This is a genomic window from Paracoccus xiamenensis, from assembly GCF_011308835.1.
GTDB classification, from domain to species: Bacteria; Pseudomonadota; Alphaproteobacteria; order Rhodobacterales; family Rhodobacteraceae; genus Paracoccus; species Paracoccus xiamenensis.
Map to the genome: position 1 here is coordinate 226,827 of NZ_JAAOHY010000002.1, position 112,972 is coordinate 339,798.

Here is a 112,972-nt window from a genome sequence, read left to right on the forward strand (position 1 = left end):
GCTGGCCAATCTGGCGATGCCGGTGGCGATTTCGCTGGTTGTTTTCGCCGTGGGCGTGGCCAATCCGTTTTCCTTCGGCGGCAAGGTGGCGGGGTTTGATCCTGACCGGCCCGGCATTATCGGGCTGACCCGGCACCCGCTGATGTGGGCCTTCGCGATCTGGGCCGGGGCGCATCTGCTGGCCAATGGCGATCTGGCCCATGTGGTCCTGTTTGGGCCGCTGCTGATCTTCGCGCTGTCGGGCATCTGGGGGGCCGAGGCCCGCGCTCGCCGCACCCTGCCCGATTTCGACCGGCTGGCGGCGCATAGCTCGCTTTGGCCGGGTGGGGCGCTGATTTCGGGGCGGTGGCGGCCGCGCGGCTGGCCCAGCCTGCTGCGGCTATTGGTCGCGGGGCTGGTCTGGGCGGGGCTGCTGCACCTTCACGTGCCGCTGATCGGGTTGTCGCCGCTGCCCTGAAGGCGGAAGCCCTCGGGGATGCGGTCGCGGCGGTCCAGCACCAGATCGGCGATGATCCCGGCTAGCACCGGGGCCATGCCAAAGCCGATCTTGAAGCCGCCATTCAGCACGAAATGCCCCGGCCGCCCCGGCCATTCCCCCAGCAACGGCGCGCGCGAGCGGGCGCGGGGTCGGATGCCGGCCCAACGATCCAAGACCTCGGCCCCATCCAGCGCCGGGCACAGCGCGCGGGCGCGGGCGATGACGTCCTCCAGCTGTTCGTCCACGTCTTCATGTTCAAAGCTGTTTTCCGAGGTCGAGCCGATCCCCACCGTCCCATCAGCATGGGGCACGATGTGCAGCCCGTCGGCATAGACCTGAGGCGCATCCGGCGCGGCGAATCGCAGCGCGGCGCTTTGGCCCTTGACGCCCTGGCCGATCTTGCGGCCCAGATCCTCGCCCAGCATCGCCAGCCCGGGCGCGCCGGTGGCCCAGATCGCCGGGCCGGGCATCGCATCCGGCCGGGCGGGCTGGCCCAGCACGATTTCGCCCCCCTTGGCGGTGATCGCCGCTGCCAGCGCTGCCCCGGCCATGCGCGGGGACAGCCGCGCTGTCAGGTCGTCCATCAGCCACCAGCCCTCGGGGCTTTCAGGCACTAACGGGCCCTCGGGCCGGGTCTGGGTCAACCACATCCGGGCCGCACCCTGCCAGTGGCGATCCGCGCCTTCGATCCGGGCGCGCAGCCTTGGCAGATCCGCCGCCGTCACCGCCTGCACCCGTCCAGTGCGGGCATAGCCGGGGTCGCGGCCGCCGACCTGCGCGACCTGATCCCAGAACGTGCGGGCATTCAGAAGGCTTTCGAGCTGCGCCTGTTTCTTGATATTCCAGCTGTCGGGCGCATGCGGCGCCAGCGCGCCCACGGTGCCACCTGATGAGCCCGCGCCGATGCGATCCGCCTCGATCACGCGGACGTGATGGCCGCGCCGGGCGATTTCCCAGCCGGCGGAAAGCCCCGCTATTCCCGCGCCGATCACCGTGACGCTTGCCATTTCCGCCCCTATTCGTCAGGTCTGCCCGCGTAAGGAGTTAACCTTGATGAGCGTTCAGCACCAGACACCCGAACTGGATTGGCGCGAGGGCGGTGTCCCCGTCTCGCAGCGGTTCGATGACCCCTATTTCAGCCTGAATGGCGGGCTGGCAGAGACACGGCACGTCTTTCTGTCCGGCAACGACCTGCCGGGGCGACTGTGTCCGGGGTTTCATGTGGCCGAACTGGGCTTTGGCACCGGGCTGAACCTGCTGGCGCTGGCTGAAATTGCCACCCAGCCCGTCCGCTTCACCAGTTTCGAGGCGTTTCCGATGGATCTGGACCAGCTGGAACAGGCCCATGCGGCCTTTCCCGAACTGGCCAACCTGACAACGGCGTTGCGCGCCGGCTATCCGGCGCAGCGCTTCACCCTCGGTCAGGTCGATGCGGAAATCATCATCGGCGACGCCCGCGACACGTTGCCGCGTTGGGATGGCGCGGCGGATGCGTGGTTTCTGGACGGGTTTTCGCCCGCCAAGAACCCCGAGCTATGGGGCGCGTCACTGATGGGCGAGGTCTGCGCCCATACAGCGCCGGGTGGCACATTCGCCACCTACACGGCCGCCGGCCATGTCCGCCGCGCGCTTGGTGCGGCGGGCTTTTCGGTCAGCCGCGCCGAAGGCTATGCGGGCAAGCGGCATATGAGCCGGGGTGTCCGGCTTTAACCTCCGGTTGAAATCCCGGCTGCATTCGCCGCCGGTCGCGGGGTCGGCCGCTGGGCCGGGACGGTGGCTGCCGGGGCGGGCGCGGCTTCGGTTTCGGCGAAGGCGGCGGCTTTGGGTGACAGCGGATCGCCTTCCTGTGGCGGGCGGCCGGATCGGGTCAGGACCTCGGCCAATGTCTGGCGCGGCTTGGGCGGCGGTGGCACGAAACCGTCGCCGGTCAGATCTTTCGAGGGCGTGGCCGCGACCGGCATCCCGGCGATGCGCGCGCGATAGACGGGCAGCGCCTCGGTTACGCGCATGACATAGTTGCGGGTTTCGTCGAAGGGGATCATCTCGACCCAGTCCACGGGATCGGTTTCGGTGCGGATGTCGCCGAAAGCCTCGGTCCATTGGCGGGACCGTCCGGGGCCTGCGTTATACCCGGCCGCCACCAGCGCCGAGGAAGGCCCGAAGCGGTCGCGCAGCGTCTGCAGATAGGCCGTTCCAAGCCTCGCGTTATAGGTCGGGTCCTCGGTCAGCCGCGACCGCACGTAATCGACACCGGTCTTCTTCGCCATCTCTTGCGCGGTGCCGGGCATCAGCTGCATCAGGCCAAGCGCGCCGACATGGGAAGAGACGGTATGGTTGAATTCCGATTCCTGGCGCGAGATCGACATGACCAGCTCGGCCGGCAGATCCAGCTTTTCATGTTCCAGCCCGGTCAGCGGGAAATAGGCCGCCGGATAGACCGCGCCCTGCGCTGCCGCCCGCTTGGCCAGCCGCAGCGCATGCCAGGGATAGCGCATTTCCAGCGTCAGCCGCGCCATCCGGGCGATGTCGTCGGGCGTGGCGGTTTCCGACAGATGCAGGAAAAAGCGCTGCCCCAGATCGGGCTGACCGGCGGCAAAGGCGAAAACGCCAGCCTGAAAGACCTCGTTTTCGCGCAGATCGTCGCGGCGCCATTGGGGCAGGGCGGCTTCGGCCCGGCCGGGGATGGACAGCGCCGGGTCGGGGGCGGCGCCGATGCGTTCGGCGGCAAGCTGGCCGTAATAGGTCGATTGCAGCTTTGCCCCGGCGGCGAAGGCCGCCTTTGCGGCATCGGCATTGCCCGCGGCTTCCTGCGCACGGCCGCGCCAGTAATGCGCGCGGGCCTGACTGACCACGCCGGCGGTGCCGTCGGTCAGGTGCTGGAAATGGGTCAGGGCGCGGTCGGGCGCACCGCCACGCAGGGCGGCATAGCCGGCGAGGAATTCAAGATCGGCATAAGCCTCGGATCCCGGTTCCAGATGGTGGGGCGTGGCGAGGTCCTCGGCGGCTTTCCAGTCGCCGCCGCGCAGGGCGGCGCGGGCGTAATCGGCGCGCGTCTCGGCCCAGATATCGGGACGGCGCAGCGCCTCGGCCGAGGTTGACCGTTCCAGCATCAACTCGCGGGCGAGATCGGGCATTTTGGCCTGCACCCGCCAGCGAAAGCGGTCCATGGCAAGGCCGGCGTCGTCGCGCTGCGCCTCGGGTAGGGCGAGGATCAGCGCGTCGGCCCCGCTGCGGCGGGACTGGGTGGCGATCCGGGCTTCGGCCAGCGGGCGGGCGGTCGCGCTCATCCGGGTCAGGCCTTGCTGGGCCGCCTGCCATTCGGACTGATCCAGCAGCGCGAAGACCCGATCATCGGCCAGATCGCCGACCAGATCGCCATGGGCGGCCAGAAAGGTGGTCTCCTCGGTGGCGGTCATCGGCAGGCTGGTCCAGATCGCCCGCGCCTTCGCCTTGGCGGCCTCGGCATCGGTGGCTTTCAGCGCCGTGATCAGCGCCGCAGCGCCTGCGCCGGTTTGCGGATCGTGGCGGGAGAACCACTCGATAACATCTGCCGCCGGGGTCGTCGCGCTCAGCACGGACTCGCCGCGTTTGTACAGCAGTTCCATTCCCGGCCAGTCGGGATGCGCGCGCGCAAAGGTCAGATAGGCGGCGAAATCGCCCCGGCCCGCCCGCAGCGCCTGCCAGTCGACAAGCGCCTGCGCCAAAGGCCCGGATTTTGCCGCCGCTTCCTCGGCCACGGGCCAGTTCTTCGACCCGGCTGCCGTCAGCGCCGTCGCCATATCAGGCAGCGATTCCGCCCGCAGGGGCCACGCCGCGACCGAGGCCAGAAGCCCGGCCAGAAGGATTTCACGCAAAGAATACATCATTCGCCCAATTTGCGGCGACGCCCCGCCACCTGCAATTCACATCCTTGGCAAATCCACCGCCCGCGTCTAGTGTCCGCCGAGTTTCACAACCCCATCACGACAGGAGCGTGTCATGTTCAAAGGGTCGATGCCCGCACTGATCACGCCGTTCACACCGGACGGCGAACTGGATCTGGACACGCTGAAGAAGTTTGTCGAATGGCAGATCGACCAGGGCAGCCACGGGCTGGTTCCCTGCGGCACCACCGGCGAATCCCCGACGCTGAGCCATGAAGAAGACCGCACCGTCGTGCGCGAGGTCGTGCGCATTGCCGACGGTCGCGTGCCGGTGATCGCGGGGGCGGGGTCGAACTCCACCCGCGAGGCGATCGGGCTGGCACAGCATGCCGAAGGCGCGGGCGCGAACGGGCTGCTGATCGTGACGCCTTACTACAACAAGCCCACGCAGGCGGGCATGATCGCGCATTTCACCGCGATCCATGATGCCACCAATGTGCCGATCGTGATCTATAACATCCCCGGCCGCTCGGTCGTGGACATGATGCCCGACACCATGGGCGAACTGGCAAAGCTGCCGCGCATCGTCGGCGTCAAGGACGCCACCGGCAAGATCGAACGCGTCAGCCAGCAGCGCCTGACCTGCGGGCCGGATTTCGTCCAGCTTTCGGGCGAGGACGCGACCGCGCTTGGTTTCAACGCTCATGGCGGCATCGGCTGCATCAGCGTGACCGCCAATGTGGCCCCGAAGCTGTGCGCCGAGTTCCAGAACGCGACCCTTGCCGGGGAATGGGGCAAGGCGCTGGAGATTCAGGACAAGCTGATGCCCTTGCACATCGCCTTGTTCATCGAGCCGGGTCTGGTTGCGGCGAAATACGCGCTGTCGAAGCTGGGCATGGTCAACGAACGCGTCCGCCTGCCTCTGGTTGGGCTGACCCAATCGGCGCGCAATGCTGTTGATGATGCGATGCGCCATGCCGGCCTGATCTGACGGCCTCGGCAATGACGAAAAGGGCGCCTCGCAGGGCGCCCTTTTTCGTTTCACCACTGCAGGCGGGTTCAGTCGCCGTCGTTGATCAGCCGGGAATCGGCGCCGTCGTCCATCAGGCTCGGCCGGTCCGACTGGGTGGACCAGTTGGTGCCAGCGCCGGTCGGCGGCAGTTCTTCCTTGGTCCATTGCAGATGGATGTTGGCCTTGGCGATCATCAGCCCGGTGACCGGTGCGGTCAGGAAGATGAACATGGTGATCATCAGCTCATGAAAGCTGACGTGTTCCCCGAACCAACCAAAATAGATCATCGAGGCCAGCAGCACCCCGCCAACCCCCAGCGTCGCGGCCTTGGTGGGGGCGTGCAGCCGGGTCATCGGCTCGGGCAGCTTGACCAGCCCGTAGGATCCGACAAAGCCGAAGAATCCGCCGATCACCAGCAGGGCGGAAACCAGAATTTCAATGAACAGATCCATGGTGCCCCCTATTCGATGATGTCGCCGCGCAGGATGAATTTTGCGTAAGCCACGGTAGAGACAAAGCCGACCATGGCAAACAGCAGCGAGGCTTCGAAATACATCTCGGTGCCCTCGCGAAATCCGAACAGTGTCAGCAGGGCGATCATGTTGATGGTCATGGTATCCAGCGCCAGAATCCGGTCGGGCACGCCCGGCGCGATCACCACCCGGTACAGGCTGAACAGCAGGGCGATGCCAAAGCAGGCAAATGCGAAGGTCAGGGCATAGGCGATCATGCGAAGATCTCCTTCAGGCGCGATTCATAGCGCGTCTTGATGTCAACCACGACGGACTGAGGATCGGGCGCGTGCAGGCAGTGGACCAGCAGCGCATGGCCACATTCCGACAGGTCGCAGCTGACCGTACCCGGCGTAAGCGTGATGGTGCCGGCCAGCACGGTGATGGCCTCGGGGGTGCGGATTTCCAGCGGGATGACGATCCAGGCGGGTTGCAGCTGTGAATTCGGCTTGAACAGCACGATCTTGGCGACCTGCACGTTGGCGACGATGATGTCCCACACCACAAGGGCAAGGTAGCTGCCATATTTCGGCAGCGATTTCAGGCTGGATCGCTGCCGCCAGTAGGGCCGGATCAACAGGGGGATCACCAGCCCGATGATCATCCCGAAGACCAGCGAGCCCCAGCGGAAATCATTGACCAGCAGCAGCCAGGTCACCACCAGCAGCACGGACAGGATCGGATGGGGGAAAAGCCGGGTCATGGCCGCGCACCTTCCTGGTTGGTCAGTACCGATTCGACATAGGGATGCGGACTGAAAAGCTGCTCGGCGATGGTGTCGGTCATCCGCAGCGCAGGCCCCGCGAAGACGGTCAGCAGGACCAGACCCGCCAGCAGCGCGCCGGTGGCGGCGAAGGCCAATGCGGGCGAAACGGCGTCGCCGATGTCCTGAATATGTTCATCGGGTTCCAGCTTGGGCGGGATCGGGGCCCTCGGTGCAGGCTTGCCCTCGGCCTCGGCCTGCTGTTCGATCCGTTGCAGCTGGAAGGGCAGCCAGAACAGGGTGGAACCCGCCCGGCCAAAGCCCACGATGGCGAAAAGCGAGGTGATGAGGATCGTGGCCCAGATGCCGATCCACCACGGGTCCAGACGGGTCGCATCCAGCACCAGCAGCTTGCCGATAAAGCCCGACATCGGCGGCAGGCCCGCCGCGGCGATGGCGGCGGCAAAGAACAGTGCCGCGATCAGCCCGCTGTTCTGGATCTTCGGGCGCAGCGTCAGCCACAGATCGCCGCCGCGACGTGCCGCGATCATGTCGGCGATCAGGAACAGCGCCGCCCCGGTCAGGGTCGAGTGGATGGTGTAATACAGCGCCGCCGAGATGGACGCCGGCGTGAACATCGACACCGCGATGACCAGCGTCCCGATCGAGGCGATGGCCGACATCGCCGCCACCCGGCCCATATGACGCCCGCCCAGCACGCCCACTTGACCGACGACCAGCGTGATCAGCGCGGCCGGCAGCAGCATGTCGGAAATCAGGCTCTCGACCGCGCCGTCGCCCGGGAAGACCAGCGTATAGAAGCGGATGATCGCGTAGACCCCGACTTTCGACATGATCGCGAACAGCGCCGCGACCGGGCCCGGCGCGTTGGCATAGGTCGAGGGCAGCCAGAAATGCAGCGGAACCAGCGCCGCCTTGATGGCGAAGACCAGCATCAGCAGCACAGCGCCCGCGCGCAAGATCGCCGTGTCGCTGGCCGGCATCTGCGCCACCTTGACCGCCATATCGGCCATGTTCAGCGTACCGGTGACGGCGTAAAGCGTACCAAGCGCGGCCAGAAACAGGGTCGAGCCGATCAGGTTGATGACCACATATTGCACGCCCGCGCGCAGCCGCAGCGCGCCGCCGCCATGAATCATCAGCCCGTAGGACGCGATCAGCAGCACCTCGAAGAAGACGAACAGGTTGAAGGCGTCGCCGGTCAGGAAGGCACCCATGACGCCCATCATCTGGAACTGCCACAGCGCATGGAAATGCCAGCCCTTGCGATCCCAGCCCGAGCCGATGCCGTAAAGCTGGACGACCAGCCCCAGAAACGCCGTCAGCACCAGCATCAGCCCGGCCAGCCGGTCCAGCATCAGCACGATGCCGAAGGGCGCAGGCCAGTTGCCCAGCCGATAGACGAAGACCTCGCCGGTATTGGCATGAAACGCCAGATACAGTGCCACGCCCAGCAGCAGGGCCGAGCCGACGGTCGAGAAGACACGTTGCAACAGCAGGTCGTGGCGCATCCACAGGATGATGAGACCGCCGATGATCGCGGGCAGGACGACAGGGGCAATGATAAAGTGGTTCATTCGGTATCCCCGCCCTCGCGTCGGTCGGATTCGGGCATGTCGATATAGTCGTCGCCGCCCTCGATGAAGGCGCCCAGCGACAGCAGCACCACCACCGCCGTCATCCCGAACGAGATGACGATTGCGGTCAGCGTCAGCGCCTGCGGCAGCGGGTCGGTATAGGCCGAGAAATCGGCCGGCCCGTGGCCTTGCAGGATCGGCGGTTTGTTGACTGCCAGCCGGCCGGTGGTGACCAGGAACAGGTTGATCGCATAGGACATCATGGTCATGCCGATCACGACCGGGAAGGTCCGCAGGCGCAGCACCAGATAGATCCCCGAGGCGCTCATGGCGCCGATGGCGATTGCAACAAGCGCTTCCATCAATGCGCCTCCTTCGGGTCAGCGGTTGGTGCTTCTGCGGTGGCCGGACGGGTCGACGCCTCGCCCGTGCGCCGGGCGATCCGCGACAGCGAATTCAGCGCCAGCATCACGGCGCCGACAACGCACAGGAAGACGCCAAGGTCAAAGGCCATGGCGGTGGCCAGCTCGAACTCTTCCAGGAAGGGCAGTTTGAAATAGCCGTAGGCCGAGGTCAGGAAGGGCAGGCCGAAGAACCAGGCGCCGATCCCGGTGGCGGCGGCGACGACGACGCCCGTGCCGATCATGGCGTGGAACGGCACGCGCTGGCGTTCCTGCGCCCAGGCAAAGCCCGAGGCCATGTATTGCATCAGCAACGAGATGGCGACGATCAGACCGGCGACAAAGCCGCCGCCCGGCTGGTTATGGCCACGCATGAAGATGAACAGCCCCACCGTCAACGAGATCGGCAGGATCAGCCGCGTCGCCACCACCAGCATCAGCGGGTGGCGGTCGCCTGCGCGGCGCTGATCGTGGCGCCAGTTGGTCAGCTTGCGGGCGGATTTGCCGATCAGCAGCGTTTCCGTCATCGCATAGATCACCAGCGCCGCGATCCCCAGCACGGTGATTTCGCCGAAAGTATCATAGCCGCGGAAGTCGACCAGCGTGACGTTGACGATATTGTCGCCTCCGCCCTGCTTGTAGCTGTTGGCGATATGGTATTGCGAGATCGTCTCAAACGCGAAGTCGCGGCGCATGATCGCATAGGCCAGACCGCCAAAAGCCAGCCCCACCACGGTGGCGATCAGCGCGTCGGCGCCGCGGCGCAGGCCTCCGGTTTCGACCCAGGTGCGTTTGGGCAGGAAGTTCAGCGCCAGCAGCATCAGCATGACGGTGACCACCTCGACCGAGATCTGCGTCAGCGCCAGATCCGGCGCGGACAGATAGACGAAGCCGCAGCTGACGATCAGCCCGACAATGCCGATCAGAACCAGCGCCAGCAGGCGATTGCGGTGGAAGGCGACCATGCAGCCCGTGGCCACGATCAGCAGCACGAAGCCTACGCCGGCGACGGGGGTGATGGGCAGCATCTCGCGGGTTTGGGGCCCGGTGCTGCCGGTGACCCAGGCGAATGTGCCCGCCAGAACGACGGTCCCGGACATCATGCCCGCGCCGCGCGCCAGCCGCCCGTCATGCAGCCCGTCATTGACTGCCTGCGCCCAGCGGACGGCGCGGCGGATGATCCTGTCGAAAATCACCTTTGCTTCGGGGCGCGGCATGGCGTCCCATATCGCTTGCAGCGGACGGTGGAAGGCAACCATCAGCGCACCGATCACCAGCGCGGCGCCCGAGATCATCAGCGGTATGTTCACCCCATGCCACAGCGCGAGATGAGGATGCGTTTCCATGCCCGTGACCGCATCGGCGGATGCCGTCACCAGCCAGCCGGCCATGGTCATCGGCATCAGCCCGATCAGGATGACCAGCACGACCAGCAGGCTCGGGCTGAATAGCAGGCCCATGCCGGGATCATGCGGGTGGTGGGGGTAGTCGTCACGCTCTGACCCCAAGAATGTGCCGGCGATGAAGCGCAGCGAATAGGCAACCGAGAATGTCGCTGCGATCGCTGCGACGATCCCGAACAGCTGGGCATAGCCTGCCCAGGTGGTATGAATGGCTTCTTCCAGCATCATTTCCTTGGAAATGAAGCCGTTCAGCGGCAGCACTCCGGCCATGGACAGCGCGGCGATGGTGCCGATGGTGAAGGTGACCGGCATCAGCTTGCGCAGGCCACCCAGCAGTTTCATCGAGCGGGTGCCGGCCTCGTGGTCGACGATGCCGGCGGTCATGAACAGCGCCGCCTTGAAGGTGGCGTGATTGATGATGTGGAAGACGGCAGCGATGGCGCCTGCCTCGGTCCCCAGACCCAGCAGCATGGTCACCATGCCCAGCTGGCTGACGGTCGAAAAGGCGAGGATCGCCTTCAGGTCATCCTTGAACAGCGCGATCACCGCGCCGATCAGCATGGTGAACAGGCCCGTGGTGGCGACGATATAGAACCACTCGGGCGTGCCGGCCAGCACCGGCCACAGCCGCGCCATCAGGAAAAGCCCCGCCTTCACCATGGTGGCGCTGTGCAGATAGGCCGAAACCGGCGTCGGCGCGGCCATGGCGTGCGGCAGCCAGAAATGGAACGGGAACTGCGCCGATTTGGTAAAGGCGCCCAGCAGGATCAGCAGTAGGGCGGGCAGGTACAGGGGCGAGGCCTGAATGGCCTCCTTCGCTTCCAGAATGTCGCTGATGCGATAGCTGCCGGCGATATTGCCAAGCATCATCATCCCCGCGATCATCGCCAGCCCGCCCATGCCGGTAACTGTCAGCGCCATCCGCGCGCCCTGCCGCCCTTCCGGCAGGTGCTTCCAATAGCCGATCAGCAGGAAGGACGACAACGATGTGAGTTCCCAGAACACCAGCAGGAACAGGATATTGTCCGAAAGCACGATGCCCACCATCGCGCCCTGAAACAGCATCAAATAGGTATAGAACTGCCCGACCGGATCCCCTTTGGACAGGTAGTAACGGGCATAGAGGATAATCAGCAGCCCGATCCCCAGGATCAGGATGGCGAAAAGCAGGCTCAGCCCATCGATGCGAAAGCTGGCATCCAGTCCGATCCGGGGCAGCCAGGTGAAATGGCTGGTGATGACCTGCCCGTCCATGATGGCCGGGATGTGCAGGCAAAGCCCGATCAGGGCCAGCAATGTCATGGTTCCGCATGATATTGCCGCGACATTGCGCCCCGAGCGGATCAGAAGTCCGGGCAAAAGCGCGCCCAAAAAGGGCAGCGCAGCGATCAGGGCTGGCGACATCTGTCCTCCGACATGTTTAACGTTTGTCTCAAGGAACGGGGGGGCGGTGTCAAGCAAACCCGAGGCGTCAAAAGGACCTCTTTCCCGATGTTCGCGTTTCGTGCTAGCCTGTCAAAAAAGAACGAATGAGGGCAGGGCATGAGGGTTCTGGGCATCGATCCCGGTTTGCAGAACATGGGCTGGGGCGTGATTGAGCTGGACGGCCCGCGTCTGCGCCACATTGCCAACGGGGTCGTGCATTCCGACAAAGGCGAACTGGGCGAGCGACTGCTGCGGCTTTATCGCGGGTTGTCGGCGGTCATCATCGCCCATGCGCCGACGGCTGCGGCGGTCGAACAGACCTTTGTGAACAAGGATGCGGTGGGCACGCTGAAGCTGGGGCAGGCGCGCGGCATCGCCCTGCTGGCCCCGGCCGAGGCCGGGCTGGAAATCGGCGAATATGCCCCGAACGCAGTAAAAAAGGCCGTGGTCGGTGTTGGCCATGCCGGGAAGGAACAGGTTCAACACATGGTCCGCCACCAGCTTCCGGGCGTCGACTTCGCCGGGCCAGACGCGGCGGACGCGCTGGCAATCGCCATCTGTCACGCCCATCACCTGCAATCGCGGGCCGTCCGCATCAAGGCGCGCGCATGATCGGCCGGATCGCAGGCGTCATCCTGCACCGCGCCCCCGACCACGTTCTGATCGACGTGCGCGGCGTGGGCTATATCGTCCATATCAGCGAACGCACCGCCGCTAATCTGCCGCCCGTGGGGCAGGCGACGGCGCTGTATACCGACCTGTTGGTGCGCGAGGATCTGCTGCAATTGTTCGGCTTCCCCAGCCTGCTGGAAAAGGAATGGCACAAGCTGCTGACCTCGGTGCAGGGGATCGGGGCCAAGGCCTCGCTGGCGATTCTGGGGACGCTTGGGGCCGAAGGTCTGGGCCGGTCCATCGCGCTCGGCGATTGGTCGGCGGTCAGAAAGGCGCCCGGCGTCGGCCCGAAGCTGGCGCAGCGTGTGGTGCTGGAACTGAAGGACAAGGCCCCGTCTGTCATGGCCATGGGCGGCGCGCTGACGGTGGATGCGGGCACCCCGGTCATCGAGACCGAGGCCCCCGCGCCTGCGGCCCCGTCCCCCGCCGCCGCTGCCCCACCGCCATCCGCCGCCGCGCAATCCGAGGCGCTGTCGGCGCTGACCAATCTGGGCTATAACCCGTCCGAGGCCGCGCAGGCGGTGGCGCAGGCGGCAGGCGCTGACCCCGCTGCGGCGACGCCCGCGCTGATCCGGGCGGCGCTGCGTTCGCTGGCACCGAAGGAATAGGGGCGTTTCCCCACAGATCGAGGCTGAATGGAATTCTCTGACCCCACCCTGCGCCCCGAACCCCTGCCCGAGGACGAGCCGGGCCGCGCCCTGCGCCCGCAGGCACTGACCGATTTCGTCGGTCAGGCCGAGGCGCGGGCTAATCTGCGTGTCTTCATCGAAAGCGCGCGCCGCCGGGGCGAGGCGATGGATCACACGCTGTTCCACGGCCCGCCCGGCCTTGGGAAAACCACGCTGGCGCAGATCATGGCGCGCGAGCTGGGGGTGAATTTCAAGATGACCTCTGGCCCGGTACTGGCGCGGGCGGGGGATCTGGCGGCGATCCTGACCAATCTCGAATCCCGCGACGTGCTGTTCATCGACGAAATCCACCGCATGAACCCGGCGGTTGAAGAAGTGCTGTATCCGGCGATGGAGGATTTCGAGCTGGACCTGATGATCGGCGAAGGGCCGGCCGCGCGCACCGTCAGGATCGAATTGCAGCCGTTTACTCTGGTCGGTGCGACGACGCGTCTTGGCCTGCTGACAACGCCGCTGCGCGACCGCTTCGGCATCCCGACGCGGCTGCAATTCTATACCATCGACGAACTCGACCTGATCGTGCAGCGCGGCGCCCGGCTGATGGGGATGGGCGCGGACCCCGACGGCACCCGCGAAATCGCTCGCCGTGCGCGTGGCACGCCACGTATTGCCGGGCGGTTGCTGCGCCGGGTGGCGGACTTTGCGCTGGTGGAAGGCGACGGCCGGCTGACCCGCGAAATCGCCGACAGCGCGCTGACCCGGCTGGGCGTCGACGATCTGGGGCTGGACGGGGCCGACCGCCGCTATCTGGGGCTGATCGCCGAAAACTATGGCGGCGGGCCGGTCGGCGTTGAAACCATTTCCGCCGCGCTGTCCGAAAGCCGCGATGCGATCGAGGAGGTGATCGAGCCTTACCTGCTGCAACAGGGGCTGATCGCGCGGACGCCTCGGGGGCGGATGCTGGCGGCAAAGGGCTGGCGGCATCTGGGGCTGGACGCGCCGAAAGCGCCCCAACAAAGCGGGTTGTTTGGGGATTAGGCCGCTCAACCAGCTGTGAAGCGATAATCCTGCGGAATTTCCCCCTGACGCGCTAAGCTGGGCCTGAACCGGAGGGAATGCCATGTATCTGATACGCCGCTTCGCCGCCATTCTTGCAATGCTTCTGTCTTTTGCGCTGCCCGCGTCCGCCCATCACGGCTGGGGCTGGGCCGAGGGCGAGCTGGTCCAGCTGACCGGCACCATTCGCAGCATCACCATCGCGCCCCCGCACCCGATCCTTGAGGTCGAGGCCGAAGACGGCACCCTCTGGCGGGTCGAGCTGGGCAATCCCGGCCGTACCCAACGCGCTGGCTTTGTCGAGGGAGTGACCGCGCCGGGCGCGACTGTCACCGTGCTGGGCAACCGGTCCGAGGATCACAGCAAGGCGCTGATGAAAGCCGTTCGCATCACCATCGACGGGCAGCAATACGACTTCTACCCCGAACGGATCCCGGACAGCTGATTTGCAGGCACTGGCCGATCTTCTGGCGGCCTTGCCATTTGGGGGCCCGATGCGCGGATCGGCGACGTTCTATGCCTTGGTCAATGCCGCGCATATTCTGGGGATCGCCCTGATCCTCGGCGCGATCATCCCGCTGGATCTGCGGCTGATCGGCGTGCTGAATGGCCCGTCGCTGAACGTGATTGGCCCGTTTCTAAGCCATGTCGCGGCGGTGGGCGTGGCGCTGGCGGTGCTGACGGGCCTCGCGCTGATCTCGGTCCGGCCTGCCGAATACCTGGCCAATCCTGCGCTGCGGTGGAAGGCGTTGCTGCTGGCCCTGGCGCTGGTGAATGTCGCTGCGGTGCATCTGGGGCCGGGATGGCGCCGGGCGGTGCGGCGCGATCAGGTCTCGGGCGGGCTGCGTCTGGCTGCTGTGGTGTCGATCTGCGCCTGGCTGGGCACCCTTGTCGCGGGGCGGATGATCGGCTTTCTTTGATCCATCAGTTTCGGGGGGACAGATGGATAACGACAGCCGCATCCGCGACAGTTTCGGCAAGCAGACGATGATGCAGACGCTTGGTGCCACGTTGGACAGTGTGGCCGAGGGGCGGGTTGTGATCACAGCGCCGATCCTGCCGACCAGCTTGCAACAGCAGGGCGCAGGCCATGCCGGGCTGGCGTTTTCGATCGGCGATTCGGCGGCCGGTTATTCAGCGCTGACAGTTATGCCAGAAGGGGCCGAGGTGATGACGGTCGAGATGAAGATCAACCTGATGGCCCCCGCGCTTGGCGACCGGCTGGTCGCCGAGGGCCGGGTGATCCGCGCCGGCCGCCGTATCGTGGTGGTCGCCGCGGATGTGTGGGCCGAGAAAGAGGGTGCCCGCAAGCATGTCGCCATGCTGCAGGGCACCATGATCCCGGTTTAGGCGCGATCCAGCAGCGCCTCGCCGCCGGAAATCTCGCACTGGCCCGGCGATTCTTCGATGTTCAGGGCGGTGATGGTGCCGTCTTCGACCAGCATCGCATAACGCTTGGAGCGGCCGAACAGGCCCGCTGGGGGGGCGTCAAAGCCCATACCCATGGCCTTGGTGAAGCTGCCATCGGCATCGCCCAGGAAGGTCAGCCCGGCCTTGTCGGCGCCGGTCGATTCCGCCCATGCGCCCATCACGAAGGGGTCGTTGACGCTGACGCAGACGATCCGGTCGACGCCTTTGGCGCGGAACTGGTCGGCGGTGCGGATGAAGCTGGGGACATGCGCGGTCGTGCAGGTGCCGGTATAGGCACCCGGCAGCGCGAAAATCGCCACGCGGCCGGTGGTGTATTGTGCCAGATCGACCTGTGCGGGGCCGTTTTCGGTCATTTGCAGCAGCGTGCCCGAGGGCAGTTTATCGCCTTCACCAAGAGCCATGATCAGCTTCCTTCTGTTAAGATGGCGGCAGCCTAGCTGATGCCGCCTGCCGGGCAAAGGGTCAGCTGGTCGCGATTTCGTCCAGGAAGGCGTCGGCAAAGCGATCCAGCCGCGCATCGTCCAAAATCCGCGACAACGCGCCTCGGTCGGCGGGCCTTTGTTCCGCGATGCGTTTCAGCTGCCCGGTCGAGCAGCTGAGCGGCTTTTCGGTCCCATCCTCGCCCCGGGCCAGCCGCATCTGTGTTTCGGCCAGGCGGTCAAACAGCGCGCCCGCGTCGCGGCCCGCCAGCGCGCGGCGGGCGGGGTGCATCGGTGCCGTGTCGCCCGCGATCACCGACAGGAAGGCGTCGCCGTAACTGTCCAGCTTCTTCGCGCCGACGCCGTTGATACGGGCCATCTCGTCCAGGGTTTGCGGGCGGCGTTCGGCCATTTCCTGCAAGGTGCGATCGGGGAAGATGACGTAAGCCGGCACGCGCGCGGCCTCTGCCAGCGCCCGGCGCTTGGCCTTGAGGGCGGAAAACAACGGGGCGTCTTCCTCTGCCACCTGCATCTTCGGGACGAAAGCGGGTTTCGCGCGTTTGATGCTGTCTTCGCGCAGGGTCACGGGGGTCTCGCCCCGCAGGATCGGGTGGGCCGCGTCGGTGATATGCAGCGCGCCGTGGCGCGCCGGATCGGGGCGGCACAGGTCGCGGCCCATCATCTGGCGGATGATCGCCTGCCATTGCGGCTTGGACCATTCACGCCCGACGCCGAAGGTCGGCAGCTGGTCATGGCTACGCTCGCGGACCTTTTCGGTCGTGTTGCCGGTCAGCACGTCGATGATATGGCCTGCGCCAAACCACTCGCCGGTTCGCAGCATCGCCGACAGCGCCATGCGCACCGGCAGGGTGGCGTCGAAGGTGGCGGGCGGGGTGTCGCACAGGTCGCAATTGCCGCAGGGCTCTGACGCTTCTCCGAAATAGGACAGCAGCAGCTGGCGGCGGCAGGAGGTCGCCTCGGCCAGCCCGAGCAGCGCGTTCAGCCGGGCATGGTCGGCATCCTTGCGGGCGTTGTCGGCCAGACCTTCGTCGACCTGGGCGCGGCGCATGCGGATGTCGTCGGGGCCGAACAGGGTCAGGGTTTCGGCCGGGGCGCCGTCGCGTCCGGCGCGGCCGATTTCCTGATAATAGGCCTCGATGGATTTGGGCAGGTCGGCATGGGCGACCCAGCGGATATCCGGCTTGTCGATGCCCATGCCGAAGGCCACGGTCGCGGCGACGATCAGCCCGTCCTCGCGCTGGAAACGGGCCTCGGCCTCTCGCCGTGCATCGGGGTCCATGCCGCCGTGGTAATGCAGCGCCGGATGGCCTGCGGCGTTCAGGGCCGCTGACAGGGTTTCGGTCTTGGCGCGGCTGCCGCAATAGACGATGCCCGACTGACCGGGCCGGGCAGCTACAAAGTCCATCACCTGCCTGCGCGGGCTGTCCTTGGGTTGGAAGGCCAGATAGATGTTCGGACGGTCGAAGCCGCGCAGGAAGGTCAGGGGCGGCTGGCCCGCGAACAGGCGGTTGACGATTTCCGCCTGCGTTTCCGCGTCCGCCGTTGCGGTGAAGGCCGACAGGGGCACGTTCAGCGCCTGCTTTAGTTCGCCGATGCGCAGGTAGTCGGGGCGGAAATCATGGCCCCACTGGCTGACGCAATGCGCCTCGTCCACGGCAATCGCCGTGACGCCGGCGCGCCGCAGCAGCGGCAGCGTCCCGCCCGAAGCCAGCCGTTCCGGCGCCATATAGAGGATCTTCAGCGTCCCTTCGCGGAGCGCGGCGAAGATTTCGTCCGTCTCGGCCTCGGTATTGCCCGAGGTCAGTGCGCCCGCATTGACCCCCGCCTCGCGCAGCGCCCGGACCTGATCTCGCATCAGCGCGATCAGGGGCGAGATCACCACCGTCACGCCCTCGCGCATCAGCGCGGGAAGCTGATAGCACAGCGATTTGCCGCCGCCTGTGGGCATGATCGCCAGCACATCGCGGCCACCCGCCACGGCCTCGACAATGTCCTGCTGGCCGGGACGAAATTCGTCAAAGCCGAAGATCTGGCGCAGCAGGTCGGCTGGCATGGTCAGCCCAGGAAGACGCCGGCGTTATTGATCAGGGCCTGCCGCAGGATGATGAGACCGATGAAGACGACCAGCGGCGCAAGATCGAGACCGCCGGTATTGGGCAGAAGCCGCCGGATCGGGCCGTAAAGCGGTTCGAGGATCCGGTTCAGCCCGTCCCAAAGCTGCGCGATCAGCGGCTGGCGCAGGTTCAGGACCTGAAAATTGATCAGCCAGGACATGATGATATGCGAGATCATCAGGAACCACAGGACGTCCAGGATCAGCATGATGGCTTGAAACAGCGTGGTCATGGATCAGGCCTCGATCAGGATGCGCAGGATACGGCGCAGCGGTTCTGCCGCGCCCCAAAGAAGCTGGTCGCCGACGGTGAAGGCGCCGACATATTCCGGCCCCATGGCCAGTTTGCGGATGCGCCCGACCGGGATGGTCAGCGTGCCCGTTACCGCAACCGGCGTCAGGTCGCGCATCGAGGCCTCTTTCTCGTTCGGGACGACCTTCACCCAAGGGTTATCTTCGGCGATGATCGCCTCGATTTCGTCCACGGGCACGTCACCGTTCAGCTTGAAGGTCAGGGCCTGGCTGTGGCAGCGCATCGCGCCGATGCGGATGCAGAAGCCATCGACCGGGATCGCCTTTTCGTTCGACCCGCCAAGCGCATCGGGACCAAGACCGAGGATCTTGTTCGTCTCGGCCATGCCCTTCCATTCTTCCTTGGAGGTGCCATTGCCCAGATCCTTGTCGATCCACGGGATCAGGCTGCCGCCCAGAACCGCGCCGAACTGCGCGGCCTCATCGGTGCCCAGCATCGCCTGCTGGCGGGCCAGCACCTTGCGGTCGATCTCCAGAATCGCCGATTTCGGATCGTCCAGCAGGTCGCGGACCTCGGCATTCAGCTTGCCGTATTGGGTCAGCAGCTCGCGCATATGCTTGGCACCGCCGCCGGATGCCGCCTGATAGGTCTGCGTCGACATCCATTCGACCAGTCCGGCCTTGTACAGCGCGCCCACGCCCATCAACATGCACGACACCGTGCAGTTGCCGCCGACCCAGTTGCGGTTGCCCGCGGCAATGGCGTCGTCGATCTGCGGGCGGTTCACCGGGTCCAGCACGATCAGCGCGTCATCCGACATGCGCAGGGTCGAGGCCGCGTCGATCCAATGGCCGTTCCAGCCCGTCTCGCGCAGTTTCTTATAGATTTCCGAGGTATAATCGCCACCCTGACAGGTGATGATCGCCTCGCAGGATTTCAGCGCATCAAGGTCGTAAGCGTCGGCCAGCGGCGCATCGCCCTTGGGGGCCTTGCCGCCGGCGTTGGAAGTCGAGAAGAAAACAGGCTCGATATGGTCGAAGTCGCCCTCGGCCTCCATCCGGTCCATCAGGACCGAGCCCACCATGCCCCGCCAGCCGATCAGGCCGACGCGCGGCGTTCCATTCATCGCCATCGCTTCCACTCCGCGCAAATTCCTGCACCGCACTAAGGCAGGAAGGCCCTTCGTGCAAGGTTGCGTAGCGTCCGCGTTGACACCGCGCACGCCCCTGTTACCCCAACCGCAACAGGAGGCCGCCGATGTATCCGCTGATCCGATTCACGAAAGAGATGCTGAAGTTCCGCAACGCGCCCAAGCTGGGGCCGCTGGACAGCCATATCTCGACCCATATGTGCTGGCCCTGGGATCTGGACCCGTGGATTGAGCTGAATAACGGCCGTACCCTGACGCTGTACGATCTGGGACGCATTCCGATGGCATCGCGGACCGGGCTGATCGGTGCGCTGCGCAAAAACGGCTGGGGGATCACGGTGGCGGGTAACTCAACCCGGTATCGCCGCCGCATCCGGGCGTTTGAACGCTTCACCATGGTGACGCGGATGATCGGCTGGGATCGGCGCTTCATGTATATGGAGCAGTCGATGTGGCGAAAGGGTGAATGCTGCAACCACATGCTGCTGCGTGGTGCCTTCACCGGGCCAAAGGGCATCGTCTCTCCGAGTGAGGTTTTCACCGCCGTCGGCTATCACGACGAAAGCCCGGCGCTGCCGGAATGGGTGCGGGCATGGATCGCGGCGGATGCGCAGCGGCCCTGGCCGCCCGAAGTCGCACCAGAGGCGCGCGAGGCCATTCGCGGCTAGGGATTACAGCGTCGCGCCGTCGCGCCAGACATCAAAACGCCAGTGCAATCGGCCACAGTGGCAGATTCCAGTCAGCATGTTGTTTCCTTTCCGCAGGATGATCGAGGGTAGCCCGCCGGGCATTGGACGAAAAGAAGGTTGCCAAGACCGTTTGGTTTCGCCTTATCTCGCCTCAGGCAGTGGGAAGGATACCATTTGAACCGTAAACGTATCTGGGGATGGTGGTTTTTCGACTGGGCCTGCCAGCCCTATCACACGCTGCTGGTGACCTTCATTTTCTCGATCTACTACGCCGAGGTCGCCAAGCGGTCTTTCATCGCGGAGGGCATGGACGCCGCGCAGGCGGGCGCAGCGGCGCAGTCGCTGTGGGGTTATGGGCTGGCGATCGGTGGCGTTGTCATCGCTGTGCTGGCGCCGGTTCTGGGGGCGGTCGCCGACACCACCGGGCGCAGGCTGCCATGGGTGTGGTTCTTTTCGGGGCTGATCGTGGTCGGCGCGGCGGGTCTGTGGGGGCTGACGCCGACCGATCCGCATCTGATCGCGGCGGTGGCCTTTTTCGGGGTCGGGCTGATCGGCGTCGAATTCGCCACCATCTTCACCAATGCCATGCTGCCCAGCCTCGCCCCGCGGGAAGAGATCGGGCGGCTGTCCGGCTCGGGCTTTGCCTTCGGCTATCTTGGCGGGCTGGTCGCGTTGGCGATCACCCTTCTGGGCTTTGCCGAAACGCCCAGCGGGCTGACGCTGGCGGGCATCCCGCCGCTGTTCGGACTGGATGCCGCGACGCGCGAGGGCACTCGCTTCGTCGGCCCCTTCACGGCGATCTGGTTTGTCATCTTCATGGTCCCCTTCTTCCTGTGGGTGAAGGAACCCGCAGGGACCGGCAGGCCGATCCGGCTTGGCCTTGCCATGCGTGAATTGGGGCGACTGGTTCGCAGCCTGCGCCATCGCCCGAGCCTGGCGAACTGGCTGATCTCCTCCATGCTGTCACGTGATGCGCTGAACGCGCTTTACGGGTTTGGCGGGGTCTATGCCGGCACGGTGCTGGGCTGGCCGGTCTTTCTGTCCGGCGTCTTCGGCGTGGTCAGCGCCCTGTCAGCTGTGGTGATTTCCTGGCTGGGCGGGCGCGCGGATCGCCGCTGGGGACCCAAGCCGGTTATTCTGGCAGCGATCTTCGTGCTGACGCTGGTCTGCATCACCATCGTCGCCATGGACCGGCAGTCGGTCATGGGCGTGCCGCTTGCCGCAGGCTCGAAACTGCCGGACATCATCTTCTTCGTCTGCGGCGCGCTGATCGGCGGGGCGGGTGGGGCGTTGCAGGCGGCCTCTCGTACGATGATGGTGCGCCACACCTCGGAAGAGCGCGCGACCGAGGCATTCGGCCTTTATGCGCTGTCGGGCAAGGCCACGGCATTCCTTGCGCCCTTCCTGATCGCGCTGGTGACGGATCTGACCGGCAGCCAACGCGTCGGCATCTCTCCGCTGATCGTGATGTTCCTTCTGGCGATCTTCCTGCTAAACTGGGTCAACAAGAACGGAGAGGCAGAGCAGTGATCCGCAAATTTATCCTGACGGCCGCCGCCGTGGTCGGCCTTGCCGCGCCTGTGCTGGCCGAGCCGCTGGCCAAGGACGTCTTCGGCCATGCGCCCGGCCCGACCGCCGGCGCCCCCGTGGCCGTCGGCAGCTATAGCCGGGGCTGCGTCTCGGGCGCGGTGGCGCTGCCCGAATCCGGCCCGACCTGGCAGGCAATGCGCCTGTCGCGCAACCGCAATTGGGGCCACCCCGAACTGGTCGGCTTTGTGATGGGGCTGTCAAACGCCGCGACCAAGCTGGGCTGGCGCGGCCTTTATGTCGGCGATATGAGCCAGTCGCGCGGCGGCCCGATGCTGACCGGCCATGCCAGCCATCAGTTGGGGCTGGACGCCGATATCTGGATGCTGCCGCCCGCCAGCCTGAACCTGTCGCCGGCGCAGCGCGAAAAGATCTCTTCGGTTTCGGTGGTGGCGAGGAACGGGCTGGGCCTGTCGCAACACTGGACGCCGTCCCATGCCGCGCTGATCCAGACCGCCGCCATGGATGCTCGCGTCGACCGGATTTTCCTGGACGCCGCCATCAAGGTCGAGATGTGCAGGATGAACGGCAACCGGGGCGCATGGCTGCAAAAGCTGCGGCCGACGCCGAACCATGACTATCATTTCCACATCCGCATGAACTGCCCCGCCGGCAGCCCCGGTTGCCTGAACCCGGCGACGCCGGTGGCGCAGCTGTCGGGCAATGACAATGGCTGCGGCGCGGCCCTGCAGGAACTGGCTTACCGTGCCAATCCGTCGACCCGGCCGAAAGGCAAGTCCGATCCCAATTACCGCCACCCCCGCAGCTTCCGGCTAAGCGAGATGCCGAGGCAATGTCAGGCAATCGGCACCGCACGCTGATCCTTTCGGCGCTCATGTCGTTGCTGGCCTTGCCATCTTTTGGCGGGGCCCGTCTCGACTATGTGGGCAGCTATGTCTGGACGCTGCCGGAATCCGATTTCGGCGGCTTTTCCGGCATCGAGATCAGCGATGACGGCACCAACTTCCATGTCGTTTCGGATCGCGCCTGGATCCGCTGGGGCGCGATCGAACGCGATGCTGCCGGCCGTATCCGCGAGATGCGGATGTCGGGCCGTGCGCCGTTGCGCGACAGCCAGGGCGCGCCGCTGCGCCCCGGTCGGCTGGGTGACAGCGAGGGTCTGGCAATCGGCCGCGACGGCACCGTCTGGATCAGCTTTGAGGGGCTGGACCGCATCGCCCGCTATGACGATGTCGACGGGCCCGCAACGCGCGTGCCCGTGCCGCCCGAATGGAAGCGCATCCAGGTCAATGAAGGGTTCGAGGCCCTTGCCGTCACCCCGGAAGGCGACTTGCTGACCCTGCCCGAATATGCCCCCGAGGGCGGCGCTTTCCCGGTCTGGCGCTATCGTGGTGAGCGTTGGGATCAACCGTTCAGCATCCCCGCCGACCCCGACTGGCAGGCGGTCGGGGCTGATATGGGGCCGGACGGCCGGCTGTATCTGCTGGAACGCAATTTTCGTGGCCTGCTGGGTTTCCGGTCGCGGGTGCGCCGCTTTGACCTCGGTCCCGAGGGCATCACCTCGGCCGAGGAGCTGCTGACCACCGGGACGCTGCAATATGACAACCTCGAAGGGATCGCGGTCTGGGATGACGGCTTGGGGATCCGGATGACGATGATCTCGGACGACAACTTCCTGCCCGTGCAGCGGACAGAACTGGTCGAATACCGCGTGACCGACTGACCGCATTTCCACGGATTTTCGTTGACAAATGGCGCCCCCGCGCACTATCCCGCGCCGTCCGCATGTCGCGGGCCGAGTTGTTCCGCTACCTTGTAAAACGGAAAGTCTCTATGACCCGCTTCCTACCTGGCGTTATCGCCATGGCCATCATCGTGGTGGCCTCGAATATTCTCGTTCAATACCATCTCGGCGCGTGGCTGACCTGGGGGGCGATCAGCTACCCCTTTGCGTTCCTGGTCACCGACGTGATGAACCGCGTTTACGGTGCTTCCGCCGCGCGTCGCGTCGTGCTGGCGGGCTTTGTCGTCGGCGTTGCCTGTTCGCTGGTCGCGGCCGGAATGGACAAGACCACGCTGCGCATCGCCATCGCCTCGGGCGCGGCCTTCCTGCTGGCGCAGCTGCTGGACATCACCGTCTTCAACGCGCTGCGCAACAACGGTGGCTGGTGGAAGGCGCCGCTGCTGTCGTCCTTCTTCGGCTCGGCCCTGGATACGGCACTTTTCTTCTCGATCGCCTTCGCGTCGCAGCTAAGCTTTATCAGCCCGGCCGATGATGTCGCCTGGGCAAACGAAAGCCTGCCTTTGCTGGGCTTTGGCCCGAATGCACCGCTTTGGGCATCGCTGGCGACGGCTGATTGGGTGATGAAAATGGTGCTGGCATTGCTGGCACTGGTGCCCTTCCGCATCATTATCCGCAATATCTTGCGTCAACGCCCAGCATTTTAAGTTGACTTATCCTGAACCTGTGGCACCCTTTCCTTACGTGGCAACATATCGAAAGGAGGTGGTCCAGTGTCGAGAGTGATATTGGAGAGAGGTATTGGGACAGTCAGGGGGGCCGCGGCCTGAGGGCAAACCCCAGGGTGATAAACCCTGACTGGGACGGACGGATCTTCGATCCCTAACCGGACCATCTCCGTAGATCTCGCGGGTCGCTGCCGGATGGCGCGACCCGTTTCTATTTGCGCAATTTTATACGCCTTCATGGATGATTAGGGATTTTGCGCTAAGCCCTGTGCATGTCATTCGGGAATCGCCTCGCCACTGCCTCCGCGCCTTCGGCCACCCGCCGAAGGCTTGTGCTGCTGGTCGATGACAGCCGGGCGCAACGGGCAATGCTGGCCGTCCACCTGACCCGCGCCGGATACGAAGTGGCCGAGGCCGATTGCGGCGATACGGCCCTGGCCTTCTGCCGCACGCGGCGGCCGGACGTGATCCTGTCGGACTGGGTGATGCGGGGCATGTCGGGGCCGGAACTGTGTCAGCAGCTGCGCGAGGATCGCGACGGGCGCTATATCTATTTCCTGCTGCTGACATCAAAGGACGAACCGGCCGATGTCGCCTTTGGACTGGAAAGCGGGGCTGATGATTTCCTGACCAAGCCGACCTCGGCGGCGGAACTGCTGGCGCGGCTGCGCGCGGGCGAGCGGATCCTGCGACTTCAGGATGAAGCGCGCAGCGTCAATGCGCGGCTGTCGGAAACGCTGGCCGCGCTGCGCAGCGCGCAGGTGGCCATGGATCGCGACCTGGACGAGGCGCGGCGCCTGCAACAGGGGCTGATCGGCGAACGGCACGCCAGTTTCGGGGATTTCACCGTGTCGAACCTGTTGCGTCCCGCGGGACATGTCGGGGGTGACCTGACGGGCAGTTTCGCCATCAACGCCCGACGCTTCGGGGTATTCGCCATCGACGTTTCCGGCCACGGGGTCGCGGCGGCATTGCTGACGGCGCGGCTGGCCACGCAATTCTCGGCCTCGCTCGATCAGAACGCCGCCCTGTTCATCAATGAATTCGGGCTGTACGAATCGCGCTCTCCGGCGGTTCTGGCGCGCTATCTTAACCACCTGATGCTGGCCGATCTGCGCGTCGACACCTATTTCACCATGGTCTACGCCGTTGTCGACCAACTGACCGGCGAAGTGCGGATGGTGCAGGCGGGACATCCGCATCCGATGGTCCAACGTGCGGACGGCAGCGTCGAACAGATCGGCGATGGCGGCCTGCCCGTCGGCGTGATCGAAGGTGCCGAATATGACGAAATCTCGCTGGTGCTGGCGCCGGGTGACAGGTTGCTGATCGCTTCTGATGGGATCTGGGACGCCGCGGATGCGTCTGGCCGGATGCTGGGCGTCGAAGGTCTTGGCGCGATCCTTCAGACCAACCGGGCCACGCAGGGGCTGGGTCTGGTCGAGGCGATGGTGTGGTCGGTCCTGGCCTATAGCGGCGGCAAGCAGGTCGACGATATCTCTGCCTTGCTTATCGAACGCCGCGCGGCCCCGGAAGCCGGGGCCGCGCAAGACCAGACCGAGAAAGCCTGAAGTACTGGGGGCCGGGCGGTCAGGCCGCGGCGCGCTGCACCTTCATCGCCGCAAGTGCCGCATCGGCCTGATCGCGGTATTTGGCGATGGCGGCGTGCTTGACCGGGCCGTAACCGCGCATCTGTTGCGGCGCGGCCAGGATGTCCGGGGCTGGCGCGCTGCCTGCCTTGGCGATCAGCGCAGGAAGTGCGGTCAGGATGTTTTCGAACCAAGTGATCAGCTCGCGCTCCTCGCGGCGTTCTGCCATTCGGCCAAAGGGGTCGAAGGCGGTGCCGCGCAATGCCTTGCCGCGCGCCAGGATGCGCAACATCGGCGTCAGCCAGGCACCGAAGCTGCGCTTGACCGGACGCCCGCGCGCATCCTTTCGCGCCGGCAGGAACGGCGGGGCGAGGTGATAGACGACGCGGCCGCCTTCCCATTCGGCGGCCAACTTGTCGCGAAAACCCGTCGCGCTCAGCAGGCGGGCGACCTCGTATTCGTCCTTGTATGCCATCAGCCTGAACAGCGAACGCGCGGCCGTGCTGGTCAGGACCTCGCGTTCCGCCGGGGGCAAATCGGGCAGGGCAGAGGCAAAATCGACGATCTGGGCGCGGAAACGGGCGGCATAGTCTGCATCCTGATAGGCCGTCAGCTCGGTCGAAAAGCGGTCCAGCAGGGCGGCGGTGGTTTCCACCGGCGCGGGTGGTTCGGTCAGGGGCAGCCGTTCTGGGGCGACCGCCAGCACGCGGCCCAGATCGAAGGCGCGCTGATTGGCCTCAATCGCGGTGCCGTTCAGGCGGATTGCCTGCTGCAATGCCTCTAACCCGACGGGGACCAGCCCGGCCTGCCAAGCATAGCCCAGCAGCAGCACATTGGCGAACACGCTGTCGCCCAGCAGGCGCTGTGCGATCCGGTTGGCATCCAGCGCCATCAGGTTGTCGGTCCCGACGGCACGGCCAATGGCCCCAACGCGGGCATCCACGCGCAGATCGGCGTCGCGGTTCAGGACCAGATCGCCGGTCGGCATCTCGGCCAAATTCAGTACGACCCGCGTCCCCCGCCGATACAGTGCCGATGCCTTTGGCGCCGAGGCGACCACCACGTCACAGCCGATCACCGCATCGGCGGCGCCGTTTTCGATCCGCAGCTGGTTGATCTGATCGGGGCTCTGCGCCAGCCGGACATAGCCCAGAACGGTGCCGAATTTTTGGGCGAAGCCGGTGAAATCCAGCACGCTGGCACCCTTGCCTTCCAGATGCGCGGCCATGGTGATCAGCGCGCCGACCGTGACGACGCCGGTGCCGCCGACGCCGCCGACCAGCAGGTCGAAGGGTTCCGACAGCGACGGCAGATCTGGCAGCGCCACGCCGTCCAGCAGCGCCGCCACGTCCAGATCGGCGGCCTTGGGTTTCTTGCGTGCCGCGCCTTCAATAGTGACGAAGCTGGGGCAGAAGCCGCCAAGGCAGGAGAAATCCTTGTTGCAGCTGTTCTGGTTGATCTGCCGCTTGCGGCCAAAGGGGGTTTCCAGCGGCTCGACCGACAGGCAGTTCGAGGCGATGGAACAATCGCCGCAGCCCTCGCAAACGCGTTCGTTGATGACCACCGCCTTGGCCGGATCCTCCATCAGCCCGCGCTTGCGGCGGCGGCGCTTTTCGGTCGCGCAGGTCTGTTCATAAATTAGTACCGTGACGCCGGCGATCTCGCGCAGCTCGCGCTGCACCGCGTCCAGCCGGTCGCGATGGTCGAAAGTGGTGCCTGCGGGGAAATCCCCGCGATCGAACTTGTCGGGCATGTCGCTGACGACGGCGATCCGGGTCACGCCCTCGGCCCGGCAGGTCTGGGCGATGCCCGAGGCGCTGACCGGCCCGTCGACGGGCTGGCCGCCGGTCATGGCCACGGCATCGTTATACAAGATCTTGTATGTGATATTGGCATTTGCCGCCACCGATTGACGGATCGCCAGCGAGCCAGAGTGATACCAGGTCCCCTCGCCGAGGTTCTGGAAGATATGCTTGCCGCCATTATAGGCCTGCCGCGCGATCCACGGCACGCCCTCGCCACCCATTTGGGCGTAGCCCACGGTTTCGCGGTTCATCCAGCTGGCCATGACGTGACAGCCGATCCCCGAGGCCGCCATCGACCCATCCGGCAGCTTGGTCGAGGTGTTGTGCGGGCAGCCCGAGCAGAAATAGGGCGTGCGCGTGGCACCGGCGACATTCATCGTCAGATCTGGCACCGCGGCCAACTCGGCGGCGCGCGCGGGCAGGTGTTCGCCCGGAAAGTGGCGGTCCAGCCGGGCGGCCAAAATGGGGGCAAGCAGGCGCGGCGACAGCTCGCCCGAGAAGGGGATCAGGGGGGCGCCGGTTTCGTCATGCTTGCCGACCATGGCCTGCGGCTTGTCGCCCGGCCAGTCATAAAAATGTTCCTTGAACTGGCTTTCGATGATGCCGCGCTTTTCCTCGACCACCAGCACCTCGGCCTTGTGGCGCATGAAACGCAGCGCGTCGCGGCGCGCCAGCGGCCAGACCATGCCGACTTTGTAGATGTCGATGCCAAGGCGGCGGCAGGCGGCCTCGTCCAGACCCAGCAGGCGCAGGGCCTCCATCAGGTCGAGATGGCCCTTGCCGGTGGTCACGATGCCGAAGCTGGCATCCTTGATGTCATAGATGCGGTGGTCGATCGGGTTGGCTTCGACGAAAGCCTCGACCGCGCGCAGCTTGTGGGTCAGGCGGGTTTCGATTTCGGGACTGGGCAGGTCGGCGGGGCGGATATGCAGCCCGCCGGGCGGCGGATCGAAGGGCGGAATGGTGAAGCTGCGATCCTTCGGCAATTCGACCGAGGCACCGGATTCGACGGTTTCAGAAATCGCCTTGAAGCCGACCCAGGTGCCGGAAAAGCGCGACAGCGCGATGCCGTATTCGCCGAAGGCCAGGTATTCCCCGACCGAGGCCGGGTTCAGCACCGGCATGAACCAGGTCATGAAGGCCACGTCCGACTGGTGCGGCATCGACGAGGACACGCAGCCGTGATCGTCGCCCGCCACCACCAGCACGCCGCCCTTGGGTGCGCTGCCGTAAGCGTTGCCGTGGCGCAGCGCGTCGCCCGACCGGTCGACGCCCGGCCCTTTGCCGTACCACATGGCGAAGACGCCCTCGACCCGGGCATCGGGGTCAAGGATGGCCTGTTGCGAACCCAGGACGGCCGTCGCGCCCAGATCCTCGTTCACGGCGGGAAGGAAGGTGATGTCCTGCGCGGCCAGCCGCTTCTTGGCCCGCCACATTTCCTGATCCACGGCACCGAGCGGCGACCCGCGATAACCGGAAACGAAGCCGGCGGTGTTCAGCCCTGCTGCCCGGTCGCGGCGCGCCTGATCCAGCATGATCCGCACCAATGCCTGGGTGCCGGTCATGAAAACCCGGCCGTCCTCGGCATCATAGCGATCTTCCAATGCGTAGCTGTGCGGATGCGATTGATCCAGCATGGCGGCTCCTCCCGGTGGCTAGGGTCAGGATATGCCGAATCGCTTGGTGAATCTGGCCAGAGTTGGTAGGGATTTCGCCAAATGGTGAAAAATTTGTTCGAGGATGCTGGCAATGTCGAATGAAATTCAGCTGAGCAGCGGCGACCGTGCAATCATGCGCGCCTTGCAGCAGGATTGCCGCCTGTCCAATGCCCAACTGGCGGAAAAGGTCGGCATGTCGGCTTCGGCCTGCTGGCGGCGGGTGCGCATGCTGGAGGAGGCGGGCGTGATCGCCGGCTATGGTGCGGTGATCGACGCTGACCGGGCGGGGCTGGGCTTTCACGCGATTGTCCATGTTCGGCTGGCGCGGCATGATCGCGGCGCGGTGCAGAAGGTGATGGCCGATCTGACCACCCGGCCCGAGGTGGTAGAGTGTTATTCGACCACCGGGCAGTATGATTATCATTTGCGGGTTCTGTGCGCCGACATGGCGGCCTATCGCCGCTTTCTGGATGACTTCCTGTTCCGCCTGCCTGCCATTGAAAGCGCCCAGACCAATGTCGTGCTGGAGGATCTGAAGCCGCGCAGCGTGATCCCGGTTTAGGCCCCGCGCGCCCGGCGGAAGGCCAGGGTGCAGCCAATTGTCCAGGTCAGGTTGAAAATCAGGTTGCTGGCGGCGGCGCCCTCGACCCCCCAGAAATGGATGAAGGGCAGGAAGGTCAGCGCGAACAGGATCGTCGACAGCACGGTGACGCGGACCAGCATCCGGTCCTGACCCATCGCCAGAAGTGCCGGGTTCAGCGCCACGCCCGATGCAAAGATGATCGCGGACAGCAGCAGGATGTTCATCACCGTCCCGGCGCCGGCAAAGGCGGGGCCGAAGACAAGGGCGATCACGGATTCCATGTTCAGCATGATCGGCACGGCAATCACCAATTGCAGCGCCAGGATCGCGACCGAGACGATCAGGATCAGCCGGTTGAACTGGCGGAGATTGCGCTTTTCCCACAGCCGGGCGAGTTCGGGATAGATGGTCTGGCGCACCGGCGCGGCCAGCTTGGTGACGCGATTCATTACCCGCTTGCCCAGTTGATAGATGCCGACCGCCGCAGGGTTCATCATCGCGCCAAGGATCAGCACGTCAAAGCGGTTGGCCGATTGGCGCAGGATAACATTGAAATTCGAGTTCCAGAGAAAGCGCAGGAAGCCGGGATTTTCCCGCAGCGCGACCAGTCCCGGTGCCCGCAATGCGTCGCCATGGCCGCGCCGGCGCAGCTCGTGCAGGGCGATGGCGAAGGCCAGCAGCCCGTCCAGCAGGCTTTGTACCAGCAAGATCGCGATGAAGGCCCAGATCCCCAAGCCCGCCAGCCAGGCGACAAGGCTGAGCAGCAGCCGCACCGTTGCAGAAATCATGTCGACCCATGCAAGGCGGTCGAAGCGGTCAAAAATGCGTAGCACCGCTGTTGCGGTGGGACGGAAGGAAAAGAACAGCCCGAAGGCCATCAGCCAGATATATTGCGTGCCAACCCCTTCCGGCAGTCCGATCAACGGGGTGACGAGAGGTGCGAGGATCACGCAGACGGCCCCGGCCAGCACCCCGCCGGCTGCGTCAATCAGCACCGACAGCTTTATCAGTCGCAGGAAGGCTGGTGTGTCGCCGCGGTGCTGGGCCTGAATGGCAAAGCGGATAACGGCCTGCCACGGCTCCAGCCGCAGAATCAGGTCGACGATGCGAACGAAGGACTCAACCAGTGCAACGGTCCCAAGGCCGGCCGGTCCAAGTGCGCGGGCGGTGATGAACAGCGTTGCCAGGGCGGCAACTGACATGAACAGCTGACTGGCAAAGGTCCAGCTGAGGTTGCGCGACATCCGCGACCGCAGCGACCGAGCAGATTCGGGATCATCAGAAACGTTACACATGCACCAGTCCCGATTCCTGCCAACACAGGCACCTAAAAACTCTACAATAAATAACCAACATGGCGATGAGATATCGTAAGACTTGGGAGATACTGTCGATCAGGGCTGCGTCGCGCAACCCGATTCGCGTTTAATCCGGGGCGAGTTCTTGGGCGGATTTCTAATCCAGATTGATCTTTGCAAAGTGGCCGGGCTGCCGGTGCCGCGGTCGGTCGCCCGGGCAGATCGACAGCCGGGCTCCGCGCCGAGGCCTTGGTGTGGAAGGGGTGTGCAGCGCTTGCCAATCCGGCGCAGGCTGCTATCGCGGGGGCATTGGAAGTTGAAGGGTTGACTGATGCGGGTTCTGGTTACCGGTGCGGCCGGGTTCATTGGCTCTCATCTGGCAGGGTTGCTGCTGGATGAAGGGCACGAGGTTATCGGCCTCGACAGTCATAACGACTATTACGACCCCGGGTTGAAGGCTGCGCGCGAGGCGCGGCTGACCTCTCGGTCCGGGTATCATGCCATCCGGGGCAAGGTCGAAGATCCGGGCCTGCTGATGGATCTGTTTGCCACGCACAAGCCTGACGCGGCGGTGCATCTGGCTGCGCAGGCGGGCGTGCGCTATTCCATCGACAACCCCCGCGCCTATGTCGAGGCGAACCTGCTGGGTTCGTTCGAATTGCTGGAGGCCGCCCGTGCCCATCCGCCCAAGCATCTGCTGATGGCCTCGACCAGTTCGGTTTACGGCGCCAATACCGATATGCCTTACCGAGAGACGGACAAGGTCGACACCCAGATGTCCTTCTATGCGGCGACCAAGAAGTCGAACGAGGCGATGGCCCACAGCTATGCCCATCTGTTTGGCGTCCCGATAACGATGTTCCGCTTCTTTACCGTTTACGGGCCCTGGGGGCGGCCGGATATGGCGCCCTATCTGTTCACCAGCGCGATCATGGAAGGGCGGCCGATCAAGGTCTTCAACCATGGCGACATGCGGCGCGATTTCACCTATGTGGGCGATCTGGTGCGTGCCATCAGGCTGCTGGTCGATGCCGCCCCGCAACGTCCCGACAGCCCCGACCAGATCGTCGAAGGCGACAGCCTGTCGCCGGTCGCGCCCTTCCGGGCGGTCAATATCGGCAATGGCGATTCGGTCCCGCTGCTGGAATTCATCGCCGCGATCGAGGCCGCGTCTAACCGGCAGGCGATCAAGCAGATGATGCCAATGCAGCCGGGCGATGTGCCTGCAACCTGGGCCGATACCGCACTTTTGCGGCGGTTGACCGGTTATGCACCGCAAACCTCGGTCCGCGAGGGTGCCAAGGCCTATGTCGACTGGTATCGCGAATACTATGGGGTCAGCGCGTGACGCCCGTACTGGTTTCCTCGGCCGGTCGGCGGGGCGCGCTGGTGCGCGCCTTCCGCGACGCGGGGGCCGTGGTCCATGGCTGCGATATGCAGCCTGAACTGTCCTCGGGCTGCATGCTGGCAGACCATGCCCATCAGGTGCCGCGCTGCACCGCGCCCGATTTCATCGACCGGATCGAGGACATCGTGCGCGCGAACGGCATTCGGCTGATCGTACCGACCATCGACACCGAGTTGATGGCCTATGCCGAGGCCGCGCCCCGGCTGGCGGCGGCGGGGGCATATGTGCATGTCTCGCCGCCCGAGGTCATCGCCGTGGTCCGCGACAAGACCCGCACGATGGAGGTGCTGGCGGCGGCCGATCTGCCAGTGCCCGATACCTGTTCCGAGGCGGAACTGCGCGCAGAACCCGACCGGCTGGGTTGGCCGGTCTTCGGCAAGCCGGTCGGCGGCAGCGCCAGCCGTGGCTTGGGCAGCTATGACAGCTTCGCCGTTCTGCCCGACAGCTTCCCCGAACCGATGATGTTCCAGCCTGTGCTGAAAGGGCCGGAATATACCGTCAACATTTTCGTCGACCGCGCCGGGCAGTTGCAGACGGTGGTCCCTCATCTGCGCATCCAGACCCGCGCCGGAGAGGTCGAAAAGGGTCGCACCACCCGCCGCGCCGACCTGCGGGCACTGGCGGAGGGCATCGTCCGCGCCCTGCCGCAGGCGCGCGGGGTGTTGTGTTTTCAGGTCATTGACGACGCCGCGCGCGGGCCTCGGATCATCGAAATCAATGCACGTTTCGGGGGCGGCTATCCGCTGGCTCATCACGCGGGCGCGCATTTCGCCGACTGGCTGATGGCCGAACTGGCGGGGCGACCTTCGGGGGCCAGCGATGACTGGCGCGACGGTGTCACCATGCTGCGTTACGACGATGCCGTCTTCACAGGCTGATCGCATCGTCTTTGACCTCGACGACACGCTTTATCTAGAGCGTGACTTCGCCTTCAGCGGTTTCGAGGCGGTTGGCGATCATATCCGCGATCAGCACGGGGTCGGAGGCTTTGCGGCGACCTGCCGAATGCTGTTCGACGGCCCCCACCGCGCCACCATCTTCGACGAGGCGCTGCGTCGCCACCACCTGAGCCTGCCCATCGCCGAGCTGGTCGCGATTTACCGTGATCACAGCCCGCATATCGCGCTGTGCGCGGATGCCGCGCGCTATGTTCTGCGCGGCGGTTTCGGACTGATTACGGACGGGCCCGAACGCACCCAGCGGGCCAAGATCGCGGCCTTGGGGCTGGCGCAATTCTGCGACCAGATCATCCCGACCGGGCAATGGGGGCAGGGCTTCGGCAAGCCGCATCCCCGCGCTTATCTGGCGATTGCCGATGCAGCAGGCGGGCGGCGCTGCGTCTATGTCGCGGATAACGCCGCAAAGGATTTCGTGACCCCGAACCGGATGGGCTGGTTGACGGTGCAGATCCTGCGCCCTGGCCGCGTCCATGACGGCTCTGCCCCCGATGCGGCCCATGCCGCGCAGGCGGTCATCACCTCGCTCGATCAGCTGGACAACGTACTGTCGGCGGGCTGAGGGCGCCGCGCCGCGCGTGTATCACCCAACGATTCCGCGATAAGCGCGTCCCATTGGGCCATGATCCGGCCCGTGTCCAGACGGTCTGCCATGATCCACGCCGCCCCGGCCAGTTCGTTGCGCAATTCCCGGTCTCGCGCCAGCCGTTCCATTGCCTTTGCCAGCCCCGCGACATCGCCATTGGGCACCAGAAGCCCGTTCTGTTCATGCCGGACCATCTCGGACGGGCCGTAAGGGCAATCGAACGAGATGATCGGCATGCCGGAACAGGTCGCCTCGGCCACGACATTGCAGAAGCCTTCGTAGCGCGAACTGACCACGGCCACATCCCCGGCCCCAAGCCAGTCGGAAGCCGAGGGAACCAGCCCCGCCAGCCGCGCGCGGCCCGTCAGGCCAAGCGCCCTGATTTGGGCTTGCAGGTTGTCGCGTTCCTGCCCCTTGCCGAAGATGTCGAGCGTGGCGGGTAGATCGGCGGGCAGGCGCGCGAAGGCCTCCAGCAGCAGGTCGAAGCCCTTCTGCGCGTCCAGCCGGCCCACAGCGACGAAGCGGCAATGATCCGCGGGCGGCGCAGGGGTAAAAGGGACCGGATCGCAATGATTGGGGACCACATGGGCGCGTGCGGCCTGCGCTGGTGGCAGATCCATGGCGGCGGCATGGGTCTGCATGGCAATCCCGGCAGCGCGCGGGATCAGCGTGTTCTGCGCCCGGCGCCAGAAGCGGGGCGACTGGGCCGAGGGGTTGTTTCGTTCCGACACGATGACCGGAATGCCGGTTCCGGTCGCGGCCAGCAAGGTCAGGCAGTTCACCTTGGTCAGGAAGCTGACGATCAGGTCGGGCCGAAGTTCGGCGATCAGCCGACGGACCGCCAGACCCCGGCGCGGTTGCAGAAACGAGGCTGGAAGCCTTGGCGCCGGGCGGTCCAGTACATGCAGGTGGACCTGCGCGGGATAATCGAAAAAGGATCCCGCCGCGGGCATGGTCATCGCCGCCACATGGACATCATCGCCGAGCTCTGTGCGGTGAGCCGCCAATGAACACATCATCTTTTCCGCCCCACCGGCGCCGAAGCCGCCCTGGATCATCAGGATTTTCATCGCTTACATGTCCCTATCCGTCATCGCAGCACCGAACTTTCTTATTCCGCCGCGCGAGGTGGCGCCGCCGGCAGCCGCCGCGGTTCAAAGCGTAGCCAGGGCGGCGGCTCGGCGGTGCAATGCCGGGCCAGGCGCTTGCGGTCGCCGACCGTGTCCATGGGCTGCCAGTAGCCATGATGGCGATAGGCCATCAGTTCGCCGTCCTGGGCCAGCTGCGCCAGCGGGCCAGCCTCCAGCGGGATCTGCTCGTCGATGAGATAATCGAAGATCGCCGGTTCGAAGATCAGAAAGCCGCCATTGATCCAGGTGTCGCTGCGCCGCACGTCGCTGGTAAAGGCGGTAACGCGCGTGTCCAGCAGCTCCAGACTGCCGGCGCGGGCGGGCGGGCGGACGGCAACGATGGTGGCCAGCTTGCCGTGGCTGGTGTGGAAATCCAGCATCTCCTGCACATCCAGATTTGCCAGACTGTCGGCATAGGCGACCATGAAGGGCTCTGCCCCGATCCATTTGCGCAACAGGCACAGCCGGGCGCTGTTGCTGGTATAAAGCCCGGTATCAACCACGCTGACCGTCCAGCCGGCGCCATGGGTCGGGTGCAGGTCGATCTTGCCGGTGTCGATGGCGACGCGGACATCATTGGCCATCAGGTGATAATTGGCGAAGAACTGCTTGATCGCGACGGACTGGTGGCCGGCGGCAACGATGAAGTCGCTATAGCCGAAATGGCTGTACACATCCATCAGCCGGGTCATCAGGGGGCGGCCGCCAATGTCGACCATTGCCTTGGAAATGGTGCTGGTCTCTTCGGCGGGCATGCTGTCCAACCCGCCCGCGATCAGGATCGTTTTCATGAGATAGCCTCCTTTTCCGGGGCGGCGGCATGTGTCCAACCCGGATTTTCCGAACGCATGTCGGCATCCGCCGAGGTCGCCTGCGGCGGCTGATTGCCGCCCGGCTCCAGCCCCATTTCGGTCAACAGCATGCGGTTGACCAGGTGAACATCATTGTTGCGGCAAACCCGTGCGCGTGCCTGCTGGCCCATGCGGGCGGCAAGCGTCGGATCGTCCAGAAAGCGGCGCATCGCGGCCGCCAGTGCGACGGTATCGCCCATCGGTACCACGAAGCCGCCTTCGCCATCGCCAACGGTTTCGCCGCAGCCGGGGGCGTCGGTTGTGATGACGGGCCGCGCGCTTGCCATGGCTTCCAGTATGGTGCGCGGCACGCCCTCGCGCAGGCGGGTGGGCAGGACAAGGACATGGCTGTTCGCAAGAAAGGGGCGCACGTCGCGCGTGGCACCGTGCCAGATCACGTCGCCGGCGGCGTGCCATTGGCGCAGCGTGTCTTCACCGATGGCGTCGGGGTTGCTGTCGGTGGGGCCCAGAAGCTCGACCCGGAACTCGCGGCCCTCGAAGCGCAAGGCGCGGGTGGCGGTCAGCAGATCCTCCAGCCCCTTACTGCGCAGCATGCGGGCGATGAACAGAAACACCGGGGTGCCGGCCGGCATCGGCTGCGGCGCGAAGCGGTCGGTATCTGCACCCGATCCGGGGATGGCGACCATGCGCGCCTGTTCGGGGATCATGCGAAAGCGGCGCAGGTCGTGCAGTTCGGCCGCGTTATAATAGAAGCCCAGCCGGATATCCCGCAGCGCGTGCCGATGCAGGCCAATGGCGATGCGGCGAACCAGCCGGCGCTTGCCACGGGGATCCGGGTCCGAGAATGCATATCCAAGCCCGGTGAACAGCGGATAGCAGCGCTGATGCCCTTCCAGTCGCGCAGCCAGCGAGCCCCAGACGATCGGCTTCATCGTATAGGGCAGGATCACGTCGGGCCGCCGCGTGCGGATCAGGTGCCGCAACGCGCGCAGAGTCTTCAGATCCTCCGTCGGGTTGAGCCCGGTGCGGTTCATCGGCACCGCCACCGGCTCGATCCCGGCGTCGCGCAGCGCGGCTTCGGTTTCGGCGTCGAAATCGGGGGCGGCCGCAAGGACACGGTGGCCATTGGCCAGCATGCGACGCATCAGGTCCAGCCGGAAGTTCACAAGCGACCAAGCGAGGCCCGCGACGACCAGCACCGTCAGCCGCGATTGCCCCTGCGCAAGGCCGCCCGCACCGGACAGGCCAGAGCGGGCGGGGTGGGTCATGCGAAGGCCTTTCCCATCTTCGGTTCGGGCGCGGCGATCTCGACCGGTGCTGGTCGGATGGGCCGGCTGCTGCGGGTCGTCGGGAAGTTGCGCACCGCCCCTTCGCCCCTGTCACCGCCAAAGCCGGGAACCAGATCGGCCAGTCCGCGCCGCACCTGCAGCGCATCGCCCGCACGTGCCGCGCGTTCCAGTTGCAGGATCGTCGCCCGAAGCCGCGAGATGGGCACGGGATAGGGCACCGCGCAACTGACCCCGGCAAAGCCTGCCGGTTCCACGACCTCGTTGCGGTCGAACAGTTCCTCAAACAGTTTTTCGCCGGGGCGGATGCCGACGAATTCGATCATGATGTCCTTGCCCGGAACCTTGCCCGCCAGCGAGATCATGCGTTCGGCCAGATCGAGGATGCGGACCGGCTTGCCCATGTCCAGCACATAGATGCGGCCGTTGTCGTCGCGGGCGCGCAAGCCTTGTGCGGCAGCGACCAGCGTCAGCTCGACCGCCTCGCGGATGGTCATGAAATAGCGTTCCATGTCCGGGTGGGTGACGGTCAGCGGGCCGCCACGGGCAATTTGTTCCTGGAACAGCGGAATCAGCGACCCCGACGAGCCGAGGACATTGCCAAAGCGCACCGCGAAGAAGCGCGTATCACAGCCAAGATCGCGGGTGATCAGGTCCTGCGCCTGGCAGTAGAATTCGGCCACGCGCTTGGTCGCGCCCATCACATTGGTGGTGTTGACGGCCTTGTCGGTCGAGACCTGAACGAAGGCGCGCACACCAACCTCGCGGGCGGCATCGCAGACATTGCGGGTGCCGATCACATTGGTCAGCACGCCCTCGCAGGGATTGGCTTCGACCAGCGGGACGTGCTTCAGCGCAGCGGCGTTGAAGACCATATCGGGGCGGTGTTCCTCGAAGATGGCCTGCAAGTGGACGCGGTCGCGGATACAGCACAGATGCAGCTTGCGCGGCACTTGCGGGAAGTGGCGGGCCAGAAGGCGGTCAACCTGATAGGCGTTCAGCTCGCAATTCTCGATCAGCACGATCTCGGCGGGGTCCAGCGAGGCGAGCTGACGCACAAGCTCGCTGCCGATAGAGCCGCCGGCCCCGGTCACCAGCACCTTCTGGCCGCGATAGGTGTCGCGCAGCAGCTGCAGCTCGACCGTTTTCTGCGGACGGGTCAGAACGTCTTCGGGGTCGATGTTGGCGGGAATGGCCGGGGCGGCGCTGCCTTCGGCCAGGTTGGGAAGCGCGCGCACCTTGATGCCCTGCGCCTCGGCCCAACGCGACAGGGTGTCGATGCCATCGCGGTCGAAATGGGTCACGGTCTTGGTCAGCAGCAGCCTGCGCGGCAGCTGGCCGCCCGCCATCAGCCGGGCGATCACCGCCTGCGGATCGCGAACCGAACCCAGGATCGGGACGCTGTGAAACAGCAGATTCGCGCTGTCCAGTGAATCGTCGATGATCCCCATGACCCGGTATTTCGACTGACCCAGATGCGAGGCGCGAATGAACAGGTCGCTGGTTGCGTCCAGCCCGACCAGCACCACCGGCATACCGTCAGAAACCGTCCCCGCCACGGGGCGGTTGCGCATCAATTCCCGCGTGCGGGCTATGACGCGGATGCCGGCGAATTGCAGCAGCATGCAGATCAGCATGATCGGGAAGGTTGTCAGCGGCAACTGGTGCATCCAGCCCGTACCGCGCGCCAGCACAAGGACCACCGTCACGGACATGACGGCACCCGGAATCAACGTCAGCAAGCCCGGCATGGTCGAGGAATGCCGATGGCGGCGATAAAAACCGCATCCCAGTAGAATCGGCATTGTGACCAGAAGCGATAATGCCACGAAAGGCAGAATCACCGCGCGTTCGACGGCACTGAAATAGGAACCAGAGGCGAGGATGACCGAGACAACTGCCGCGATCACCACTGCCAGAGCATCGGCGGTGACCATTTTGCGATTTGCGCGCAATTCGGACTTGTTGAAGCGGAGCCTAGGAGTCGCGGCATTTCCACGCCGCAGAAGTTGCTGGATGTTCGTCTGCATACCACATACCCACTTCACTCGCGGAACGTGTGCGAGTGATCTGTTCAACTTAAATAATGTCTCCCCGCCCCTATCATGTCATGTCTATTGGGGTTGAACCCCGTCAATTCGAATGGGTTGGGAAAATACCACTTATGGGCGTTGATATGCCAACGCATACATCAAAGTGGCATATAGCCCCATTATCGCCGGATTAATTGGCGTAATGAACGGTTGTTTAATTACGCTTTGCGCAACCCAAGGAAGAATGAATGGAGAAAAACTCTCCGCGGCAAGATTATTGATGCAAGTTTATGCAGATTTCGATTGCGGCGTTCTTCGGCGCCGAATCGCTTATCAGACTAATCGGTGCGGAATATACTTGACTGCTACTGTCGGGGTTGTTGCCAGATGTCGAAATTCTCGCCCGAAAGTGCCGAAAGGCGTTCAACCTGCGGGGCGAAGAATGCCGAAAGCTGTGCTTTCAGCTTCGGGTCGAAAACCGGATAGCGGTGCTGTCGGGCGACCAGCCCACGCAACCCGGCGATCGGCGCGGTGTGGCGGATGGGGTCAAGCACCGGGCGCAGCGGTGCCAGAATGCGACGCAGCTGGCGCGGAACGGCGGTGGCTTTGGCGTCCTTGACCCGTTCTTGCAGAGGTGGGGCCAGATCGCCCTTCAACCCCAGGTGGCTGGCCAGTCGGGCAACCTGGCCCTGTGGATCGCGCAGAATGTCCTCATAGCGGAGCACCAGGATCTGCTCTGCCGGAAACAGTGCGTAAAAGCGGGCCAGATGTTCACCATAGCAGCCATCGCTTAGAAAGCGCCCGGCGGCGGCACGTTCGGGATCCAGATGGCGGGCGATGTCGGCATCAACTTCGCCCCGGCGCAGCAGCATGCAGTAATCGGAATAGGCGCGTGCCACCGGATCGCGCAGCTGGAAAACCAGACGCACATCCGGGACATGGGTTTGAATGCGGGCGGCGGCCTCGGGCTGGGTCAGGTAGCTGTTGGACTTTTCGCCCAGCAACACGCCTTCGGGGGCGGGGCCGAGTTCGTCCAGATAGGCCTCCAGCCCCTCATCATAGCGGCGAGAGAAGAAATGCGGCTCGTGATCGGGCATGCGGATCGACGGCGATTGTTGCAACGAGTTCTGCAGCCAGGTCGTCGCCGACTTCGCCGCGCCGGCAATGATGAAATCGGGCAGGCGGCGTTTGTCTGTCATTGTCATTCCGAGGCCTCCGTGACCGTGGGGGTGGCGATGTCCAGCGTGTCGCCGGGGGCAAGCACCGTGTCGGGTTGAACCTGCGTGCGGGTGCCGTCGCGGGTCAGCAGGAATTGCAGGTCCGCCTCGGACGGTGCTTCGCTGCTGCGCGTGCCCGAAGCGTCCATCATCGCGGTGAACTGCGCGCGGGCGCTGCGTTCGCGGATCTCGGCTGCGGAAATTTCGGATTCCAGCGCGGTCAGGCGCAGCAGCCGCTCGGCCACCGCGTCAGTGGTGATGGTGCTGCTGTCGCGCTGCGCCTGATTCAGTTGTTCGTCCAGCAGAAGCTGCGCGATTTCCAGATCAAGGCGTCTGGATTCCAGATCGCTTAGCGCTGTCGTCAGCGCGGTGACGCGGGCGTTCACGGTCAGCCCCCGCTCATTCAGGCTGGTGATGTCTTCCAGTTCCTTGCGCGTGTTGGCGATCTGCTGATCCCGCAGGGCGATCTGCTGCGCCAGCCGGTCAGAGCGCTGCTGCAGCACCGTCTGAAGGTCCTGATAGCTGTCCAGCCGCACTTGCCGGGCGTGACGTTCGGCGGCTTGCAGGCGGGTTTGCACATCGGCATCCGGTCCCGATGGGTCAGGCGCGACATCGCCAAGGCTCAGCGCCTCCAGTTCGGCGCGGATGCGTTCTTCCTCGGCGCGCAGCGATTGCAGGCGGTCGGCGGCCTCGGTCGCCTCGCCGGACAGCATGATGCCGCGCACGATGTCAGCACTTTGGGGGGCGCGGAAGATCCCGCCCGCCAGCGCCAGCGCCTGCCGCGCGGTCAGGCCGGGGTGGAACGGGACCGCGCCGCGTGCCTCCACCGCCCCCAGCACGAAAACAGGAAGGCTTGCGGCAAGTTCGATCGACAGTTGCGGCGGTTCATCCAGACCGGCGCGACCCCGCAGCAGGTCCGAAATGGCATCGGCCAGTTCTTCCTGGGTCAGCCCCTTGGCAGACAGCACGCCCGCCAGCGGCAGGTGAAGGTTGCCTTCGGGGCTGATGGTGTATTCGCCTGACAGCCCCTCCCATCCGGTCATGCTGTTCTGGCGGAAATCCCAGGTCATCACCCGGATCAGCAGCCGGTCCTGCGCATGCAGGCGATAGGGTTCTTGCGCCGGGGCCATGCTGGCAAGCGCCAGCCAGCAGCCTACAGCCAGTGCGCAGACCTGGGCGATATGACCCCCGCGCCGCCGGGCCGTCATGCGTCCCCCGCCAGCTGCGCGAGCCAGGTTTCCACCGCAGCCATCCCCTGACTGTCGGGCTGCCATGGATCATCCGGGCGGGTCGGGTCCAGCCCGGGCCGCCCCGCCTCCCATTCGTCCGGCAGCAGGTCGCCGTCGGTATCAACGGGCGGCTCAACCGGGTCGAGTTTGGGCCAGCCGCCAGCGTCGCGTGCGCGGTCGATCACCTGACCCTTGCAGTCGTCCAGCTCGGCCAGCACCTTGCGGTCCAACCGGTCGCGATGGCCGCCGCCCGGCAACACGTCGCCGACGCGTGGCCGCAGCAGCGGCATCAGTTCAGTCGCCGCCAGCGGGGTCATCGTCAGCGACATCGGCGCCGAGGCTTCCAGCTGCGCGGCCTCAGGATCCAGAATGGCCAGCACTTCCTTGCCTGCGCAGTCGCGTGCCAGATTATCCTGCGCCCAGATGCTCAGGTCATTGCCCTCGGTCCAGTCGTAAGCCTGGACCGAGGCGTCGACCTTTTCGACCGTCGATGGCCCGGTCAGCGCCACATTGCCGACATACGCGATCCGGGTGTCGCCCAGCAGATCGTAGAACTCGCCGAACTGGCTGATCGGGTTGTAGAAGATGTTGTTGATGACTTCGACCGGCAGGCCAGCGGTGGCCTTGATGTCCGGGTTACGGTCGCGGTGATGGGCGAAATAGTTGCGCAGCAGGCTGACGCGGCCGCATTCATTGCCGGTCCCGTCGCCCGAACAGATCAACGCCCCCTTTGAGTGCCGTCCCTTCGGGTGGTTGGCGCGGTCCAGGCTGTAGGCCAGGATGCTGTCGGTCAGCGTGATATCGACCGCCCGCCCGCCCGCGACGTGAATGTTGAAGGTCTCGTCCGTGGCGAACATCAATGACAGGTTGCCGAAATACAGGTTCGAGGCGTTCTCGACCGTCAGGGCGTCGATATTCGGGGTCTCCACCTCGCCGCCGCCGGGACGCAGCTTGAGGAAACGGACCACGACATCATGGGCGTCCTTGACGATCAGCGGGCCATGCGTGGCGTTGTTCATGCGCAGCTGGATGCCCTTGCCGGGCGCGGTCTGTCCGGCGATGTACAGGTTCGATTGCGCCATCAGCGGGGCGTCCAGACGGATCGTGCCCGACACGCGGAAGATGCACAGGCGCGGGCCCTCGGCCTCGACGCAGGCGCGCAGGCTGCCGGGGCCGGCATCGTCCAGATTGGTGACCGCGATCAGTGCGCCCCCGCGCCAGCCGGTCGCGCCTGCCCCGTAACCGATGGCACCCGGAAAGGCCTGATCCTGACTGGATTGGGGTGCGGCCGGGCTGACTGCGCCGGCGGCCAGCACCATCAGCGCCAGCAGCCCGGCACGACCGGGATCAGTAATACCCATAGCTGCCCCCCAGGTTCATCTGGCGGTAGCGGCGGGGTTGGATATCGTTGATGACGGTGCCGGACAGATGGATGCCGCTATCTTCCAGCCGCTCGACGCAGTTCTGCAAGGCGCGCTCGGGCGTCTTGCCGGACCGCACCACGATCAGCGTTTTATCCGCCAGCGCGCCCACGCGCGCAGCGTCCGACACGCCCAGCACCGGCGGGGTGTCGATGACGATAAGGTCGTATGTTGCAGTCAGCTGGGGCAGCACATTGTCGGCGAAATCGTCGATGGCGCGGGGCGTCAGGCGGCTGTCACGGTCGATGCGCAACACGTCGAAATTGTTGTAGTCGGGCACCGGCGTCGTCGCCTCGGCCACGGGCAGGCTGCCATCGTTCAGCTTTATCAGCGAGTTGCTTTTCATCTTCTCGTCGATCATCCGGCTGGCACCGGCGCGATGGGGGTCAAAGTCCAGCAGCAATACGCGCATCCCGTCAAGCGCCGCGACCGAGGCCAGCGAGGTTGCCACCGTCGATTTTCCCTCATGCGGCAGGGCCGAGGTCACCATGGCCACCCTGTGTCCTTTGTCGCGCGCGCCCTGGCTGGACCAGATCGTCACCAGCGCGCGGATGGCCTCGGAATATTCGGAGCGGGGAAAGCGGCGCAGCGTCCAGGCGGGCGCGTGGCGCCGCCCCAGCACACCACGGCCCTTGATGCGGGGCAGGTTGCCAAGGTTGGGCAGCTGGCTGACATGCGTGGCCTGCGCGCCGGTCCAGATCTGCCGGTTCACGCTGCTGCGCAGCAGCGCAAGGATGAAGCCCAGCATCAGCCCGGCCGGCAGCGCCAGCGCCAGCGTGGTCGGGATATTGGGCCAAGAGGGCTCGTACGGCACTTCGGCCACGGTGACCTGACGGGCGTCGGGCTGGATCTGGTCGCGCTGTGGTTCCAGCTGGTTCAAACGCTCGACCATGGTCTGATAGCGCGTGCTCATCAGGTCGACGCTGCGTTCCATCCGGCTCAGCTGCATTTCGTTGCGGGTGCGCGCGGCCAGCTGGTCCTCGACCGCCTCAAGGTTTTCCTCCAGCCGGGCGCGTTCGGCGGGGTCGTTCTGATTGCGGCCGTCCATCACCGCCAGAACCGAGGTCATGTGGCTGCGTTCGCGGCGCAGGCGTTCGGGCAGTTCGGTGTCGTCCAGCACATTCTCGCGGATGAAATCCGCCATCTGCATCTGTTCCAGGGTCAACTGCTCGCCGGTGGTCTCGATCTGGCGGCGCAGGTATCCGATGGATTTTTCCAGATCGGTGACCTGCTGGGCCGCCGAAAGCGAGATGAAGCTGTTCACCACCCCATTGGCGATATCGGCAGCCAGCTGGGGCTGCTCTGCCTCGGCCATGATCGAAATCACCAGGCTTTCGCCGGTGCGTTGCAGGCTGTAGGACCCCAGCACCTTGTCGACCACCGCCCGCGCCCGTTCAATGCTGTCCAACGGTGGGCCGTCTTCGGTCAGCGGCATGAATTCGGTATTGCCGTAAAGGTTCAGCGACTCGGCGACTTCCTCGGCGAAGTTGCGTGAGCGCAGGCGGTCCAGTTCCGTCTCGACCCTGGCGCGGGTCAGGTCATAGACCTCCATCTGGGTGTCGACCTGACTGATGCGGACCTCGGAATTGGTCAGCGCCATGGCCGCTTCGCCTGTGTAGACGGGCGTTTCGCGGGACAAGTACCAAGCCGTCCCGGCCATGACCGCCGCCACCACCAACAGGATCAGCCACACATTCTGGCGCAGAAGCTGAATAAGCTCCCCACTATCCATCCGCTCTATCCGTGCGGGGACCGGTTTGGCGGGTTGGCGAGTGCGACGAATAGGATCGTTCATGCAGCCTCCGCAGGGATGTTGGATGCGCGGGCGGACCAAGCCTGCCGGTAAAGCGCATCGTGGCGGGTAATGTAATCGGGCAGCGACAGCTGTTGGATGATGCGCGCCCGGCAGGCGGCGGACAGTGCGGCGCGGCGATCGGCGGGCAGCGCCAGAAGGTCGGACAGCGCACGCGCCATCAGGTCGGGTCGGCGTGGCGGCACCGCGGCACCGCAATCGCCGACCAGCCAGCGACAATCGCCGACATCGGTAACCACGGCGGGGACACCTGCGGCCATCGCCTCGGCTACCGCCAGCGGCAGCGCCTCGCCCCAGGCCGAGGACAGCAGATAGGCGTCCAGCCCCGGCACCAGCGCGGCGATGTCGTCGCGTGCCGGCAGCGTGGTCAGCCGGTCGGAAATTCCCAGACGCGCCGCTTCGGCCTCGGCCGGGCCGCCGGGCTGGCCGTTGCCGATCAGCAGCCCCTGCACATCCAGCCCCTGATCGACCAGCTGCGCCAGCGCCTGCACGAAGGCCGGGTGGTCCTTCATCGGATGGGCGCGGGCAAAACTGCCGATGACCCGTCGTCCCTCGGGGATGCCGGTGGCGGCAGCCAGCCGCGCGCGCGCCGTGGGATCGGGCCGGAATTCCTGCGTGTCAATCGCGTTGGGCACGAACTGGGCCCGCGCCGGGGGCAGCCCAAATGCCGCATGCTGCTGCGCCGATTGCTGGGCGCAATAGGTGATCGTATCGGCGCGTTCTGCCATGAACCGCAGTCCACGCAGCACGGCGCGGGTGGTCATTTTTTCGCGTGCCGGATCCGCCAGCGAATGATGGATAGCCCAGATCAGCCCGATATCGGGCCGCCGCCCGAGGCGCAGCGCCAGCGTCGCGACGAGGCTGCCGTGATACATCCAGCCGTGGATCACCTGCGGATCTCGCTGACGGATGACCGTCTGCAGCCGCCGAATCGCGGCAGGAATCTGCCGAGCCGATGCGGCGCCCAGATCGCCGACCTCGACCCCGCCATCGCGAATCATCGCCGCCACGGGCCCGCAAGGCATCATCGACACCACGCTGTGCCGGTCACGCGCCGGCCCCAGCGCGCGCAGATAGCGCAGCAGCATGATTTCGGCGCCACCGATTGCTGTTCCGGTAATGACATGGAGGATTCGTGGCTGGGCCATTTGTAATAGTCAGCAGTTCAAAAGAGATCATGGGAAGGCTAGTGTAGAATCTGTTCCAAAGAAATGAAAACTTGAAAAAATAAACTTGCTGCCGCAGAATCGAATTGCAAGATTCGGGTTTATCTATTGGCGCTTCGGCGTGACCCAAGTTTATGGGATGTATTGTTTTTTGTCGATTTTCAGTTGGTAGGCTTGGGTCGTGAAACGTTACCAGGAACTTTTTCTTGTCATCATTCTGTTTTTATTGTCTGTCCCAATTCAACTTATCGTTGCATTAATTCTGCGCCTGCAACTCGGGGCGCCAGTAATGTTTCGTCAAGTTCGGGCCGGAAAGAACGGTAGTAATATCGTTGTGCCTAAATATCGGACAATGACCGACGCGCGCGATGCCAGCGGCCAGTTACTGCCGGATGCCCTGCGCCAAACCCGGCTGACCCGTTTGATCCGGCGATTGCGCTTTGATGAACTGCCGCAGCTTTGGCTGGTCCTGCGGGGTCAGATGGCGCTGGTGGGGCCGCGCCCGCTGCTGCCGGTGACGGTCGCGGATTTCGGGGCGTTGGGAGAGTTGCGTAACTCCGTCGCGCCGGGGGTGACGGGATGGGCACAGGTGAATGGAAACACCCGCCTGTCCAATACCGAGAAACTGGCCCTCGATCTTTGGTATGTCGGCCATCGCAGCCCCGGCCTCGACCTGCGGGTGATGGCGGAAACCGTGCTTGTCCCCCTGCGCGGCGAGATCCGCGACCCCGACCGCCTGCGTGATGCGACTGAATGGGTAAGGGCGCGTTTCGGCGGGGTGCTGGAACAGGCGGGTGCGGCATGAGGACGGCTTTCATCGGTGCTGTCGAAGGCTCTGCCGTTGCGCTGTTGTCGCTGTGCGATGATGGGCAGGAACCTGATCTGGTGGTGACCCTGCCGCTGGAAAAGGCGGGTTCGCATTCGGATTTCGCCGATCTGGGTCCGATCGCGCAGGCCCATGGGATCGCGCTTCACCGTACGGCGCGCAGCGACGATGCCGGCCTGATGCAGACCCTGACGGAATTGCGGCCCGATCTGATCATGATCATCGGCTGGTCGCAGCTTGTGGGTGCTGAGATGATGGCCCTGCCGCGGCTGGGTGTGCTGGGCTTTCACCCCGCGCCCTTGCCGCGGATGCGGGGACGCGCGGTGATTCCGTGGCAGATCCTGACCGGCCAGCGACAGGGCGGGGCGACGCTGTTCTGGATCGGCGAGGGGGTCGATGACGGCCCCATCGCCGCGCAGGCGCTGTTTGATATCGACCCCGAAACCATCACCGCCCGCCAGCTTTACGACCGGTCGGTTTCGGAAATGGCGACGATGCTGCCACCGCTGTTGCGCCGCATCGCCACGGGCGACGTCCCGGCCACCCAGCAGGACCACGCCCAGGCCAGCCTCTGTGCGCGCCGCCGCCCCGAGGACGGCCGCATCGACTGGACCCGCCCCGCCGCGGAAATTGAGCGGCTAATTCGCGCCGTCGGTCCCCCCTATCCCGGCGCGACCACCACGACGATGCAGGGTGATGACATCACCATCACCCGCGCGAGGCTGCACCCCCGCGGCGACTATTTCGTCGGGATGCCGGGCCAGGTGCAGGAAATCAGCGACGACTTTGTCACCGTCATGTGCGGTGACGGGCAATGTCTGGATCTGCTGGCCTGGCAGGGCGAGGGCACGCTGGGGCGGCATTCCACTTTGGGGAGGGGTCTATGACCGGGCTGATTGCAAATGATGGCCCGGTGCTGGTCATTGCCCCCCATCCCGATGATGAGGTGCTGGGCGTTGGCGGCACCATGGCGCGGCTGTCGGATGCCGGCGCGCAGGTGCATGTGGCCATTGTTACCACCGGCCGCGCACCTCGCTTTGACGCCGCTCAGGTTGCTGCCGTCCGGGCCGAGGCCGCCGCAGCCCATGCTTTGCTGGGCGTGGCGGAAACGCATTACCTTGATTGTCCGGCGGCCGAGCTGGGCGAATATGCCCATGCCGACCTGAACCGGGCGATTTCGCAGGTCGTCAGCCTGGTCCAGCCGTGCACCTTGTTCGTGCCCCATCCGGGCGATATCCATCTGGATCATCAGCTCAGCTTCCTGTCGGCACTGGTGGCCTCGCGCCCGTATCAGCAGGAATATCCGGCCCGGATCTTCGCCTATGAAACGCTGTCGGAGACCAACTGGAATGCGCCCTATCTGACGCCGGGCTTCCTGCCCAATCTGTTCGTCGACATCTCGGACACGCTTCAGCGCAAGCTCGATGCCTTTGCCCAGTTCGAAAGCCAGCAGAAGCCGGCGCCGCATGAACGCTCGGTCGCGGCGTTGACGGCGCTGGCGACGCTGCGCGGCGCCACCGTGCATCGCCACGCGGCCGAGGCCTTTATCACTGTCAGGATGGTGGAATGATGCAGCGCCCGCAGACATGGCCGGTCTTTGACGATGAACAGATCGCGGCAGTGACTGAGGTGCTGCGCTCGGGCAAGGTCAATGCCTGGACCGGCCCCGACGTGCGCGCGTTCGAGGATGAGTTCGCCGCCCATAACCGCAGCGCCCATGCGATCGCGATGGCCAATGGCTCGGTCACGTTGGATGCGGCGCTGCGGGCGCTGGATCTGCAACCGGGGGACGAGGTGATCGTCAGCCCGCGCAGCTTCGTCGTTTCGGCCAGTTGCGTGTTGCTGGCGGGCGGGCGGCCGGTCTTTGCGGAAATCGACCGTGACAGCGGCAATATCACCCCCGAAACCATCGCCGAACAGATCACCCCGCGCACCCGCGGCATCATCCCCGTCCATCTTGGCGGCTGGCCCTGCGACATGCCCGCCATCATGGAGCTGGCCGGCCAGCATGGGCTGTGGGTGATCGAGGATTGCGCCCAGTCCCATGGCGCGCAGATCGGCGACCGACCACTGGGCGGGTTCGGGACGCTGGGCTCCTATTCCTTCTGTCAGGACAAGATCATGTCCACCGGCGGCGAAGGCGGACTGATCGTGACCGATGACGAAGCGCTTTACGACCGGATCTGGAGCTTCAAGGACCACGGCAAGGATCGCGCATTGGTCTTTGCACCGAACCCTGCGCCGGGCTTTCGCTGGCTGCATGCCGCAGGCCCCGGCACCAACCTGCGCATGACCGGCCCATCCGCTGCCATCGGCCGGGTACAGCTGCGCCGGCTGCCGGAATGGCAAGCGATCCGTGCCGCCAATGCCGGGCGGCTTGCAGCGGCGCTTGCGGCGTCGGACGTGCTGCGTATCCCGCAGCCACAGCCGGGCATGACCCATGCGTGGTATCGCTTCTATGCCTATGTGCGGCCTGATCGGCTGGCCCCGGGCTGGGATCGCGACCGCATTCTGGCCGCAGTGAATGCGCGCGGGCTGCCGGTATTTTCGGGCAGCTGTTCGGAAATCTATCTTGAACAGGTCTTCGCCGCCCCCGGTAACCACCCGAAGGCGCCTTTGCCCATCGCCCGAGAGCTGGGCCAGACCAGTCTGGCCTTTCTTGTCGATCCGACCTGGACCGAGGCCGAACTGGACGCGGTTTCCACCGGTCTGCTGGAGGTATTGTCCGATGCGCAGGGCTGACCTTCACATCGTTCCGTACCGCCACCCGGTCCGAAAGGAGGGGGGCGATGGATAGTCTGCACCCCGTCCGGCGTCGGCGGATCATGGTCTGCACCGCCGACCCGGAACTGCAAAAGCGGGTCGGCGCGGGCCTTGCGCAGCATGGTTTCAGCGTCGCTGCAGCTCAAGATCACGCTTTCGCGCTGAACATGCTGCACGACCGCACCCCCGACGCGATGCTGTGTGATCAGACGCTGCCCGGCCATGACGGCATGGCCCTGTTGCAGCAGATCCGCCGCGAGCGGCATGACCTGGCCGATATGCCGATCATCGTGATATCGGAATTCGGCGCGCGCGCCGATATCGTCGCGGGCAAGTTGGCCGGGGCCGATGACTATCTGGCCAAACCGGTGGATATCGACCTGCTGGTCGCATCGCTGGAAACGCAGCTAAGGGTAACTAGTCGCGTTCGCGAGGCCGCCATTGCCCGGCATGAGGCCGGGCACGGCTCGCCCCGGCTAGAGGCGCTTCAGGCGCTGTTGGACCGGTTATCCTTCGGCATCGAACTGTTCGATTCTTCTGCCCAGTCGATTTTTGCCAACCGGCTGGCCCGCAACCTGTCGCGCACCAATTCCGAGGCGATACGCGCCTGGATCCTGCGCCATACCGTCCCTGGTGGCCGGGGGGCAGGCCGATTTGAGCGGATGCGGCCGGGGGTGCTGGACTTTCGCATGGTCCCGACCGGCGTGTCGCGCAGCAATGCAGCCCAACATCTGTTCGTGGTCACTCTGGCGCTGACCGATCCTGACGATGCCGATCCGATCTTTGCCGCCGCGATCTTTCCATCGGCCCATGGCGGTGCATTGGGTGGCCGGTTGGTCGCCGATGCCATCGGGCTGACCCCGACCGAAACAAAGCTGGCTGGCCTGCTGGCCGAGGGGCTGCGGCTGGACCAGATCGGCGAGCTGATGGGCATCGCCAAGCCAACGGTGAATTACCACCTGCGCAACATCTATCAGAAAAGCGGCGCCTCGCGGCAATCGGACGTCATCAACCTGCTGCGCGCCGTTCATCTGGCCGAACTGCCGGGGAATGGTCAGTCAGAGCCGCCGGCCGGTGGCTAGCGCTGCGGCGGTGCCAGCCGGTCATAGATCTCGGAGATCTGGCGGATATGGGTTTCCCGCCCATATTTCGCGGTGACATCCGAATGGGCGGCGCGGGCGATGCGGTCATACAGGGCGGGGTCGTCGATCAGCCGTTGCAACGGTGCGACAAAGGCCTGCGGGTTTTCGGGTTCGACCAGAAAACCGGTTTCGGCTTCGGTGATGGCCTCGGGGTTGCCGCCATGGGCGGTCGCGATGACCGGCGTGCCCAGATACATCGATTCGATCAGCGTGCGCCCGAAAGGTTCGTGCAGCGCCGTGACCAGATTGACATCGACCCCGGCCATGTAAGGGGCCAGTGGGCTGCGAAAGCCCATCAGGTGGATGTTGCCCGACACCCCCGACGCCGCTGCCCGTTCTTCGCAGCGGCGGTTCAGCGATGAATGGGTCTCGACCTCGCCGCCGAACAGCAGCCCATGGACCGGGCGGTCAGGCAGGACGCGGGCGATTTCGGCCACCGCCTCGACGAAGCGGGTGGGTTTCTTGCGTTCGGTCAGGGTGCCGAACCAACCCAGCAACAGGCTGTCTTCGGGCAGGTTCAGCTCGGCCAGAAGGGCCTTGCGGGCGGCGGCCTTGTCGGGAATGGCGGCGCTGAAATCAAAGGGGCTGCGCACCACGGTAAAGCGGTCATCGACGCTGCGGATGGGTGCGGCGGGCCGCGCGAAATGGGAAACGCTGACGATCTGGTCGGACAGGATCGGCGCCAGCTTGTTTACGCCGAGGGCGCGCGGGTCCTGCCGGTGGTGCCAAAGGTGTTTGCGTCCGGCAAGGCGGGTGGGCAGCACCCAATTGGTGTGAATGCGCCCCTCGTTGGTATGGACGATCTGCGGGTCAAGCCGCCGGATTTCAGCCATCAACCGGCGCAGGTTCGCCAGCGCATAGCGCGCAAGCCCGATGTCGCCTTTGCGAGGGCTGTTGCGGCTGCGCAGCAAGGGCAGGTTTTCGGCCACCTCGAAGTCCAGTCCCAGATCGCCGGCATATTCGCCGACCCGTCCGGCGTGCTGGTGCAGCAGGATCATTGGCGTGAAACGGTCGCGGTCCAGTCCCGCGATCAGATCCAGCGCCGAGACATGGCTGCCGCCAAGCCCCGTATTGCCCGCAAAAGGAAACAGGATGCGCGTGGGGGCCATATGCATTTCCTTCTGGCGAGCACAGCCTGACCCTAACATGCCCTGCGGCCCCGACAACCGCCTTGCGATATGGACAGGCGCGCAGCATAATTGCCGGGATATCTTCAAGAACGGGTTCGACGACGTGAGCGATTTTGCGTTTGCGCCCGAATTGACGGGTGCCCCGGCGGCGCCACGGCAATCCTTCTGGCGCGCCGATGTGGTCCTGATGGCGGCGGCGGTCTTTCTGTCGCCGATCAACTATCTGCGCGCCGATTTCGCCTATATCACGCTGAGTGACGTGTTTCTGATGATGTCGCTGGTGGTCATGTATGCGCAGGGGCGGGTGCCGCTGGCACCGTTCGGGCAGGTTTCGATGGCGTGGTATTGCAGCGTCTTCCTGCTGGCCTTTGGGTTGCTGGTAAGCTCGGCCATCCGTGGGGATCTGGTCGCGGGGCTGACGGTGGTGGGGCAGTATTGTTTTTCACTGCTGGTGGTGCCGCTGCTGTTGCTGCAACGGTCTCGCGCCGAGGTTCTGTTTCTTATCAAGGTCTTCGTCGCCGCGATGGTCTTCGTCATGCTGCACGGCTCTTGGTATATGGAGTTTGCGCCCAAGGATTTCCGGTTCGTGACGCCAAGCGGTCGAATGTCCACGCTGGTCGAACGTGAAAATGCTGCCGCCGCGCTGGCGGCCATAGCCATTACTTTCAGCCTGTGGCTGTATTTTACTCGTGAAATCCGCCTTTTGATGCTGGTCGTGCTGACTGTGCCGCTGGCCTATGGTCTGTTGCAGACCGGATCGAATACAGGCTTCTTCCTGACGGTGATCGGGGCGGTGTGTCTGGCTTTGTTCAGCGGTGCATTGCGGTTGCTGCTGGGCATGGCGATGACAGCGGGACTGCTGGTTTTCGTGACCATTCTCTGGGGCGAATATTTCCTGCCCGACATCTTTGTCGAGCGGGTGATGGGCGCGTTGGAGACCGGCAACATGGACGAGGCCGGCACTTTTTCAGACCGCATGTATCTGATCCACGAGGCTTACGGTGTCACCCGCCGCACAATCTGGATCGGGTTGGGCGCGGACCAGTACCGCACCATCAGCGCGCATGGTGCGCCAGTCCATAACACCTATCTGCTGCTGCTGGCCGAGGGTGGCATCGTCAGCCTGCTGGGGCATTTCGGCCTTATGGCGACCGGGCTGATGATCGGCCTGCCGATGATGCTGGCGCGCCAGACGCGTTGGTATGGGGTGCTGACCATCACCATCATCATCATGCTGGCGCTGGTGCAGAACGGCCTTGCGCATTTCTATGCCCGCTTCTGGGCGGTGCCGTGGTTTCTGGCGCTGGCGATCAGCCTTGCGCCCGCGGATGACACGGAAGACGAGGCCTTGCCTCAGTCATAACCATAACGCCGCATTCGTCCGCCGCTGATCCGTTCGACCTGCGCCCGCGCGGCGGGGGCCATGCGATCCTGCCAATTCAGATCGGGCCTCAGCGCCATTGGCCCCGACATGCGGATGCGGCTGCCGGCAACCTGATGGCTGGCAGCGATCTGGGCGCCCTCGGCGATCGCTTCGGCGATGGTGCCAAGCTGCTGCCCAACCGCGATGCCCACGTTGTTCAGCACCGCTTCTGGCTGCGAGACGAGATCTTCATAGCGTAGCCGCAGGCCGTGACCGTCGGGCAGGCGCCGCATCAGCGCATCGGCCCCGGCATTGACATAGTTCCAGCGCAGCGCCGTGCGCCATGCGGGATGAGCGCGGATCCGCTTTTGCACGCCGGCTTCGGTGTCGATCTTCATCGGCTTCGACATCGAATAAGCCACCGCGCGCGGGTCGCGCACCAGATGGAGGACGCGGAAATCCACCCCCGCCGCCTGTGCCGCTGCCGCCAGCGCCAGCCCCCGGCCCGGCGATTTCGAGCTGTCCAGCAGCACCGGCCGCCCCGCATGGGCGGCGGTGATGCGTAGCAAAGCCAGCGTTTCTTCGCCGTAACGCCGGGCAGTCGCCCCGCCAAGGCTGCGCGCGGGGGCGAATACCGGCTCGATCTTCTGTTGCAGCTTTGCATGGGCCGCAGGGTCGACGCTGCTGGCCAGCCACTCGGCCATGATGCCCGACCACAGCGGGCAGGCGCGGACGCGGGCGTGGCAGGCGCAGAATTCGTCATTCGGCCAGACATGGCGGCAGATCGTCGACATCTCTCCGGCGCCGAAGATGCGGGGATCGCTGCCCAGCATCATGTCCAGCAGGGTCGAGCCGCTGCGCCCGTAACCTGCCACGTAGATGATCTTTTCCAGCATATCTGCCCCGTTCTGACTGCCTCGCCAGCATGGGCCGAAGCGGACCGGGCGGCAAATGAAAACGCCGGGCAATCGCTTGCCCGGCGTGGTCGCCTGTCATCCGAAGGCCCGGATCAGAACGGGCTGTCGGGGAAGTAATACTGTTCCGCGTTCTCAGGCGTGATCAGCTGGCTGCTGATGATGTAACGCCCGGTCATCGGCGCGCTTGAAACGAAGTTAAGCGCCGTCATCTCGATCGCGGAGGAGATCAGCGCCGGCGGATAGGTCACGTTCACCGGCAGCTGCGGATCCTTGTCCATGATGCGCTTGATGATGTCCTTCATGCCAGCACCGCCGACGACGACCATCTGATCCTCGCGGCCGGCCTGGGCGATGGCTTCCAGAACGCCGATGGCCATGTCGTCATCGGCCGCCCAGACGGCGTCGATTTCCGGGTATTTCGCCAGATAATCCTGCATCACGTTGAACGCGTCGTCGCGGTTCCAGTTGCCGTGCTGCATATCAAGGATTTCCTTGTCGGAACCTTCAAGCGCGGCCTGGAATGCCTCGACCCGTTCATTGTCCAGCGTGGTCGGGATGCCGCGCAGAACGACGATCTTCGCGTCCGCGTCCAGATTGTCGCGGAAATATTCGCCTGCGACGCGGCCAAAGGCAGCGTTGTCACCGGCGACATACAGGTCCTCGATCCCTTCTTCGGCAAGACCCCGGTCAACGACGGTGACGAATTTGCCAGCTTCCTTGACCTGCTTGACGGGGTCGGTCAGCGGATCGGATTCGAAGGGCAGGACCACCAGCCCGTCGATGTCGCGGGTGGCCAGCATGTCCTCGATATCGGACACCTGCTTGCCGACATCGGGCGCGGTGGCCAGCACGAATTCGATATTCGGATAGGCCTCGCCCAGGCGAGCGATGGTGTCCTGCGCGTGCCAGTTCAGACCGCCCATGAAGCCATGCGTGGCCGAAGGGATGGACACCCCGATCACGACCTGCTCGGCGTCCTGCGCGAAAGCACCTGCGGTCATCAGCGACAGTGCCGCCGCCGCCACCGGCATCTTCAACATGTTACGACGTTTCATTACTTTACCTCCCAGATGACCGCTACTCTGCGGTGCGTTTTTCCCGCTGCAACACCACAGCAAGGACGATGATGACGCCCTGGATCGCCCCGTTCAGATAGGGGCTGACCAGATCCGTCAGGTTCAGGATATTGTCGATCAAGGACAGGATCAGCACACCGACCACGGTGCCCCAGACCCGGCCCCGGCCGCCTTTCAGCGCGGTACCGCCGATGATGACCGCGGCGATGGCTTCCAGTTCCCACAGCACGCCGGTCGAGCCAGAGGCCGAGCCGAGGCGGGGGACATAAAGGATCGTGGCAAGGCCTACCAAAGCGCCAAGCAGCACATAAGTCGTCAGCCGGACCCGTTCGACATCGACGGCGGAATAGCGTGCGACGCGGTCGTTCGACCCGATCGCCTCGACATGGCGGCCGAAACGGGTGTGGCGCATCGCCCATTCGCCGACGACGGCCGCGACGGCGAAGACGATGATCGGCCAGGTGATCCAGCCAAGCCCGCCGAAATAGACCGGGCGATAGATCGAACGCAGCCCGGAATCGAGGCTGAGCGTGCCGCCATCGGCAAGCCAGGTCACCAGCGAACGGAAGATCCCCATGGTGCCAAGGGTGACGATGAAGGCCTCGATCCTGGCCTTGGTAATCAGCGCGCCGTTGACATAGCCGGCGGCAACCCCGCCCAGCAGGGCCACGCCCATGCCAAGGATGATCGTGCCCCAGTTCTCGCCCACCACCGGCACCAGTGCGTTCATCGCCATGATGGTGATGCCGGCCAGAAAGGCCGCCATCGACCCGACGGACAGGTCAAGCCCGCCCTGGGTGATGACGAAGGTCATGCCAATGGCGATCAGCCCGATGAATGCCGAACGCGCCAGCACATTTGACAGGTTGGCAGGGGCCAGAAAGGCCGGGTTCAGGATGGCGCCCAGAATGAACAGCCCGATCAGGGCGATCAGCGGTCCCCAGACATGCAGGTCGATACGTTTCACGCGGGCTCCTCCTCGCGTTCCAGCCCCATCGCGAGGCGAACAATGTTTTCTTCGTTAATTGCAGCGCCTTCGACTTCGCCCGCGATGCGGCCCATCCGCATGACCAGCACGCGGTCCGACAGGCCGATCACCTCGGGCAGTTCGGACGAGATCACGATGACCGCCTTACCCTGCCGGGCGAGGTCGCGGACGAAGTGATAGATCTGCTGTTTGGTGCCGATGTCGATGCCGCGGGTGGGTTCGTCGATGATGACGATTTCTGGGTCGGTCAGCATGGTCTTGGCCAGCAGCAGCTTTTGCTGGTTACCGCCCGACAGTGCCCCTGCGCGCATGTCGTCGGATGCGGCGCGGATGTCGAATTCCTTGCGCGCGCTGACCATTTCGGCCTTTTCGCGCTTGGTATCAATGCGCAGGCCCCATTCATCCAGCGCGGTCAGCGTCAGGTTCACCGGCAGGTTCTTGTCCAGCAGAAGCCCCGCTTCCTTGCGGTCTTCGGTCAGATAGGCAAGGCGCGCGTCGCGGGCCTCGCGCGGGCTGCGGATGTTCATCTGCCGGTCATGGATGCGCAGCTCGCCGGTCGCGGGACGCAATCCGACGATGCCCTCGGCCAGCTCTGTCCGGCCCGATCCGACAAGGCCGGCGATGCCCAGCACCTCGCCCTTGTGCAGCTTCAGCGACACGTCCTTGACCACGCTCTGCACGGTGAAGTTCCGCAGCTCCAGCAGGGTTTCGCCGCTGGAGGTGTCCTTGGGCGGGAAAATGTCGGTCAGCTCGCGCCCGACCATGGCCGTGGCCATGCCGTCCTCGGTCATCTCGCCGCGCAGAGCGCGCTGCACCACGGTCCCGTCGCGCAAAACGGTGATGCGGTCGGCCAGGCGGGAAACCTCGTCCATCCGGTGCGAACAGAAAATCAGCGCCACACCTTCGGCGCGCAGCCGATCAACCTGAGCATACAGCGCCTCGACCTCGCGATGGGTCAGCGCGGCCGAGGGCTCGTCCATGATCAGCACCCGCGCCTTGCGCGAAAGGGCCTTGGCGATCTCGACCATCTGGCGGTCGGGGACCGACAGGTCGCGGATCAGCGCCTCGGGGCGGATAGAGGTGTCCAGCCGGGTCAGCAGTTCCGCCGTGGCGGCGCGCATGGCGGCATGATCCAGCCCGAGACCCTTGCTGATCTCGCGGCCCAGGAAGATGTTGGCCGCCACCGTCAAGTCGGGGGCAAGGTTGAATTCCTGATGGATGACGACGACGCCCTGCGCCTCGCCTTCCGGGCCAGAGCGATAGGTCACCGGCGCGCCGTCCAGCAGCACCTGACCGGTGGTCGGTGCCAGATAACCGCCGAGGATCTTCATGATCGTCGACTTGCCGGCGCCGTTTTCACCGATCAGGGCGTGAACCTCGCCCGAGTGCAGTTCCAGATCGACACCGTGCAGAACCTCGACCGGGCCGAAGCTTTTGGTTATCTTGTCCAGTGCAAGCACAACAGTCATGTCGTCACCTTTACCCATGCGCCATCCTTGGCGGCGCTGTCCTGTGCGGCGAAGATGAAGGCCATGCCGGACAGTCCGGACTTGATGCCGGGAATGCGGTCCAGGTGGGTTTCATCGCCGCGAATGGCTTCGGCAATATCGCGATAGAGGTTAGCAAATGCCTCCAGATAGCCTTCCGGATGCCCCGAAGGGGTGCGGCCGGAATTCGAACGGTCGCGCGCCCGCGTCAGCCGCAGGGCCTGTCCGTCCTTGCCGGTGAAGATCAGCGCCTCGGGGTCCTGCAGGCGCCATTCCAGCGCGGCTTCGGTCCCGAACAGGCGCAGCGAAAGCCCGCCTTCCTGACCGACGGCCACCTGGCTGACCCAAAGCCCGCCCTTGGCGCCGCTGTCATAGCGCAGCGCGATGCGGGCATCGTCATCGACGCGGCGGCCCTCGACCATGCTGGACAGATCCGCCGAGAGGCTGGCGGGCGTCTGTCCGGTCACGAATTCCGCCAACTGCCAGGCATGGGTGCCAATGTCGCCAATCGCCCCCGCGCCCGAGCGCGCCGGATCGGTGCGCCAGTCGGCCTGCTTGTTCTGCACGTCCTCCGACAGCCAGCCCTGCAGGTATTCCGCCTGCACCAGCCGCAGCTTGCCCAGATCGCCGTCTGCGACCATGGCGCGGGCCTCGCGCACCATCGGATGGGCGCAATAGTTGTGGGTCAGAAAGAAATGCGCCTTGCTGCGCTTGGCGGCCGCGGCCAGGGCCTCGGCATCTTCGCGCGTGGAGGTCAGCGGTTTGTCGCAGATGACATTGATGCCCGCGTCCAGAAAGGCGATGGCGACCGGTGCGTGCAGGTGGTTCGGGGTGACGATTGACACGGCGCGGATGCCGTCAGGCCGCGCAGCCTCGGCGCGGGCCATCTCGCGATAGTCGGAATAGCTGCGCTCGATGCCCAGCGATTCGGCCGAAGCCTGCGCCTTTTCCGGGTTCGACGACAGCGCGCCCGCGACCAGCCTGAACTGGCCATCCATGCGGGCGGCGATGCGGTGGATCGCGCCGATGAAAGCACCATCGCCACCGCCAACCATGCCCAGCGGAATCGGCGCGCTCATACCCCCAGCCCCAAAGCGCGGCGGTTCGCGGCGGGATCGGCGTCCTGCGCGGCGAAATCGTCAAATGCGTGCGGTGTCGTGCGGATAATGTGGTTTTTCACGAATTCGGCCCCTTCCCGTGCCCCGTCTTCGGGGTGTTTCAGTGCGCATTCCCATTCGACGACCGCCCAGCCGGCAAAGTCGTATTGGGTCAGTTTGGAAAAGATCTGCCCGAAATCAACCTGCCCATCACCGAGACTGCGGAAGCGCCCGGCGCGGTTCACCCAGGACTGGAATCCGCCATAGACGCCTTGCCGACCGGTCGGATTGAACTCGGCATCCTTGACGTGGAACATGCGGATGCGGTCGTGGTAAAAGTCGATGTGCTGGATGTAGTCGAGCTGCTGCAGCACATAATGCGATGGGTCATACAGCATGTTGGCGCGGGCATGACCCTTCACGCGGTCCAGAAACATCTCGAAGGTGATGCCGTCATGCAGATCCTCGCCCGGATGGATCTCATAACAGACATCGACGCCGTTTTCCTCGGCCAGATCCAGAAGGGGGCGCCAGCGCTGCGCCAGCGTGTCAAAGGCAGTTTCGACCAGACCCGGCGCGCGCTGTGGCCACGGATACAGATAGGGCCATGCCAGAGCGCCCGAAAACGTCGCCATCGCGTCCAGCCCCAACAGGCGGCTGGCACGGATGGTCTTGGCGACCTGATCGACCGCCCATTCCTGACGCGCTTGCGGATTGCCGCGCAGGGCTTCGGGCGCGAAGGCGTCGAAAGCCTCGTCATAGGCGGGGTGGACGGCGACAAGCTGGCCCTGAATATGGCTGGAGAGCTCGGTCACGGCGACGCCGTTCTGCGCCGCGATGCCCAGAAATTCGTCGCGCCAATCCTGTGAGCTGACGGCCAGATCCAGATCGAACAGCCGCGGGTCGTTGCTGGGCACCTGCACGCCGACATAGCCAAGAGACGCCGCCCATTTGGTGATCGAATCCCAACTGTCATAGGGCGCCGTATCGCCGGCGAATTGCGCCAGGAACAGGCCCGGCCCTTTGATGGTGCGCATGGTCGTCACTCCCCCTCGGTTGTTATCCATACAAAAGCTGTAATCGTTTTCAAGTGTGATGTTTCGGGATTAAAGCCGATTTCAGTCAGGCGCGAGGTTCAGCGCGGATCGCCACCCGAAGAGATGAGCGAACGTATCAGCGCTGCCCGAGCGCCATCTTCGGCTTTGCTGCTGAACTTGCTGCCGGTTTTATGAAAGAATCGCAGCGACATGGGGCGCGATACCGGATCAGGCTTTGGTCGTGGGACTCGATAGAATCGACTGGGGCGCATCTGCCGGCCTCTCGGCCTCAATCCGCCAGTCGAAACGGCAGCCGTTCTTATGCGGTAATCATTTAGGTCGAAACAGCAAAAAACCCGCAGCTACAAGAGCTGCGGGTTTTTTGGTGCCCAGGAGAGGACTCGAACCTCCACGCCTTGCGGCACACGGACCTGAACCGTGCGCGTCTACCAATTCCGCCACCTGGGCAGGTGCCGTGAGCGGGGTGATTAAGGGCAGTCGCGGGGGGTGTCAACGGCCATTTTCTGCAAAAATTCGCCGACGACGAAAAAAAGCGATCAGGCTGTCCGGTTCAGTTTCGGGCGCGGCGCTTGCCCGGCCCGGCGGGGCGCGCTATCAGCAGGACAAAGCCGCAAAAGGGTGCATGTCATGTCTAAGATCGTCACGATTTATGGCGGTTCCGGGGCCTTGGGGCGCCAGATCGCTCGCCTGATGGCAAAAGAGGGCTGGCGCGTCCGCGTCGCCGTACGCCGTCCAAGCGAGGCGCTTTTCGTGCGCACCTATGGCGCCGTGGGCCAGGTCGAGCCCATTCCGTGCAATATCCGTGACGAGCTTTCGGTCCGCGCGGCGATGGCCGATGCGGATGCGGTCATCAACTGCGTGGGCATCCTGGTGAATGAGGGCAAGAACCGCTTTGCCCCCGTGCAGGTCGAGGGTGCGGAACGCGTGGCACGGATCGCGGCGGAAAACGGGATCGCGAATTTCGTGCATGTCTCGGCTATCGGCGCTGATCCCGAATCGGCCAGCCAATATGCGGCGACCAAGGGCGAGGGCGAGGCCGCCGTGCTGCGTCACCAGCCGGGCGCAGTGATCCTGCGGCCGTCGGTGATCTTCGGGCCCGATCACGGTGTTTATGGGCGGTTTGCCTCGCTGGCGGGGCTTGGCCCGGTCATGCTGATCGCTGGCGGTAAGACGCAGATGCAGCCGGTCTATGTCGAGGATGTCGCCCAGGCGGCGGTGAAGGCGGCGCAGGGCAAGGCTGATCCCGGCATTTACGAACTTGGTGGCCCTGACGTGCTGACACTGCGCCAGATGGTCGCGCAGACGCTGGAAAAGACCCAGCGTCGCCGGATGGTCATTAACCTGCCCTTCTGGGCGGCGGGTGTGGTCGGCGGCTTGTTTGACTTCGCCTCGGCTGTGACGGGCGGTCTGCTGACCAACCGCGTGCTGACCCGCGATCAGGTGCGGTCGCTGCGCAAGGACAATGTGGTCGCCGAGGGCGCCCGCGGGTTGGAGGACCTGGGGATCCAGCAGACGGCCTCGGGCGCGGTGATCGGCGAATACCTGTGGCGCTTCCGCCCCGGCGGGCAATATGCGGACATGACCGCATCGGCCAAGAACCTGCGCCCGAACTGACATGAACGATACCATCGTTGCCGGTCTGCTTGGTCTGCTGGAAGGCCTGACCGAGTTCATCCCTGTGTCTTCGACAGGGCATATTCTTCTTGCCGGGCATTTCCTGGGTTTCGACAGTCCCGGACGCGCCTTCGAGGTGCTGATCCAGCTGGGCGCGATCATGGCAATCCTGGGTGTCTATGCGGGCCGGCTGGTGCAGCTTTTTGCGGCCGCACCGCATGATCCGGTGGCCCGCCGTTTTATCCTGTCGGTGCTGCTGGCCTTTCTGCCTGCGGTGGTCGTGGGCGTGCTGGCGCATGATTTCATCAAGACGGTGCTGTTTGAAACGCCGATGCTGATCGCGATCATGCTGATTGTCGGTGGCGTGATCTTGTTGTTTGTCGACCGCCGCGCGCCGACACCCACGGTGACCGAGGCCGCGGACATTCCACCCAGCACTGCCTTCAAGATCGGGCTGGTTCAGTGTCTGGCGATGATTCCGGGGGTGTCGCGGTCTGGCTCGACCATTGTTGGCGCGATGCTGATGGGCGTGGGCAAGCGCGCGGCGGCAGAGTTTTCCTTCTTCCTGTCGATGCCGACCATGGCGGGGGCCTTTGCCTACGATCTGATGAAGAATCGTGATATTCTGGACGCGCAGGCGATGGGGAACATCGTCGTGGGCTTTGTCTGCGCCTTCGTGGCAGCGCTGCTCGTGGTAAAATGGCTGCTCGGTTATGTGTCCAAGCATGGCTACGCGCTGTTCGCCTGGTGGCGAATCATTGTCGGCACCCTTGCTTTGCTGGCTTTGGCGGCTGGTATGTAACGTATGCTGACCTATTTCCGTGATATTTTGAGCGGAAAAATGAACAGCTAGGCGGGAATCTCGCAAATAGGTCAGCTGTGCTGTCTTTTATTCGCTCTGGTCGGGGGGTACTCGGGTAGGCGGATTAAGGGGGCGCAGCGGTATGGCCACGCAGAAGATGCTGAAATTCGTCACGCTCGGGCGGCAGATGCCCGAAAAACGCTCTGCCGAGGAGCGGAGCGAGGATTTCCACGAGATCTATCGTGAGTTTGCCGAGGCCAAGGCCAAGGAGCAGGCCAGCCGTTGCAGCCAATGCGGCGTGCCTTATTGCCAGTCGCATTGCCCGCTGCACAACAACATCCCCGACTGGCTGCGCCTGACCGCCGAAGGCCGCACCAAGGAAGCTTATCTGGTCAGCCAGCAGACCAATACCTTCCCCGAAATCTGCGGCCGCATCTGCCCGCAGGACCGGCTGTGCGAAGGCAATTGCGTGATCGAGCAGTCGGGCCACGGCACCGTCACCATCGGCGCGATCGAGAAATATATCACCGATACTGCCTGGGAAGAGGGCTGGGTTGAGCCGATCCGCCCCGACGCCGAACGCAGCGAATCCATCGGCATTATCGGCGCAGGGCCCGGTGGGCTGGCCGCCGCTGACCGGCTGCGCCGCATGGGCTTTCAGGTCACGGTTTATGACCGGCACGACCGCTCTGGCGGGCTGATGATCTATGGCATTCCCGGCTTCAAGCTGGAAAAGGATATCGTGCAGCGCCGCAACGCGCAGCTGGAAGAGGCCGGCGTCGAATTCGTGCTGAACTGCAATGTCGGCGAGGATCTGAGCTTTGACGCCATTCGCGGCAAACATGATGCAGTGCTGATCGCCACCGGTGTTTACAAGACCCGCGATCTGGACATCGACAATCCCGACGCGCATGGCGTGATCCGGGCGCTGGACTATCTGACCGCCTCGAACCGGATCGATCTGGGCGACGAAATCCCCGATTTCGAGGATGGAGAGTTGGACGCGCGCGGCAAGCGCGTGGTGGTCATCGGTGGCGGCGACACGGCGATGGACTGTGTGCGCACGGCGATCCGTCAGGGCGCGAAATCGGTCAAATGCCTGTATCGCCGCGACCGCACCAACATGCCCGGCAGCCAGCGCGAGGTACAGAACGCCGAAGAGGAAGGCGTCGAATTCGTGTGGCTGTCCGCACCGGCGGAATTCATCGGTGCGGTGCAGGGCGAAAGCGGCCCGGCCACCGCGATCAACGCCGAGCGCCCCCATATCGCCAAGGTCCGCGTCCAGCGGATGCGGCTGGGCAAGCCCGATGTTTCCGGCCGGCAAAGCCCGGAACTGATCGAGGGCGCCGATTACCACGAGCCGGCCGAGATGGTCATCAAGGCGCTGGGCTTCGAGGCCGAGGAACTGCCCCGCCTGTGGGGTGTCGAGGGGCTGGAAACCACGCGCTGGGGTACCATCAAGGCCGATTTCCGCAGCCATCAGACCAGCCTGCCCGGCGTTTTCGCGGTGGGCGATATCGTGCGCGGCGCGTCGCTGGTGGTGTGGGCCATTCGGGACGGGCGGGAGGCTGCGGACAGCATTGCCGAATTCCTTGGCAGTGCCGCGCAGGTCGCGGCGGAATGAGCCGGGCGTCCGCACAGGGCGTACACAGGCTGTACACTGCGCGTACACAGGCGGTGCCGACACCCCATTCCGTCCAGCAGATCGGGCTGGCGGCTGCTGTGCTGATTGCGGCAACCATGCTGACCTTTTCGCAGGCGCGGGCGGCGAACTTCGTGCCGCCCTCGGGCTGCGCGCTGAAGATCACCGTCCAGAACCGGGGGTGTACGGTCGGGCAGCATTACGTTTGCACCGCCGATGCGCCGGGCGACCAGCATGTCATCTATTTCGACAAGGAAGGCCCGAGCTATCATTCCAAGATCGACGCCGAAACGCGCTGGCTGGAATCATCGGATCTGACCACGGGGCTGACCGACCGGCTGATGGCGCAGGCCGCCGATCCGGCGTCTTTTTCGACGCTGCTGCGGACCGGGCGCGACGATTTCGATTTCTGGACCGAATCGAACAATGGCGAGCAGTTGCGCCATATCGGCGAGGACCGGCTGACCGGTGAGACGGTGGAAATCGACGGGGTAAAGCTGGAACTCACGCAATTTCAGCTGAAGACCTTTGGCGCCGATGGCCAGCTGCTGATCGAATCGACCGGTCAGCAATTCATCAACCGCGATCATGGCCGTTTTTATGGCGGGGTTGAGCATTCCGAGGACTGGAGCGGAGAGATCCGCAACGACGATGACAGCCCGGTCACCTTTGCCTTTCCGGGCGATGCCGGTTTCGGCGCAACAGAACCGCTTTTTGACTGTGAGATGATGATGGCCCTTATGCCGCTTGCCGAAAGATACCGCCATGGCGGCTGATCGCTATTATGACCTGACCCGCCTGCGCACGGTCGTGGGCGTGGCGCTGCTGGGCATGGTCGGGGCCGAGCTGGCTTATGGCGTCAGCAACTGGCAATTTTTGCAGCTGACCGACGCGGATTCGCTGGGCGACGAATTTGACATGCGTTGGGCCGAGTTTCAGGAATTCGAGGCCTCGGTTCTGGGCTTCTACAATTTCCTGCTGCCCGCCTGTTATCTGATGGGGGCGATATGGCTGTATCGTGCGGCCCGCAATGCCGCGCTGCTGCTGCCCGACGCGCGGCGCATTTCGCCCATTGGCGCGTTGCTGTGGCATCTGGTGCCGATTGCCAGCCTGTTCATGCCCTATCGGGCAATGCGCCAGATCCATAACAGCTCGACCCGGCCCCCGCGCGAATTGAATGCGCCCGCGCCGCCTGTGCTGCGCTGGTGGTGGGGCGTCTGGGTGGTGTCGAGCACGCTGACCATGTTGGCCGGGCTGGTTCTGTTTACCGGTTACTATGCCGATGACAGCGCAACGCTGTCGGGCCGGCAGATCACCTCGGCCATGGTGGAGATCGTCAACGCCCCGCTGGCCGTGCTGGCCATCTGGCTGTGGTGGCAGGTGGTCAACCTTACGACCAATTTGCAGCAGGCCGCGCGGCCCGCTGCCCCGTCGAACTCTGTTAAGGAGGTCATCCAATGACTGAAGTCACGCAAAACTGGCAAGCCAACGAAGAAGCCCGCCGCAAGTGGATGGCCGAAAACAGCCTGTATCGCGAAGAGGACGAGCATTCGTCCTGCGGTGTCGGGTTTGTGGTGTCCATCGACGGCAAGCCCTCGCGGCAGGTGGTGCAGAACGGCATCAACGCGCTGAAGGCGATCTGGCACCGCGGCGCGGTCGATGCCGACGGCAAGACCGGCGACGGGGCGGGCATCCATGTCCAGATCCCGGTGCCCTTCTTCTATGACCAGATCCGTCGCACCGGGCATGAACCCGACCACGACAAGCTGATCGCCGTCGGTCAGGTCTTCCTGCCGCGCACCGATTTTTCGGCGCAAGAACGTTGCCGGACCATCGTGGAATCCGAAGTGATCCGCATGGGGCATTACATCTATGGCTGGCGCCATGTGCCGGTGAACATCGCCGTTCTGGGCGAAAAGGCGAACGCCACCCGCCCCGAGATCGAGCAGATCCTGATCCGCAACGAAAAGGGCCTGTCTCAGGTCGAATTCGAGCGTGAGCTGTACATCATCCGCCGCCGGATCGAACGCGCGGCGTTGGCGGCTGGCGTGCAGGGCTTGTATTTCTGTTCGCTGTCCTGCCGGTCGATCATCTACAAGGGGATGATGCTGGCCGAACAGGTGGCCGAGTTCTATCCCGACCTGAAGGATGAAAGGTTCGAAAGCGCTTTCGCGCTGTATCACCAGCGCTATTCGACCAATACCTTCCCGCAGTGGTGGCTGGCCCAGCCCTTCCGCATGCTGGCCCATAATGGCGAGATCAACACCCTGAAGGGCAACCTCAACTGGTTGAAAAGCCACGAGATCCGCATGGCGTCGAATGCGTTCGGCGACATGGCGGACGACATCAAGCCGATCGTGCCGGGCGGATCGTCGGATTCGGCCGCACTTGATGCGGTGTTCGAGGTGATGGTGCGTTCGGGCCGTTCGGCGCCGATGACCAAGACCATGCTGGTTCCTGAAAGCTGGTCCAAGGCCACGACCGACATGCCGAAGGCATGGGCCGACATGTATGCCTATTGCAACGCCGTGATGGAGCCGTGGGACGGCCCCGCCGCGCTGGCGATGACCGATGGCCGCTGGGTCTGCGGCGGTCTGGACCGCAACGGTTTGCGGCCGATGCGCTATGTCGTGACGGGCGACGGGCTGCTGATCGCGGGGTCCGAGGTCGGCATGGTGCCGGTCGACGAAACCGGCGTTGTCGAAAAGGGCGCGCTGGGGCCGGGGCAGATGATCTGCGTCGATATGGAAGACGGCAAGCTGTACCACGATGCCGAGATCAAGAACCGTCTGGCGGGTTCGCAGCCTTTCGGCGAGTGGATCGAGAAGGTGGCAGAGCTGTCCGTGCAGATGCGCGACCTGCCCGAGGATCTGAACTTCAAGGGCGACGATCTGCGCCGCCGTCAGTTCGCCGCCGGCTATACGCTGGAAGAACTGGAAAACGTGCTCGCCCCCATGGCCGAGGACGGCAAGGAAGCGCTGGCATCCATGGGCGACGACACCCCGCCTGCGGTGTTGTCGAACCAGTATCGCCCGCTGTCGCACTTCTTCCGCCAGAACTTCAGCCAGGTGACGAACCCGCCCATCGACTCGCTTCGCGAAACGCGGGTGATGTCGCTGAAGACGCGCTTTGGCAACCTCAAGAACGTGCTGGACGAAAGCAGCAGCCAGACTGAAATCCTGCTGCTGGAAACCCCCTTTGTCGCCAACCGCGAATTCGCCGAGATGATGCGGATGTTCGGCGAGGCCGCGACCAAGATCGATTGCACCTTCCCCAAAGGTGCCGGGGCCGAGGCGCTGGGCGAGGCGCTGGCGCGCATCCGTAACGAAGCCGAAGATGCCGTGCGTTCGGGCGCGGGCCATCTGGTGCTGACCGATGAAAACGTCGGCACGGATCGGGTCGGCATGCCGATGATCCTTGTGACCTCGGCTGTGCATAGCTGGCTGACCCGCAAGGGGCTGCGGACCTTCTGTTCGCTGAACATCCGTTCGGCCGAGTGTATCGACCCGCATTATTTCGCCGTGCTGATCGGCTGCGGGGCGACCACCGTGAACCCCTATCTGGCGCAGGACAGCATTGCCGACCGGATCGAGCGGGGCCTGCTGGAAGGCACCCTGATCGAGAACATGCGCCGTTACCGCGACGCCATCGACCAGGGCCTGTTGAAGATCATGGCGAAGATGGGGATTTCGGTGCTGTCGTCCTATCGCGGGGGCCTGAACTTCGAAGCGGTGGGCCTGTCGCGTGCGCTGGTGAACGAATATTTCCCCGGCATGCACAGCCGTATTTCCGGCATCGGTCTGCACGGCATTCAGCACAAGCTGGAAGAAGTGCACGGGTTGGGCTTTGACGGCGATGCCAGCCTGCTGCCGGTCGGTGGCTTCTACAAGCTGCGCCGGTCGGGCGAAAAGCACGCATGGGAAGCCAATACCATGCGGCTGCTGCAACTGGCCTGCGAAAAGGCGTCTTACGACATCTGGAAGCAGTACTCGAAAACGATGCGGGCCAATCCGCCGATCCATATCCGCGATCTGCTGGACATCAAGCCGCTGGGCAAGCCGGTCCCGATCGAGGAAGTGGAAAGCATCACCAGCATCCGCAAGCGTTTCGTGACGCCGGGCATGTCGCTGGGCGCGCTGTCGCCCGAGGCGCATATGACGCTGAACATCGCCATGAACCGCATCGGCGCGAAATCCGACAGCGGCGAAGGTGGCGAGGATCCGGCGCACAGCCACCCGCTGCCGAATGGCGATAACCCCTGCGCCAAGGTCAAGCAGGTGGCCAGCGGCCGGTTCGGGGTGACGGCGGAATATCTGAACGCCTGCGAAGAGCTGGAAATCAAGGTCGCGCAGGGTGCAAAACCCGGCGAGGGCGGGCAGCTTCCCGGCATGAAGGTGACGGCGCTGATCGCGCGTCTGCGCCACTCGACGCCGGGGGTCACGCTGATCTCGCCGCCGCCGCACCACGATATTTACAGTATCGAAGATCTGGCGCAGCTGATCTATGACCTCAAGCAGATCAACCCGCGCGCGAAGATCACCGTGAAGCTGGTGGCGTCCTCGGGCGTTGGCACCATCGCGGCGGGTGTGGCCAAGGCCAAGGCGGATATCATCCTGATTTCCGGCCATAACGGCGGAACCGGGGCCAGCCCGGCGACCAGCATCAAGTTCGCCGGTCTTCCGTGGGAGATGGGCCTGACCGAAGCGCATCAGGTTCTGGCGATGAACAACCTGCGCGAACGCGTCACGCTGCGCACCGATGGCGGGCTGCGCACCGGGCGCGATATCGTCATGGCGGCGATGATGGGGGCCGAGGAATACGGCATCGGCACCGCCGCGCTGATCGCCATGGGCTGCATCATGGTCCGTCAGTGCCAGTCGAACACCTGCCCGGTGGGCGTTTGCACGCAGGACGAAAAGCTGCGTTCGATGTTCAACGGCAGCGCCGACAAGGTGGTGAACCTGATCACCTTCTATGCGACCGAGGTGCGCGAAGTGCTGGCATCCATCGGCGCGCGCAGCATTGACGAGGTGATCGGGCGGGCCGACCTGCTGACTCAGGTCAGCCGCGGGGCCGCGCATCTGGACGATCTGGACCTGAACCCGCTGCTGATTACGGTCGATGGGTCCGACAAGATCGTCTACGACCGTTCCAAGCCGCGCAATGCCGTGCTGGAAACGCTGGACACGGAAATCATCCGCGATGCCGAACGCTTCTTCAGCGCCGGCGAAAAGATGCAGCTGCATTACGCCGTCCGAAACACGCTGCGCACCATCGGCACGCGTACGTCCAGCATGATCGTGCAGACCTTCGGGATGCGCAACAAGCTGCAACCCGACCACCTGACCGTTCGTCTGACCGGCAGCGCCGGGCAGTCGCTGGGGGCGTTTGCCGCGCCGGGCCTGAAGATCGAGGTTTCGGGCGATGCGAATGACTATGTCGGCAAGGGCCTGTCAGGCGGCACGATTGTCGTGCGCCCGCCCATGGCCTCGCCCCTTGTGGCGGCGGATAACGTCATCATCGGCAACACGGTGCTGTATGGCGCGACCGACGGTTACCTGTTCGCAGCTGGCCGCGCGGGCGAACGCTTTGCGGTGCGTAACAGCGGCGCCAAGGTGGTGATCGAGGGTTGCGGCACCAATGGTTGTGAATACATGACCGGCGGTGTGGCGGTGATCCTTGGCCGGATCGGCGCGAACTTTGGCGCGGGCATGACGGGCGGGATGGCGTATCTTTATGACCCGGAAGGGGTCGCGGGCAAATACATCAACGCCGAAACGCTGGTCACCGCGCCCGTCACCGTCGCCCATTGGGAGCAGGAGCTGAAAGCCCTGATCGAACGCCATGCCGAGGAAACCAGCTCGGCCCGTGCGCGCGATATTCTGGCGAATTGGGAGACCGAGAAAGACCATTTCCTGCAGATCTGCCCGAAGGAAATGTTGTCGCGCCTGAAATACCCGATTGCCGAAACCGGCGATCTGGCCGCGATCCCTGCGGAATAGGCCTGACCGAACAAGAAGATGGCGGGGCCTCTGGCCCCGCTTTTTCATGCGGTGAACGAAATATGATTGACCTGATCCCCGGCGCTGAATAGCGTAAGCCATTCAGATAAAAGGAGATAATCTTGCGTCATTCTTTTCGTACCGGGCATATTGCTCTGCCCGCTTTGCTGGTCACGGCTGGTCTTGCGCTGGGTGCTTGCGGGGCAAGCAGCAGCAATCCGAATTTCTTCACGGTGGATTTTGACGGCGGCAAGATGACCGGGCGCTATAACCCGGCGGGCTTCAGCGCCGACGAGGTGCGCGGGCTGCTGGACGACAATTGCACGGGCGGCAAGCTGGCCAGCTATGGCGAACAGCCGGCGGATACCATGATTGCCTTTACGGCCACCTGCCAGGGCGGGCAGCGCGTGGGCAAAGGCAATGCCGAGATCGAGAAAGACGGCACCGGTGGCGCGGTGATCGAAACGACCGCCCGTGATGGCAACGGCAATCTGGCGTACGAGCAGTCGCGCGTGACGCTGTAGGCGGGCGCAAAGACCCAGCATCGCAAGGGGATGGGCGGGGACCGACTGGTCCCCGTTTTTCTTTGCGCGCATGATGGCGGCGGCCATGGCGTTCACGCCATTATGACTGTCGGTTGCCGGCGCGGGGCGCTAGAAGATCGGCGCGCAGACATGAGGAGCTATTGATGCGTTTCCTGATCCCTGCCCTTCTTTGCGGCCTGCCCGCCGCCGCCTTTGCGCAGGGCGATATGCAGGTGGTGAGCTATGCCTGCGCCAATGACGCCAGTTTTCAGGTGGCTTTCATCAATACGGGCGAGGACAGCTTTGCGGTGATGCAGAATGGCGAATATCTGGTCCCGATGAAGATCGCGCAATCCGGGTCCGGCGCGCGCTATCTGTCCGAGGATGGCGGGTTGGAGCTGTGGACCAAGGGGCAGATGGCCACCGTCAGCACCTTTGGCGAGACCGAGGCCGTGCTGTTTGACGATTGCACCGAGATGGACGCGGGTCAGCAGCCCGGCTAGGCCCGGTGATAGGGCGCGCCTGACAGGATTGAAGCGGCGCGATACAGCTGTTCGGCCAGCATCACCCGCACCAGCATATGCGGCCAGACCATGCGGCCAAGGCTGATCTGCCAGTCGGCGCGGCTGCGCAGGGACGGGTCCAGCCCGTCCGCGCCGCCGATGACAAAGCAGATATCGCGGCCCTGATCGCGCAGATCGCCGATGCGGGAGGCGAATTCGGGCGAGGTCGGCTGCTCGCCGCGTTCATCCATCATCACCACAAAGGCGCCCGCGGGGATGGCGCGGTCGATCAGCGGCGTTTCCCCCGCCATGCCGGTGCCGCGCTTGTCCTCAACTTCGACCAGCTGAACGGGCGGCAGGCCAAGGCTGCGGCCGGTCTTGGCGAAGCGGTCAAGGTAGTCGTCGACAAGCGCCAGCTCGGGCGATTTCCGCAGTCGGCCGACGGTGAGAAGGGTGATTTTCATTGAGGCAGGGGGGTGACGGGAACCTCGGGGCAGGCGGCGTTCTTTCGCCAGAAATAGACGGCCTTTGCCCGTTCCTGTGCCGCCACCGTTTCAGGGCGGCCCACACCCTCGGCGTTCAGGATCCCGATCCTCAGCTGGTCGAGCGTTCCATGCCGTTCCAGCAATTGAAAGAAGGTCGCGTAATCCGCCGGGTCCTTCGGCAACAGCGGAATGGGCACGCCTGGGCCGGTTTCCGCAGTCGGCGGACGCGGAATCGGGCATTCGAAGTGCGGCTGATCCTCAGGCGCACAGGCCACGAGCCACAGGCTCGCGGCAACTGCAAATGAGGCGGTTCTCAATGCGCGGCTTCGTTACGCAGCGCCTTCAGCTGGTCCGTGGGCATCCACATCTTTTCCAGCTGATAGAACTCGCGCACTTCCGGGCGGAAGACATGGACGACGACATCGTCCGTGTCGATCAGCACCCAGTCGCCGGTGTCCTTGCCCTCGATCCGGGCAGTCCGGCCGGTGGCGTCTTTCAGGCGCTGCGCCAGTTTTTCGGCGATGGTGGCGACCTGCCGGGCATTGCGGCCCGAGGCGATGACCATGTGATCGGCCATGGCCGAACGGCCGCGAAGGTCGATCGTCACGACATCTTCGGCCTTGTCATCATCCAGAGAGGTCAGGATACGCTGCAGGATCTCGTCGCTGCTCAGATCGCGCGGCGCGGCGGTCACATTCGGCTGGTCAGCCGATTGGACGTCTTGGGACAGGGGTTCATCCTCCGGTCATCGCGCCTGATCGCCCCGGCGCCGGGATACCCCCAATGTAGCATCGGGGAAGTGCATTCTCAATCGCCGGCGATGAATTTCGGTACGTCGGCACTGTCGGCATCGGCCAGAATCCGCACCTCGCGCTGCGGATAGGGGACGGAAACCCCGGCTTCCTTGAAGGCATCCCACAGCGCCAGATAGACTTGGCCGCGCACATTGGTCAGCCCGCCCTGCGCGTCCGAGATCCAGAATCGCAGCACGTAATCGACCGAACTGTCGCCGAATCCGGTGATCCAGCAGACCGGAGTACGCTGCGCCAGCACCCGCTTGACGGACATCGCGGCATTGATCGCCACCTTCGAAACCATATGCGGATCGTCCCGGTAAGAGGTGCCGAAATGCACGTCGAGCCGCACGAAATCATTGGTATGGGACCAGTTCACCACCTGATTGGTAACCAGATCCTCGTTCGGGATCAGATATTCCTTGCCGTCGCGGGTGACGACGCTGACATAGCGCGCGCCCAATGCGTCGATCCAGCCGAAGGTATCGCCCAGGCTGATGACATCGCCGGGCTTGACCGATTTATCCAGCAGGATGATGACGCCCGACACCAGGTTCGAGACCACCTTTTGCAGGCCAAAGCCGATGCCGACGCCGACCGCGCCGGAAAAGACGGCAAGCCCCGTCAGGTCCAGCCCGATGGCGCGCAGCCCGATCATGATGGCCAGCGTGAACAGGGTGATTTGCAGCAGCTTCGCCACCAGCACCCGCATCGTCGGCGACAGATCGGCGCTTTCGGCCAGCTTGCGCGTCACCGCCGCGGTGATCAGCCGCGCCCCCGCGATCAGCGCCGTAATCACCGCCAGCGCCTGAATGACCGTCAGCATCGACAGCCGGACCCCGCCGACGCTTAGCGCGATGCTGTCCAGCAGGCGCGCGGCATTGTCCGACATGTCCAGCAGATACAGCACCGCCCAGATCCAGGCCGCCCATTTGGCGATCCGCCGCGCCAGCGCATTGGCGATCAGCCGCGACAGGAAGGCGATGGCCAGCACCGCCGTGGCGATGGCGGCGGCCTCGGCGATGACCTGGCTGCGCGAGGGCCAGGTGATCTGGCGCATGATCAGCACCGCGCCCCAGGCCATGGCGGTGAACATGATCAGCCGCAGCCGCCGGTCGATCATCAGCCCCAGCCGCAGCCGCCACTTGGGCCATCCTTCGCGATGGCGCAGCCAGACCCGCAGCCTGGGCGACAACGCACGCGCCAGCAGATGCGCCACCAGCAGCAGCAGCAGGATGGCGCCCACCTGATTCAGTCGCGAGGGCAGCAGCATGGTGCGCAGGAAAAGTTCCACCTGCTGCCAGAACCCGTCGGCGGCGTTGATGATCTGTTCAGAAGTTGCGTCTTGCTCCATGCTGCTGATTAGACAGGCGGCATCCTCGTCCCGCAAGGCTTTCGCGGGCCGCGACATGCAATTTCCCCTTGCCAGAAAAACCATGCGCCGCTAGGCGTGGCGGCGGAATTCGGGAGACGCTGGCAACCGCCAGGGCCGAAGGAGCAACCGCCCCGGTAAACTCTCAGGCACAAGGGACCGGTTCCGCAGAAACTCTGAAGAGAGGCCATTTGGCCCGCCGAAGGATGACGATCTCAGGCGCCCGTAGCCGGGCATGGACAGAGGGGGCAGCCAAACCGCGCCTTGGCGCAAGGAGGATGCCCCATGTCTGACCTGAAACGGACCCCGCTTTACGATCTGCATGTCGCGCTTGGCGGCAAGATGGTGCCCTTTGCCGGCTGGGAAATGCCGGTGCAGTACCCGATGGGCGTGATGGGCGAACACCTGCACACGCGCGCGAAAGCCGGGCTGTTCGATGTCAGCCATATGGGGCAGGTTCTGCTGCGTGCGCCGTCCGGCACGGCCGCCGACGCGGCGCTGGCGCTGGAAACGCTGGTGCCGGCGAATATTCTGGGCCTGCCCGAGATGCGGCAGCGTTACGGCCTGTTCACCGCCCCGAATGGTGGTGTGCTGGACGACCTGATGATCGCCAATCGCGGCGACCACCTGTTCCTGGTCGTGAACGCCGCCTGTGCCGATCAGGACATTGCCCATCTGCAAACGCTGGACGGTGTCACGGTTGAACCGATCACCGACCGCGCCCTGCTGGCCCTGCAAGGCCCGGCCGCGCAGGACGTGTTGTCGCGCATCCTGCCCGAGGCGGCGGCGATGAAATTCATGGATGTGGCGATCCTGCCCTGGGACGGGGCCGAGCTGTGGGTCTCGCGTTCGGGCTATACCGGCGAGGATGGTTATGAGATCTCGGTCCCGGCGGAGCGCGCGCGGGCCTTTGCGGAATTGCTGCTGGCGGATGAGGCGGTGGCGCCGATCGGCCTTGGCGCCCGCGATTCGCTGCGGCTGGAGGCAGGGATGCCGCTGTACGGCCATGACATGTCGGTCGATGTGACCCCCGCGCAGGCTGCGCTTGGCTGGTCGATCCCGAAGCTGCGCCGCGCCGAAGGTGAACGTGCCGGTGGATTCCCCGGCGCGGATACGATTCTGCCGGAACTGGCGGCCGGGGCTGAGCGCGTGCGCGTCGGCCTGCGTCCCGAAGGCCGCGCCCCCATCCGCGAAGGTGTTGCGATCTGGGATGCCGAAAACGATGGTACACTGATCGGGCAGGTGTGTTCGGGCGGGTTCGGTCCTTCGGTCGGCGGTCCGGTCGCGATGGCGATCCTGCCTGCGGGGCTGGCTGCTGGCGACACCGTCTGGGCCGAACTGCGCGGCAAACGCATTCCCGTCGCCGTGGCGGACATGCCCTTCATCAAACCTGACTATAAACGCTGAGGAGCGCGACCCATGCTGAAATATACCGAAGACCATGAATGGCTGAAGGCTGACGGCGACGAAATCATCGTCGGCATCACCGCCCATGCCAGCGAGCAGCTGGGCGATGTCGTTTTTGTCGAACTGCCCGAGGTCGGCCGCGAAGTCGCCAAGGGCGAGGAAATCGTGGTGATCGAATCGGTGAAGGCGGCGTCCGACATCGTGGCCCCGATCGCTGGCACCATCACCGCCGTGAACGAGGATCTGCCCGACAGCCCCGGCGCGGTGAATGACGACGCGATGAGCGCCTGGTTCTTCCGCATCAAGCCGGCCGATGGCGAAAGCATCGACGGTTTCATGGACGAAGCCGCCTATCAGGCGCTGATCGGATAATCAGGCCGGGGGCTGTCTGCCCCCGGAGCCCCCGAGGATATTTGGGCCAGAATGAAGGCAAGGACCTCTGGCCGAGGATGAACGTGATGAGCCGCTGGACCCCCACCGACTATAACCCCGACGATTTCGCGAACCGCCGCCATATTGGCCCCTCTCCGGCCGAGATGGAGGAGATGCTGAAGGCCGTTGGGGTCGCAAGCCTGGATCAGTTGATCGAGCAGACGGTGCCGGGGTCGATCCGGCAGGCCGCGGCGCTGGATTGGGCGCCCTTGTCCGAGGCCGCACTGCTGGAACGCATGCGCGGCGTGGCGGCGAAGAACAAGGTGATGACCAGCCTGATCGGGCAGGGCTATTACGGCACGGTGACGCCGCCGGCGATCCAGCGGAATATTCTGGAAAACCCGGCATGGTATACCGCCTATACCCCCTATCAGCCCGAGATCGCGCAGGGCCGGTTGGAGGCGCTGCTGAACTATCAGACCATGGTTTCGGATCTGACCGGGTTGCCGGTGGCGAATGCGTCCTTGCTGGACGAGGCGACGGCGGCGGCAGAAGCCATGGCCATGGCGCAGCGGGTGGCGAAGTCGAAGGCGAAGGCTTTCTTCGTGTCCGAGAACCTGCATCCGCAGACGATTTCGGTGATCGAAACCCGCGCGCTGCCGCTGGGGATCGAGGTCGTCAAAGGCGCGCCCGAGGATCTGGATCCGTCGCAGGTGTTCGGCGCGATCTTCCAGTATCCGGGCACGTTCGGGCATATCCGCGACCTGACGGCTGAATGCGATGCGCTGCATGCGGTGGGCGCGGTGGCCGTGGTCGCGACTGACCTGCTGGCGCTGTGCCTGCTGAAGGAACCGGGCGCGATGGGGGCGGATATCTGCGTCGGATCTTCCCAGCGGTTCGGGGTGCCGATGGGCTATGGCGGTCCGCATGCGGCCTTCATGTCCTGCCGGGACGCGTTCAAGCGGGCGATGCCGGGGCGGATTGTCGGGGTGTCCATCGACGCCAACGGGAACAAGGCCTACCGGCTGGCGCTGCAGACGCGCGAACAGCATATCAGGCGTGAGAAGGCGACCTCGAACGTTTGCACGGCGCAGGCATTGCTGGCGGTGATGGCGTCCTTCTATGCCGTGTTCCATGGGCCGGTCGGGCTGCGGGCGATTGCGCAGCGGGTGCATCTGAATGCGGTGACGATTGCGGATGCGTTGCGGGCAGCGGGCGCGGAGGTTGATCCGGGCGCTTTCTTTGACACCATCACCGTGCGTGTCGGCGTGGGGCAGGCCGGCATTCTGGCCGCTGCCGAACAGCGCGGGATCAACCTGCGCAAGATCGGGCGTGATCGGGTCGGGATCAGCGTCGATGAAACCACAGATGCGGGCGTGATCGCGCGGCTGCTGGATGCGTTCGGCATCCATGATGCGGCAGAGCCCGCCGATGCCCCGGCGATCCCCGCCGATTTGCTGCGGGAAAGCGACTATCTGACCCATCCGGTCTTCCACATGAACCGGGCGGAATCCGAGATGATGCGCTATATGCGGCGTCTTTCGGATCGCGATCTGGCGCTGGATCGCGCGATGATCCCGCTGGGGTCCTGCACGATGAAGCTGAATGCCGCGGCCGAGATGATGCCGATCACGTGGCCGGAATTCGGGGCGCTGCATCCCTTTGCGCCAGCCGATCAGGCAGCAGGCTATGCCGAGATGCTGGAGGATCTGACGCAGAAGCTGTGCACGATCACCGGCTATGACGCGTTTTCCATGCAGCCGAACAGCGGCGCGCAGGGGGAATATGCGGGGCTGTTGACCATTCAGGCCTATCATCGTGCGAATGGCGACGATCAGCGCGATGTCTGTCTGATCCCGGTTTCGGCCCATGGCACCAACCCGGCATCGGCACAGATGTGCGGGATGAAGGTCGTGGTGGTGAAATCCGCGCCGAATGGCGACATTGACCTTGAGGATTTTGCCGACAAGGCCAAGGCTGCGGGTGACAAGCTGGCGGCGGTGATGATCACTTACCCCTCGACCCATGGCGTGTTCGAGGACACCGTGCGCGAGGTCTGCAAGATCACCCATGACCATGGCGGTCAGGTCTATATCGACGGCGCCAACATGAACGCGCTGGTCGGGCTGGTGAAGCCGGGCGAGATCGGCGGCGATGTCAGCCACCTGAACCTGCACAAGACCTTTGCGATCCCGCATGGCGGCGGCGGGCCGGGCATGGGGCCGATCGGCGTCAAGGCGCATCTGGCGCCGCATCTGCCGGGGGATCCGCGGACCGGGGAAGGGGCTGTTAGTGCAGCACCCTTTGGGTCGGCTTCTATCCTGCTGATTTCATGGGCCTATATCCTGATGATGGGCGGGTCTGGGCTGACCCAGGCGACCCGGGTGGCGATTCTGAACGCCAACTATATCGCCAGCCGGTTAAGCGCCGGTTACCCGATCCTGTTCATGGGCAATCGTGGCCGCGTGGCGCATGAATGCATCATCGACACCCGTCCCTTCGCCGAACATGGCGTGACCGTGGACGACATCGCCAAGCGCCTGATCGACAACGGTTTCCATGCGCCGACGATGAGCTGGCCGGTCTCTGGCACGCTGATGGTGGAGCCTACGGAATCGGAAACCAAGGCCGAAATCGACCGCTTCATCACCGCCATGCTGGCCATCCGGGCCGAGATTCAGGCGGTGGCCGATGGCGAAATCGCGGCCGAGGCGAGCCCCCTGCGCCACGCCCCGCACACGGTCGAGGATCTGGTCGCGGAATGGGATCGTGCCTACAGCCGCGAACAGGGCTGCTTCCCGCCGGGCGCCTTCCGCGTCGACAAATACTGGCCGCCGGTCGGGCGCGTCGACAACGTGCATGGCGACCGCAACCTGATCTGCACCTGCCCGCCGCTGGAAGATTACGTCGAAGCGGCAGAATGACAGCAAGCCCCGGCCAAATCGGCCGGGGCTTTTCAATTCGCGGGGACAAGCCGGCCCTTGCGATACCGGCGCAGGATCGAATGCGGGGCATTTGCGGACAGGCGCATTTCGTCGATGGTGTCGGGCGGGGTGTCGTCATGCCAGCCCCAGCCGTAAATCGCGCCAAAGCGCTTCAGCACGAAAAGCAATTCGTCCTCGTTCAGCAATTCGTAAGGAATCCCGAGTACATGATGGTTCCCGGGACGATGGCAGAACATGAAGCTCTGCGACTGCGAGTCCTGAAGATACAGATTGAAGTAAGATTCGGGGTTGGCGTCCAGCCAGGGCGTCAGCTCTGCCAGATCAGAGGTCGAGAACAGGATCTTTTCACATGCGCTGTCCATCACCTCGAAATGCGCAGGTGGCACGGTCAGGCCAAAGCGGTCCTGGAAATGAAACAGCGTGTTCGGGTGCCGCTTGCAGGCGAAGAAGAACCAGCAGTCGCGGAAGCCCTCTGTCATGGCATGTTTTGGATGGCGCGGCTGATGCGAGTGGCGCAAGCGGGTGCCGCAGATTGGTCAGCCGCTTCCGCATTGTACGGCGCCGGCGAATTCAGGCGGTCGTGTCGCGCGGCATCTTCGGCTGTGCTGGCGAGATATCGGCAGGGGCTGTCAGCGCGCGGATGGGCCGTAACCGGCAGGTCGCGCATTACTTGGCCTTTGGGCGAAATGCTTTGATTTTCGTGGGGTCGGTCTCGATATACGCGGCCCCCAGCAGGTCGAGGCAATAGGGGACGGCAGCGAAAACCGCATTCAGGCAGGTGGCGATGGCCGATGGCTTGCCGGGAATGGTGATGATCAGCGTCTTGCCGCGGCTGACGGCGGTCTGGCGCGACAGGATTGCGGTCGGCACCTCGGCCAGTGAGGCGCGGCGCATTTCCTCGCCAAAGCCCGGATATTCGCGCTGGGCGATGTCGGCGACGGCCTCGGGCGTCAGGTCGCGTGGTGCGGGACCGGTGCCGCCGGTGACAAGGATCAGGTCCGCGTCCTGCCTGTCACACAGGTCGCGCAACGCGTCTGCGACGACCTCGCGACCATCGGGGACGATCACGCGGTCAATCTGCATCGGCGAGGTAATGGTGTCGCGCAGCCATGCCTCGGCGCCGGGGCCGCCCTTATCTTCATAGGCACCGCTGGCGGCACGGTCCGAGACGGTGAGGATGGCGATGCGGGCGGGGCGTGCGGCGTTGGTCATGCGGCTTAGTTTGGCTGGACCCGTCATAAAGCGCAACGGGCTGGAATGGCCGATGTTTTGGGACTGCGTGGTCGTGCCTGGCCTGAGTTCCTGAGGGTTAGGTTAATACAGCTTTAAGTTGTGGATTTTACGCGCATAAGGAGAAATCGGCAGGCATCTGGTTGTATAATAAATCATATAAAATCAAATTGGTATAATAAGATTTGGATATGGCAGCATTTGAATCGTCCTTTTCGGTTTAAATACGTTAACCAATGTTGACGTAACGTCACAAAACTCCTTTAAGTTGCGCGCAATCGATAGAACGACGCTAATTTGGAGGCCGAGATGCCAGTTTTTGAAGGCGACGATAAGAACAACAGGCTTATCATCGGTGGAAGCACGGACGACACCGTCCTGGGTCATGGCGGGGACGACTATATTTCGGCCTATCCCGGTGATGATTATGTCGACGGGGGTGATGGTAACGACACCATAAGGCTGGAGCGCGGCAATGATACGGCGCTCGGTGGTGCCGGGAACGACGAAATCACAGGCTATCATGGCGATGACTCGTTGCTCGGCGGTGCGGGCGAAGACACAATTCTGGGCCAGACTGGCAATGACTATATTGATGGTGGCGAAGGCGCTGACTGGCTTGAGGGCGGGGCTGGCTTTGACACGATCAGGGCGGGGCATGGGGACACCATCCATCACTTCAATCAGGCCATCGGCCAGGATCTGACGGACGGCGACCATTCCAATAACGACGTGCTTTTGCTGGGCGAGCATTACAATTATCCCTCGCTGCGGATCCTGAACGCTGCGCGTGTCGCAAAGGGCCTTGCACCCTATGCCGACCCGGTGGAGTGGATGACTGCCGATATCGGCGACGACGGCATCCTGAACGATATCAGCACCACCAACGGCTTTGCCGATGACGTGCATATCAATATCGAGTTCGCAGGCAGGACAGAGCTTTCGACCGAAAACACTGATGTCGTATGCTTCGGCGATGATGCCCTGATTCAGATGGCCGACGGTAGCAGCCGTGCCGCAGGTGATCTGGCGGTCGGGGATGAGGTCATGACGCGCGATGCAGGCGCCCAACCGATACGCTGGGTCGGCAAGCGGCAGCTAGGCGCATCGGAACTGAATGACCGCCCGAACCTTCGCCCGATCCGCATCCATGCCAACGCGCTTGCTGAAAATGTGCCAGAGCGCGACCTCATCGTGTCGCCGCAGCACCGCATGCTTGTTCGTTCGAAGATCGCGAAGCGGATGTTTGGCGCCCATGAGGTTCTGGTGGCCGCCAAGCAACTGCTGGAGGTCGACGGGATCGAGATTGCGGCCGACATGGCCGAGGTGACCTATGTTCACATCCTCTGCGACGATCATCACGTCGTCACTGCCAACGGCGCCGAGGCTGAAACGCTTTACACCGGGGAAGAGGCGATGAAAGCGATGGGTCCGGCCGCGCGGCGCGAGATCTATGCGATCTTCCCGGAGCTGCGTGACAACCCGCCGCGACCTGCCGCGCGGCATTTGAGCTCTGGCCGGATGGCCCGCGCTTTGGCAAAGCGCCACGTCAAGAATAGCCGCTGCCTGCTCGAAGAGGTTTAAAAGCGGCGGCTTTGGCCAACGCAAAAAGGGGACGGAAACACCGCCCCCTTTTCGATTGCCGCGCGGCGCGGGCTGTTGGCGTGTCAGAACTTGGCGTTCCGCGCAGCCAGCAGCTTCAGCCGCAGCGCGTTCAGCCGGATAAAGCCCGCCGCGTCCTTCTGGTCATAAGCGCCCGCGTCGTCTTCGAACGTCACATGCTTTTCGCTGTACAGCGAATGATCCGACCAGCGGCCAACGGTGTTTACGCTGCCCTTGTACAGTTTCAGCCGCACTGTGCCGGTGACATGTTCCTGCGACTTGTCGATGGCCGCCTGCAGCATCTCGCGTTCGGGACTGAACCAGAAACCGTTATAGATCAGCTCTGCATAGCGGGGCATCAGGCTGTCTTTCAGATGGCCTGCGCCCGCGTCCAGCGTGATCTGTTCGATCCCGCGATGGGCCTCCAGCAGGATGGTGCCGCCGGGGGTTTCGTAGATGCCGCGCGACTTCATGCCGACAAAGCGGTTTTCGACGAAATCCAGACGCCCGACACCGTGCTTGCGGCCATATTCGTTCAGCTGCGTCAGGATGGTCGCGGGCGAAAGCGCCTCGCCGTTGATCGCGACCGCATCGCCTTTTTCGAAGGTGATCTCGATATATTCGGGGGTGTCGGGCGCTTCTTCGGGCGAAACGGTGCGCTGATAGACGTATTCGGGCGCTTCCTCGGCCGGGTTTTCCAGCGCTTTGCCTTCGCTGCTGGTGTGCAGCAGGTTGGCGTCGACGCTGAACGGCGCCTCGCCGCGCTTGTCCTTGGCGATGGGGATCTGGTTCGCCTCGGCAAATTCCAGCAGCTTGGTGCGGCTGGACAGATCCCATTCCCGCCAGGGCGCGATCACCTTGATCGACGGATCCAGCGCATAGGCCGACAGCTCGAACCGGACCTGATCGTTGCCCTTGCCGGTCGCGCCATGGGCCACGGCATCAGCGCCGTGCTGATGCGCGATCTCGACCAGATGCTTGGAAATCAGCGGGCGCGCGATGGAGGTGCCCAGCAGATACAGCCCTTCGTAAACCGCATTGGCGCGGAACATCGGGAAGACGTAATCGCGCACGAATTCCTCGCGCACGTCGACGATATGGATATTTTCGGGCTTGATGCCCAGCAGTTCGGCCTTGGCGCGCGCCGGTTCCAGTTCTTCGCCCTGCCCCAGATCGGCGGTGAAGGTGATGACCTCGCAGCCATATTCGGTCTGCAGCCATTTCAGGATGATCGAGGTATCGAGGCCACCGGAATAGGCGAGCACGACTTTCTTCGGCGCGGTCATGGGCGAGTCCTTTCTGATTTCGCCTTGGATTATGCGGTTTTGCCGCACCTCACAAGTGCTGCGACCCCGTTAAGGGAGCATTAGGGCGGCCGCGCTATGTTATGGTTGACCGGACGATTCGGGGGCGATGATGATTGACTGGAAGCGCGTGCATGACTTGCGTGAGGAGCTTGGCGAGGAAGATTTTGCCACGGTGGTCGAACTGTTCCTGGACGAGGTCGAAGGGATCGTCATGCGCATCGGTCATGGCGATGCAGACCAGCTGGAAAATGACCTGCATTTCCTGAAGGGCAGTGCGGCCAATCTTGGGTTCACCGTCTTCGGGCAATTGTGCCAGCAAGGCGAGGCCGAGTGCCGCAATGGCCATCGCGAGAATTTTGATATGGCCGGGCTTCTGGATTGTTATGCCGCGACCAAGCGCGATTTCGTTGCCGGGATCAGTCGGCGACAAAGCGGGGTGGCCTAGGCCGCCACGCGCGCTTTGTCCTGTTGTTCCTGGCTTCTGCGTCGCAGCGGCCAGTCGTGTGCACTGTCAGATCAGGAACTGCGCCAGCAGTTCATCATGGGTGATGTCCTGATAGGTAAAGCCGCTTTCGTCCAGCCGGACCATCAGTGCGGTCAGGTTGGCCGGGTCCGCCGTCTCGATCCCGATCAGGACAGAGCCGAAGTTTCGCGCCGATTTCTTCAGGTATTCAAACCGGGCGATGTCGTCATTGGGGCCAAGCAGCATCAGAAAGTCGCGCAGCGCGCCGGGGCGTTGGGGCAGCCGCAGGATGAAGTATTTCTTGAGACCGGCGAAACGCTGGGCGCGTTCCTTGACTTCGGGCAGGCGTTCAAAGTCGAAATTGCCGCCCGAACAGATGCAGACCACGCGCTTGCCGGCCAGCTCGCCGGCGTCGGCAAGGTCGCGCAGCACATCGACGGCCAACGCGCCGGCGGGCTCTAGCACGATTCCCTCGACATTGAGCATTTCCAGGATGGTAATGCTCAGCCGGTCTTCGGGTGCGGTCAGGACCTGTTCGGGCGCGAAGTGGCGCAGATGCGCAAAGGGCAAATCGCCGATCCGCGCCACGGCCGCCCCATCGACGAAGCTGTCGACGCCGGGCAGGGTGACCTGCTGGCCGGCCTCTAACGCGCCTTTCAGGCTGGCACCGCCCTGAGGTTCGGCGAAGACGAATCGGGTCTGGGGCGACGCCGCGGCAAGGTATTGGGTGACGCCTGCCGACAGACCGCCGCCGCCCACGGGCAGGACGACCAGATCGGGGGGCGCGGGCAACTGTTCAAGAATTTCGCGCGCAACGGTGGCCTGGCCTTCGATGACGTCGGCGGCATCGAAGGGCGACAGGAAGGTCGCGTTCTGATCCTTGGAAAAGGTCTGCGCCGCCGCCAGGGTCTGGTCAAAATAATCGCCCGTCAGCACGATTTCGATACTGTCTCCGCCAAAGATGCGGGTCTTGGCGATCTTCTGCTGGGGCGTGGTGACCGGCATGAAGATCGTGCCGCGCGCGCCGAAATGGCGGCATGCAAAGGCCACGCCCTGCGCGTGATTGCCCGCACTTGCGCAAACGAAATGCCGGTTGCTGCCGGCGTCGATGGCCTTGCGCATAGCGTTGAAGGCGCCGCGCAGCTTATAGCTGCGCACCGGGGTCAGATCCTCTCGTTTCAGCCAGATTTCGGCGCCGTAGCGGGCCGAGAGATGGTCGTTCAACTGTAATGGCGTGGCCGGAAACAGATCGCGAAGCGCGGTTTCGGCACTGGCTACGGAGGTGGTGAAATCTGACATGAGAGGCCCCGTAAAATGCGCGGATAGCGTTGGCATGACGGGGGGCGAAGGTCAATGCGGGCGGTGGAATGGAGGCTATGCGGACAAAATGTGAATTCGCTGCGGCTGCGCCAAGGTCCGCTTCAGTGATCAGGGCTGGTCAATGCCAGAAGCATGATTAGGGGCATGGGAATGTCAGGTTGCGCGCTTTCGCCCAACCATGGATGAACTGACGAAGCTCCTCGCTTCGCTGTTGCGGCTGCCCTCTGCCATCACGTATGGCGACGGTCGCTTCATGCCCGACGAGCCAAGGGAACAGACCTAAACGGTCGTAGTTCTCGCCCGCATCAGAATGACCTGGATTTAACCATTGTACGAAAATGTCGAATTCATTTTCCACGACGTAATCGAGTGTCTTACGCACTGTCTCGGTGTATTGGATTGAGCACAAGATGATGTGACAGTCCTGATTTTCGAGAATGTTCCCCGCATAAAGTTGACGCTCCTCGGGCGATCCGCTGACCAAAAATACCTCAACGCATTCCGCGCCATAGAGGGTTAGAGTTCGAGTGTTTTTACCTGTGCGCACCGTCGAGTTGAACAACGTATTCCACGTAGTCGATTTGCCCGAGTTCCGGTTGCCGAGAATTCCAACGAAAAGGCGATCGCCCAAACCATCCTCCTAATCTTCACACTCGCTACATAATAACAATCAAGCGCCGTGCGCAAATCCTGATTTTTGAAAGCGGATCCAAAGACCGGCCATTCTACGTGTTGCGGCAAATAGGTAGTCAGGGCTCAATGCCGACATTCCTGTCCATATACCGATTTCCAGACGGGCAGGGGGCTGCCTGTCTGGATGTTTTTAAGCTTCTCTGTCGAGGATCAGATCCGCTCGATCGCCAATGCAATTCCCTGACCGCCGCCGATGCACATGGTGATCAGCCCGCGCTTGCCGCCGATCCGGTCCAGTTCATACATCGCCTTGACGGTGATCAGCGCGCCGGTGGCGCCGACCGGGTGGCCGAGCGCGATGGCGCCACCGTTCGGGTTCACCTTGGCCGGGTCCAGGCCGAGTTCCTTGTTCACGGCGAGGGCCTGTGCGGCGAAGGCCTCGTTCGATTCGATTACGTCGAAATCGCCGACGCTCAGCCCGGTTTTTTCCAGCAGTTTCTGGACGGCGGGGACGGGGCCGATGCCCATGACCTCGGGACGGACGCCCGCGACGGCATAGCCCAGAACCTTGAAGCGCGGGGTCAGGCCGGCGGCCTTGGCGGCGTCTGCGCGGGCCAGCACGATGGCGGCGGCGCCGTCATTGATGCCGGATGCGTTGCCGGCGGTGACGCTGCCGTCCTTCTTGAAGGCGGGTCTCAGCCCGGCGAGTTTTTCCAGCGAGGTTTCCTTGGGGTGTTCGTCGGTGTCGAAGGCGACCATGCCCTTGCGGGTCTTGACCTCGACCGGGACGATCTGGTCCTTGAAACGGCCCTCGGCGATGGCCTTGGCGGCGCGCGTCTGGGATTCCAGCGCGAATGCGTCCTGCGCCTCGCGGCTGATGTCATGCTCGGCGGACACGTTTTCGGCGGTGACGCCCATATGGCCGGTGCCCATCGGGCAGGTCAGCGCGCCGACCATCATGTCCAGCATCTGAACATCGCCCATCTTGGCGCCGAAACGCGCGGCGGGCACCGCATAGGGCGCGCGCGACATCGATTCGGCACCGCCCGCGACGGCGAAATCGGCATCGCCAAGCGCCAGCGACTGGACGGCCGAGACGATGGCCTGCGCGCCAGAGCCGCACAGCCGGTTGACATTCATCGCGGGCGTCGTGAAGGGCACGCCTGCATCCAGCATGGCCACGCGGGACAGATAGGCGTCGCGGGGTTCCGTGTTGATGACATGGCCGAAGACCACGGTGCCGATCTGGTCGGGCGCAACGCCTGCGCGTTCCATCGCGGCCTTGGTCACGGTCGCGGCCAGCTGGATCGGCGGAATGGCGGCCAGACTGCCGCCGAATGTGCCGATCGCGGTGCGCGCGCCGGACAGGATGACGATATCATTGTCGGACATGGTGGTTCCCCCTTGTGAATCCGGCGTCAGCTTAGAAAGCCGGAACGCCCCTGTATAGGATCAACCCTGCGTCGGTTTGATGCGGGGGCCGCTGCCGTCGCGGAAAGCCGCCAGTCTCTCGCGCGCGGCGGGCTGGGTGTTGACCACCCCCGCCACAACCGATTCCGCATAGGCTGCATCCAGCGCCGACATGTTCTGCATATGGCTGATGGCCGAGCAGATGGCGAAATTGGTCAGCGGCAGGTTTTCCGCGCAGCGCCGGGCGATTTCATAGGCTTTCGCAAGGCTGTCCTGCGCCATGTAATTGGCAAGGCCCACGGTCACGGCTTCCTCGCCGCGATACAGCCGCCCGGTCAGCATCATGTCGATCATCCGCGACTTGCCGATCAGATCGGCCACGCGGATCGTGGCGCCGCCGCCGGTGAACAATCCGCGCTGCCCCTCGGGCAGGCCGAAATAGGTTGTATCGTCGATCACCCGGATATGCGCGGCCGAGGCCAGTTCCAGCCCGCCGCCGACAACCGCGCCCTGCAGCGCCGCGATGATCGGCACGCCGCCATATTCCATCTTGTTGAAGGCCTCGTGCCAGTGCAGGCAGACATGCATGAAATCGGCGGGTGAGCGGTCGGCGGCGTGATGTTCGACAAGATCCAGCCCGGCGCTGAAGTGATCGCCCGCACCGCGCAGAATGGAGGCGCGCACGCCGTCGCGGGGCAGGGTGCGGAAGATCTCGATCAGTTCGTCGATGGTGGCCACGTTCAGCGCGTTGCGCTTGGTCGGGCGGTTCAGGGTGACCGTTGCAATGCCGAGGTCGTCGACGTCCAGCAGGATGTTTTCCAGTTTCAGGTCAGCGATGCGGGGCATGGGTCAGCCTTTCTCGATCAGGTGCATGACGATGGGAATGGTCAGGACGCTGGCGGCGGTGGAAATCAGGATTGCGGACGAAACGCGTTGCACCGCGATGCCGAAATATTGCGCCAGCATATAGACATTGCCTGCCACGGGCAGGGCGGCGGCGGCGATCATCACGCCTGCCGCGAAAGGGTTGACCGCCAGCAGGATCGCGGCGATGCCGACGGCCGCAGGGTGCAGGACCAGCTTGGCCGTAGTCAGCCAGATCGCCGTTGCCGGGCGATCAGCGCGGCGTCCGACAAGGCTGGCGCCGATGGCGAACAGCGCGCCGGGGGTGGCGGCGGCGGACAGGATGGTCAGGAATTCCAGCACCGGGCCGGGCAGCGGCAGGCCCGTGCCGGACCAGATCAGCCCGGCCAGAAGCGAGACGATCATCGGGTTGGCGATCAGCCCGCGCAGCAGCGACCAGATCATCGCAAGGTTCATCCGGCCCTGACGCGCGGCGGTGATGATCAGCGTGATGAGGGTTGAAAACACCACCAGATCGACGATCAGCACCAGCAGGACGGGGCCGGCGGCGGCCTCGCCCATCAGGGCGACCAGCATGGGCACGCCCAGAAAGCCGGTATTGCCGATGACGCAGCAATGCGCCTCCATCGCGGCTTCGGACCAGCTGAGGCGGCGGGCGCGGGCCACCGCCATGCCGATCCCCCAGACCAGCAGCGAACCGGCCAGATAGGCGGCGGCAAAGGCGGGATCCCAGATCTGGCCGATCTCCAGCGTGGCGGCAAAGCGGAACAGCATTGCCGACAGCGCGAAATAGAAGACGAAGCGGGTCAGCCAGGCAGCGGCCTCTGGCGGGAAGAAACGAGTGCGGGCGGCGGCCCATCCGAGCCCGATCAGCATGAAAAACGGAAGTGTTTTCAGGAAGATCGCCAGCATCAGTCCGTTTTGTCGCCCCCCAGGATCGCGCCGATATGGTCGGTTCCGCGCTGCCGGGCCAGATCAACCTGATGCTGGCGTTCACGAAAGCGCGCGCGGTCGGCATCACTGTATTCGCTGGCGCAGCGGTGGCAACTGACGCCTTCTTCATATTCGGGGCGGGCCTTGTCGGCGGCGGCCAGCGGCCTGCGGCAGGCGTGGCACAGGTCATAGCTGCCATGCCGCAGGCCGTGGCCAAGGCTGACGCGCTGATCGAAGACGAAGCATTCGCCCTGCCATTTGCTGTCTGCTTCCGGCACGTCTTCCAGATACTTCAGGATGCCGCCTTGCAGGTGGTACACATCCTCGACCCCTTGCGAGATCAGGTAGTTCGTCGATTTCTCGCAGCGGATGCCGCCGGTGCAGAACATGGCGATGCGCTTGTTGTGGAAGCGGTGCTTGTTGTCCTGCCACCATGCGGGGAAATCGCGGAAGGATTTGGTGCCGGGATCGACCGCGCCGTCAAAGGTGCCGATCTCGATTTCGTAATCGTTGCGCGTGTCGATGACGGCCACGTCTTCAGCGGCGATCAGGTCGTTCCAATCCTTGGGTTCGACATAATGGCCAACGCTGGCCAATGGGTCCACGTCGGGCTGGCCCATGGTGACGATTTCAGGTTTTACGCGGACCTTCATGCGGCCAAAGGGCATTTCAGCGGCGGTGCTTTCCTTCCAGACCAGATCGGCGCAGCCGGGCAGGCTGCGGATATGGGCCAGCACCGCGTCGATCCCTTCGCGGGTGCCGGCGATGGTGCCGTTGATGCCTTCGCGGGCCAGCAGCAGCGTGCCCTTGACCCCCTGCGAACAGGCGAGCTTTGCCAGCGGGGCCTTCAGGGCCTCGGGGTCGGGGAAGGGGGTGAAATGATAAAGCGCGGCGACGGTCAGCATCTGCTGGCCATAGCCGCCGCGCCCCGAGTCGTCAAACCTGCCGCGTCATCTCATCCGAAGGTGATGCCAAGCGCGAAGCCGCCCAGCAGATAGATGAACATGGTGATCAGCACGATCCCGACGAGGTTCAGCACGAACCCGCCCCGCGCCATCTGGCCGATGGTCACCGTTCCGGTGCCGAAGACGATGGCATTGGGCGGGGTGCCGACCGGCAGCATGAAGGCACAGGTTGCCGCGAAGGCCGCCGGGATCAGCAGCGCCATCGGATCGACGCCGATCCCCGCAGCCACCCCGCCAAGGATCGGGATGAAGGTCGCGGCGGTGGCGGTGTTCGATGTCACCTCGGTCAGGAACAGGATCAGCGTTGTGACGGCGGCGACCAGCATGATCGGGGTCAGCGCGCCCAGACCCTGCACCTGCTGGCCGAACCACTGGTCAAGCCCGGTCGAGGCAACTGCGCCGGCCAACGACAGCCCGCCGCCGAACAGCAGCAGCACACCCCAGGGCAGCCCGTCCTCGGCATCCTTCCAGTTCAGCACCATTTCCGTCCGGCCCCTGGCGGGCAAGATGAACATGGCGATGCCGGCGGCGATGGCCACGGCGGTATCGTCCAGCATGTCCAGCGGCCCGAGGCTGAGGCCGGTCAGGCTGCTGATCAGCCCCGGCACCACCCACAGGAACGCGGCCGAGCCGAAGACGATCATCACCATGCGCTCGCCCTGGCTGACCGGCCCGAGATGCGAGATCTCGTCGTCGATCATGGCGCGGCCGCCCGGAACCTCGGACAGGTTGAAGCGGAACAGCAGGTTGGTCATCAGGAACCAGGCGATCAGGATGAAGACAATCGCCAGCGGCAGACCGATCAGCATCCATTGCAGAAAGCCGATCTCGCGGCCGAGTTCATCCTGGACATAGCCCGCGACGATGGCATTGGGCGGGCTGCCAAGCAGCGTGCCAAGCCCGCCGATGGTTGCCGACCACGCGATGGACAGCACAAGGCAGATGCCGAATGCCTTGATGTTCGGGTCGTCGATGACATCGCTGATGGTGCCACCGGACGCCAGCTTTTCGCCCACTTCGGCGCCCTGGCTGGTATGCCGGCTGCGTTCGACCACCAGCGTCAGGATCGACAGCCCGATGGGCAGCATCATCAGCGTGGTGGCGGTGTTCGACACCCACATCGACAGAAAACCCGTCGCCAGCATCATGCCAAGGATGATGCGTTTCGGCTGTACGCCCACCTGCCGCAGCGTCAACAGCGCGATGCGGCGGTGCAGGTTCCATTTCTCCATCGCGATGGCGATCAGGAAGCCGCCGAGGAACAGGAAGACGATGGGGTTCGCATAGGGCGCCGTCGATTCGCTGACGGTGCGTTCGGTCAGCATCGGGATAAGCACGATGGGCAGAAGCGAGGTGGCCGAAAGCGGGATCGCCTCGGACATCCACCAGATCGCCATCAGCGTACCGATGGCTGCGACATTGCGGGCATCGGGTGACAGGCCCTCTGATCCGCCAAGCAGCAGCCAGACCAGCCCCGCCGCGATCAGGCCGGCGGCGCGCAGGCCCCAGATCATGCGCGCGGAACGGCCGCCCGTTCCGTCGTCATATTCCTCGTATTCTCCTTGCTGACGCGGGTCGTGCGGCAGATCATCATCCGTCATGGCAATTCCCTCCCTCAAATCACTTTCCCTTTGGTCAGGTTGCCCAGTTTGCGCGCGGGGGCAAGTGCTGACGATGCGGGCGAACCCGGTGCCATTGACGCGCGCCACCTAGCTGTTACCAAATGCCTAACGAAGGAGGCCCCGATGCCGACAGCCCTGATCGTGATCGACGCGCAGGTCGATTTCTGCCCCGGTGGCCGGTTGGCCGTCGCTGGCGGGGACGAGATCATCGCCCCCATCAATGACCTGATGGCCGATTACGACGCCGTCATCCTGACCCAGGACTGGCACCCGGCCGATCATTCCAGCTTTGCCGATAGTCACCCGGGGGCAGAGCCGTTCAGCACCGTTCAGATGGATTACGGTCCGCAGGTGCTGTGGCCGCAGCATTGCGTGATCGGCTCGCCCGGTGCGGGGTTTCACCCGGCGCTGGCGGTGGATGTCGCGGATGTGGTCATTCGCAAGGGCTTTCGCCCCGAAATCGACAGCTACTCTGCCTTTTTCGAAAACGACCACCAGACGCGCACCGGGCTGGAAGGCTATCTGCGCGAGCGTGGGTTGATGCGGGTGGATTTCGTCGGCCTCGCCCTTGATTTCTGCGTCGCCTGGTCGGCCATCGACGCAGCCAGGCTGGGCTTTACCACCCGCGTGATCGAAGACGCCACGCGGGCCATCGATCTGAACGGCTCTCGTGCGGCGGCGCGCGAGGCGATGCGCGCAGCAGGAGTGACGCTGACATGATGATGCCCAATGTCGATATCGCGGGACGGGTCTATAACCACCGCTGGAAGATCGACCCGATCGTGCGGTCGCTGCTGGACACTGATTTTTACAAGCTGTTGATGTGTCAGTCGGTTTTCCGCAACAAGCCGGATACGAATGTCACCTTTCAGTTGATCAACCGCACGAAATCCGTGCCTCTGGCCGAAATCGTGGACGAGGTCGAGCTGCGCGAACAGCTGGATCAGGTCCGCGCGCTGCGGCTGACGCGGGGGGAATCGACCTGGCTGCGCGGCAATACCTTCTATGGTAAGCGGCAGATGTTCCGCCCCGATTTCATGGAGTGGCTGGAGAACGTCCAGCTGCCCGAATACGAACTGTCCAAGCGCGACGGCCAGTATGAGCTGCGCTTTGAAGGCAAATGGCCCGAGGTGATGCTGTGGGAAATCCCGGCGCTGGCGATCATCATGGAGCTGCGCTCGCGCGCGGTCACCAAGGATATGGGCCGGTTCGAATTGCAGGTGCTTTATGCCCGTGCAATGACCCGGATCTGGGAAAAGATCACCGAGCTGGACAAGCTGCCGAACCTGAAAATCGCCGATTTCGGCACCCGCCGCCGGCATTCCTATCTGTGGCAGGACTGGTGCGTGCAGGCGATGGGCGAAGGCTTGGGGAATGCGCCGGATGGCAAGTTCATCGGCACCTCGAACTGCCTGATCGCCATGCGCCGCGATCTGGAGGCGATCGGGACCAACGCGCATGAACTGCCGATGGTCTATGCCGCGCTGGCCAATGACGACGACGAATTGCGTCAGGCCCCTTACCGCGTGCTGGCCGATTGGCACGAAGAACATGATGGCAATCTGCGCGTCATCTTGCCCGACACCTACGGGACCGAAGGCTTCCTGAAAGGTGCGCCCGACTGGCTGGCCGGCTGGACCGGCATTCGTGTCGACAGCGGCGATCCGGTGAAGGTGACGGAAACCGCGATCGAGTGGTGGAAGCAGAAGGGCGAGAATCCGCGCGAAAAGCTGGTTATCTTCTCGGACGGGCTGGATGTGGCCGAGATCGAGGACCTCTATGGCCGTTTCGATGGGAAGGTGAAGGCAAGCTTCGGCTGGGGCACACTTTTGACCAATGATTTCCGTGGCCTTGTGAATGGTGACGGGCTGGATCCGCTCAGCCTCGTCTGCAAGGCGGTCGAGGCCGAGGGTCGCCCGACCGTGAAGCTGTCGGACAATCCCGCCAAAGCGATGGGGCCAAAGGACGAGATCGAACGTTACAAGCGGGTCTTCGGCGTGGGCGAACAGAAGCGGGTCGATCTGTTCGTCTAGTCGCGGGTGAAGCTGGTCACCGTTTCGACATGCGGGGACCAGCGGAACTGGTCGACGACGAAAATCGGACCCATGCGATAGCCGCCCTCGATCATGGTTTTCGCGTCGCGCGCGAAGGTGACCGGATCGCAGCTGACCCAGGCCACGCGCGACAGATCTGATGCCGCAAGCTGCGCTGCCTGCGCGGCAGCGCCTGCGCGCGGCGGGTCGATCAGGGCGGCGTCGTAACGGTTCAATTCTTCGGGCAGCAACGGGCGGGCGGACAGGTCGCGGACCTCGGTGGTGATGCGGTGCAGACCGGGCGTGGCGCGCCAGCCGACATCCAGCGCCGCCAGCGGCGCGGCAAGGCCTTCGACCGCGTGCATCTCGGCATGGCTGGCCAGCGGCAGGGTGAAGGTGCCGCAGCCCGCGAACAGATCGACGATGCGGCTTGCACCCTGCAGGGATTTGCGCACGACGCTCAGCAGCGCGGCTTCGCCTTCGGCCGTGGCTTGCAGGAAGGCGCCGGGCGGCGGAGTGACGCGCGCGCGGCCCATGATCTGCGACGGCGCGCGCCGGGTCAGGCTTTCGTCGCCCCAATGCAGCCGCGCCAGATCGGCCGCAGACATGATGGCTGTCAGCTTCCCCGACAGCGCCGGATCCAGCGGCTTGGCCCCGGTGACGGCGACGTCCAGACCTTCCGGCCCCTCGGTGACGGTCAGGCTGACTTCGCCCCCGCGCGAGCCGCCGGCCACGACCATGTCGCGCAGCGCGGGCAGCGCGGCGGTGATCCCCGGCCGCAGCAGGTGGCAGTCCGAAATATCGGTGATCTGATCCGAGGCGCGGCCGTGAAAGCCCAGCATCGCGCCCTTTTTCGTCCGCCGTCCCGACAGCACGGCACGCCTGCGTGACCGCGCGGGCGAGGTGGCGATGCCGCCGATTTCCGCCGTGATCCCATGCGCCGCCAGCGCGGTTTCGACCATCTGCGCCTTCCACCGCGCCACGAAACCATCCGAGGCATGCATCAGCGAACAGCCGCCGCAACTGGCGTAATGGGCGCAGGCCGGGCGCACCCGCTGGGCAGAAGGTCTCACGATCTTCGGCGCGGCGATGCGGCCATCTTCGGCGATGCCCTCGATCACCTCGCCGGGCAGGACGCGGGGCGCGCGCGCCTGCTGACCGTCCGGGCCGCGCGCGATCCCCTCGCCCTTGTGGCCCAACCGCTCTACCGTCCAGATCGTCATTCGGCTGCTTCCGCCTCGTCCGTGCCCAGGAACCCGCCCGACTGGCGGTTCCAGTAACGCGCATAGGTGCCGCCCTGGGCCAGCAATTCCTCGTGCCGGCCTTCCTCGACGATGCGCCCTTCTTCCAACACCACGATCCGGTCCATCTCGGCAATGGTGGACAGCCGGTGCGCGATGGCCAGCACCGTCTTGCCCGCCATCACACGGTCCAGCGAGGTCTGAATCGCGGCCTCGACCTCGCTATCCAGCGCCGAGGTCGCTTCGTCAAGGATCAGGATCGGGGCGTCCTTCAGGAAGGCGCGGGCAAGGGCGATGCGCTGGCGCTGCCCGCCCGACAGCTTGACGCCGCGTTCGCCCAGATGCGCGTCATAACCCTGCCGCCCGGCATGGTCCTGCATTTCCGAGATGAAGCCGTCCGCCTCGGCCGCCTCGGCCGCAGCCGCGATTTCGGCCTGTGTCGCGTCGGGACGGCCATAGCGGATATTCTCGCGCGCCGAGCGGTTGAACATCGCGGTTTCCTGCGTGACCATGGCGATCTGGCGGCGCAGGCTTTCCTGCGTGACCGTGCGAATGTCATGCCCGTCGATCTGGATTTCGCCCTGTTCGACATCGTAAAGCCGCAGCAAAAGCCCGACCAGAGTCGATTTCCCAGCGCCCGAGGCCCCGACCAGCCCGACCCTTTCGCCGGGTTGAATGGTCAGGTTGATGTCCCGCACGCCGCCGCGCCCATCCGTGCGGCCATAGTTGAAGCTGACATTATCGAACCGGATCAGCCCGTTTGCGCGGGGCAGCGGCAGGGCGTCCGGCGCATCGGTCAGGCCATGCGGGGGCGAGAGGGTTTTCATCCCGTCCTCGATTTCACCAACCGAGCCCCAGATGCCCATCAGGGACATGCTGACCCAGCCGGTCATCTGCGACAGCCGCAGCGCAATCGCGCCTGCGGCGGCGATGTCGCCCGCGGTCGCCTGACCTTGCTGATACAGCCAGACCGTGCCGCCGATCAGGATCACCGGCAACACACCCGCCAGCGTCATCAGCGACAACCGAAACCAGGTGGATACGACGCCGAAATCCAGCGCCTTTTCGCGGAAACCTGCCATCGCGCTTAACGCGGCGCGGTCCTCGTGTTCGGCATGGGCGAACAGCTTCACCGTCTTGATATTGGTGATCGTGTCGACGACCTGCCCGGTTATCAGCGCCCGGGCCGAGGCGCGCGCCGCCGAATGGCTGCGGATGCGCGGCAGGAAGAACCGGATCAGCGCCAGATAGCAGACCAGCCAGACTAGCAGCGCAAGCGCCCCCCAGCCATCTACCGACAGCAGGAAGAACGCCGATCCCAGCACCGTTGCCAGCGCGAACGCGACCACGTTGACCAGTTCGGCCGCCACATCGGTGACGGCGCGGGCGGTCTGCATCTGTTTCTGCGCCAGCCGCCCGGCGAAGTCATTGTCAAAGAAACTGACCGCGTGACCCATCGTCCAGCGATGCAGCCGCGACAGCACCAGCGGCAGGATATTCGGCCCGACGATCATGTTGGACGAGGCCGTCGACAGCCCGACGATGACCGGGCGCAAGATCAGGAAAAACGCCACGAAGCCAAGCAGGACCGGCCAGTTAGCCGACCAGACCTCGCCCGGCGGTGCATTGGTCACGCCGTCGATCACCGCGCCCAGCAGCGTGGCCGAGGCGACGTCGACCACGCCAGCCGCGATTGATGCCAGCGCCGCCACGCCAAGGCCGCGACCGGCGCCGGACAGCGCCCAGCTGATAAAGCGCACAAGCGTTTGCGGCGGCGGCCCGTCGGCGGGGCGGAAGGCGTCGATCAGCCGGGTGAAGGGGGCGTGCAGGTTCATGCGCTGCCGCCTTGGTTCCGACGCGCCGTCGCGATCAGCGTCGCAGCCGGTGCCACGAACCCCGAGTCGATCCACGCCTTCTCCGCCGCTTTCAGGCCTTGGCCCACCGCCGGGCCGGTCAGTTCGGGCATCAGGTCCGCCGCCGAAATCGGCAATGGCGACGAAGCCGCGCGGTCGATCCGCGCCGGCCAGTCTGCGGGCAGCCGGTCGCCGCGCGCCAGCCGGATCAGGGCGGCATCGCGGGCGATTGTTGCGCCATGGCGGAACGCGGCCTCGTCCAGATCAAGCCCAAGCGCCCGTTCCAGCGCCGTCAGCCGCGTCATCTCGGCGCGCGACAGCCGCAGACGTTCGGCTGTCTTCGCCGGAGCCAACGCGGCCAGTCGGCGCAGCCAGTCGGGCGCAGCATCATGCGCGGCCTCGGCCCCGATCAATGCGGCAAGGGGGGCCGGATCCGCATCGGGAAGGATCTGCGCAAGCACCCCGGTCTCGGCCATCAAAGCCAGCGCGGGGGCGGGGTCGGGGGCGGCCAGAAGCTTGCGCATTTCCGCCCCGATCCGCTCGGCCGAGACGCGCGGCAATCCACCACGCTCGGCGGTGATCGCCTCGATCGTTCCCGGCGCTGTCTGATCCGCATACCACGCCAGAAAGCGGAAAAACCGCAGGATCCGCAGATAATCCTCGCGGATGCGATCACGAGGCACGCCGACAAAGCGCAGGGTGCGCGATTGCAGGTCGGGCAGGCCACCGATCGGGTCGCGCACCGCGCCCGAGGCATCCGCGTAAAGCGCATTCATGGTAAAATCGCGCCGCGCGGCGTCATCCTCGATCCGCGTCGAAAAGGCGACGGTGGCATTGCGGCCGTCTGTTTCCACATCGCGGCGGAAGGTCGTCACCTCGAAGGGGGCGCCCTGCGATACGACGGTAACGGTGCCATGATCAATCCCGGTCGGGACAGGCTTCAGCCCCGCCGCGCGGGCAAGCTCGACCACGCGTTCGGGTCGGGCGTCGGTGGCGATGTCCATATCGCCGACCGGTTGGCCCAACAGCGCATTGCGTACCGCGCCGCCGACGATCAACGCGCGGTGGCCACCGGATTCCAGCATGGTCAGGACCGATTGCAGCGCCGGATCGGAAAGGAAGCTGGCCTGAAGCTTCATGCCGACAACCTTTCGGCCAGTCCCAGCAGGATCCGCGCCGTCGCGCCCCACAGATAATAGGGCCCATATGGCGCCACTTGATAGGCACGCCAGCCGCCACGCCAGATCCGCCCCTCCAGCCGGTAATTCGCCGGGTTGGCGATATGGGCGAAGGGCAGGGCGAAGACCTCGGCCACCTCTCCGGGTTCGGGGATGGGCGTAAAGTCGCCGCGGACGACGGCGATGATCGGGGTGATGCGGAACCGGGTCACGGTCAGATGTGGTGGCAGCGCACCGATCAACGAAACCTGCGCGGGATCGAGGCCGATTTCTTCTTGCGCCTCGCGCAGGGCGGCGGCGGTCGCGTCGGCATCGCCGGGATCGACCTTGCCGCCGGGCAGGGCGATCTGGCCCGGATGGTGGCGCATGGTTGCGGCGCGCTTGGTCAGGAAAAGCCGGCCGTCGCCTTCGTGAAAGGCGGCCAGCACGGCAGCCTCGCGCAGGGGCGGTTCGGGGGCAACGCCAGGATTGGCATCGAAATCAGAGCTCGGCTGGGCCGGTATGGCAAGCGCCGCCTGCAGACGTGCAACCAGTGCTTCGCCGCAAGGGGCGCCCGCAGGCGCGATGGACGCCGCGCGGATACGCGGCGCCCCTGCATTTGCCGGGGAAATTCCGGCGCTGGCCGTCATGGCCGCGCGTCGTCCTGTGGGGGCTGGGACGGGGGCAGCGGATTGCCCTCGGCGTCTATGGTCGCTTCGAAGCCCAGCGATTGCGGGTCGAATTCGTAATGCGCCCCGCAGAACTGGCAATCGGCAGTGACGAGGCCGTCATCGGTGGTCATATGCGCGATGTCCTTTTGCGAATAGATCGACAGCGTGCCGCGCACCCGCTCCTCGGTGCATGAGCATCCAAATTCGACGCGCTGCGGGTCGAACACCCGGGGTTGTTCTTCGTGGAACAGCCGCACCAGAAGGTCGGTCGGTGCCAGCGTCGGGCCGATCAGTTCGATTTCCTCGACCGTCGCCAGCAGGTGGTTGGCGCGATTCCAGTCTTCGGATTCGGCGCCTTGCAGGATGTCGGCGGCCTGGATCAGCCCGCCATCGCCGCTGCCGCCTTCGCCGGCCATCGGCTGCGCCGGCAGCGTTTGCAGCATGATCCCGCCGGCCCGCCAGCCCTCGCGCTGTCCGGGCAGGATCGAGCGGCCATAGGACAGGCTAAAGCTGGTCGGCAGCTGTTCGGACTGCGCGAAATAAGTGCCCGCGCAGGCAGCAAGCGAGCCACCCGCCAACGGCGTGATCCCCTGATACGGCAGGCTTCCCGTGCCTTGGTCGATGAGGATGGCGAAATAGCCCTCGCCGATCTGATCGAAAAGCGGTTCGTCGGTCAGCCGATCCTCGTCAAAGCTGGCCCAGGCCCGGATACGGGCGGGGGCACCGTCGGATTCGGGTGCATAGTAATCGGCCGCGACGGTGCGGATCGCACCCTTGCCGCGCACCTGCAGCGACAGTTTCCAGCGCAGTTTGATCGTCGGGCCGATCAGCGCGGCCAGCAGCGCAAGCTCTGCCACCGCGGCGGCGACCGGGGCAGGATATTTGTGGCGGGACAGGATATGGTCCAGCACCCCGTCCAGCCGCGCCACCCGGCCACGGATCGAGGAACGGTCGAGCTGGAACGGCAGGACCGTGTCGTCCCACGCGATCTGGTTGATATTGGTCATGAGATCCTTCGGAATATCTGGCGCCGTAACGACGCAGCTCCGCCCCAATATAGGACGCTTGTCGGCGATCCCAAGGGCAAAGACCCAGACAGCGCCCACCCACCGCGCCAGAGCCGGGGCCTTCGTTCTGCGGCCGGTCCCGTTTTCGACACGCCGGCTATTGATACCCGCGGACTAATGCAGCCGACAGCATCGCCCAGCCGTCCACCACGACGAAGAAGGCCAGTTTGAACGGCAAGGCGACGATGGCCGGCGGGACCATCATCATCCCCATGGCCATCAGAACCGCGGATACGACGAGATCGATGACCAGAAAGGGCAGTGCGATCAGGAAGCCGATTTCGAATGCGCGCTGAAGTTCGGTGAGCATGAAGGAGGGTATCAGCAGGCGCAGCCCGTCCCCGGCGGGATCTGGCGGAACCAGAGAGCGCATTTCGTCCAGAATCGCCGGATCGGTGCGTGCGGCCATGAAGCGTTCGAACGGGCCAATCGCGCGCGACAGTGCGTCGACGATGCCGATCTGCCCCGTTTGCAATGGTGGGCCGGCCTGGTCCCAGGCTTCCCTCAGGACCGGGTCCATCACGAACCATGTCAGGAACAGCGCCAGACTGACGATCAGCATGTTCGGTGGAGATTGCTGCAACCCCAGCGATTGCCGCAGGATCGAAAGCACCGTCACCATGAATGGAAAGCAGGTCACGGTAATGGCGATGGCCGGGGCCAGCGACAGGACGGTCAGCCCCAGGAACAGCAGGATCGAGCTTTGCCCCACCCCACCCGAACCCCCTTCGACTGCGCTGTGCGCGGTCGTCAGGGCCGAGGAAATCGCCGCATCCAACCCCTGCGCGGGGGCGCTGCCTTCCGTGGTTTCGGTTGCAAGTGTCCCGGTGCCCGTATCCAGCGCGTTCTGAGCAAGCGCCATGGACCCTGAGATTGCCAGCATGATGCCAAGCACCACCACCCTTGTCAGCAATATCGGAAAGGCAGCGATCACGCGGCCTCTCCGCCGGCGCGCGTGATCCGCAACATCAGGCGACCGCTGTCATCATCGTCGGCGACCAGCTCGCCATATGCGACGATGTGGTCGCCGACGCAAATTTCAACCGTATCATCGACGCCCTGATCCAGCGGCAGGATGTCATTTTCCTTCAGGCTGGACAGCTCGGCGACGGTCATCTGCCGCCGGCCGATACGGACAGAGATCTCGACGGGGATATTGTCGGTCAGAACGGCGTGATGCAGGTCCATGTGTCATTCCTCGGATGGCGACAGCTCGGCCAGCAGGGCGGCTATCTGGTCGGTAATTTCGGCGGGGTCGATGGCAATGCGCCCCCCCTCAAAAGTGATTTCGGTATGCGTCCCGGTCAGCAGCGTGACCCGATCGAGGCCCAGTTCTTCGATCCGCTCGGACAGGCGCTGGATCAGCCGCGCATTGGCGGCAATCCGGCAGGTCGGGGCGATCCCCGCCTGGCAAAGCCGCTGAAGCTCGGTGAAAATCGTTCGGGCCATCCGGTCCTCGATGTCAGAGGCCAGTTGTCGGGTGATCGCCTGAAGGACCGGCAGAACCGCATCAAGAGCTTCGCGGATGGCTTGCGCGCGCGTGTTTTCCAGCGCGCTGGTCTGTTCCGCCGATTGCACCAGCGCAGCCGTCAGCGCCTGTATGTCGGCATCGCGCGCCGCAGCCTCACCTTCCATGCGGCCGCGACGGTACTCCGCTGCGAGCTCTGCGGGCGAAAAGCGCGGCGCGGACGGCAAGGCAGGGCGTGCGAAGTCCTCCAGTCTCAATGCCGCGCTCATGTGGTTTTCCTTTCGTCATCGCCGATCCACCCGTTCAACAGGCGAACGGTTTCTTCCTGTCGTTCCTTCATCAGTTGCTTCAGCCGCGCGACCGGGTCGTCGCCGGATATGAGAGAACCGCCGGGATGGTCGAAATCGAAGTCTGCCGCCGCCATCGGCAGCATGGGAATTTCGGGCGAGCCCCCGGCGTTCGCGACCGACAGTTCGGGCAACGCTGCGGCGGCGGGCGGCGCCGAATCGTCCAGCTGCGCAGCCCCATCGGAGCCCAAGCCCCCCTTGCGCAGGGCGCGCAGTGTCAGTGCCAGCGCGATCAGCGCAAACGACCCGACAAGCGCCAGCCAGGCCAGAGAATCAAGCGCCAGCCGGTCTATCAGCCCATTTTCACGGTCAACCATGGTTCCGTTGGCTGCCGTCGCCACGAAGGGCATCGACTTCACCGTCAACTCGTCGCCGCGCGCCTCGTCGAACCCAACGGCTGCGGCCACCAACTCTCGGATGGCTTCCAGTTCCGGTTCGGTCCGGGCGACGATCTCGGTCTCGCCGTTCGCGTCTTCGCGCGGGACGCCGTTCACCAGCACGGCGACACTTTGACGGCGGATCGCACCGGGGCGCCGGTCGATCTGCCGGGTAACGCTGCCAACTTCGTAATTCGCGCGCTGCCGCGTCTCGGCCCGCTGAGACTGCTGCTTGTCGCCCGCCTGCCCGCCCTGCTCGGGCAGGTTCGATGCCGCCGTGACCGCAGCATTTTCCGCTATGCTGCTTTCATCCGTCATCTCTTCGGTTTCCTGAGAAATCATCGCCCGTTGCGTCGGATCAAAGCTGCGTTCGGTCAGCTGCTCGGATTGGGTCACGAGGTCGATGCTGACCTCGACAATCGCGTTTCCTGCGCCGACATGCGGCGTCAGGATGCGCTCGACATTTTCCTTCATGCGGGTTTCGCGGTCGCTTGCGCCTTCGTTTTTCGTTGGCTGGATAACGCCGCGCGCGGAATCGATGACCGAAACCGAATCGGGGGTCAGTTTCGGCACCGCAGACGCCACCAGAAAGCGCATCGAATTCGCCTGAGCCTGGGTTAGCGGCGTGCCGTCGGTGACGACCGTCACCGACCCGGCGCCGGGCTGTTGGTCGCGATAGCCGCGCGATTGGGGCGCGGTCAGGTGGACCCGCGCCGAGCGTATGGCGGGGATCGACAGGATGGTGCGGGCCAGTTCACCTTCCTTCGCGCGCCAATATGCGGCATCGAACATCTGCGAGGTCGTGCTGAAGCCCGACATCCCGTCAAGAATTTCATACCCCGCGCCGCCCTGCTGCGGCAAATTCTGCGCCGCCAGATCCATGCGCATGCGGTCACGCCGCGATTCATCGACCCAGATCGAGCCGCCGCGCAATTCATAGGCAACGCCGCTTTGTTCAAGATGCGCGACCACGGGCCCCGCCTGCGTATCGTCCAAACCGGAATACAGCAGTGCCATTGACGTACGCCCCGCCAGGCCGACGAAAGCGAGCATCAGGATGAGGCTGGCGACAAACCCGCCGAGGATCGCCAAGCGCTGGCGGGATGTCCGTTCCACCCAGAATTTCAGCAGTTCTTGCAAACCTGTCCCCTTCGATTCGACGTCTTCGATCAGGGCCTTTGTGCACGAGCCGCGTTAATTATTGGTTAGTCGCCAAATGATAATCCTCAGCTCGAACGAGGAGAATCACTATGTCCGAAACACTCGCGGTCGAAGAACCTCCGGCAGGCTCGGGGCGCGGCAAACTGGTGCTGGCGGCAGGCGTTCTGGCAGCCGGTCTGGGCGGGTTCGCGGCCAGCTATCTGGGCGTCGTCAGCCCGTCGGCCCTGTTTGCCGCCAAGGAACAGCCAGCGGATGCGTTGCCGGCAGTCGGCTTTGTCGACGTGCCTCGCATCATGGTGCCGCTGGCCGGCCGCGACCGGCAGCTGGTGCTGAGCATCAAGCTGGAATGCCCGCCGGAAAAGGTTGCGCAGGTGCAGCTGCTGATGCCGCGCATTGCGGACAGCTTCACCAGCTTTCTCAGCGATATCCAGCCAGCCGCCATCGACCGCCGGGGCGTGCTGGAAATCATCCGGGCCGAACTGCGCGCCCGTGCCGACATGGTCCTTGGGGGCGGTGTCATCGACAATATCCTGATTACGGAGTTTGCGGTTCAATGAGCCTTGCCATGCTTCTGCCAATGATCAGCATCGCGACCGCGCTGCCCCTGGCGATCTATTGCTTCATGCTGTCGCGTCGCCTGCGGCGGCTGAACGATCTTGAAACCGGGTTGGGTGGCGCAATCGCGGTGATGACCTCGGAAATTTCGCGGCTGGATCAGGCGATCCGGCGCGCCCGTGCCGAGGCCGAGTCGGCGACCGGCGAGCTGGCGCGCACCATCGAAGCGTCGCGAAACGAGAAAGCCTATTGGGCGCTGCAGTCCGAACTGGCACAGGCGGCGGTGCTTCGGCCAAGGCGGCTTCGTCCACGCGCGGCCGTGCTGGAGAATGCGGATGGCTAGGCTGATCCTGCCGATTCTGGCGGCCACCCTGCTGCCGATCGCGGCCCTGCCGCTGTCGCCTTCGGCGAAGGAAGCCGCGCCTCCTGCTGCTGCGGATCTGATGGCGGGCTGCGGCGACATTCCCGAAGTTGTGGCGCTGGTCGAAAGGCTGCGCATCCGCGAGGACCGGATCAAGAAGGCACTGGCCGAACTGGACAGCAAGAAGGCTGAAATCGCCGCCGCCCGCGCGACCCTGACGGCCGAGCTGCGGCGACTGAAAGATGCCGGCCCCTCGATCAGCAAGTCCCGCACCAACACGCAGCGCGCCGTGGATGCGGATGTTGCGCGTCTGGTGGCTGTGTACGAGGCGATGAAGCCGAAAGAGGCGGCTGCGGTGCTGTCCAGCCTGCCGGCGAATTTCTCGGCCGAGCTGCTGATGCGGGTGAACCCCGAAACCGGCGCGCGCATCATGGCCGCGATCGAACCCGACAAGGCGGCCGTCCTGACCACTTACATGGGCGCACGAAGCGCCCCCTCGCGATAGGAGAGCACCATGTTCGGAGCGCTTGGTATCGTCCTGACCATCGTCATGGTCTTTGGCGGTTATGCCCTCGCCGGCGGCAAGATGGGTGTGATCCTGCACGCGCTGCCCTTCGAGATGATGATCATCGGGGGCGCTGCGGTGGGATCATATGTCCTGTCCAACAGCGGCGACGTGCTGAAACATACCGTCCCCGCGATCATGCGCGCCTTCAAGGGGCCCGTCTGGCACGGAAAGGATCACGAGGATCTGCTGTGTCTGCTGTTCCAGTTGCTTCGCCTTGCGCGCAGCAGTCCCGTCGAGCTGGAGGAGCATATCGAAAACCCCGAAAGCAGCGCGATCTTTCAGGCCTACCCCCGCATCCTTTCCGATGATGAGGCGGTCTCGATCATCACCGATACGCTGCGTTCAGCCAGCCTGAACTATGACGACCCCTATCAGGTCGAAGACATGCTGGCCAAGCGGATTGCGCTGATCAAGGAAGAACAGATGCACGTCGCCCATGCCTTGCAGTCGATGGCGGACGCGCTGCCCGCGCTGGGAATTGTTGCCGCCGTGTTGGGGGTCATCAAAACCATGAGCTCGATCGACCAACCGCCCGAGATCCTGGGCAAGATGATCGGTTCAGCGCTGGTGGGGACGTTTCTGGGGGTGTTTCTGGCCTACGGCCTTGTCGCGCCGCTGGCGCAACGTCTGGGGGCGGTGAAGAAACACGATATGTCCTTCTATGAGGTGATCAAATCGGTGCTCGTCGCGGGGCTGCATCAGCATGCGACAAACCTCTGTGTCGAGGTTGGCCGCCAATCCGCGCCGGAACAGGTCAGGCCCAGCTTCGTGACGCTGGAAAATGCGCTGCGCGAAATCAAGAGGGCGTCATGACCATGCTGGTTGCTGCTTTGGCAGCCGGGCTGGCAGCCGCACCCGGCCTTGACGCGTTGACGGCGGAAATCGACCGGCTGGTTCTGGCCGGCCTTGCTGCTGGATGTCCGCCGCCTTCCCGACGCGGGCGATCGCATGGAGGCGCTGATCTATCTGCGCCGTTCAGGCCTGTTGACGGGCCCGGCCCTGTCGCTGGACGAGATGATCTTCCTGCAACCCGCCCCGCCGCCCCAGCAGGAGGATGGCGTTCATGCAGACTGAGGCGGCAAAGACGGGCGCAGCTCGTGGCACGATGATCACCGCCGGGTTGGTGCTGATCGTCCTGACCATGGTCATTCCCATTCCGGCCACGCTGCTGGATGTCGGTATCGCGATTTCCATCGCGAGTGCCACGATGATCCTTGTAATGGCTTCAACGGTCGAGAAACCCACCGACTTCCAGGCGTTTCCGGTCCTGCTGCTGATCTCGCTGATTATCCGGCTGTCACTGAACGTGTCGTCGACGCGGCTGATCCTGACTGAAGGCCATGCAGGTGAAGGTGCCGCCGGCCACGTCATCAGCGGCTTTTCGCAATTCGTTGCCGGCGGCTCGCTGATGATCGGGCTGACGATCTTTGCCGTGATCTCTGCCGTCAACTTCATGGTCATCACCAAAGGTGCAGGCCGCATGGCCGAGGTTTCGGCGCGATTTGCGTTGGACAGCCTGCCCGGCAAGCAGCTGGCGATTGATGGCGATCTCAATTGCGGCGCGATCGATCACGCCGAGGCAAAGCGACGCCGTGCGAATGACCAACGGGAAATCAGCTTCTTCGGCTCGCTGGACGGCGCCTCGAAATTCGTCAAGGGGGACGCGGTCGCCGGGATCGTGATCACGCTGATCAACCTTCTGGTCGGCATCGCCATGGGTGTCCTTGTCCACGATCTGCCCATCGGCACCGCGCTTCAGAACTACTCGCGCCTGACGATTGGCGATGGGCTGGTCAGCCAGGTCCCGTCGCTGATTACGTCGATGGCGGCTGCGTTGCTGTTGTCGCGCGGTGGCGCAACCGAGGAAACCTCTAACCTGATATTGGGTCAGGCTGCGGCCGACTGGCGCGCGCCAGGCGTTGTATCGGCAACAATGGTGCTGATGGCAGCCGTGCCCGGCATGCCCAGCCTGCTGTTCCTGATGCTGGCCGCCGGTCTGGGTCTTGCAGCATGGCGGATCCGGCTGCGCAAGACCGCCCCCGAACCCGAGCCAGCTTTGGTGCCAGAACCAGAACCTGCAATTTCGCGACGTATCGGGGACGAGCTGGATATGGACGATATCTGCGTCGAAATTGGCGACGATCTGGTGTTGGATGCACTGGATCCGGGGCGTGGTCTGGCGGCCAGGATCGGCAACCTGCGAACGCACATTGCCCGGAACTTCGGGATCATCCTGCCTGAAGTGCGCATCACCGACGACAGCGGCTGCGCCGCAAACGAATACCTCATCCGCGTGCACGGTGTCATCCGTGGCCGCGGCGTGCTGCAATCGGGGCGATTGATGGCCCTGGGGGGCGAGGAGATCCTGGCCGATCTGCCCGGCGCCCTGATTCGAGAGCCCGTGTTCAGCACCCATGCAAAATGGATCGAACCAGATGCACAGGAAAATGCGGCGCTGGCTGGCGCGACCGTCGTTACCCCGATGGAGGTTCTGTCGACGCACCTGATGGAGGTGGTCAAGGCAGGTCTTTCCGAACTGCTGACCCTGACGGCCCTGCAACGCCTTATTGCCGAACTGAAAGAGATGTCGGACCCGTCGCGGGCAAAGGCCTATCAAAGCTATTTCGACAATATGCTGCCCGAAAAGGTCTCGCCCGAGCTGTTGCTGGCGGTCCTGCGCCAGATGCTGGACGAAGGCCTGTCCATCCGGAACCTGCCCCTGATCGTCGATGCAGTCCACGAGTGTCGTGCAGCCGGCAGCCCCGAAGCCGTATTCGAGGCAATCCGCCGTCGCCTGCGTGGACAAATCACGCAACGCATGATCGGCGCGACGGGGAGATTGAATGTCGTGCAGTTGCACCCCGCATGGGAGGCCGAGTTCGTCGCGGCAGAGGATGGCGCGCAGCGGCCCCACGGCGGCGTCCCGGTTGCCGATCTGACCCGCAAACTGGTCGCGCAGGTTCGGACCCAGATCGCCGCGATCGATCCGCGCGACGACCCCGTGATCGCCGCGCCGGACCACCGTCGAAGGCAGCTTCGCGATATCCTTTCGGCGCATGGCCTGCCGGTGCCCGTGCTTGGGCTGGCCGACATCGACCCATCGGCCGAAATCAGCCTGATCGGCACGATTGAGGCCGCCTAATGGATGCGTTGGCCGCGCTGCCGCCAGATTTGGCCCCATTGGCCGCCGCCCTGGTGCTGGCCTATCTGCGGGTACAAGCTGCCGTTCTGGTGTTTCCCGTGCTGTCCGAACGCATGCTTTCCGTGCGGGTCAGAACCAGCCTCGCCATGATGCTCGCGCCTGTCGCGCTGAGTGTTTCGGGGCCAACGGATTGGGTGCAATCCCTTAGCCTGCCCGGCTTGGCTGTCCTGTCGCTCCGAGAGCTTCTGGTTGGTTTTCTGATCGCGTTGCCGGCGCGTATCATCGCCAGCGCGCTGCACGTCGCGACATCTGCCATCGGGGCGACGGCCTCGCTGTCGCAACTGATTGGTACCGGCACCGAGGCCGCGCCGCATCCGATCGGCAACCTCATGCATATGGCCGGGCTCGCCCTGCTGATGGCGATGGGGTTGCCGATCCTGCTGCTGGATCTGATCGCGCAAAGCTATGCGGCCTTTCCCGCCGGGCAGCTGGCGGTCGGCGGCGACCATGTCGCGCATATGGTCGGGCTGGTCTCGCGCTCTTTCGTGCTCGCAATGGCGCTTGCCTCGCCGTTCATATTGGGGGGGCTGTTGTATCAGTTGCTCACGGGCATCGTGAACCGGGTTATGCCGGCGTTGCCGGTCGTTTTCATTGGCGCCCCGGCGATCATCATGCTGGCGCTTGTCGGGCTTGCCCTGCTGGCGCCTGCTGTCCTGTCGGGTTGGGCGCTGGCGGTCCTTGATCATGCGGCGCCAGGTTGAAAACGTGACCTGTCAGATCTCATCCATCTCGTGCGGACGCGGCAATGAGTGAAGCCGAGAGCGACGACAAACAATTCGATGCGACCGAGCAGAAACTGCGGAAGGCGCGCGAAAAGGGGGACTTCCCCCGCTCGACCGAAGTCAACGCGGCACTCGCTTATTTAGGTGCCATGGCCGCGGCGGCTGTCGCGGTCGCATGGGCTGTGCCGGGCTGGCTCGGACGCGCGGCGAAAACATGGGAAGAAATGGGGGCGCCCTCGACCGAGACTGGTGTGGTCGGTGCGGGTGCCGCGGCGCTGGACGCCGCACTGGGCGTTTGGGGATCGGCGGCTCTGTTCGCGTTGGCGCTGATAAGCCTGCCGGCCGCCGTGATCCTGATCGGGATGATCGCGCAGCGTGGCATCGTTTTCGTGCCCAGCAAGCTTGCATTCGATATAAAACGCATCAATCCCATAAAGAACGCCGGTCAGAAATTCGGCAAGAACGGTCTGGCGACTTTCTTGATCTCGATGTCGAAGGCCGCGGCCGTTGGCTTCGGCGGCTGGCAGCTTTTCAAGGTGTTGTTGCCGCGGCTGATCGTCAGCCGCGAAGAAACCGCCTGGATCAGCGGGTTGGAGATCGTGATCAGTTGGTCGCTGGTCTTGGCGCTGGCGATCTCAATCGTGTTTGCCGTGGTCGATCTTGGCTGGAAGCATTTCGATTTTCGGCGGCGCAATCGCATGTCGCTGAAGGAAATGAAGGATGAAATGAAAGACAGCGAGGGTGATCCGCATATGAAGTCGGCGCGGCGGCAGCGCTCGATGGAAATTGCGCTGAGTTCGATGCTGGCCGATGTGGAAAAGGCGGATGTGGTGATCGTCAACCCGACCCACTACGCCGTCGCCCTTCAGTGGAAGCGGGGTAGTGGCCGGGCGCCTGTCTGTGTGGCCAAGGGTGTGGATGCAGTTGCGCTGCGGATCCGCGACCGCGCGCGTGAACATGCGGTCCCGATCTGGCCGGATCCGCCGGCTGCGCGTGCGATCCATGCCGGGGTAAAGCTCGGCGCCGAGATCGAGCCAGAACATTTCGCCGCAGTTGCCGCGGCCATCCGCTTTGCCGAAGCTATGCGACAAAAGATGAAACGCGGATGGTAAAAGTAGGTGATCACCAAGATTTACCGGGCGATGCGCTGCGGTTGCACGGCAGATGCCAGTCCATGCCGATTCCAACAGTCAGATCTGCCAGAACATGGAGGCCGCATTGAGAAAGTCTGCGAAAGAACTGGAGCAGCTGGCGCGGCTGGCACAAATCAGATCGGACGCCGAGCTAAAGCGCTTCGCCGCATTCCGTGCCCATGTCGACGCCGCAACCACGCAAAGGCAGCAGATGCGTCAGAAACTGGCATATATCTACGAGAGTGAGGCGGCATTTTCCATTGCAGAGGCACGGCTGGCCAACCAAGAGGCCGGGCAGCTGGGGCATGGAATATCGCAGCTGGACCGGGACCTGGAACGCTTGCGACCCGGCTTCGATACAGCGCGGCAGCGCGCCATTCTTGAATTTGGCAGGGTCCAGGTGCTGAAGGCGCTTGCAGGTAAACTGCACGATAAAAGCGATCTGGACCGCAATACCTAGTGCGCGTCAACCGAAACGGGGTGTGCGCCTGCACCTTCCCGTTTCAGATTTCTGGCCGGATTCGCCGACCTGAAGCCTCTGGCAGAGCCCGTCATCATGACAGAGCGTCTGTCCGGCCGCGCCTGATGAACGACGTACAAACCGGTCAGATCACCGGCATGGCCACCCGGCATATCAATCGCTTTTGGCTGCCAATGCGTCTATCTGCGACAATGAAGCCGTTGCTCCGCCATCAAGCATGAACGTGATCTTGCCACTGTTGCGCTGAACTTCTTGAACGGTGCTATAGCTTGCAACTTCGTTTGTCGCGATCAGGTCATCGCCCCGATAGCTTTCCAGCGTAAAGCTGTACAGACCGTTCGGGAAAGGCTGGCCGTTCTCATCCACGCCATACCACTCAACAAGCCCGCTGCCCTTGCCAATCTCCTCCGAGCTGACGCGCCTGCCATAGCTGTCCTTGGTGACCAGAACGACACGGTCCGCAGTGGGGTCTGGGGTCACATTCATGATCAGCGGATCTTGCCCCAAATAGACTTGCCCGGTGGTGCGAACCTTGCGGCCGATCCATTCCGAATAGCTCGACAGAGAATCTGCACCCAGCTGCTCGTTCATTCTTTGTAGAAGATCGTTCGTCTGGACCTGCTGTTCGACGCCGGAAAATGTCGCCAGCTGAACAGCGAAGTCGGAACCTTCCATCGGGTTAAGGGGGTCCTGATTGCGGATCTGCGTGGTCAGCATCTTCAGAAACGTTTCGAAGTCACCCCCCGAGAAGCCCGAATTCTCGGCCTGCGGTTTCGGTGTCGCCGTAGAGGTGGGGGCAGATGTCGCCGCGGATACTACCATTGCATTGCGCCTTTCGATTTTCTCATCTTAAAGCCTGAGATCCAGCCGTCCTGCCCCGACCTGGCGCTGAACGGCGTGAATTTGGGGGGGGACATCGGCGAGACTATCTTCGTGCCCCTTCGCGTTGCGGCCGGTCGGCAGAGTCGCCGGCGCCTTGCGATCCCGGCCGGATTCGCCGAAATTGATCGACGCCCCGGAAAGGCCAGCCTGCGTAAGTTCAGCGGCCAGAACGTCGATATTGCGTCGCAGCAGCAGCAGCGTCTCGGCGCGGTCCACCGTCACCGTAATGGACAGTGCGCTTTCATTCTGCGTGATCGTAAAGCGTACGGTTCCGAGTTCTTCAGGGTTCAAGGTCAACTCTGTCTCGCCGGTTCGGGTGCTCGTCGCCTGTATGATCGCCTGGGCGAGTTGAACTGGCGCTGCTGGAGCTGCGGTCGGCTGAGGCACGCCGGCTGACAGTGATACGTTCAGCGTATTGCCGCTGCTGATAAGTCGGTCAGCGAGGTAAAGAGGCTCAGTGATTTCGGCCTGAAGGACAGGCGCTTGACCTAAGGTCTCTATATCCGCTGAGCTCGCCCGGCTCGCGCCATGCGGGTTTCGCCGTTCGTCGGCATGCGAAGATAATTGTGATGCTGACGCAAGGCTGAAGGTGGAGTTGCCCCGCGGGAGATCATCCTTGATCTCGCGGTCGGAAGTTGCTGTCTGCGTTTCGGGGGCTTCAATTGGGTTGCTTGAAAATGCATCTATGGTTGGCACCTCTGCACGCGTTATAGTCTTGCTGCTTGCGTCGGTGCTATGCAGGGCTTGTGAGCCTTTGACAGCCCCGTGCTTCGCCGCTGGAAATATCTCACCATCCATATTTGGAACTGCGTCGTCGGCACTGGGACGCATCGCCGCCAGAGTTGACGATTCGCTTATGGCACCTGTTGGTGTTCGACGGGTCAGCAACTGATGCAGTTCAAGTTCAACAGCGCTCTGATTCGATTGTTCCCGACCGGGCTGGCCCTGAACATTGTTCGACGCTGCCGAAGCAGGTCGGGGCGTCAGTGTGGCCATAGTGGTGTTTGCCGGAAACGCTGCTACCTCTCTCGTCGGAATGCCAGATGGGCCCTCGCGCTGAAGGGGCGAAGAAAGTTGCTCAGCCGAAAGCTGCTTTTGGGGTTTGGGCCCCGAATCGGGCGCGGCGCGCGCTGGTCCGGCGCCCAATGTCGTAAGATCTTCCCGCTTCCCCGATTGGTGGCCGTAATATGCGACGGATGAGCCGCCATCAGATAAATGAATCGCTGGTGGTTGCGCGGGGTGGATCGTCTTCGCCTGGCCGACCGGCGCTTCCACCTCTTCCCGAGGCGCCGCCGTCATCGTCAGATGCTGGTCTGGCGCGCCAAAATCTGCCTGGGTTCTGCCGAAGTCCAATTCGCCGCCGATCTGCTGACCTTCGTCTTCAACTGAAGACTGGTTGCGCGATAGAACCTCCGCAACTTCGCTCGTGCGCTCTCTGGTGTCGAAACGAATTTCGGCAGCATCATTGATAGCCCAGGCCGCCGCGGATGCGTCGTTGCCCCCGCGTTCAGATAACGGCGGGTTGGCCCCTGTATCCTGTTTACGCCAACGAACCTCGGACGCCTCGCTCGTGCGCTCTTTGCCGTCGGAACGAATTTCGGCAGCATCATTGACAGCCCGCGCCGCCGAGAATGCGTCTTCGCCTCCGCGTTCGGACAGTGGCGGGCTGGCCTCTGTATCCTGGCTACGCGAAGGAACCTCCGGCGCGTCGCCCATGCGCTCTTTGGTGCCGAAACGGACCTCGGCTGCATCATTGGCGGCCCAAGTTGCCGAGAATGCGTCTTCGCGTCCGTGTTCAGCCAAAGGCGGGCTGGCGCCAGTGCTTGTGTTTGAATTTATCGAGATGATTCGAATGCTCATGTGCTGTTTTTACCTGGCAGGGGTTACCAAATATTTACCGCCAGCTGCTAATTGGTAAGTGTACGAATAGGAGGAGCCGATGCGTATAGAAAACAATTTGCAATTCTACTCATCAGCCAAGGCGCCCACGGCTCGTCTTGAACAGGCATTTCTTGAAGAGATGATGAAATACGCATTTCCGCAGGTCGGGGCGGCTGGTTTTTCGGGGGGGCTGGGCGAGGATCAGTTCGCGTCTTTCATGAATCGGGAATATGCACAAATGTTGGCGACGCGAATCGAACTGGGCGTCGAGGAGGTCGATCATGGGTAATCCCGGCACATGGCTGGAGAGCGCGGCCGATGCGCTGATTCGCGGCGAGGTGGACGAGGCGACGCGTCACCTTTCCCTGGTAGAGCAGCGGCTGGGAACGATGACGCCGCGTGATCGCGCGGATCTTCAGCCCCGCCTCGACAGATTGGCTTCGCTTGCTCAAGCCACCGCTCTGGGCATCGAGGATGCGCGAAAAATCATTGCCAGCGCCGGCACTTCGGCGCGCAGTGTGACCACCTATGATCGCTGCGGTGATGCGCAAAAGGTCAGCATGACAAAACCGGTTCTGGGTCGATATTGAGTAAAATGCGACGGAACTCTGCGTAGAAATTTTTCGGTGTTAGCAGATAAATAATAATTGGCCGGTAGAAACGGCCTTGTGTTGAAAGCACCGGATATATCCGTGGTCAGAATGGCCTTAAATGCAACGGCAAATGCCATATTGAGGAGGACAACATGTCCAGCATTCTGACGAACAACGGCGCAATGGTTGCGCTGCAGACCCTGAAAGGGATCAATGCCAACCTGGCGAAGACCCAGGACCAGATCTCGACCGGCAAAGACATCAATAATGCCAAGGATGATGCTGCCATCTGGGCCATCTCGAAAGTGATGGAATCGGATGTCAACAGCTTCAAGGCGGTGTCAAAAAGCCTTTCGATGGCGACGGGCGCCATTTCGACTGCGGGCGCCGCAGCTGAAACCGTGCAGGAGCTTCTTGGTGAAATGAAGGCCAAGATTGTGGCTGCCAGGGACGGCAACTTTGATCGTGCGACTCTGCAGACTGATTTCAAAGACCTGAAAGCCCAGATCGAAACTACCGTGAAGGGTTCGCAGTTCAACGGGATCAATCTGGTCAATGGTGACCAGTTCGATGGTGCCTCGACCTTCAAGGCCCTGTCGGCGTTGAACCGGGCGCAGGACGGGACGGTCACGGCTGCTACGATTGATATCGACCTGACCAACACCGACCTGCGAATTACGGGTGGTGGCGTGGCGGCCATGACCAATCTGGACGCGCTTGATCTGA

At 64.2% G+C, this 112,972-nt stretch carries 107 protein-coding genes, 1 tRNA gene and 1 riboswitch (2 of these 109 only partly in view); of the genes, 52 read left to right on the forward strand and 56 right to left on the reverse strand.

Translation table 11 applies throughout. The features are described 5' to 3' along the window. Positions 1-457 carry the 3' portion of an NnrU family protein gene (locus G7044_RS07900; RefSeq protein WP_166327845.1) on the forward strand. 224 nt of this gene lie to the left of the window's left edge, so only the last 457 of its 681 coding nucleotides appear in the window; its start codon lies beyond the left edge, outside the window; its stop codon occupies positions 455-457. Here the strand turns inward: G7044_RS07900 and G7044_RS07905 are convergent. Continuing rightward, a complete protein-coding gene (locus G7044_RS07905; protein WP_166327846.1) occupies positions 421-1,485 on the reverse strand; it encodes an NAD(P)/FAD-dependent oxidoreductase in 1,065 nt (354 codons plus the stop codon). The genes G7044_RS07900 and G7044_RS07905 overlap by 37 nt on opposite strands. A gap of 46 nt (positions 1,486-1,531) precedes the next feature. Between G7044_RS07905 and mnmD the strand changes: the two genes are divergently transcribed. Next, complete coding sequence (gene mnmD, locus G7044_RS07910) at positions 1,532-2,188, forward strand: tRNA (5-methylaminomethyl-2-thiouridine)(34)-methyltransferase MnmD (protein WP_207630223.1); 657 nt, start codon at positions 1,532-1,534, stop codon at positions 2,186-2,188. Here the strand turns inward: mnmD and G7044_RS07915 are convergent. Next, positions 2,185-4,341 (reverse strand): lytic transglycosylase domain-containing protein, encoded by a 2,157-nt coding sequence (locus G7044_RS07915; RefSeq protein WP_235931222.1) that lies wholly within the window; start codon positions 4,339-4,341, stop codon positions 2,185-2,187. The genes mnmD and G7044_RS07915 overlap by 4 nt on opposite strands. A gap of 115 nt (positions 4,342-4,456) precedes the next feature. Between G7044_RS07915 and dapA the strand changes: the two genes are divergently transcribed. Beyond that, on the forward strand, positions 4,457-5,332 hold the full coding sequence (dapA, locus tag G7044_RS07920; protein WP_166327848.1) for a 4-hydroxy-tetrahydrodipicolinate synthase: 876 nt from the start codon (positions 4,457-4,459) through the stop codon (positions 5,330-5,332). Positions 5,333-5,400: 68 nt separating this feature from the next. Here the strand turns inward: dapA and G7044_RS07925 are convergent, their stop codons facing one another. Genes G7044_RS07925 through G7044_RS07950 form a run of 6 tightly spaced genes read right to left on the reverse strand, consistent with a single transcriptional unit; the run spans position 5,401 to position 11,374 of the window. Next, on the reverse strand, positions 5,401-5,805 hold the full coding sequence (locus G7044_RS07925; RefSeq protein ID WP_166327849.1) for a Na+/H+ antiporter subunit G: 405 nt from the start codon (positions 5,803-5,805) through the stop codon (positions 5,401-5,403). An 8-nt stretch (positions 5,806-5,813) separates the two neighbouring features. Then, positions 5,814-6,083 (reverse strand): K+/H+ antiporter subunit F, encoded by a 270-nt coding sequence (locus G7044_RS07930; protein ID WP_166327850.1) that lies wholly within the window; start codon positions 6,081-6,083, stop codon positions 5,814-5,816. Continuing rightward, positions 6,080-6,568, reverse strand: coding sequence for a Na+/H+ antiporter subunit E (locus G7044_RS07935; protein WP_166327852.1), 489 nt, complete (start codon positions 6,566-6,568; stop codon positions 6,080-6,082). The genes G7044_RS07930 and G7044_RS07935 overlap by 4 nt, the downstream gene beginning before the upstream one ends. Next, on the reverse strand, positions 6,565-8,166 hold the full coding sequence (locus tag G7044_RS07940) for a monovalent cation/H+ antiporter subunit D (protein ID WP_166327854.1): 1,602 nt from the start codon (positions 8,164-8,166) through the stop codon (positions 6,565-6,567). The genes G7044_RS07935 and G7044_RS07940 overlap by 4 nt, the downstream gene beginning before the upstream one ends. Then, positions 8,163-8,528 carry a Na+/H+ antiporter subunit C gene (locus G7044_RS07945; protein ID WP_166327856.1) on the reverse strand — a complete coding sequence of 122 codons (366 nt, stop codon included), beginning with the start codon at positions 8,526-8,528 and terminating at the stop codon, positions 8,163-8,165. The genes G7044_RS07940 and G7044_RS07945 overlap by 4 nt, the downstream gene beginning before the upstream one ends. Further along, positions 8,528-11,374: a monovalent cation/H+ antiporter subunit A gene (locus G7044_RS07950; protein WP_166327858.1), complete on the reverse strand. Its 2,847-nt coding sequence runs from the start codon at positions 11,372-11,374 to the stop codon at positions 8,528-8,530. The genes G7044_RS07945 and G7044_RS07950 overlap by 1 nt, the downstream gene beginning before the upstream one ends. Before the next feature lie 138 nt (positions 11,375-11,512). On the opposite strand from G7044_RS07950, the gene ruvC reads away from it, so the two are divergent. From ruvC to G7044_RS07980, 6 genes are all read left to right on the forward strand, one after another. After that, positions 11,513-12,007: a crossover junction endodeoxyribonuclease RuvC gene (ruvC, locus tag G7044_RS07955; protein WP_166327860.1), complete on the forward strand. Its 495-nt coding sequence runs from the start codon at positions 11,513-11,515 to the stop codon at positions 12,005-12,007. Beyond that, positions 12,004-12,675 carry a Holliday junction branch migration protein RuvA gene (ruvA, locus tag G7044_RS07960; protein WP_166327862.1) on the forward strand — a complete coding sequence of 224 codons (672 nt, stop codon included), beginning with the start codon at positions 12,004-12,006 and terminating at the stop codon, positions 12,673-12,675. Before ruvC ends, ruvA begins: the two co-directional genes overlap by 4 nt. A 27-nt stretch (positions 12,676-12,702) precedes the next feature. Then, positions 12,703-13,734: a Holliday junction branch migration DNA helicase RuvB gene (gene ruvB / locus G7044_RS07965; RefSeq protein WP_166327864.1), complete on the forward strand. Its 1,032-nt coding sequence runs from the start codon at positions 12,703-12,705 to the stop codon at positions 13,732-13,734. A gap of 82 nt (positions 13,735-13,816) precedes the next feature. Further along, positions 13,817-14,197 (forward strand): DUF6152 family protein, encoded by a 381-nt coding sequence (locus G7044_RS07970; RefSeq protein ID WP_166327866.1) that lies wholly within the window; start codon positions 13,817-13,819, stop codon positions 14,195-14,197. A gap of 49 nt (positions 14,198-14,246) precedes the next feature. Beyond that, entirely contained in the window at positions 14,247-14,672 is a 426-nt protein-coding gene (locus G7044_RS07975) for a DUF2214 domain-containing protein (protein ID WP_166327868.1), read from the forward strand. Positions 14,673-14,694: 22 nt separating this feature from the next. Beyond that, positions 14,695-15,102, forward strand: a complete 408-nt coding sequence (locus tag G7044_RS07980) for a PaaI family thioesterase (RefSeq protein WP_166327870.1) — start codon at positions 14,695-14,697, stop codon at positions 15,100-15,102. Here the strand turns inward: G7044_RS07980 and G7044_RS07985 are convergent. The 4 genes from G7044_RS07985 to asd form a co-directional block, all read right to left on the reverse strand. Continuing rightward, positions 15,099-15,584, reverse strand: a complete 486-nt coding sequence (locus tag G7044_RS07985) for a peroxiredoxin (protein WP_166327871.1) — start codon at positions 15,582-15,584, stop codon at positions 15,099-15,101. The two genes, G7044_RS07980 and G7044_RS07985, sit on opposite strands and share 4 nt — an antisense overlap. A 61-nt stretch (positions 15,585-15,645) precedes the next feature. Beyond that, positions 15,646-17,676, reverse strand: coding sequence for a DNA helicase RecQ (recQ, locus tag G7044_RS07990; RefSeq protein WP_407947392.1), 2,031 nt, complete (start codon positions 17,674-17,676; stop codon positions 15,646-15,648). A gap of 2 nt (positions 17,677-17,678) precedes the next feature. After that, positions 17,679-17,969 (reverse strand): YggT family protein, encoded by a 291-nt coding sequence (locus G7044_RS07995; protein WP_166327872.1) that lies wholly within the window; start codon positions 17,967-17,969, stop codon positions 17,679-17,681. A 3-nt stretch (positions 17,970-17,972) separates the two neighbouring features. After that, a complete protein-coding gene (asd, locus tag G7044_RS08000) occupies positions 17,973-19,121 on the reverse strand; it encodes an aspartate-semialdehyde dehydrogenase (RefSeq protein WP_207630224.1) in 1,149 nt (382 codons plus the stop codon). A gap of 125 nt (positions 19,122-19,246) precedes the next feature. On the opposite strand from asd, the gene G7044_RS08005 reads away from it, so the two are divergent. From G7044_RS08005 to G7044_RS08030, 6 genes are all read left to right on the forward strand, one after another. Further along, a complete protein-coding gene (locus G7044_RS08005; protein ID WP_166327873.1) occupies positions 19,247-19,807 on the forward strand; it encodes an acyl-CoA thioesterase in 561 nt (186 codons plus the stop codon). Positions 19,808-20,002: 195 nt separating this feature from the next. Further along, positions 20,003-21,358, forward strand: coding sequence for an MFS transporter (locus G7044_RS08010; protein ID WP_166327874.1), 1,356 nt, complete (start codon positions 20,003-20,005; stop codon positions 21,356-21,358). Beyond that, complete coding sequence (gene mepA, locus G7044_RS08015; RefSeq protein ID WP_166327875.1) at positions 21,355-22,236, forward strand: penicillin-insensitive murein endopeptidase; 882 nt, start codon at positions 21,355-21,357, stop codon at positions 22,234-22,236. Before G7044_RS08010 ends, mepA begins: the two co-directional genes overlap by 4 nt. Next, on the forward strand, positions 22,209-23,099 hold the full coding sequence (locus G7044_RS08020; RefSeq protein WP_166327876.1) for an esterase-like activity of phytase family protein: 891 nt from the start codon (positions 22,209-22,211) through the stop codon (positions 23,097-23,099). Before mepA ends, G7044_RS08020 begins: the two co-directional genes overlap by 28 nt. Before the next feature lie 110 nt (positions 23,100-23,209). Further along, positions 23,210-23,824: a queuosine precursor transporter gene (locus G7044_RS08025; RefSeq protein WP_166327877.1), complete on the forward strand. Its 615-nt coding sequence runs from the start codon at positions 23,210-23,212 to the stop codon at positions 23,822-23,824. Positions 23,825-24,117: 293 nt separating this feature from the next. Beyond that, a complete protein-coding gene (locus G7044_RS08030; RefSeq protein WP_166327878.1) occupies positions 24,118-25,416 on the forward strand; it encodes a PP2C family protein-serine/threonine phosphatase in 1,299 nt (432 codons plus the stop codon). A gap of 19 nt (positions 25,417-25,435) precedes the next feature. Here G7044_RS08030 and G7044_RS08035 read toward each other — a convergent pair whose 3' ends face one another. Beyond that, the gene (locus tag G7044_RS08035) at positions 25,436-28,876 is read right to left on the reverse strand and encodes an indolepyruvate ferredoxin oxidoreductase family protein (RefSeq protein WP_166327879.1); all 3,441 of its coding nucleotides are present in this window, start codon (positions 28,874-28,876) and stop codon (positions 25,436-25,438) included. A 112-nt stretch (positions 28,877-28,988) separates the two neighbouring features. Here G7044_RS08035 and G7044_RS08040 point away from each other — a divergent pair, with 112 nt between their 5' ends. After that, positions 28,989-29,459: an Lrp/AsnC family transcriptional regulator gene (locus G7044_RS08040; RefSeq protein ID WP_166327880.1), complete on the forward strand. Its 471-nt coding sequence runs from the start codon at positions 28,989-28,991 to the stop codon at positions 29,457-29,459. On the opposite strand, the gene G7044_RS08045 is transcribed toward G7044_RS08040, so the two are convergent. After that, a complete protein-coding gene (locus G7044_RS08045; RefSeq protein ID WP_166327881.1) occupies positions 29,456-30,775 on the reverse strand; it encodes a lipopolysaccharide biosynthesis protein in 1,320 nt (439 codons plus the stop codon). The two genes, G7044_RS08040 and G7044_RS08045, sit on opposite strands and share 4 nt — an antisense overlap. Before the next feature lie 331 nt (positions 30,776-31,106). Between G7044_RS08045 and G7044_RS08050 the strand changes: the two genes are divergently transcribed. Genes G7044_RS08050 through G7044_RS08060 form a run of 3 tightly spaced genes read left to right on the forward strand, consistent with a single transcriptional unit; the run spans position 31,107 to position 33,704 of the window. Then, positions 31,107-32,126 (forward strand): NAD-dependent epimerase/dehydratase family protein, encoded by a 1,020-nt coding sequence (locus tag G7044_RS08050; RefSeq protein WP_166327976.1) that lies wholly within the window; start codon positions 31,107-31,109, stop codon positions 32,124-32,126. Beyond that, positions 32,123-33,064, forward strand: coding sequence for an ATP-grasp domain-containing protein (locus G7044_RS08055; RefSeq protein WP_328803831.1), 942 nt, complete (start codon positions 32,123-32,125; stop codon positions 33,062-33,064). The genes G7044_RS08050 and G7044_RS08055 overlap by 4 nt, the downstream gene beginning before the upstream one ends. After that, the gene (locus G7044_RS08060) at positions 33,045-33,704 is read left to right on the forward strand and encodes an HAD family hydrolase (RefSeq protein WP_166327882.1); all 660 of its coding nucleotides are present in this window, start codon (positions 33,045-33,047) and stop codon (positions 33,702-33,704) included. Before G7044_RS08055 ends, G7044_RS08060 begins: the two co-directional genes overlap by 20 nt. Here the strand turns inward: G7044_RS08060 and G7044_RS08065 are convergent. The 9 genes from G7044_RS08065 to G7044_RS08105 form a co-directional block, all read right to left on the reverse strand. Next, on the reverse strand, positions 33,674-34,798 hold the full coding sequence (locus tag G7044_RS08065) for a glycosyltransferase family 4 protein (RefSeq protein WP_166327883.1): 1,125 nt from the start codon (positions 34,796-34,798) through the stop codon (positions 33,674-33,676). The two genes, G7044_RS08060 and G7044_RS08065, sit on opposite strands and share 31 nt — an antisense overlap. 41 nt (positions 34,799-34,839) lie before the next feature. Next, positions 34,840-35,649 carry a glycosyltransferase family protein gene (locus tag G7044_RS08070; RefSeq protein WP_207630225.1) on the reverse strand — a complete coding sequence of 270 codons (810 nt, stop codon included), beginning with the start codon at positions 35,647-35,649 and terminating at the stop codon, positions 34,840-34,842. After that, complete coding sequence (locus G7044_RS08075) at positions 35,646-36,938, reverse strand: glycosyltransferase family 4 protein (protein WP_166327884.1); 1,293 nt, start codon at positions 36,936-36,938, stop codon at positions 35,646-35,648. Before G7044_RS08075 ends, G7044_RS08070 begins: the two co-directional genes overlap by 4 nt. After that, positions 36,935-38,986: a polysaccharide biosynthesis protein gene (locus G7044_RS08080; protein WP_166327885.1), complete on the reverse strand. Its 2,052-nt coding sequence runs from the start codon at positions 38,984-38,986 to the stop codon at positions 36,935-36,937. The genes G7044_RS08075 and G7044_RS08080 overlap by 4 nt, the downstream gene beginning before the upstream one ends. Positions 38,987-39,354: 368 nt before the next feature. Further along, complete coding sequence (locus tag G7044_RS08085; protein ID WP_166327886.1) at positions 39,355-40,188, reverse strand: sulfotransferase family protein; 834 nt, start codon at positions 40,186-40,188, stop codon at positions 39,355-39,357. A gap of 2 nt (positions 40,189-40,190) precedes the next feature. Beyond that, positions 40,191-41,414: a polysaccharide biosynthesis/export family protein gene (locus G7044_RS08090; RefSeq protein ID WP_166327887.1), complete on the reverse strand. Its 1,224-nt coding sequence runs from the start codon at positions 41,412-41,414 to the stop codon at positions 40,191-40,193. After that, complete coding sequence (locus G7044_RS08095) at positions 41,411-42,796, reverse strand: pectate lyase family protein (RefSeq protein ID WP_166327888.1); 1,386 nt, start codon at positions 42,794-42,796, stop codon at positions 41,411-41,413. The genes G7044_RS08090 and G7044_RS08095 overlap by 4 nt, the downstream gene beginning before the upstream one ends. Continuing rightward, positions 42,783-44,588, reverse strand: coding sequence for a GumC family protein (locus tag G7044_RS08100; RefSeq protein WP_166327889.1), 1,806 nt, complete (start codon positions 44,586-44,588; stop codon positions 42,783-42,785). Before G7044_RS08100 ends, G7044_RS08095 begins: the two co-directional genes overlap by 14 nt. Before the next feature lie 59 nt (positions 44,589-44,647). Next, on the reverse strand, positions 44,648-45,817 hold the full coding sequence (locus G7044_RS08105) for a glycosyltransferase (protein ID WP_166327890.1): 1,170 nt from the start codon (positions 45,815-45,817) through the stop codon (positions 44,648-44,650). Between the two features lie 199 nt (positions 45,818-46,016). Between G7044_RS08105 and G7044_RS08110 the strand changes: the two genes are divergently transcribed. From G7044_RS08110 to G7044_RS08130, 5 genes are read left to right on the forward strand one after another with little or no spacing between them, the layout of a single operon-like run. Beyond that, positions 46,017-46,640: a sugar transferase gene (locus G7044_RS08110; RefSeq protein WP_166327891.1), complete on the forward strand. Its 624-nt coding sequence runs from the start codon at positions 46,017-46,019 to the stop codon at positions 46,638-46,640. Continuing rightward, entirely contained in the window at positions 46,637-47,548 is a 912-nt protein-coding gene (locus G7044_RS08115) for a methionyl-tRNA formyltransferase (protein WP_166327892.1), read from the forward strand. The genes G7044_RS08110 and G7044_RS08115 overlap by 4 nt, the downstream gene beginning before the upstream one ends. Continuing rightward, entirely contained in the window at positions 47,545-48,231 is a 687-nt protein-coding gene (locus G7044_RS08120) for a PIG-L deacetylase family protein (protein WP_166327893.1), read from the forward strand. The genes G7044_RS08115 and G7044_RS08120 overlap by 4 nt, the downstream gene beginning before the upstream one ends. Next, complete coding sequence (locus G7044_RS08125) at positions 48,228-49,403, forward strand: DegT/DnrJ/EryC1/StrS family aminotransferase (protein ID WP_207630226.1); 1,176 nt, start codon at positions 48,228-48,230, stop codon at positions 49,401-49,403. The genes G7044_RS08120 and G7044_RS08125 overlap by 4 nt, the downstream gene beginning before the upstream one ends. Positions 49,404-49,450: 47 nt before the next feature. Continuing rightward, positions 49,451-50,506 (forward strand): response regulator, encoded by a 1,056-nt coding sequence (locus G7044_RS08130; RefSeq protein ID WP_166327894.1) that lies wholly within the window; start codon positions 49,451-49,453, stop codon positions 50,504-50,506. Here the strand turns inward: G7044_RS08130 and G7044_RS08135 are convergent. After that, positions 50,503-51,675 carry a glycosyltransferase gene (locus G7044_RS08135; protein WP_166327895.1) on the reverse strand — a complete coding sequence of 391 codons (1,173 nt, stop codon included), beginning with the start codon at positions 51,673-51,675 and terminating at the stop codon, positions 50,503-50,505. The genes G7044_RS08130 and G7044_RS08135 overlap by 4 nt on opposite strands. A gap of 124 nt (positions 51,676-51,799) precedes the next feature. On the opposite strand from G7044_RS08135, the gene G7044_RS08140 reads away from it, so the two are divergent. After that, positions 51,800-53,059, forward strand: a complete 1,260-nt coding sequence (locus G7044_RS08140) for an O-antigen ligase family protein (RefSeq protein ID WP_166327896.1) — start codon at positions 51,800-51,802, stop codon at positions 53,057-53,059. Here the strand turns inward: G7044_RS08140 and G7044_RS08145 are convergent. The 7 genes from G7044_RS08145 to G7044_RS08175 form a co-directional block, all read right to left on the reverse strand. After that, a complete protein-coding gene (locus G7044_RS08145) occupies positions 53,050-53,955 on the reverse strand; it encodes a sulfotransferase family protein (protein ID WP_166327897.1) in 906 nt (301 codons plus the stop codon). The genes G7044_RS08140 and G7044_RS08145 overlap by 10 nt on opposite strands. A 113-nt stretch (positions 53,956-54,068) precedes the next feature. Continuing rightward, positions 54,069-55,031, reverse strand: a complete 963-nt coding sequence (locus G7044_RS08150; protein WP_166327898.1) for an ABC transporter substrate-binding protein — start codon at positions 55,029-55,031, stop codon at positions 54,069-54,071. A gap of 22 nt (positions 55,032-55,053) precedes the next feature. Beyond that, positions 55,054-56,019, reverse strand: coding sequence for an ABC transporter permease (locus tag G7044_RS08155; protein ID WP_166327899.1), 966 nt, complete (start codon positions 56,017-56,019; stop codon positions 55,054-55,056). Beyond that, entirely contained in the window at positions 56,016-57,509 is a 1,494-nt protein-coding gene (locus tag G7044_RS08160; protein WP_166327900.1) for a sugar ABC transporter ATP-binding protein, read from the reverse strand. Before G7044_RS08160 ends, G7044_RS08155 begins: the two co-directional genes overlap by 4 nt. Continuing rightward, positions 57,506-58,606, reverse strand: a complete 1,101-nt coding sequence (locus G7044_RS08165) for a Gfo/Idh/MocA family protein (RefSeq protein ID WP_235931210.1) — start codon at positions 58,604-58,606, stop codon at positions 57,506-57,508. Before G7044_RS08165 ends, G7044_RS08160 begins: the two co-directional genes overlap by 4 nt. Continuing rightward, positions 58,603-59,661, reverse strand: coding sequence for a sugar phosphate isomerase/epimerase family protein (locus G7044_RS08170; protein ID WP_166327901.1), 1,059 nt, complete (start codon positions 59,659-59,661; stop codon positions 58,603-58,605). The genes G7044_RS08165 and G7044_RS08170 overlap by 4 nt, the downstream gene beginning before the upstream one ends. A gap of 383 nt (positions 59,662-60,044) precedes the next feature. Then, positions 60,045-60,129 (reverse strand) — tRNA-Leu (locus G7044_RS08175). Between the two features lie 180 nt (positions 60,130-60,309). On the opposite strand from G7044_RS08175, the gene G7044_RS08180 reads away from it, so the two are divergent. From G7044_RS08180 to G7044_RS08215, 8 genes are all read left to right on the forward strand, one after another. Then, on the forward strand, positions 60,310-61,296 hold the full coding sequence (locus G7044_RS08180) for a complex I NDUFA9 subunit family protein (protein WP_166327902.1): 987 nt from the start codon (positions 60,310-60,312) through the stop codon (positions 61,294-61,296). A gap of 1 nt (position 61,297) precedes the next feature. After that, on the forward strand, positions 61,298-62,098 hold the full coding sequence (locus G7044_RS08185) for an undecaprenyl-diphosphate phosphatase (RefSeq protein WP_166327903.1): 801 nt from the start codon (positions 61,298-61,300) through the stop codon (positions 62,096-62,098). A gap of 142 nt (positions 62,099-62,240) precedes the next feature. After that, positions 62,241-63,722, forward strand: coding sequence for an NAD(P)-dependent oxidoreductase (locus tag G7044_RS08190; RefSeq protein WP_166327904.1), 1,482 nt, complete (start codon positions 62,241-62,243; stop codon positions 63,720-63,722). Continuing rightward, positions 63,719-64,516 (forward strand): hypothetical protein, encoded by a 798-nt coding sequence (locus G7044_RS08195; RefSeq protein ID WP_235931211.1) that lies wholly within the window; start codon positions 63,719-63,721, stop codon positions 64,514-64,516. Before G7044_RS08190 ends, G7044_RS08195 begins: the two co-directional genes overlap by 4 nt. Next, positions 64,506-65,201 (forward strand): DUF4328 domain-containing protein, encoded by a 696-nt coding sequence (locus G7044_RS08200; RefSeq protein ID WP_166327905.1) that lies wholly within the window; start codon positions 64,506-64,508, stop codon positions 65,199-65,201. Before G7044_RS08195 ends, G7044_RS08200 begins: the two co-directional genes overlap by 11 nt. Then, on the forward strand, positions 65,198-69,742 hold the full coding sequence (gltB, locus tag G7044_RS08205) for a glutamate synthase large subunit (protein WP_166327906.1): 4,545 nt from the start codon (positions 65,198-65,200) through the stop codon (positions 69,740-69,742). The genes G7044_RS08200 and gltB overlap by 4 nt, the downstream gene beginning before the upstream one ends. 122 nt (positions 69,743-69,864) lie before the next feature. Further along, positions 69,865-70,266, forward strand: coding sequence for a hypothetical protein (locus G7044_RS08210; RefSeq protein WP_166327907.1), 402 nt, complete (start codon positions 69,865-69,867; stop codon positions 70,264-70,266). 164 nt (positions 70,267-70,430) lie between these two features. After that, complete coding sequence (locus G7044_RS08215) at positions 70,431-70,769, forward strand: MliC family protein (RefSeq protein WP_166327908.1); 339 nt, start codon at positions 70,431-70,433, stop codon at positions 70,767-70,769. Here G7044_RS08215 and rlmH read toward each other — a convergent pair. From rlmH to G7044_RS08235, 4 genes are all read right to left on the reverse strand, one after another. Beyond that, on the reverse strand, positions 70,766-71,233 hold the full coding sequence (gene rlmH, locus G7044_RS08220) for a 23S rRNA (pseudouridine(1915)-N(3))-methyltransferase RlmH (protein WP_166327909.1): 468 nt from the start codon (positions 71,231-71,233) through the stop codon (positions 70,766-70,768). The genes G7044_RS08215 and rlmH overlap by 4 nt on opposite strands. Next, positions 71,230-71,451, reverse strand: coding sequence for a hypothetical protein (locus tag G7044_RS08225; protein WP_166327910.1), 222 nt, complete (start codon positions 71,449-71,451; stop codon positions 71,230-71,232). Before G7044_RS08225 ends, rlmH begins: the two co-directional genes overlap by 4 nt. A 116-nt stretch (positions 71,452-71,567) precedes the next feature. Continuing rightward, a complete protein-coding gene (gene rsfS / locus G7044_RS08230; protein WP_166327911.1) occupies positions 71,568-71,948 on the reverse strand; it encodes a ribosome silencing factor in 381 nt (126 codons plus the stop codon). A gap of 113 nt (positions 71,949-72,061) precedes the next feature. Next, complete coding sequence (locus G7044_RS08235) at positions 72,062-73,459, reverse strand: mechanosensitive ion channel family protein (protein WP_235931212.1); 1,398 nt, start codon at positions 73,457-73,459, stop codon at positions 72,062-72,064. Between the two features lie 43 nt (positions 73,460-73,502). Then, positions 73,503-73,592: riboswitch (glycine riboswitch) on the forward strand. Between the two features lie 113 nt (positions 73,593-73,705). Between G7044_RS08235 and gcvT the strand changes: the two genes are divergently transcribed. From gcvT to gcvP, 3 genes are all read left to right on the forward strand, one after another. After that, positions 73,706-74,827 (forward strand): glycine cleavage system aminomethyltransferase GcvT, encoded by a 1,122-nt coding sequence (gene gcvT, locus G7044_RS08240; protein ID WP_166327912.1) that lies wholly within the window; start codon positions 73,706-73,708, stop codon positions 74,825-74,827. A gap of 12 nt (positions 74,828-74,839) precedes the next feature. Then, positions 74,840-75,199 (forward strand): glycine cleavage system protein GcvH, encoded by a 360-nt coding sequence (gene gcvH, locus G7044_RS08245; RefSeq protein WP_166327913.1) that lies wholly within the window; start codon positions 74,840-74,842, stop codon positions 75,197-75,199. An 86-nt stretch (positions 75,200-75,285) separates the two neighbouring features. After that, a complete protein-coding gene (gene gcvP / locus G7044_RS08250; protein ID WP_166327914.1) occupies positions 75,286-78,123 on the forward strand; it encodes an aminomethyl-transferring glycine dehydrogenase in 2,838 nt (945 codons plus the stop codon). Between the two features lie 32 nt (positions 78,124-78,155). On the opposite strand, the gene G7044_RS08255 is transcribed toward gcvP, so the two are convergent. Both G7044_RS08255 and mog read right to left on the reverse strand, forming a co-directional pair. After that, positions 78,156-78,623 carry a hypothetical protein gene (locus tag G7044_RS08255; protein ID WP_166327915.1) on the reverse strand — a complete coding sequence of 156 codons (468 nt, stop codon included), beginning with the start codon at positions 78,621-78,623 and terminating at the stop codon, positions 78,156-78,158. Between the two features lie 187 nt (positions 78,624-78,810). Next, positions 78,811-79,356 (reverse strand): molybdopterin adenylyltransferase, encoded by a 546-nt coding sequence (gene mog / locus G7044_RS08260; RefSeq protein ID WP_166327916.1) that lies wholly within the window; start codon positions 79,354-79,356, stop codon positions 78,811-78,813. Positions 79,357-79,683: 327 nt separating this feature from the next. Between mog and G7044_RS08265 the strand changes: the two genes are divergently transcribed. Continuing rightward, the gene (locus G7044_RS08265) at positions 79,684-80,958 is read left to right on the forward strand and encodes a Hint domain-containing protein (RefSeq protein ID WP_166327917.1); all 1,275 of its coding nucleotides are present in this window, start codon (positions 79,684-79,686) and stop codon (positions 80,956-80,958) included. Positions 80,959-81,041: 83 nt separating this feature from the next. Here G7044_RS08265 and G7044_RS08270 read toward each other — a convergent pair whose 3' ends face one another. Further along, on the reverse strand, positions 81,042-82,262 hold the full coding sequence (locus tag G7044_RS08270) for an argininosuccinate synthase (protein WP_166327918.1): 1,221 nt from the start codon (positions 82,260-82,262) through the stop codon (positions 81,042-81,044). Between the two features lie 130 nt (positions 82,263-82,392). Here G7044_RS08270 and G7044_RS08275 point away from each other — a divergent pair, with 130 nt between their 5' ends. Then, positions 82,393-82,728, forward strand: coding sequence for an Hpt domain-containing protein (locus G7044_RS08275; RefSeq protein WP_166327919.1), 336 nt, complete (start codon positions 82,393-82,395; stop codon positions 82,726-82,728). 66 nt (positions 82,729-82,794) lie between these two features. Here the strand turns inward: G7044_RS08275 and ilvA are convergent, their stop codons facing one another. The 7 genes from ilvA to G7044_RS08310 form a co-directional block, all read right to left on the reverse strand. After that, on the reverse strand, positions 82,795-84,045 hold the full coding sequence (gene ilvA / locus G7044_RS08280; RefSeq protein WP_166327920.1) for a threonine ammonia-lyase IlvA: 1,251 nt from the start codon (positions 84,043-84,045) through the stop codon (positions 82,795-82,797). A 157-nt stretch (positions 84,046-84,202) separates the two neighbouring features. After that, positions 84,203-84,697 carry a P-loop NTPase family protein gene (locus G7044_RS08285; RefSeq protein WP_166327921.1) on the reverse strand — a complete coding sequence of 165 codons (495 nt, stop codon included), beginning with the start codon at positions 84,695-84,697 and terminating at the stop codon, positions 84,203-84,205. A 212-nt stretch (positions 84,698-84,909) separates the two neighbouring features. Next, the gene (locus tag G7044_RS08290) at positions 84,910-86,091 is read right to left on the reverse strand and encodes an acetyl-CoA C-acyltransferase family protein (RefSeq protein WP_166327922.1); all 1,182 of its coding nucleotides are present in this window, start codon (positions 86,089-86,091) and stop codon (positions 84,910-84,912) included. A 60-nt stretch (positions 86,092-86,151) separates the two neighbouring features. Beyond that, entirely contained in the window at positions 86,152-86,955 is an 804-nt protein-coding gene (locus G7044_RS08295; RefSeq protein ID WP_166327923.1) for a crotonase/enoyl-CoA hydratase family protein, read from the reverse strand. A gap of 3 nt (positions 86,956-86,958) precedes the next feature. Next, a complete protein-coding gene (locus G7044_RS08300) occupies positions 86,959-87,885 on the reverse strand; it encodes an AEC family transporter (RefSeq protein ID WP_166327924.1) in 927 nt (308 codons plus the stop codon). Next, a complete protein-coding gene (trhO, locus tag G7044_RS08305; RefSeq protein WP_166327925.1) occupies positions 87,885-88,811 on the reverse strand; it encodes an oxygen-dependent tRNA uridine(34) hydroxylase TrhO in 927 nt (308 codons plus the stop codon). The genes G7044_RS08300 and trhO overlap by 1 nt, the downstream gene beginning before the upstream one ends. Positions 88,812-88,861: 50 nt before the next feature. Continuing rightward, the gene (locus G7044_RS08310) at positions 88,862-90,472 is read right to left on the reverse strand and encodes an SLC13 family permease (protein ID WP_207630227.1); all 1,611 of its coding nucleotides are present in this window, start codon (positions 90,470-90,472) and stop codon (positions 88,862-88,864) included. A gap of 144 nt (positions 90,473-90,616) precedes the next feature. Here G7044_RS08310 and pncA point away from each other — a divergent pair, with 144 nt between their 5' ends. Together pncA and pncB are read left to right on the forward strand one after the other, a co-directional pair. Then, positions 90,617-91,213, forward strand: a complete 597-nt coding sequence (gene pncA, locus G7044_RS08315) for a bifunctional nicotinamidase/pyrazinamidase (protein ID WP_166327926.1) — start codon at positions 90,617-90,619, stop codon at positions 91,211-91,213. Continuing rightward, complete coding sequence (gene pncB / locus G7044_RS08320; RefSeq protein WP_166327927.1) at positions 91,210-92,526, forward strand: nicotinate phosphoribosyltransferase; 1,317 nt, start codon at positions 91,210-91,212, stop codon at positions 92,524-92,526. The genes pncA and pncB overlap by 4 nt, the downstream gene beginning before the upstream one ends. Here pncB and G7044_RS08325 read toward each other — a convergent pair. The 9 genes from G7044_RS08325 to fliF all read right to left on the reverse strand — a co-directional run bounded on the left by G7044_RS08325 (position 92,523) and on the right by fliF (position 101,847). After that, positions 92,523-93,749 (reverse strand): class I SAM-dependent RNA methyltransferase, encoded by a 1,227-nt coding sequence (locus G7044_RS08325; protein WP_166327928.1) that lies wholly within the window; start codon positions 93,747-93,749, stop codon positions 92,523-92,525. The genes pncB and G7044_RS08325 overlap by 4 nt on opposite strands. Further along, the gene (locus G7044_RS08330) at positions 93,746-95,602 is read right to left on the reverse strand and encodes an ABC transporter ATP-binding protein (RefSeq protein WP_166327929.1); all 1,857 of its coding nucleotides are present in this window, start codon (positions 95,600-95,602) and stop codon (positions 93,746-93,748) included. Before G7044_RS08330 ends, G7044_RS08325 begins: the two co-directional genes overlap by 4 nt. Next, positions 95,599-96,759, reverse strand: coding sequence for a CCA tRNA nucleotidyltransferase (locus G7044_RS08335; protein WP_166327930.1), 1,161 nt, complete (start codon positions 96,757-96,759; stop codon positions 95,599-95,601). Before G7044_RS08335 ends, G7044_RS08330 begins: the two co-directional genes overlap by 4 nt. Beyond that, positions 96,756-97,427 carry an NUDIX hydrolase gene (locus tag G7044_RS08340; RefSeq protein WP_166327931.1) on the reverse strand — a complete coding sequence of 224 codons (672 nt, stop codon included), beginning with the start codon at positions 97,425-97,427 and terminating at the stop codon, positions 96,756-96,758. Before G7044_RS08340 ends, G7044_RS08335 begins: the two co-directional genes overlap by 4 nt. Next, entirely contained in the window at positions 97,424-98,455 is a 1,032-nt protein-coding gene (hslO, locus tag G7044_RS08345; protein ID WP_166327932.1) for an Hsp33 family molecular chaperone HslO, read from the reverse strand. The genes G7044_RS08340 and hslO overlap by 4 nt, the downstream gene beginning before the upstream one ends. Positions 98,456-98,612: 157 nt before the next feature. Beyond that, positions 98,613-99,449, reverse strand: a complete 837-nt coding sequence (locus G7044_RS08350) for a flagellar type III secretion system pore protein FliP (protein ID WP_328803832.1) — start codon at positions 99,447-99,449, stop codon at positions 98,613-98,615. Next, positions 99,446-99,703, reverse strand: coding sequence for a FliM/FliN family flagellar motor switch protein (locus tag G7044_RS08355; protein ID WP_166327933.1), 258 nt, complete (start codon positions 99,701-99,703; stop codon positions 99,446-99,448). Before G7044_RS08355 ends, G7044_RS08350 begins: the two co-directional genes overlap by 4 nt. Positions 99,704-99,706: 3 nt before the next feature. Beyond that, positions 99,707-100,252 (reverse strand): hypothetical protein, encoded by a 546-nt coding sequence (locus tag G7044_RS08360; RefSeq protein WP_166327934.1) that lies wholly within the window; start codon positions 100,250-100,252, stop codon positions 99,707-99,709. After that, positions 100,249-101,847: a flagellar basal-body MS-ring/collar protein FliF gene (gene fliF, locus G7044_RS08365; protein ID WP_166327935.1), complete on the reverse strand. Its 1,599-nt coding sequence runs from the start codon at positions 101,845-101,847 to the stop codon at positions 100,249-100,251. Before fliF ends, G7044_RS08360 begins: the two co-directional genes overlap by 4 nt. A gap of 110 nt (positions 101,848-101,957) precedes the next feature. Between fliF and G7044_RS08370 the strand changes: the two genes are divergently transcribed. From G7044_RS08370 to G7044_RS08405, 9 genes are all read left to right on the forward strand, one after another. After that, positions 101,958-102,425: a flagellar basal body-associated FliL family protein gene (locus G7044_RS08370; RefSeq protein ID WP_166327936.1), complete on the forward strand. Its 468-nt coding sequence runs from the start codon at positions 101,958-101,960 to the stop codon at positions 102,423-102,425. A gap of 8 nt (positions 102,426-102,433) precedes the next feature. Further along, a complete protein-coding gene (locus G7044_RS08375; protein WP_235931213.1) occupies positions 102,434-102,766 on the forward strand; it encodes a hypothetical protein in 333 nt (110 codons plus the stop codon). Beyond that, positions 102,759-103,289 (forward strand): MotE family protein, encoded by a 531-nt coding sequence (locus G7044_RS08380; protein ID WP_166327938.1) that lies wholly within the window; start codon positions 102,759-102,761, stop codon positions 103,287-103,289. Before G7044_RS08375 ends, G7044_RS08380 begins: the two co-directional genes overlap by 8 nt. Positions 103,290-103,298: 9 nt before the next feature. Further along, a complete protein-coding gene (gene motA / locus G7044_RS08385; protein ID WP_166327939.1) occupies positions 103,299-104,165 on the forward strand; it encodes a flagellar motor stator protein MotA in 867 nt (288 codons plus the stop codon). Between the two features lie 135 nt (positions 104,166-104,300). Further along, on the forward strand, positions 104,301-104,426 hold the full coding sequence (locus G7044_RS18155; protein ID WP_268935368.1) for a hypothetical protein: 126 nt from the start codon (positions 104,301-104,303) through the stop codon (positions 104,424-104,426). Continuing rightward, the gene (locus G7044_RS08390) at positions 104,416-106,494 is read left to right on the forward strand and encodes a flagellar biosynthesis protein FlhA (RefSeq protein WP_235931214.1); all 2,079 of its coding nucleotides are present in this window, start codon (positions 104,416-104,418) and stop codon (positions 106,492-106,494) included. The genes G7044_RS18155 and G7044_RS08390 overlap by 11 nt, the downstream gene beginning before the upstream one ends. Continuing rightward, entirely contained in the window at positions 106,494-107,255 is a 762-nt protein-coding gene (locus G7044_RS08395; RefSeq protein ID WP_166327941.1) for a flagellar biosynthetic protein FliR, read from the forward strand. Before G7044_RS08390 ends, G7044_RS08395 begins: the two co-directional genes overlap by 1 nt. A gap of 44 nt (positions 107,256-107,299) precedes the next feature. Then, positions 107,300-108,388 carry a flagellar type III secretion system protein FlhB gene (gene flhB, locus G7044_RS08400; RefSeq protein ID WP_166327942.1) on the forward strand — a complete coding sequence of 363 codons (1,089 nt, stop codon included), beginning with the start codon at positions 107,300-107,302 and terminating at the stop codon, positions 108,386-108,388. A 52-nt stretch (positions 108,389-108,440) separates the two neighbouring features. Continuing rightward, complete coding sequence (locus tag G7044_RS08405) at positions 108,441-108,869, forward strand: hypothetical protein (RefSeq protein ID WP_166327943.1); 429 nt, start codon at positions 108,441-108,443, stop codon at positions 108,867-108,869. Positions 108,870-109,043: 174 nt separating this feature from the next. Here the strand turns inward: G7044_RS08405 and G7044_RS08410 are convergent, their stop codons facing one another. Both G7044_RS08410 and G7044_RS08415 read right to left on the reverse strand, forming a co-directional pair. Next, on the reverse strand, positions 109,044-109,712 hold the full coding sequence (locus tag G7044_RS08410) for a flagellar hook capping FlgD N-terminal domain-containing protein (protein WP_166327944.1): 669 nt from the start codon (positions 109,710-109,712) through the stop codon (positions 109,044-109,046). 27 nt (positions 109,713-109,739) lie between these two features. Then, the gene (locus tag G7044_RS08415; RefSeq protein ID WP_166327945.1) at positions 109,740-111,632 is read right to left on the reverse strand and encodes a flagellar hook-length control protein FliK; all 1,893 of its coding nucleotides are present in this window, start codon (positions 111,630-111,632) and stop codon (positions 109,740-109,742) included. A 79-nt stretch (positions 111,633-111,711) separates the two neighbouring features. Here G7044_RS08415 and G7044_RS08420 point away from each other — a divergent pair, with 79 nt between their 5' ends. From G7044_RS08420 to G7044_RS08430, 3 genes are all read left to right on the forward strand, one after another. Then, positions 111,712-111,942, forward strand: a complete 231-nt coding sequence (locus G7044_RS08420) for a hypothetical protein (RefSeq protein ID WP_166327946.1) — start codon at positions 111,712-111,714, stop codon at positions 111,940-111,942. After that, the gene (locus G7044_RS08425) at positions 111,935-112,243 is read left to right on the forward strand and encodes a hypothetical protein (RefSeq protein WP_166327947.1); all 309 of its coding nucleotides are present in this window, start codon (positions 111,935-111,937) and stop codon (positions 112,241-112,243) included. Before G7044_RS08420 ends, G7044_RS08425 begins: the two co-directional genes overlap by 8 nt. A 155-nt stretch (positions 112,244-112,398) precedes the next feature. After that, positions 112,399-112,972 carry the 5' portion of a flagellin N-terminal helical domain-containing protein gene (locus tag G7044_RS08430; protein WP_166327948.1) on the forward strand. 293 nt of this gene lie beyond the right edge of the window, so only the first 574 of its 867 coding nucleotides appear in the window; it begins with the start codon at positions 112,399-112,401; the stop codon falls past the right edge of the window.

What these genes read in the sequence shown, in the direction of transcription:
- G7044_RS07905 (WP_166327846.1), bottom strand. Translation starts at nt 1,485, where the DNA reads ATGGCAAGCGTCACGGTGATCGGCGCGGGAATAGCGGGGCTTTCCGCC.
- mnmD (WP_207630223.1), top strand. Translation starts at nt 1,532, where the DNA reads ATGAGCGTTCAGCACCAGACACCCGAACTGGATTGGCGCGAGGGCGGT.
- G7044_RS07915 (WP_235931222.1), bottom strand. Translation starts at nt 4,341, where the DNA reads ATGTATTCTTTGCGTGAAATCCTTCTGGCCGGGCTTCTGGCCTCGGTC.
- dapA (WP_166327848.1), top strand. Translation starts at nt 4,457, where the DNA reads ATGTTCAAAGGGTCGATGCCCGCACTGATCACGCCGTTCACACCGGAC.
- G7044_RS07925 (WP_166327849.1), bottom strand. Translation starts at nt 5,805, where the DNA reads ATGGATCTGTTCATTGAAATTCTGGTTTCCGCCCTGCTGGTGATCGGC.
- G7044_RS07930 (WP_166327850.1), bottom strand. Translation starts at nt 6,083, where the DNA reads ATGATCGCCTATGCCCTGACCTTCGCATTTGCCTGCTTTGGCATCGCC.
- G7044_RS07935 (WP_166327852.1), bottom strand. Translation starts at nt 6,568, where the DNA reads ATGACCCGGCTTTTCCCCCATCCGATCCTGTCCGTGCTGCTGGTGGTG.
- G7044_RS07940 (WP_166327854.1), bottom strand. Translation starts at nt 8,166, where the DNA reads ATGAACCACTTTATCATTGCCCCTGTCGTCCTGCCCGCGATCATCGGC.
- G7044_RS07945 (WP_166327856.1), bottom strand. Translation starts at nt 8,528, where the DNA reads ATGGAAGCGCTTGTTGCAATCGCCATCGGCGCCATGAGCGCCTCGGGG.
- G7044_RS07950 (WP_166327858.1), bottom strand. Translation starts at nt 11,374, where the DNA reads ATGTCGCCAGCCCTGATCGCTGCGCTGCCCTTTTTGGGCGCGCTTTTG.
- ruvC (WP_166327860.1), top strand. Translation starts at nt 11,513, where the DNA reads ATGAGGGTTCTGGGCATCGATCCCGGTTTGCAGAACATGGGCTGGGGC.
- ruvA (WP_166327862.1), top strand. Translation starts at nt 12,004, where the DNA reads ATGATCGGCCGGATCGCAGGCGTCATCCTGCACCGCGCCCCCGACCAC.
- ruvB (WP_166327864.1), top strand. Translation starts at nt 12,703, where the DNA reads ATGGAATTCTCTGACCCCACCCTGCGCCCCGAACCCCTGCCCGAGGAC.
- G7044_RS07970 (WP_166327866.1), top strand. Translation starts at nt 13,817, where the DNA reads ATGTATCTGATACGCCGCTTCGCCGCCATTCTTGCAATGCTTCTGTCT.
- G7044_RS07975 (WP_166327868.1), top strand. Translation starts at nt 14,247, where the DNA reads ATGCGCGGATCGGCGACGTTCTATGCCTTGGTCAATGCCGCGCATATT.
- G7044_RS07980 (WP_166327870.1), top strand. Translation starts at nt 14,695, where the DNA reads ATGGATAACGACAGCCGCATCCGCGACAGTTTCGGCAAGCAGACGATG.
- G7044_RS07985 (WP_166327871.1), bottom strand. Translation starts at nt 15,584, where the DNA reads ATGGCTCTTGGTGAAGGCGATAAACTGCCCTCGGGCACGCTGCTGCAA.
- recQ (WP_407947392.1), bottom strand. Translation starts at nt 17,676, where the DNA reads ATGCCAGCCGACCTGCTGCGCCAGATCTTCGGCTTTGACGAATTTCGT.
- G7044_RS07995 (WP_166327872.1), bottom strand. Translation starts at nt 17,969, where the DNA reads ATGACCACGCTGTTTCAAGCCATCATGCTGATCCTGGACGTCCTGTGG.
- asd (WP_207630224.1), bottom strand. Translation starts at nt 19,121, where the DNA reads ATGGCGATGAATGGAACGCCGCGCGTCGGCCTGATCGGCTGGCGGGGC.
- G7044_RS08005 (WP_166327873.1), top strand. Translation starts at nt 19,247, where the DNA reads ATGTATCCGCTGATCCGATTCACGAAAGAGATGCTGAAGTTCCGCAAC.
- G7044_RS08020 (WP_166327876.1), top strand. Translation starts at nt 22,209, where the DNA reads ATGTCAGGCAATCGGCACCGCACGCTGATCCTTTCGGCGCTCATGTCG.
- G7044_RS08025 (WP_166327877.1), top strand. Translation starts at nt 23,210, where the DNA reads ATGACCCGCTTCCTACCTGGCGTTATCGCCATGGCCATCATCGTGGTG.
- G7044_RS08030 (WP_166327878.1), top strand. Translation starts at nt 24,118, where the DNA reads ATGTCATTCGGGAATCGCCTCGCCACTGCCTCCGCGCCTTCGGCCACC.
- G7044_RS08035 (WP_166327879.1), bottom strand. Translation starts at nt 28,876, where the DNA reads ATGCTGGATCAATCGCATCCGCACAGCTACGCATTGGAAGATCGCTAT.
- G7044_RS08040 (WP_166327880.1), top strand. Translation starts at nt 28,989, where the DNA reads ATGTCGAATGAAATTCAGCTGAGCAGCGGCGACCGTGCAATCATGCGC.
- G7044_RS08045 (WP_166327881.1), bottom strand. Translation starts at nt 30,775, where the DNA reads ATGTGTAACGTTTCTGATGATCCCGAATCTGCTCGGTCGCTGCGGTCG.
- G7044_RS08060 (WP_166327882.1), top strand. Translation starts at nt 33,045, where the DNA reads ATGCCGTCTTCACAGGCTGATCGCATCGTCTTTGACCTCGACGACACG.
- G7044_RS08065 (WP_166327883.1), bottom strand. Translation starts at nt 34,798, where the DNA reads ATGAAAATCCTGATGATCCAGGGCGGCTTCGGCGCCGGTGGGGCGGAA.
- G7044_RS08070 (WP_207630225.1), bottom strand. Translation starts at nt 35,649, where the DNA reads ATGAAAACGATCCTGATCGCGGGCGGGTTGGACAGCATGCCCGCCGAA.
- G7044_RS08075 (WP_166327884.1), bottom strand. Translation starts at nt 36,938, where the DNA reads ATGACCCACCCCGCCCGCTCTGGCCTGTCCGGTGCGGGCGGCCTTGCG.
- G7044_RS08080 (WP_166327885.1), bottom strand. Translation starts at nt 38,986, where the DNA reads ATGCAGACGAACATCCAGCAACTTCTGCGGCGTGGAAATGCCGCGACT.
- G7044_RS08085 (WP_166327886.1), bottom strand. Translation starts at nt 40,188, where the DNA reads ATGACAGACAAACGCCGCCTGCCCGATTTCATCATTGCCGGCGCGGCG.
- G7044_RS08090 (WP_166327887.1), bottom strand. Translation starts at nt 41,414, where the DNA reads ATGACGGCCCGGCGGCGCGGGGGTCATATCGCCCAGGTCTGCGCACTG.
- G7044_RS08095 (WP_166327888.1), bottom strand. Translation starts at nt 42,796, where the DNA reads ATGGGTATTACTGATCCCGGTCGTGCCGGGCTGCTGGCGCTGATGGTG.
- G7044_RS08100 (WP_166327889.1), bottom strand. Translation starts at nt 44,588, where the DNA reads ATGGATAGTGGGGAGCTTATTCAGCTTCTGCGCCAGAATGTGTGGCTG.
- G7044_RS08105 (WP_166327890.1), bottom strand. Translation starts at nt 45,817, where the DNA reads ATGGCCCAGCCACGAATCCTCCATGTCATTACCGGAACAGCAATCGGT.
- G7044_RS08115 (WP_166327892.1), top strand. Translation starts at nt 46,637, where the DNA reads ATGAGGACGGCTTTCATCGGTGCTGTCGAAGGCTCTGCCGTTGCGCTG.
- G7044_RS08120 (WP_166327893.1), top strand. Translation starts at nt 47,545, where the DNA reads ATGACCGGGCTGATTGCAAATGATGGCCCGGTGCTGGTCATTGCCCCC.
- G7044_RS08125 (WP_207630226.1), top strand. Translation starts at nt 48,228, where the DNA reads ATGATGCAGCGCCCGCAGACATGGCCGGTCTTTGACGATGAACAGATC.
- G7044_RS08130 (WP_166327894.1), top strand. Translation starts at nt 49,451, where the DNA reads ATGGATAGTCTGCACCCCGTCCGGCGTCGGCGGATCATGGTCTGCACC.
- G7044_RS08135 (WP_166327895.1), bottom strand. Translation starts at nt 51,675, where the DNA reads ATGGCCCCCACGCGCATCCTGTTTCCTTTTGCGGGCAATACGGGGCTT.
- G7044_RS08145 (WP_166327897.1), bottom strand. Translation starts at nt 53,955, where the DNA reads ATGCTGGAAAAGATCATCTACGTGGCAGGTTACGGGCGCAGCGGCTCG.
- G7044_RS08150 (WP_166327898.1), bottom strand. Translation starts at nt 55,031, where the DNA reads ATGAAACGTCGTAACATGTTGAAGATGCCGGTGGCGGCGGCGGCACTG.
- G7044_RS08160 (WP_166327900.1), bottom strand. Translation starts at nt 57,509, where the DNA reads ATGACTGTTGTGCTTGCACTGGACAAGATAACCAAAAGCTTCGGCCCG.
- G7044_RS08165 (WP_235931210.1), bottom strand. Translation starts at nt 58,606, where the DNA reads ATGAGCGCGCCGATTCCGCTGGGCATGGTTGGCGGTGGCGATGGTGCT.
- G7044_RS08170 (WP_166327901.1), bottom strand. Translation starts at nt 59,661, where the DNA reads ATGCGCACCATCAAAGGGCCGGGCCTGTTCCTGGCGCAATTCGCCGGC.
- G7044_RS08180 (WP_166327902.1), top strand. Translation starts at nt 60,310, where the DNA reads ATGTCTAAGATCGTCACGATTTATGGCGGTTCCGGGGCCTTGGGGCGC.
- G7044_RS08185 (WP_166327903.1), top strand. Translation starts at nt 61,298, where the DNA reads ATGAACGATACCATCGTTGCCGGTCTGCTTGGTCTGCTGGAAGGCCTG.
- G7044_RS08190 (WP_166327904.1), top strand. Translation starts at nt 62,241, where the DNA reads ATGGCCACGCAGAAGATGCTGAAATTCGTCACGCTCGGGCGGCAGATG.
- G7044_RS08195 (WP_235931211.1), top strand. Translation starts at nt 63,719, where the DNA reads ATGAGCCGGGCGTCCGCACAGGGCGTACACAGGCTGTACACTGCGCGT.
- G7044_RS08200 (WP_166327905.1), top strand. Translation starts at nt 64,506, where the DNA reads ATGGCGGCTGATCGCTATTATGACCTGACCCGCCTGCGCACGGTCGTG.
- gltB (WP_166327906.1), top strand. Translation starts at nt 65,198, where the DNA reads ATGACTGAAGTCACGCAAAACTGGCAAGCCAACGAAGAAGCCCGCCGC.
- G7044_RS08215 (WP_166327908.1), top strand. Translation starts at nt 70,431, where the DNA reads ATGCGTTTCCTGATCCCTGCCCTTCTTTGCGGCCTGCCCGCCGCCGCC.
- rlmH (WP_166327909.1), bottom strand. Translation starts at nt 71,233, where the DNA reads ATGAAAATCACCCTTCTCACCGTCGGCCGACTGCGGAAATCGCCCGAG.
- G7044_RS08235 (WP_235931212.1), bottom strand. Translation starts at nt 73,459, where the DNA reads ATGTCGCGGCCCGCGAAAGCCTTGCGGGACGAGGATGCCGCCTGTCTA.
- gcvT (WP_166327912.1), top strand. Translation starts at nt 73,706, where the DNA reads ATGTCTGACCTGAAACGGACCCCGCTTTACGATCTGCATGTCGCGCTT.
- gcvH (WP_166327913.1), top strand. Translation starts at nt 74,840, where the DNA reads ATGCTGAAATATACCGAAGACCATGAATGGCTGAAGGCTGACGGCGAC.
- gcvP (WP_166327914.1), top strand. Translation starts at nt 75,286, where the DNA reads ATGAGCCGCTGGACCCCCACCGACTATAACCCCGACGATTTCGCGAAC.
- G7044_RS08255 (WP_166327915.1), bottom strand. Translation starts at nt 78,623, where the DNA reads ATGACAGAGGGCTTCCGCGACTGCTGGTTCTTCTTCGCCTGCAAGCGG.
- mog (WP_166327916.1), bottom strand. Translation starts at nt 79,356, where the DNA reads ATGACCAACGCCGCACGCCCCGCCCGCATCGCCATCCTCACCGTCTCG.
- G7044_RS08265 (WP_166327917.1), top strand. Translation starts at nt 79,684, where the DNA reads ATGCCAGTTTTTGAAGGCGACGATAAGAACAACAGGCTTATCATCGGT.
- G7044_RS08270 (WP_166327918.1), bottom strand. Translation starts at nt 82,262, where the DNA reads ATGACCGCGCCGAAGAAAGTCGTGCTCGCCTATTCCGGTGGCCTCGAT.
- G7044_RS08275 (WP_166327919.1), top strand. Translation starts at nt 82,393, where the DNA reads ATGATTGACTGGAAGCGCGTGCATGACTTGCGTGAGGAGCTTGGCGAG.
- ilvA (WP_166327920.1), bottom strand. Translation starts at nt 84,045, where the DNA reads ATGTCAGATTTCACCACCTCCGTAGCCAGTGCCGAAACCGCGCTTCGC.
- G7044_RS08290 (WP_166327922.1), bottom strand. Translation starts at nt 86,091, where the DNA reads ATGTCCGACAATGATATCGTCATCCTGTCCGGCGCGCGCACCGCGATC.
- G7044_RS08295 (WP_166327923.1), bottom strand. Translation starts at nt 86,955, where the DNA reads ATGCCCCGCATCGCTGACCTGAAACTGGAAAACATCCTGCTGGACGTC.
- G7044_RS08300 (WP_166327924.1), bottom strand. Translation starts at nt 87,885, where the DNA reads ATGCTGGCGATCTTCCTGAAAACACTTCCGTTTTTCATGCTGATCGGG.
- trhO (WP_166327925.1), bottom strand. Translation starts at nt 88,811, where the DNA reads ATGCTGACCGTCGCCGCGCTTTATCATTTCACCCCCTTCCCCGACCCC.
- G7044_RS08310 (WP_207630227.1), bottom strand. Translation starts at nt 90,472, where the DNA reads ATGACGGATGATGATCTGCCGCACGACCCGCGTCAGCAAGGAGAATAC.
- pncA (WP_166327926.1), top strand. Translation starts at nt 90,617, where the DNA reads ATGCCGACAGCCCTGATCGTGATCGACGCGCAGGTCGATTTCTGCCCC.
- pncB (WP_166327927.1), top strand. Translation starts at nt 91,210, where the DNA reads ATGATGATGCCCAATGTCGATATCGCGGGACGGGTCTATAACCACCGC.
- G7044_RS08325 (WP_166327928.1), bottom strand. Translation starts at nt 93,749, where the DNA reads ATGACGATCTGGACGGTAGAGCGGTTGGGCCACAAGGGCGAGGGGATC.
- G7044_RS08330 (WP_166327929.1), bottom strand. Translation starts at nt 95,602, where the DNA reads ATGAACCTGCACGCCCCCTTCACCCGGCTGATCGACGCCTTCCGCCCC.
- G7044_RS08335 (WP_166327930.1), bottom strand. Translation starts at nt 96,759, where the DNA reads ATGAAGCTTCAGGCCAGCTTCCTTTCCGATCCGGCGCTGCAATCGGTC.
- G7044_RS08340 (WP_166327931.1), bottom strand. Translation starts at nt 97,427, where the DNA reads ATGACGGCCAGCGCCGGAATTTCCCCGGCAAATGCAGGGGCGCCGCGT.
- hslO (WP_166327932.1), bottom strand. Translation starts at nt 98,455, where the DNA reads ATGACCAATATCAACCAGATCGCGTGGGACGACACGGTCCTGCCGTTC.
- G7044_RS08355 (WP_166327933.1), bottom strand. Translation starts at nt 99,703, where the DNA reads ATGGACCTGCATCACGCCGTTCTGACCGACAATATCCCCGTCGAGATC.
- G7044_RS08360 (WP_166327934.1), bottom strand. Translation starts at nt 100,252, where the DNA reads ATGAGCGCGGCATTGAGACTGGAGGACTTCGCACGCCCTGCCTTGCCG.
- G7044_RS08370 (WP_166327936.1), top strand. Translation starts at nt 101,958, where the DNA reads ATGTCCGAAACACTCGCGGTCGAAGAACCTCCGGCAGGCTCGGGGCGC.
- G7044_RS08375 (WP_235931213.1), top strand. Translation starts at nt 102,434, where the DNA reads ATGCTTCTGCCAATGATCAGCATCGCGACCGCGCTGCCCCTGGCGATC.
- G7044_RS08380 (WP_166327938.1), top strand. Translation starts at nt 102,759, where the DNA reads ATGGCTAGGCTGATCCTGCCGATTCTGGCGGCCACCCTGCTGCCGATC.
- motA (WP_166327939.1), top strand. Translation starts at nt 103,299, where the DNA reads ATGTTCGGAGCGCTTGGTATCGTCCTGACCATCGTCATGGTCTTTGGC.
- G7044_RS18155 (WP_268935368.1), top strand. Translation starts at nt 104,301, where the DNA reads ATGGAGGCGCTGATCTATCTGCGCCGTTCAGGCCTGTTGACGGGCCCG.
- G7044_RS08390 (WP_235931214.1), top strand. Translation starts at nt 104,416, where the DNA reads ATGCAGACTGAGGCGGCAAAGACGGGCGCAGCTCGTGGCACGATGATC.
- G7044_RS08395 (WP_166327941.1), top strand. Translation starts at nt 106,494, where the DNA reads ATGGATGCGTTGGCCGCGCTGCCGCCAGATTTGGCCCCATTGGCCGCC.
- flhB (WP_166327942.1), top strand. Translation starts at nt 107,300, where the DNA reads ATGAGTGAAGCCGAGAGCGACGACAAACAATTCGATGCGACCGAGCAG.
- G7044_RS08405 (WP_166327943.1), top strand. Translation starts at nt 108,441, where the DNA reads ATGCCAGTCCATGCCGATTCCAACAGTCAGATCTGCCAGAACATGGAG.
- G7044_RS08410 (WP_166327944.1), bottom strand. Translation starts at nt 109,712, where the DNA reads ATGGTAGTATCCGCGGCGACATCTGCCCCCACCTCTACGGCGACACCG.
- G7044_RS08415 (WP_166327945.1), bottom strand. Translation starts at nt 111,632, where the DNA reads ATGAGCATTCGAATCATCTCGATAAATTCAAACACAAGCACTGGCGCC.
- G7044_RS08420 (WP_166327946.1), top strand. Translation starts at nt 111,712, where the DNA reads ATGCGTATAGAAAACAATTTGCAATTCTACTCATCAGCCAAGGCGCCC.
- G7044_RS08425 (WP_166327947.1), top strand. Translation starts at nt 111,935, where the DNA reads ATGGGTAATCCCGGCACATGGCTGGAGAGCGCGGCCGATGCGCTGATT.